We start from the raw sequence: 85,614 nt of genomic DNA, 5'->3' as shown, positions 1-85,614 counted from the left end.
GGGCGGACCACGAAAATCCACGCGCTGAGCGACCCTGACTGCAGACCTTGCGCATTTCATCTCACTCCAGGCCAGGACGCTGATATTGCCGCAGCGCCAGCCCTTTTGGAACTCGCGCCACCCATGTTTGCCCTCATTGGCGACAAAGGGTACGACGGCGACGGCTTTCGAGCCGAAATCGTCGATCGTGGTGCCAAGCCCGTCATTCCAAACAAATCCAACAGGGTCACTCTCCACAGCTTCAGCAAACGCGCCTACAAGGGGCGCAACGTCATCGAGCGCTGTTTCTGCCGCCTCAAGGATTTCAGGCGTGTCTCAACTCGCTACGACAAACTAGCCAGGAACTTCTTGGCTGCCATCCATCTCGCCGCCATCGTTGCCTATTGGATCAATTGAGTCCGAGCCCTAGTTTTCTACACCAATCGCATTCTCAACCCCGCCATTGTCATCATCGAGGTCTTCGTCAACGTTTACGTCCTCCTCATCAATCTGAAGGGCGTGCGGGTGGTTTGGAGACGAGTGTTTCCCATCTTGCTCGGGCTCTTGCCGGGCGTTGCGCTCGGCGGCTATGCCTTGACCTCGCTTCAGCCGGGCTGGATCAAATTCGCCACCTACACGATCATTCTGCCCCTGATCCTGCTGCAAGCTGCGGGTTGGCGCCGTCCTATCGGAGCAAGCTGGCTGATCGGCCTGCCATTCGGGTGGATGCTGGGCGTTCTCTATTCGCTGACGACAATCTCCGGGCCTCCCATAGCGATGCTGTTTAAACAACCAGGGCTTGGTCAAACACGAATTTCGCGCCGGCCTAGCGCTGGTTCGCGTGGTGGAATCGAGCGTTACCGCCTTCGTCTATTATCAGCTCGGCTTGTTCATTTACGAAAGCGGCAGCTTGCTCTATGTTTTTGTACCGAGTGTCATGCTTGGCGTCCCGCTGGGGTCCTACGTCATTCGCCGGCTTGATGCGGAGATATTCCGACGCATCTGTATGAGCTTTGATGCTTGGATCGTGGGCTTCGGCTTGTCACGGGTGCTGATTGAGCTCGATCTAGTGCAGAGCGCCTGGGCTTATAGCGTGATGGCGGCGGCGATACTGATCGATCTCTGCCTGCTATACTTGTTCTTTACAACGCACAATCCAATCTCATCTCGGCGAACTGCGGATATAAGCACCTGAACGATGCCGGCGGGCAACTCGGTATCGAATGCGCGCGCGTCCTGGACCTGATCGACGCCGCCCTCTTCGGCGGCGATGATGATGGCTTGCAAATCTGGTTGATTGCTCCAGACGGCCCAGCCCACCGCCGCCGGGAACCCGGGACACAGGACAGCCCTGATGCCGCCATGCTACTCGAAGTGGCTGTTGCCGGCGGCGACACGCTGGCCCAGAACAAACGAACTGAGGCCCAATGGCTGCGCGGGAACCATCTGGCGGCCGGAAACCAGGGACGAACGAATATCAAAACCATCGGGGCCGACATTAACCGCTTGCGCGTGGTAGCGGAGCTCGTTGTAGTGATCTCTTGAGACAGCGCCGCCACTCGTGATGAGAGCTTCCGATTGTGCAAAGTTGTCGGAAAAAGGACGGCCGTGTTAGCGCCAACTGCATAGAGGCCTGGGGCGCCGTCGGCTTTGTAGGCGTTGCGACAAGCATGCTGAGCGTTGCGATTTGGCTGTCGCAGACCAGCAAAAATCATTGCCCTCGTGTGGCCAGCTCATCCGGGAGAGATTGGCCGAAACACCGCCATCCCCAGGGGCTCGACGATCACCCCTACTTGTCGCTCTCCGTGTGACGCAGTTCAGCATTTGTGACGGCATCGCATTTGCAGGGATGAAGAACGTCAACTTGAGGCCATCATCGTCGAGCCGCGCGTCGCTTGCAGGCGACGCACGCAGGATGAGGGGCGCCGCGCCCGCGAGTCCGTTCTCTCAGGAGCGTCCGTGATACCATGTGCCAATTTGTCTGCCGGCCTGCTTGGGACACGCCTGACATTTTTTGTGGCCGGATTCGGCCTCGCGGCCTGGGCGCCTTTGGTGCCACTCGCCAAGGAGCGGCTCGCGGCGGATGACCGCATGCTTGGTCTACTGCTGCTCTGTCTCGGAACGGGATCTGTCGTCGCGATGCTTTTGACCAGCGTGTTGAACTCGCGGTACGGCAGCAAGCCCATTATCCTCGCGGGTGGACTTGGACTCGCGATCATTCTGCCGTGCCTTGCAATTTCCGACACACCTGTAAGGCTCGGTGCCACGCTATTTGCTTTCGGCGTTTCACTCGGCTCGATCGATGTAGCAATGAACATCCACGCGATTGAACTGGAGCGCGCCACGGGCCGTCTATTGATGTCCGGCTTCCACGCTCGGTACAGCATTGGGGAAGTCACCGGCTCTGCCGCGGTCACCTTGTTAGTCTCCCTGCAGTGTGGCTCGCTTCTCTCGACGTTGGTCTGTTCGGCATTAGTAACGATCGCGATTGTGACGGCCTGGCCGAGGTTGCTGGCGACGGGTTCGAGACAGCAGGGGCCATTATTTGTCTTGCCCCACCGCAGTGTGTTGCTCATAGCGGTGCTCGCGGGTATCACCTTTCTTGTAGAAGGTGCAATGCTCGATTGGAGCGCTTTGCTTCTCGTTGAACGAGATCTTCTCGCGGAGGCGCACGGGGGCATTGGTTATATGCTCTTCTCAATCGCCATGGCCGCAGGGCGTCTCAGCGGAGATGCCGTGGTGGCGCGAATCGGCGACCGTGCCACATTGATGCTCGGGACTGTACTAATGGTAACAGGCTTTTTGGCCGTGGTAGCCGCGCCCGTTGCGTTGATTGCTATGGCAGGGTTCCTGCTTATCGGATTGGGTATTTCAAATGTTGTACCCATACTGTGTCGACGCGCCGGCAAACAGAACGTGATGCCAGCAGGCATAGCGATAGCGGTCATCACGACAGGCGGCTACGCGGGTATACTCGTCGGGCCGGCCGGCATCGGGCTCATCGCACACATATTTGGCTTGCCAATGGCGTTCGGGATGTTAGGCGCGCTCATGTCCATCGTGATGCTGTCGGCGAGGATGATGACCGACCATCGCTAAGGCATTGGTCAAGAGGAAGGGAGCGCCGGTTCGCTCCGGCTAGTGATCGCCCGTCGGCGGTTGAGATTTAGAGTCGATGAGCTCTCAACTGCTGGCAGCACGTCTCGATCTGATCTTTCCTTTTCCTGCAAGTCGGCAGGGGTTCTTGGCGGCGAACTGAGGGCAGCTGTTGACAATGAACGTTCGTCAACTTGCGAAGCAAGATTGATCGTTACGTGAGCGGCGAGTCTGCTAGGACGGACGTTCACCGCCGGGCGATCGTGGGATCGCCCCTTATCCGGGAACAAGCGAATCACTCTGGTGCCGTCCGTCGCTGTCAGCCCGATACGCCCGATATGCCAGCTGAATGCCATCCTTTAGCGAAGTCGTGGCGCGCCAGCCGAGCCCAGACAGCCGACGCACGTCGAGCAGCTTGCGTGGCGTGCCGTCCGGGCGCGACGTATCGAAGCTGATCTCACCGCGAAAACCGACGGCGGCTGCGATCATGAGTGCGAAGTCGGCGATGCTGATGTCCTCGCCGCTACCAATATTGACCAGTTCCGACGAGGAATAGGTCTTCATCAGATGGATGCAGGCATCGGCGAGATCATCGACATAGAGGAATTCGCGGCGCGGCGTGCCGGTGCCCCACACCACGACGTTGCGGCTGCCCGAAATCTTGGCCTCGTGGAAGCGGCGGATCAGCGCGGCGACGACGTGGCTGTATTCGGGGTGATAATTGTCCCCGGGGCCGTAGAGATTAGTCGGCATCACGCTGATGAAATCGGCGCCGTACTGGCTGCGATAGGCCTCGGCCATCTTGAGGCCGGCGATTTTGGCGATGGCATAGGGTTCGTTGGTCGGTTCCAGCGGGCCGGTCAATAACGAATCCTCTCGCAGCGGCTGAGGCGCCAAGCGCGGATAGATGCAGGAGGAGCCGAAGAACATCAGCTTCTCGCACCCATTGGCATGCGCCGCCTGGATGACGTTGCTCGATATCGCCAGATTGTCGTGCAGAAACTCGGCGCGCAGCGTGTTGTTAGCGACGATGCCGCCGACCTTCGCGGCGGCGAGGAACACGGCTTGCGGCCGCTTCGCGGCAAACCAGGCGTTCACCGCGGCCTGGTCGCGCAAGTCGAGCTCGCTGCGCGGCACCGTCAAGAGATCGGCCTGTTCGCGTGCTAGCCGGCGCATCAGCGCCGCGCCGACCATGCCGCGATGGCCCGCAACGAAAACCGTCTTACCCTTCAGTTCAAACGACGTGCTTGCCATTGGTCGCATCCTGCTTGGCTTCAACGAGATCGCTGGCGACCATTTCCTTCACCAGTCGCGAGAACGGCGTCTTCGGAGCCCAGCCGAGCTTGGCGCGCGCCTTGCTGGCGTCACCGATCAGGAGATCAACCTCGGTCGGACGGAAATAGGTCGGATCGATCTGCACCAGGGTCTTGCCCGAGGCCTTGTCCACGCCGACCTCCTCGACGCCCCTGCCGCGCCATTCGATGCTGCGCCCGACCTCGGCAAACGCCACCTCGACGAACTCGCGGACCGACCGCGTCTCGCCGGTCGCCAGCACGAAGTCGCCGGGCTCGTCGACCTGCAGGATCCTGTGCATGCCATCGACATAGTCGCGGGCATGGCCCCAGTCGCGCTTGGCGTCGAGATTGCCGAGATAGACCGTGTTCTCGAGGCCGACCTCGATGCGGGCGACGGCGCGGGTGATCTTGCGCGACACGAACGTCTCGCCGCGGGTCGGGCTCTCATGGTTGAAAAGGATGCCGTTGCTGGCGAAAATGCCATAGGCCTCACGGTAGTTCACCGTGATCCAATAGCCATAAAGCTTGGCGACGCCATAGGGCGAGCGCGGATAGAATGGCGTGGTTTCCTTCTGCGGCACCTCTTGCACGAGCCCGTAAAGCTCCGAGGTCGAGGCCTGGTAGAACCGCGTCTCCTTTTCCATGCCGAGGATGCGGATCGCTTCCAAAAGGCGCAGAACGCCGATTGCGTCGGCGTTGGCGGTGTATTCCGGGCTCTCGAAACTGACATGGACGTGGCTCTGGGCGGCCAGGTTATAGATCTCGGTCGGCCGGATCTGCTGCACCAGCCGGATCAGATTGGTCGAATCCGTCATGTCGCCATAGTGCATCAGGAACGGCACACTGCCGGCATGCGGATCCTGGTAGAGATGATCGACGCGCGCGGTGTTGAACGAGGACGATCGGCGCTTGATCCCGTGCACGTCGTAGCCGAGACCGAGCAAATACTCGGCGAGATATGCTCCGTCCTGCCCGGTGACGCCGGTGATCAGCGCAACGCGTCGCTTTGAGTCCTGAACCGTCATGGTCTCTCGTAGTTTCGCCGGAAAGAAAAGCCCTGTGAAACGCGTGAAGTCTAGATGCGCAAGCCCGCTCCACCCGCAATTTGAGGAAAGCGATCGTTATGTCCAGTCATACACATCAGCTAGGAAAGCACACTATATACATTGTTTTAAATCGGACTGGATTGTGTGAACGCATTGATCTCCAAAACATCAAAGTCAATTAACGCTCGCATCCTGGCTTATATCTCTGACGATCCTAAGTAGGCGAGATGCATGCGATCGCGGTTGCGAGCGCAAGGGCGCGCTTGTCCGGGCTATATCTCCAACGAGATAGAAGCTGACCATCTGTGTTCCTATCTAACCTCAGGCGCAAGTACGCATACGCGTGGTCTCGTCACGGCTTGCGAGAGCGACGAGCTGGAGCCGCAGTCATCGATGCATTTGCCCGATGACGGGATGCAAGCAAGCGTACAGTCAAGCTTGCACGCCAATTCGTAGTCAAGAAAGTTAACTTCCGGACAGAACACCCGGTCTTCGCGGTCGATTCATCGCCCGTGATCAGCGCTGTTGCCAATGTCAAGCTCGCGGCAGGCAGTGGAGCGGTCGACACAAGACAAGATGAGAAAGAGTAGTAAACGTTGGTATAGATGCTCCAACGTTTCGATATCGAAAGTTTACGCTCGTACAATAGAGCTTCGCTGCCAATCGTCTAATCTCGATGAGCGTAACTTGCCTTGGTTCGAGTATGATGGGCCTCCTAAATCCAAGCCGGCAAAATGTTTCAGGTAGAACAGAACAATTCAAGCTAGAGCTGCTGCGCAGTTTGTACTCGATCGGCAGCCAAAAGCGGAATGTAGTCGGCCGAAGCGATGATGGCTGAAGGAGGTCTAACTCACGCTTGCGAATGCGGAGGCGATACAGGCGGCCGCGAAAAAGCCCGAACTTGACGCCTGTTACCATCGGGCAGGCGATTTCATGATCGGATTCCTGTAGGCGGGATCTCGGGCCCCTTGAACTTGGGCTGCATTGATCGATATGTGTGGAATTGTTGGCATTTTGGGGCGTGGTCCGGTCGTTGGCCAGTTGGTCGCGTCGCTCAAGCGATTGGAATATCGTGGCTATGACTCCGCAGGCCTCGCGACTCTCGAAGGTCTCCGTATCGAACGCCGGCGCGCTGAAGGTAAGCTGAGAAACCTTGAAGAGCAGCTGCGCTATTATCCGCCGTTGGGTCATACCGGCATCGGTCATACCCGCTGGGCGACTCATGGAAAGCCGACCGAGAGCAATGCTCACCCGCATGCGACAGAAAATGTCGCGGTCGTTCATAACGGGATCATTGAGAATTTCCGCGAGCTGCGAGCCGAACTGGAGCGGAATGGAGCCCACTTTAACTCAGAGACAGACACGGAGGTGGTGGCGCATCTCGTCGAATCTTATCTCAACAGGGGCTACTCGCCGCGGGATGCGGTACAAGCGTCACTGCCACGGCTGCGCGGTGCCTTCGCGCTGGCATTCCTTTTCAAAGCCCACGATGATCTTTTGATCGGTGCGCGTAAGGGGTCGCCCCTTGCGATCGGACATGGTATCGGCGAAGTGTATCTAGGATCGGACGCGATTGCGCTCGCGCCTTTGACCGACACCATCACCTATCTTGAAGACGGCGACTGGGCCGTGCTTACCCGCACGATGTGCGTGATTTATAGCGCAGACGGATCTGTCGTCCAGCGGGAAACATCAAAGTCTGGCGTATCGTCACTCCTTGTGGACAAAGCGAATTATCGCCACTTCATGGCCAAGGAAATCCACGAGCAGCCGACAGTGGCCGGCAAGACATTGGCGCATTATTTCGACATGGCGGCCGAGCGCGTCGCCCTGCCGGTCACATTGCCGTTCGACTTTAAATCCGTTCAGCGCATCTCAATTACCGCGTGCGGGACTGCAGGCTATGCCGGGCACATCGCCAAATACTGGTTCGAGCGGCTGGCGCGCTTGCCTGTCGAGATCGATGTAGCGTCCGAGTTCCGCTATAGGGAGGCGCCTTTGCGCCGGGGCGATCTCGCGATCGTCATCTCGCAATCGGGCGAAACCGCTGACACGTTAGCTGCACTGCGATACGCCAAGGACCAGGGCGTGCACACGATATCTGTGGTCAACGTCGCGACGTCGACGATTGCGCGCGAGAGCGAATCCGTTCTGCCGACGCTGGCGGGGCCGGAAATCGGCGTCGCCTCCACCAAGGCATTTATCTGCCAGCTGATGGTATTGGCGGCGCTTGCCGTCGCAGCAGGCAAAGAGCGCGGTAAACTGTCTGAGATCGATGAAACGAGGCTCGTGCGTGAGCTTATCGAAGTGCCGCGGTTGATTGCTGCGGCGCTGTTGATCGAGCCGCAGATCGAGAAGCTCGCGCGTTATATCGCCGATTCAAGGGACGTGCTCTATCTCGGTCGTGGCACATCGGCCCCCTTGGCGTTCGAGGGCGCACTCAAGCTGAAGGAAATAGCTTATATCCACTCACAAGGTTATGCCGCCGGCGAGCTCAAGCACGGACCGATCGCACTGATCGATGAGGCCGTGCCTGTGGTGGTGATCGCACCTTATGACGATGTCTTCGAGAAGACCGTCTCGAATATGCAAGAAGTTGCGGCTCGGGGCGGCAAGATCATCCTGATCACCGATTCGAAGGGTTCTTTGGAAGCGACGGTGGACACACTCATGACCATTGTGCTGCCTGAGATGGTCGCACGCTTTACGCCGATGGTCTATGCCATTCCGGTACAACTCTTGGCTTACCATACCGCTCTCGTAAGGGGCGCGGACGTGGATCAGCCGCGTAATCTAGCAAAATCGGTGACTGTGGAATGAGGCTACAGTGTTATGTCGGTCCTTGAGGCCACGAATCGCCTGGGCGAGCTCAGAAAGAGAACGATCCCGGTATCACAGGTCAATCATAGACCGATCCAGACCGATGAGCAGCAGTCAGCCCTGCTTGCGTCATCATCGTCTACCGACTAACGTCCTGGGAGCGAGCGTTACCTTCCTCTTGTTCGAGCCGAACGGTCGATAACAAGTGGAAATTCCGGATAATTGGAAGATCGAAGTCAGCTCTCGGTTACCAGCCCGCGATCTGCTTTGCAGGGCCAAATCAGCCTGAAGCCACAAAAGATACTCTCTAACTCATCCTCCCACCTCGCCGATGTCGACGAACAAGTCCGTGCACAACAGCTTCGGGCCGCTCCGTCGCAGCTTATTCACTGGCGGCGCATACGCGCGACAACTTACTTTTCCCGATTGCCAGCATCCGCGCGATGTCGGGCACGTCGAGCATGCACTTCGACCCCGGGGACGATTGCTCAGGATTAGCAGTCCAGTTTGTCCCTTCGATCGCGCGTGGCAGGGGTTCACGCAATCCGGTTGGGCCACACGCGCCACCGCGGTTCTCCGACCTGATACGTGTCATCAAATGGATCGTTAGATAACTGACATTCCCGCGCAAGGTGAGGGCCCAAAACCAAGTGCAGGGGGCGCCGCACCGGAAGGACGCGGCGCCCCTGGCTGTATATGCGGCAGGCGAGTTCTATTGGCCACTGTCTGATCCAGCGACAGTCACCCGCTCGTATAGCAGGATGGACTAGCCTTGCGACGACGTTGGATTAGCACGACCGCCAAATCCGGTTGGTGGGCCAGCGATCGCATCGGGTTCCTTCCGCGGAGCTGCAGATCGGGTTGCCAGAAGAACCGGTCCTCATAATCGGCACGGGAATTGCTGTCCCCTCGTCGAACGACTGCTGTCAACGCGCCCCTGGGAGTGTGGCGCCTTAGGGCAGCCTCACCATTTCTATCGTTTGAACCCTCGCACCGAGACTACGAGTGTGCAGCCGCAAATCTCAGAGCCACAACCTCAACGACGCAATCGTGGTGAGGTGGCTTACTAGGCTCCGTTCGCCACACGGCAAGGAGGAACGAGAGAAATGTGGCCGAAGTCGATCTTCACAATCAAGAAGTCTTGGATCCGCTGATTGGGCAATGCCAGCAACTGGTAAGGGAAGTGGCAATTCCCTACCACTGGGAGGTGCTAAACGATCGCAGTCCCGGGGCGATACCGAGCCACGCGGTAGAGAACTTCCGCGTTGCCGCCGGACGTGCGAGGGGCGAGTTTCACGGCGCGGTCTTTCAGGATAGTGACGTCGCAAAATGGCTTGAGGCGGCTGCATGGTCGCTATGCCAGACACCAAATCCAGAGCTGGAGAAAGCGGCCGATGAGCTCATTGAATTGATGGCGGCCAGTGGCGACGGCTATCTCAACACCTATTTCATACTGAACGCGCCTCAGGAGCGCTGGACCAACCTAGCGGAGTGCCACGAACTTTATTGCGCGGGGCACTTGATTGAAGCAGGTGTCGCGTTCTTTCAGGCAACTGGCAAACGGCGATTGCTGGAGGTCGTTTGCAGGCTTGCTGACCACCTCGGGACAGTTTTTGGCCCAGAGCGCGATCAGTTGTACGGCTACGAACGCGGCACGGAGCCGCACTTCTACGACATGCTCAATTCCCAATAAAGGAGCTCCTCGGAGGTGTTCGCGGCCTCTCATCAAACCTGATGAATGCCAATGGCACGAGCGTGCCGCTGTGTAGTTCGAAAGGAAGCCCTATGACAAGCCAAACGTGAGGGCGGCCACGTCAGGTTTTGGTAAGCCAGGCTCCCTATCAGCGCCGCTGGGCCTAACAAGCCTAAACTAGATGCGGAAATGTATGTCCGACGGGAGCACCAATCGCCATGTATAATCGGATCAATGGCTCGTCCTACTTCCAATCCTCTGACTATGCCGAAACTGATGAGCAAATGGACGCGGACATCTTTGCGGATGCGTTCGCAGATATGCGCTTAGCCGAATCTGGTTCCAGTAGCAGTTCATCTGCGGCAACAAGACCGTATTCGCTCGTTTCAACCCCTCCCATAAAAGAGTTCGAGGATCGTCAGTCATTCCGAAAAGCCGCGGAGGCCTATCATGGTGACGAAATCATGAAAATCGCCAACAACCCCCAAGAGTACTCCGACTTCGTGTCCGGCAAGGCAAGGCGAACTGCCGAAGTTGCCAAAGACTACGGGCGAACCCGAGATTCCGAGAAGGCGCGATACTTCAGCTACCAATTGGGCAACAAGAGTGTCGGACTTCTAAGAACGGAAGGCGGCGACAGCATGACCGAGTTCGACGTCGAAAGGTGGAAGAAGCTATTTCCTGGACGCACCGGGACTACCTCTACTGTGGATCTTCAAGTCGTTCATCCGCTTGTCGAGAACGCTGGCGACATCCTGCTCGAGCACCAGCTTCGACTAGACGGAAAACAGCCGCTGCTCAATTTGCGTCCGGCTAATTCGGAAGCAAGAGCCCGTGCGGCAAAGATGGGATTCGTCGAGGTTGACGCCGACAACATGGTTCTTGACCCAGCGAAGTCAGATAAGTGGGTAAGGAATAGCGACGGCGAATGGCAGCGCAAAGGTACTGCTGCGCGGTATCTTTCCAAAGCTGACGACAGTGAAGGTAGTGATACCGAGATCTCAGCGAGCCCCTCAACATACGACTATGAGGATGATTTTATGTGACAATGGGATCACCGGTGATTTGGCCCGATGGAGTAGACCAATCTAGCGTGCTCCGGGCTCCTCTGTGTTTATCGCCTTTTCGGCTGAGAGTTCCTCTGAGTTGGCTCAGAATACTGTCCGCAGAGTGCTTCTTGGCTTAGCGGTTGCTGATTTGTTTGAGCCTTGGAAGTAGGGGCTCACTGCGGAAGGCAATTGCGACAATGCTCGCTGCGGAGAGGACCTGGATGGGGTGCCGCCAAAGTGCGCCCGGCCGCCGAGGGCCGGGCGTGTTGTGCCGAGTCGTTGGACGGCTTGGAGCCAGAAGTTGTCTACAGATGACGCCTACGAAGTAGTAAGGGTGTGGGCGCCTGCCGCGAGTCGGTGGGCAAGGAAATGCACAGCGAAGCGGCGCCCGATGGGCAAGATGGCTGGCACGCGTCAACGGACATAACGACGCCGAGAGCACGGTCATCGTGCAGAGCACTTTCACCAGAAAAGCCTCAACAGAAGACACGCGGCGGTTGTCCTGGGCGAAGCTCCGTTATCATCGTCACTGCCGTCGGCTGCGAACAGCCAATCTCTTGCTTTGTCGATCGCTCTCGGCCAGCTCCGCTCTGCAATAGAACATATAGAAACGATCCAGACGAGTTAAGAAGGGCTCAGGGTCGTCGATTGCTTTGGGTGAGCATTACGTTGAACGTCGATCTGCAGAATGAGTCGAGCTGGCGTACCCTTCCAGCACTCGCAGCGATAAGGTTGTTCTGCACCAATGTAGCCGCCCGGCGATGGTCGCTAAAGTGTCGACAAGCGACAATTGGCCTCTCGCTCGCTTGATTTTAGAGCAAGTAGCATCTTTGACTCGAAGAGGTTGATCGGCGGCGAGATCGACGCGTGGAGCGTTTAGATCGGACACCAACCCAAGCCGCAGATGGATTGCATCAGATGTCGCGCCGGCCGTCATACGCGTTCAGTGCGGTGTCGAGGCATTCGATTAACGCTTGTCCTGCAAAGGGTTTGGCGAGGAAGCCAATCGCGCCGGCGCCCAGCGCTGACGTGCGCACGCGGTCGTTGGGGAAAGCAGTAATGAAAATGAATGGTGCGTCGTAGCCACGTGTCCGCATCTCTGCCAATAGATCCAGGCCGCTCATAGCCGACATCTGCACATCGGTAATGACACAGGATGTCTCGTCCAATCGCGGGGACCTCAGGAGTTCCTCGGCCGACGCAAATATTTGGGCGATGTAGCCACGCGACTTCAAAAGATTCTCTGTCGCCGCACGGACTGAGGCGTCGTCGTCAACGACGGAAATCAAAGGCGTGGACAAGACGATCCCTCCTGACGCGTGAATAGCGGCTGCAAGCATTAGCCACCTTCGGCGAAAAGTGGGCTCGACTGATGAAATTGTAAAATCATACTTGGGTTTGTTCAGGACGATTAGCGCGAATTCCCAGCGTCTCAGTCATTCTGATCAAGTCGGCCAGCGACCGTGCACGCATCTTTTTCATTACGTGTCCTCGGTAGATCTTGACCGTAATCTCGGCGAGCCCAAGCTCGGCGGCTACCTGCTTGTTCATCAGGCCGGCAGCGACCAGTTTCATCACCGCCTGCTCGCGCGGGCTTAAGGTCTCAAATAGAGACTGCAGGTTCGCGACCGTCTGCTGAGCCTCCCGTCTTTTGCGATCGCGTTCGGTCGCCGCAACCACGGCATCAAGCAGTTCTTGATCGCGAAACGGTTTGCTGAGAAAATCGACCGCTCCTTCCTTCATGGCCCTGACGGTCATGGGAATGTCGCCATGGCCGGTAATGAAAATGATCGGAATATGTATGTTCAATCTCGCTAGCTCGGTCTGGTAGTCAAGGCCGCTCAAGCCTGGCAGCCGGACATCAAGAACTAGACAGCTAATAACGTCCGGAATTGTGCTCTGCAGCATTTCGCGGGCCGATCCGAATGCAATGACGTCTAACCCTACCGACTGAAAAAGGTTCGTAAGTGAGCGACGCATGGAGATGTCATCCTCGACGACGAAGACGATCGCCCTTGTCGAGGCCTTGGCGTTGCTGCCTTCACCTGGCGTGTCAAATCGTCCTGTCACGAGACGGCCTCCTTATGCACCGGCAGGGCGAACTGGAAGGTCGCGCCCGGTCCATCTTTGTGGACCATCGACAGCCGTCCGCCATGAGCTTCCACGATCGACCGGCAGATCGAAAGACCCATTCCAAGACCACTCGATTTGGTGGTGAAGAAGGGATCCAAGACGCGGTCCGCGTCGTTCTCGGCGATGCCCACGCCGTAATCGGTCACGGCAATCTGGACGTGCCCCAGATCGTCCTTTGATGATTGAATCAGCAGTTCGCGCGTTCGGTCTGTAACTGCGTCCATAGCTTCGATTCCGTTCATCACCAGATTGATGATCACCTGTTGTAGCTGAATCCGGTCGCCGAGGATCGTAGGCAGCGCTGCGGCCAACTCCGTTCGTAACGTCACTCGGTGGCTCACCAGCTCTCGTGTTACCAGCGCAATGACGTCCTTAACGACCTCATTGATATCGAGCGGAACCATCTCAATCTCGCCTTTCTTCGCGAGTGCGCGAACACGACGGATCACCTCGCTTGCCCGGATTGCGTCTTCGATGATCCATTCCACCGAAGAGCGCGCGGCGGAAAGATTAGGAGCTTCGCGACCCATCCAACCGAGGCAGGCATCGGCGTTGCTGATAATAGCGGCGAGTGGCTGGTTGATTTCATGGGCGATGGAGGTCGTCAGCTCTCCTAACGTCGTTACACGCGTCACATGCGCAAGCTCCGCCTGTGCCTTTCGTAGTTCTTGTTCGGCTTGATCGGCGCGAATGGTAGCGGTGATGTCAGTGCTAACGCCACGGTAGCCGAGAAAATTGCCCTTTCCATCGAAAAAAGGCTTGCCACTCGTGCGGACGTAGATCGGAGATCCTGTCCGATTCACGGTACGGTAGACGAGATCTCGAAACGGAAGATGGGCTTCCAACGTCGCCCGATGCTGCCGCCACTTCTCGGGTTCCTCTTCGACGTCGCACGCAATGTCCCAGCGAAGCAGGCCCATCAATCCTGTCGCCAAAATTCCCGCAGCGCTGGTGTGCTCGGACAAGTGAGTGACCTGATGATCCGGCCCGGTCTCCCAGAGCCAGTCGGAAGCTGTTTCGGCGTAGTCGCGAAAGCGCTGTTCGCTTTCGCGCAGCGCGGCAAGTGTGTTTTCCAGGCGTTCCCTAGCTGCGTGTTGCTCGGTGACATCCATATGTGTTCCGATCAGCTCGCTGACGTTACCATCGCTGCCGACCACCACGTGCGCAACGGAGTGTATGCGTCTTATCCCGCCATCTGGTAGAAGGATACGGAAATCATATTCGAACCGCTCCTCCTCGTGTTCAATCGCCTGGCGCTGCACCTCCTGTAGCCGCGGCAAGTCGTCCGGATGGATGCGCGATCGAATGGTCTCGATCGTTACCGGCTCTTGTGGGCTCAAGCCAAACAGACGATCGACCTCGGCGGAGCGATACACGAAATCTAGACCGTAGACGTCCCAGGACCAACTGCCCGTGTGACTGAGATGCTGGGCTTCGGCCAGGTAGGCCTCGCTGCGGCGCAGCTGCTGTTCTGCTCGCCTCGCCGCCGTAATATCCGTAGCTGCCCCAACAAACTCGATGTCACCAGAGGCTGTCCTCGTCGCTCGTGCCTGCGCATGAATGTGCTTTACCGAGCCATCCGGCAGCAGAAGCCGGTATTCGTGCTCGAAATCGCTCGGGTCTCGCATCGCGCGATCGATAATTTCTCTAACCGAAGCCCTATCATCTGGATGAGTGCGCTCAACGACGAGCTGCGGCCCCGGTGGCACTGTCTGAGGATCCAATTGGAAGATCCGAAATGTTTCCTTTGACCAGAAGGCCTCGCCCGTAGCAGGGTTCCAGCTGAAGCTGCCTGTGTGACTCAACTCCTGCGCCTGGGCCAAATGTGCTTCGCTCCGCTGCAGGGCAAGTTCAGTCCGCCTTCGCTCCGTTATATCTTCGCAGGCGACAAGGATAATGGGCCGCTCATCCGCCCAGAGCATGGCTTTGGCGATTTCACGTACCCACAATACCGAGCCGTCCTTCCTGACCTTCTGGACGTCCCACGTGCGCGTTTGTCCGACATCCTCCAGGCACGTCCGAACGCATTCGCGAACGAAGGCGCGATCCTCCTCGAGAAATACCTCCAGCACGGATTGACCAATCAGTTCAGCACGAGCATAGCCGAGTTGTGTCGCGCCGAATGTATTGACGTCGAGGACAGTGCCGGCTTCATCGACCATGAAGTACATGGCCGGATTGTGCTCGAAGATGGCGCGCCACCGCTTTTCCCGATCCTCCAAATCGGCCGCACTCCGCTGAAGCTTGGCCGCAGCCACACGCGCAGCCTCGCTTTCCTGGCGCAGCTTTCCGATCAGGTGCGCTCCCACAATCGAGGCAATAAAGAATGCAACAACCACGGGCAGATCTTGGGGGTCATCGATTCGCAGGCTGAACGCCGGCGGCGCAAAATAATAAGCGAGAGCAGCAACGGCTACGATGCAAAGCGCGGACGACGCGATGAAGCTGCCCATCAACGAAAACAGTAACACCACTAACAAATAGGCGAACGCCGTGGGGGCGAAATGCGCGTGAAGGTACAAGCAAGACAGTGTTACCACCGCCAGCGTTATGGAGCCGAAGGTAAACTGAGGGGCTGAGCGCTTTAAACTGCTGATCTGGCTACGCATTTTGATACTGTCCGGCCTGTTCTCCGGCGGGAGAGCTATAACATTTTAGGCAAAAATGGGGCAATACTCGGCACCAGCACCTGCTGTGAGCGGTTCCGAGATCGATTGCTTGCTGAACTGAGCACGCGCGAAGAAAAAACGCATCACAGACATACGTATAGTCGTCCTAAACCTTTCAATATGGCCAACATGGCGCGCTGACACGCCTAGAATCGAAGCTGAGATGTCTACTTTCCTCCGCTGCCGATAACCTCCGGGCAGGCGCTTGAGGCTGCAGCCGAGGACAACTCCCTTACGCCAGCCGGACGAGGACAGCGGCTGCAGTTCGGCCAAGACGTTGAGCCGAAACAATCAGGCGCGCCTCGCCGAACCGGAAAGAACAGGGACAAGCTGCCGGCCGATTCATCTCGCCGTTGCGATCGGCATGCGGAAGAAAGCGCAACCGTCTCGTGCCGAGATACGAAGGCGAAGTTACGCGACTGCCTTGCATGCCCGAGGGCCACACGCCTAGTTGAGAGGACTTGTCTCCGGTCAGCCGTTGAGCGCGCGCGAACGACGCCGAACCGAACACTAGCCGTGTGCGAGCCGGCATGGCTCCGTCGAGGTGCAATCTAATCCATGCTGATCACACCCATCACGATCTAATGCGGCAGCACGGACCGTAACAAGGGATGACGAGTTGCGTCAGCAAGATCGCTACCACGTCGTTGGTTGAGCGAGGCCAGTGCAGTGACCGCGCGCATTGGCAATTGTAGGCGGAGCAACACCTAGGTCCGTCAGGCTGGACAAGTTCTGTCGCAGTCCTGTTATCTGGCACGGCAAAATGTCGCAGAAGCGTTCAGATGGCCGGGAGCTTGACGCGAAAGACGCGCTTGATAATGACCGTTAAAAAGCTCCGGCTCTTTTGCCCGGCTGGCATCTTTTCAGGGCGGCTGCCGGGGGGGGGCGAAGCGGGACAAGATCTGCGCACTGGAGATCGCCCTTGAAAGTTCCGGCTCGTGTCAAGTCGGCTGTGTCTTCGAACTACGAGAAATGTGGCTGCGCTTGCATTTGACGCGTCTTCGAATGGCTGTGGTTAAGATCCGGGACCTATCTCATCGTGCGTCGATAGTGGTGGAAACGTTGGGCTGGTTGAGCCGGGCCTGCAGCGTCGCGTGCTCCAGCTCGTCCTCCCACCAAGATATGAACACGGCGGCGATGCCATTGCCGGTGATGTTAGTAAGGGCGCGCACCTCGCTCATGAACTTATCGATCGAAAACACGATTGCCATGCCCGGCACCAGCGCTGGGTTGACCACCGACAACGTCGCAGCGAGCGTGATGAAGCCCGCGCCGGTGACGCCGCTTGCTCCCTTCGACGTCAGCATTGCAACGAGCAGGATGGTGAGCTGCTGGCCAAAGGTGAGCTCGACCCCGAGTGCCTGGGCAATGAACAATGTCGCAAGTGTCATATAGATATTGGTGCCGTCGAGGTTGAAGGAGTAGCCAGTTGGCACCACCAGGCCGACCACGGGCTTGGAGCAGCCCAGCCGCTCGAGCTTCTCCATTAATTGCGGCAGCGCGCTTTCAGAGGACGAAGTGCCGAGCACGATCAGAATCTCGTCCTTGATATAGACAATGAACTTGAAGATTGAAAAGCCGACGAGGCGCGCGATCAAACCGAGCACCACCACAACAAACAGCGCCGCAGTCGCGTAAAACAGAGCGATCAGACCGATCAAATTGCCGAGTGCTGCCGGCCCGAACTTGCCAACGGTGAAGGCCATGGCGCCGAAGGCGCCGATCGGAGCCGCTTTCATGATGATAGCGATTACGCCGAACACCGCGTGCGCGACGTCGTCGATCATGCCGCGCAGACGCTCCCCGCGCTTTCCGAGCGCCATCAACGAAAAGCCGAATAGAATCGCGAACAAGAGAACCTGCAGAACATCGCCGCGAGCGAAGGCGCCGACCACGGTGTCGGGAATGATGTTGAGAAAGAAATCGACGGTCTTCGAGGCTTCCGCCTGCTTCACGTAATTGGCGACCGCCGCAGCATCCGGCTTGAGCGCAAGGCCATGGCCGATTTGGACCAGATTGCCCATAACAAGGCCCAACAACAAGGCAAAGCTGGAGACGATCTCGAAATAGACCAGCGCCTTGACGCCGACGCGCCCGACTTTCTTCGCATCCTGAATATGCGCAATACCGGATGTAACGGTGCAGAAAATAATCGGCGCGATCACCATCTTGATTAGCTTGATGAATCCGTCACCAAGCGCCTTGACCCAGTCGTTGGTCGCGACGGACGGCCATAGGCAGCCGACCATGGCGCCAATCAAAATCGCAATCAGCACCTGCACGTAGAGAATCTTATACCAAGTTTGCGACGCGCGCGCGGGCGCCGCAGTTGACATGGTGGTCATGACGCTTCCTTCCCGAATATACTCGAATGTGAGCCGCCGCGACTTTGAGAGGCGACAGCGTCATACGAGACTCATTTTAGCCGTGTGCGATTGAAGACGGTTCCGAGAGTCGGCGCGTCGTTCCAAAGGCAGGCGAGTTGCGTTTATCCTTTCTCTTAAGCAAGATCTGCACCAGATGCCCAAAGTGCGCCGACTAAGCAGTGGCGGACAAACCGTCTGTCTCCGGCGGCATGGGTTTGAGTGCTCGGACCGCGTTCGCAAGGTCGAACAAAAAGTTCTAGCGTGACTCGTAACTTCATCGGCTGGGCGCATTAGCGGAGTCACGTCTCGGCCCCGAAGCTCTAGCGGGATCGATATACGCCGACTGCTGAGATGGATGCAACAGTACGTGACATCGGTAAAATTCATAGTTTGGATCGTAGGCATCCACGCGATGGAAGCCTGGCTTAGGAACTCGATTGCGCGGAAGAATCTTTGATCAATGCACTGCGCTGTCGCTAACGGCAAGGCTCGTTCACGGGCATTGTCTCCAGGCCTGTGCTAGCGCTGCGCATTAGGCAGGTTGGTCGGCAGGCGGCCTTCGCTCTCGGCTCCTCGTGCCTTTTGCCGCGTCGCAGAAGCAGCTTACAGCTAGATCGTTCCCGTTACTTACGGCAGTCTTGCTGAGATCCGTTCCATTGCCAGCGCGGCGAGTGCGGCGGTTGAGCCATCGACGAATCAAACAAGCATGTCTGGGGGCGTCAAAATCTGCCCTTCGTTGCGCGGCGTGTCGCTGTCTGCTCGGCAACAAAGATGCCAGAAATCTGACAGAGCGTTAGGTTCACGCCAGGGTGACGTCGCCGTCTATGCGAATTTCGCACGTTGAGCATTGAACGCGCCACAGTTCGCACGCGGCACAGCAATTGCTGATGACGAACGAGGAGCTTCCGCCGTCAGATGGATGGAAGTGACCCAGTCACAGGAGTTGCCGATCAGACTTGCGATGCTGCTGTTGCTCGCAGAAACGACGCGCGATGTGGCGGCCGCCACGAAGTGCCGCGCGACTAAAGGGCGATCCGCGCCACATCCCTGGACGAGCCGGACGTGCAGGCGCTCACTCCGCCGACACGGCGACCTGCTCGCACTTTTGGGCTGACCCACATGGATGTCTTTTCGGCAGAGATTTCGCAGTCAGTTGCGCTCACGATTGAGCTCGCCAGCGTGACGACCGTGATCCTCCTCCTGATTGGTGTCCCCCTCGCTTGGTGGCTGGCGCGCTCAAAGACTCTTTTGAGCGAGGCGGTGGCGACGATGATCGCCCTGCCGCTAGTGCTACCGCCTACGGCTCTCGGTTTTTGCGTACTCGTGTTGCTCGGCCCCAACGGACCGGGTGGCGTCCTCGCCTCTTTGTGGGGCGAGCGCACGCTCGCTTTTACCTTCGCAGGAATCGTGGTCGGATCGGTCCTCTCGGCGCTGCCGTTGGTGGTGCAGCCGATCCGTAACGCCTTTGTTGCGATAGGCGATTGCCCGTTGAAAACTACAGGGCGCGTTTCGTCGTTGTATGCCTTCATTACCATCAGCGGGCCGCTGGCGCGATTGGAGTTTGTTAAAGCTGCCGTGATTGGGTTTTCTCATACGATCGGCACATTCGGCGTCGTGATGATGATCGGCGGCAACATTCCTGGGCGCACCAAGGTCTTGTCAGCCCACGTCGTAGACTACGTCCAAGCGTCTCGCTGGCGCGAAGCGAGTGTGGTTGCCGGCGGCATGGTGATGTTCGCCTTTGCGGCTATCTTCACCTTAGCCCTCATCGACAGACACTGTGTCAAGAGAGGCATTGAACCGTCCTAGGCTTGCCCGCCGGACACATCCGATCACGACCGAGCAGCAGTATTGCAAGCCGGATCTGCAACCACCGCGCACAGAACGCTTTTACTGGCGGTCTCGCGAGCGAAGAACTCGTCTAGCGAGTTCACCTGGACCGGCGCCTACGGGACACAATTGTTCTGCGACCCAAAGGAGCATCTCGTCGTGGACGGCAGCGCCCGGCCGGATCGCGCTAGTGCTTCAATAACGAGATCGCCTCCGCTATCGAGAAGAAGCTCTTGTAAGCGGGTTTGGTATCGCGATGCGCCAAGACGATCGCGCATTGCTATCGATCGGCTCGCGCGATGAACGCTCCTGTAATAGCTCTGAACATCCAGGCTCTCGCCTAAAATATGCAGCGATGCGGTGCGGCGAGCCGCTTTGAATGAAGGCAGATCGGGTCGATCAGACCTAAAAAGCGAACGCTGCGTGCGCCTCGGGGCTCACATTGCGGCTTCTCTTCGTCGCTCGACAGCCGCTTTGGTACGGGCTGCTTGCGCAGTTGCGACTATGAGCGGCTTTAAGCGCCCCAGGGGCAGTGCGGTCCCCGTCAACTGCACCAATTCTATTCAACAATCGGCATGAGGCGTGAGTGTCGCATCTGCAAGAGCGAGCAGGACGTAGTCACCGTGCAGTGATGAACCATCGTGTCGCTCTGTTGAACTGATCACATCGATGTCCAAAACCGGACACCATTAGCATGACAGATCAATGGCGCAGCTCGTGGCTCGCTGGCTGGTTTCGACTGTCATCAAATCCAGAAGCGGTGGCGTGCCATCTGTCAAGTGTTTCGCTTCTGTGGCTTGTTTCTTGCTGAACGTCAGTAATTCGTTTCGGTCGACGACAACTCACATGGAAGGCTTAATGGGTGGTGCAACAGAAACGTTCTACAGCGTGATCAGACGTCAGGGTATCACGCGTCGTAGTTTCCACAAATTCTGCAGTTTGACTGCCGCGAGCTTGGGACTCGGTCCGCTCGCCGCAGGCAGAATTGCCAACGCCCTAGAGACCAAACCGCGTGTGCCCGTCATCTGGCTGCACGGGCTCGAGTGTACCTGCTGCTCGGAAAGCTTTATCCGCTCGGCCCATCCATTGATCAAGGACGCGCTGCTGTCGATGATTTCGCTCGACTATGACGATACGATCATGGCGGCGGCAGGACACCAGGCCGAAGCCATCCTGGAGGAAACTCGTGCCAAGTACAAAGGCAGGTATGTGCTCGCCGTCGAAGGCAATCCGCCGCTGAACGAGGGTGGCATGTTCTGCATTGACGGCGGCAAGCCGTTCGTTGAAAAGCTCAGGTACATGGCGGAAGAGTCCATGGCGGTCATCGCTTGGGGCACGTGTGCGTCCTGGGGATGCGTGCAAGCGGCCAAGCCCAATCCGACTGGCGCGGCGCCGATCGATAAGGTGATCACCAACAAGCCGATCATCAAGGTGCCCGGGTGCCCTCCTATCGCAGAGGTTATGAGTGGCCTCCTGACTTTCATGACCACGTTCGGAAAGCTTCCGGAGCTCGATCGCCAAGGCCGTCCCAGTATGTTCTATTCCGAGCGGATTCACGACAAGTGCTATCGGCGTTCCCATTTCGACGCTGGCCAATTCGTCGAAGAGTGGGACGATGAGTACGCACGCAAGGGCTATTGCCTGTACAAGATGGGCTGCAAGGGGCCAACCACCTACAATGCCTGTTCGGCCATTCGGTGGAACGGCGGCATTTCATTTCCGATTCAATCCGGCCACGGCTGCTTCGGCTGCTCCGAAGACGGCTTCTGGGATAAGGGATCATTTTACGACCGCCTCACAACCATCAAGCAGTTCGGCATCGAGGCGAACGCCGACCAGATCGGCATGGCCGCTGCCGGCGTAGTTGGGCTAACCGTCGCTGCCCACGCGGCGCTCACCGCCGCGAAGCGGTTGACCCACAAGCGGGATCGCGCAGCCCACAAAAGCAAATCGACTTGAGGAGGGGGCGACGGTGGCCGTCCAGACACCGAATGGGTTCAATCTCGATCGTTCCGGCAGGCGAATCGTCATCGATCCGCTGACGCGGATCGAAGGCCACCTGCGTGTCGAAGCCAATCTCGATTCAGACAATGTGATCCGCAATGCGGTCTCAAGCGGCACGATGTGGCGTGGCATTGAAGTTATCCTGCGCGGGCGCGATCCGCGCGACGCCTGGGCGTTCACCGAGCGGATTTGCGGGGTATGCACCGGAACCCATGCGCTCACCTCCGTGCGCGCGGTTGAAAATGCACTAGGAATTGCGATTCCGGAGAATGCCAATTCGATCCGCAACATCATGCAGCTGTGCCTGCTCGTGCATGATCACCTCGTACATTTCTATCACCTGCACGCGCTGGATTGGGTCGACGTGGTCTCCGCGCTCAAGGCCGATCCCAAGTCGACCTCCGCGCTCGCGCAGTCTGTCTCGCCCTGGCCGCTATCGTCCCCTGGCTATTTTAAGGATTTGCAGATCCGGCTCACCAAATTCTTCGGATCAGGCCAACTCGGTCCGTTCAAGAATGGCTATTGGGGGCATCCGGCCTACAAGCTGTCACCGGAAGCGAACTTGATGGCTGTAGCGCATTATCTAGAAGCGCTCGACTTTCAGAAGGAGATCGTCAAGATCCAGGCGATCTATGGTGGCAAGAACCCGCATCCGAACTGGTTGGTCGGCGGCGTGCCCTGCGCGATCAACGTCGACGGAACTGGTGCGGTGGGTGCGATCAATATGGAGCGATTGAACATCGTGTCCTCGATCGTCGACCGTTCGATCGAGTTTGTCGAGCAGGTCTACCTGCCCGACATTGCCGCGATCTGCTCGTTCTATAAGGACTGGCTCCATGGCGGCGGACTTTCGAGCAAAAGCGTGATGTCCTATGGCGACATCCCCGAAAACGCAAATGACTGTTCCGCCAAAAGCTTCAAGCTGCCGCGAGGGGTCATTCTTGGTGGCAATCTCAAGGAGATACTGCCGATCGACCATGGTGATCCCGAGCAGATCCAGGAATTCGTCCCGCATTCATGGTATAAATACCCCAGCGATTGCTCTGGACTGCATCCCTGGGACGGTCTCACCGAGCCGAGTTTTGAACTTGGGCCAAAACTCAAAGGCAGCAAGACAGATATTAAGGAACTCGACGAGGGCGGCAAGTATTCCTGGATCAAAGCGCCGCGCTGGCGCGGCCACGCCGTGGAGGTCGGGCCGTTAGCGCGATACATCATCGGTTATGCGCAAGACAAAGCCGAGTTCAAGGAGCCCGCCGAGAGACTGCTCAAGGGGCTCAATCTTCCCCTGAGTGCGCTGTTCTCGACGCTTGGCCGTACTGCGACGCGAGCGCTCGAATGCCAGTGGGCGGCGCATCAGATGCGTTATTTCCAGAATAAGCTGGTAATCCACATCAAGGCAGGCAATACGGCAACTGCCGATGTCAGCAGGTGGAAGCCGGAAACTTGGCGCAAGGAGGCCAAGGGCTACGGGTTCACTGAGGCGCCGCGCGGTGCGCTTGGGCACTGGATCAAGATCAGGGACGCCAAGATCGACAATTATCAATGTGTTGTGCCGACGACGTGGAATGGATCTCCTCGCGATCCCAAGGGCAATATTGGCGCCTTTGAAGCCTCCCTGATCGGTACCCCGATGGCCGATCCGCAGCGGCCCCTGGAGATCTTGCGCACGATCCATTCCTTTGATCCATGCTTGGCTTGCTCGACCCATGTGATGAGTCCTGATGGCCAGGAAATGGCTTCAGTCAATGTTCGTTAGGGGCATGCCGGACACGGCTCGGAAGCTCCTTGCCGCCGTCGATGCGGCACCGACTGAAGGCAGGATCGGCGGTGGCATCGCCTCCGCGCCGGTGCGACTGTGGCATTGGGTCAATGCCGCGACCATTCTGATGCTGAGCTTAACCGGCTATCTCATTGGAACCGGGACACCGGCGATGTCGGGAGAGGCAACCGGCAATTTCCTGTTCGGCTACATCCGCTTTGCTCATTTCTCGGCGGGATATGTGCTCAGTACCGGCTTTCTTCTGCGAATCTACTGGGCTTTAATGGGAAATGCGCATGCCATGCAGATCTTTTGGGTGCCGCTCTGGCGCAGGTGCTTTTGGCGCGAGGTCTACCACGAGATTCGCTCGTATGCGTTCCTTACAGTTGAGCCCGAGAGGCGCGTCGGGCGCAACCGTCTTGCTCAGCTCGCAATGTTCTTTATGTTTACGCAGACGATCACGTTCATGGTTGTCACAGGATTTGCACTTTATGGGCAAGGTGCAGGCACTGACAGCTGGCAGTACAAGCTGTTCAGCTGGGTATTTTCAATTTGGCCGAACAGTCAGGACGTCCATACCTGGCATCATCTCGGCCTGTGGGTGATCGTGACCTTTGCGCTGGTCCACATCTACGCGGTGATCCGTGAAGACTCATGTCGCGCCGGAGCATCTAGTCCATCGGGTGAGCGCGGGTCTCGCGATTGACTGGGAGGCGGATGCTCAATCCGGAAACCAAGAAGAGGATTCTGGTGCTCGGCATCGGCAATATCTTGTGGGCCGATGAGGGATTTGGGGTGCGGGTGGTCGAGGAGTTTCATCGCCGCTATGCCATCGATGACAACGTCACCGTTCTCGATGGCGGCACACAGGGGCTCTACCTCATTAGTTTTCTTGAGCAGGCCGATTGCCTGATCGTGTTCGATGCTATCGACTATGGATTACTGCCCGGGCAGTTGAAGCTTGTGCGAGATGACGAAGTGCCAAAATTTACCGCCGCCAAGAAGGTGAGCCTGCATCAGACCGGCTTTCAGGAGGTCTTGAGTGCGGCCGACCTGCTTGGCCGCCGCCCGCGAGAGCTCGCTCTCATCGGCTGTCAGCCGCTGGACCTGGAGCATTGGGGCGGTCCGCTGACTGCCCCGGTACGCTTTCAGATTGCGCCTGCGATTGAACTGGCTTGCAAACTCCTGGCGCAGTGGGACTCGCCGGCAAAACCGCGGACCGCGCCGCTGCCTGCATCAGAACGACTATTGGCGAACAATATCGACCATGCAAATTATGAGATGAGGACGCAGCCGATCTAGCGGCCCGCGAGTGACCATGTGCCTTGGATTGCCAATGACGATTCTCGAGACCGACGGCATCACGGCGCTGTGCGAGTATGGCGATAAACAGCGGCGCGTCTCGGTCATGCTGCTCTCGGACGCCGTGGTCGGCGCAAAGGTGCTCGTTCATATCGACAGCGCGGTGCGGCTTTTGGATGAAAATGAAGCAACGCTGATCTCGCAAGCACTGGACGGGCTTGAGGCCAGCCTCAACGGCCAGGACTGCGATCCCTTCTTTGCGGACTTAATCGGTCATGAGCCGCAATTGCCGGAGCACCTACGCTAGCGATTCCGCTTGCGGATATTGCGCCGATTGCTTGCTCACACATTGGCTTCCAGTCGCTCGTAACCTTTGCATGGAAAATGTCAGGCGCTTCGAGCCTCTGGTTCGAGGGGGAGACGCGGCCAGACGATGATTGGCATGCACCTTGCTAATAGCCTGTTAGCAGAACCGAAGATTTTCAGAAGGCGTGTGATGAAGTTGCAGCCGGCGCAGCGTGGTCTTTCGCGGCCCGCTCCATCCGAGGTGGGGGGCGTCAGCGGAGGTGCGTGCCTAGTCGCACACGCTCCCGTGAGGGCGGACGTGATGCCGCAGTCACCGGCCGATCTCCTATATTTGCTCCGAATCATCAAGCCCGCGTACTTCCGTCCTGAAATGGTCAACTCGTTTCGGCGGCGCATGCAAGGCGCAGTGCCTGCGGGCGGCGTTGGTGGCGAACTGGTCGGCCGGCTCGGCCTGCGCGGCCCGTCGAGCCCGAGCCTGCGCCGTCGGCGCAATACACTCCGCGTGATCGGCAAGAGACCGGTCCGTTTGGTCAGGATCAGCCGTATCTCGGTACCGATCGTTCGGCCACACGCCGGCAGCACTTGTGTCGGCAAGGGCATTGCTCCTCGAGACAGCCAACGGAGCATCGCATGATGAAAACAGCGCTCCGCGTTGCATCGGACGGCGCCGAGCGGGTGGCGAGCAAGCTTGCCATGGGCTCTGGGAGCCTCGATGTATTCCATGGCGGGTCGAGGAGTGCGCTCGCCAGCGGTTGGCGCGATGGCGACGGGCTTGCAAGGAACTATCCAAATGCCACCGCGCTCTTATCGAATGCCGCTGCTGCCGTTGCCAGCCAGAGAAGGGGCGCTCGGACGCAACAGTACGGACTCGCGAATCTCAGCGATCCCGAGCGCAAGCTGATTGGCGAAGTGCTCGGAGAAGGTGAGATTGCTGGCGTGGTTGCGCTGCCAGATGGCACTTTGGCGCAAATCCGGGAGTCCGTGCTTGCGGGAATCTGGCGCGTGCGCATCGGGACCGATCCGGCGCACGAATATGTCGAGGTCGGAGCGATTCCGCAAATTGTCCGGCGCGCCGCAAGTGACCTGACGTCCGCCGATATTGTGATCCGCGCGGCGCCGGACGGCGCGATGAACGTGCAACCCTTGCTCGCGGAAATACGCGAGCGGTCGCGCGTCTGGCGGTTTGGCATGCGCGCTCACGTCATCAATCTCACGTTGCTGCCGATGAGCGTTATCGATCTGGCATTCCTGCAGCTCAGCCTGGGCAATGGCCCGGTCCAGCTCATCTTCCGCGGTTACGGAACGTGCCGAGTGCAGGCGACCGGGATCAGGAATGTCTGGTCGGTGCAGTTCTTCAATTCTACGGACAACATCATCCTTGATACGCTGGAGGTCGGCGGCGTGCCGATTGTTGCGTTGGCTGCCGACGAGGATTTCCAGGACTCTGCCGAACGCATGCAGGAAATTATTAAGGCGTACGTCACATGAAGAGCTTGGAGAACGTTCGGCGTCCGGGGGGATCCCGTAGACGGCGCGTGCGCAGCGACCGCCGGCATACCTTGCGCAGGATGTTTGCGGAGCGGTGCGCATGAGCCTTGCTGCCCACAACAAGATCGATGTCACCGTATCGCTTGCTGCCGACGTAGTCGCCGCGGTCGAGATCCTGCCGCGAGTCCGGCCGCCGCTGGGGCAGCTGTTCGCTGGCAAACAAGCTTCGTCGCTGCTTAAGGTGCTGCCGCGGCTCTTCGCATTGTGTGCCGCTGCGCAGCAAACCGCACTGCTGTCCGCGATCGAGACGGCGCGCGACGAAGTGATCACACGCACAACAAAACAGCATCGTATTGCGCTTATCGTTACCGAGCGCATCGCGGACTTGCTAAGGGGCCTCTTTGTCGGACATCTTGCGCAAGACGTCATCAGTGCGGCGGCAGTCCGCTCCGTGATGCGGGAAATCTCAGCGCTTGTCGGCACCACCCAGCCACCCTGGGGCTCCACTCAATGCGAAGCAACGGTGCGGATTGTGGCTGCGCTGGCCGCGCTCGGCATACCGAATGAGGGTGGCGCGCTGACATCCGGTAGCCCATTGGCGCTTCGCATTGCAGCGCTTGATGAGATCGACCTGAAGTCAATTCCGGCGGAGCACTCGTTCCTGTCCGTTGCTGACGACCGCAACATCATTAAACGGCTGCTCGTGGATGACGCTACATTTTGCCATTGTCCCGATCTTGACGGACATGCGCCCGAGACGGGTCCATGGGCGCGCCAAATGGCGCGTGATCAACTCTCGCCGAGCCCCTCCGGAGCGGCCGAGCGGCTGAGGGCCAGAATTGCTGAAATCCTCCGGCTATGCGCCTGGCTCAAGGCCGGTGCTCAGATTGAGTCGGCGGAGCATGGGATTATCGAAAGATATAGGCTAGGGCCCGGCCGTGCAGCGGCCGCGGTCGAATGCGCCAGGGGGCGTCTCTACCAAGCGGTTGAGCTTGATCCTCAGGGCCGGATATCCCGCTTCGAATTCCTTGCGCCGACGGAGTGGAATTTCCACCGCCGCGGACCGCTTGTCCGCAGCCTGCAGGGCGCGGTGCTGACGGCTAGACGGCGTCGGGATGCAGTCCATGCAGTGATTGCATCGCTCGATCCGTGCGTCGGATTCACCCTCAATTTTCGCGAAATTGGCGATGCATGAAATGGCGATTTGTCTTGGCATCATTCAAATCATCGAGGAGGAGGCACGTCACCGATCGTTTTCGCGCGTACGGAGCGTCTGTCTAGAGATGGGAGCGCTGGGCCATGCTGCGCCTGAAGCGATCAGGTTCTGCTTTGCTGTCGTTGCAACGCGGACCGTTGCCGAGGGCGCGGTCCTTAATATCGTCGAACGGCCAGGCATTGTCTGGTGCATGAGCTGTTCGAAAAGCGTTGAAATTGCACGGCGCGGTGAGTGCTGTCCTCGCTGCGGCAGCTATCAGTTGCAGGTAACCGCGGGCGAGCAGATGCGCGTGAAAGAGCTGGAGATCGATTGATGTGTACCGTTTGCGGCTGCACCGACGGGACGCCGTCGACCGAACGCGCCAAGGCGCATGACGCGGAGAGCCACGCGCGTTACTATGTTGATATGCAGGACGATTTCGATCGCGGTTACCATCCGCATGGCGACCAAGGCCTGCAACGTTCATACCATGTTCGCGACAGTCATAGTCACGATCATCGCTTTGCCCATCACCAGGCTCATGGCGGGCAGGCGCTGCTGAGCGGCGGCGCCGGGCCGGCTGGCTTGAAGGCTGCGGGCATGAGCAGAGAGCGGGTCATTCAGATCGAGCGCGACATTCTTGGCAAGAATAATCGGATTGCGGCGGACAACCGCGCGCTCTTCGTAGCTGATGACCTGCTTGTATTTAATCTTCTGTCTAGTCCTGGTGCAGGTAAAACGACCCTGCTTGTCCGCGCCGTGTCCGAGCTCAAGCGCAGCCGTCCGGTCGGGGTCATCGAAGGCGACCAGCAGACCTCGAACGATGCCGAACGCATTCGGGCCGCCGGCGTGCCGTCCGTTCAAGTCAACACCGGCAAGGGTTGCCATCTCGATGCTGCAATGATTGGCGAGGCTCATCGGCGCTTGCCGCTGCTGATTGGCGGTATTCTCTTCATCGAGAACGTCGGTAATCTGATCTGTCCCGCAGCCTTCGATCTTGGTGAGGCCTGCAAGATCGTAGTCTTGTCGATTACCGAAGGTGAAGACAAGCCGCTCAAATATCCTGATATGTTTGCCGCTTCTTCGCTCATGGTGATCAACAAGATTGATCTAGCCCCGCTGCTCGATTTCGATTTGGGTAAGACGATCGAATACGCCAGACGCGTCAATCCGAAGATTGACGTGCTTGTAGTTTCGGCTCGTACCGGCGAGGGTTTTGGCGCGCTCTACGCCTGGATCGATAGACAGGCGAGGCATCAGAGGCCCATCGTAGAGGACACAAGGCGATGAACGCCGCAACCTCCTGCGACCGAACACGGCTACGCGTGCGCGTGAGTGGGGCCGTACAAGGGGTCGGCTTTCGTCCTTACGTCTATGGACTCGCTATGCGGTACGGATTGGCGGGATTTGTCATCAATGGCCCCGACGGTGTTACGATCGAGGTCGAGGGGCATCGGGCCTCGGAGTTTATCGCCACGTTGCCGCTCGAGGCGCCGCCATTGGCACGCATCGACCACATCTGCGTTCGGGAGACTGCGGCGCTCGCGGCGAAAGACTTTTCGATCGGCACGAGCGAAGGCGGCAAATTGTCAACGCAGATCGTCGCTGATGCTGCGGTCTGCCAGCAATGTCTCAGTGAGCTGTTCGATCCAGAAAATCGGCATTACCTTTACCCCTTCATCAGTTGCTGCCATTGCGGCCCACGCTACACCATCGCCGAACGGCTTCCCTACGATCGCCGCAACACCGTCATGAGGGTTTTTAGGCTGTGCGCCGCCTGCGCGGCCGAATATGGCGATCCGGAGAGCCGCAGGTTTCATGCGGAGGCGATCGCGTGTCCGACATGCGGTCCTCGGCTCAGCCATGAGATCAGCGCCATTGTCGCGGCAATCGCGGGTGGACAAATCGTGGCGATAAAGGGGCTGGGCGGATACCAGCTGCTTTGCGATGCGCGTAACCAGGACGCGGTGCAGCGTTTGCGCAGGAGAAAGCAGCGCCTTCAGAAGCCGTTCGCGGTTATGGTCGATTCGATAGAGCGCGTCAGCGAGATCGCGGAGGCGAACGTGCCCGAGCTTGCGCTGCTCGAATCCGTAGCACGTCCCATCGTCCTTCTGCCTTCGCGAAACAACCTGGCGCCCGACATAGCTCCTGGCTTGTCACGTGTGGGTGTCATGCTGCCTATAGTGCCGCTGCATCACCTCATCTTTCATGCGCTTCGCTCGGCAGGTGCATGGGCGGGGGCCGGCGCGGTCATCGTGGCTACCAGTGCCAATCTTGGCGGCGAACCGCTCCTGATCGACAACGCGCAGGCGCTGCGGCGGCTCGATGAGATCGCCGACCTTGTCGTGACCCATGACCGCGATATCCTGACGCGTGCTGATGACTCCGTGGTGTCAGTGGTGGCTGGCCGGCCACAATTCATTCGTCGTGCCCGTGGCTATGTTCCCGAACCCATCAGGCTTCCGAAGTCTGTGCCCCCCGTGCTCGCCGTCGGCGGCGCGCTGAAATCGACCATCACCATCACGCGGGACAACCAAGCGTTCGTCTCTCAGCATATTGGCGATCTGGATACGGCCGAAGGCGTTCGTGCGTTCGAGGAGACGATCCGACACCTCACATCGAGCCTTGACGTGGAGCCTGTCGTCGTCGCCCATGATCTGCATCCCGATATGGTTTCTACCCGGTTTGCGGAAGCAAATGGCCGCGAGCTGGTGGCTGTCCAACATCACCACGCACACGCTGCCGCAGTGATCGCCGAGCATGGCCATGCGGGACCTGCGCTTGCCCTGGTGCTCGATGGCCATGGCTTTGGTTCCGACGGCGGCAACTGGGGTGGCGAACTATTGTTGTGCGAAGGCCCGAGGTGCCGACGCATCGGGCACTTAGCGCCGCTGCAAATGCCTGGTGGAGATCGTGCAGCTCGCGAGCCCTGGCGCATGGCGAGCGCAGTACTACACGGGCTCGGCCGGGGTAATGAAATCGGGCCGCGCTTTGCGGCGCAACGGCGGGCTGGATGTGTGTCGGCCTTGCTCGATCAGCCGGGCGGGCCCACCACGACCAGTGCGGGCCGGTTGTTCGACGCGGCAGCGGCGCTGCTGGGGATTGCGAGTTTGCAGAGCTATGAGGGCGAAGCGGCGATGAAGCTCGAGGCGCTGGTGGGGCGGACTGCGATTCTCGAAGCCGGCTGGACGATCGACGGCGGCGTGCTGTCGCTTCGTCCGCTGTTTGCGCAGCTGATTGCACATGACATTGACGCCGTGGGCGGAGCCGGGCTTTTTCATGGCACCTTCGCTGCCGCCTGCGTTGACTGGGTCACACGCTCTGCGCGGACAACCGGCGTTAATACTGTCGTTCTGAGCGGCGGCTGCTTCCTGAACGCGGTGCTGGCGGATGAGATCCCGCGCGGTTGCAGCGCTGCCGGCCTTACCCCGCTCGTGCCACGGCGGGTGCCGCCCAATGATGGCGGTTTGAGCCTTGGCCAGGCCTGGATTGCCGCTCTGCAGATTGCTCAACGGTCGTCCGCCAGGGAAGGAACAGCCTGATATGTGCCTTTCAGTGCCGGCAAGGATTGCGAAAATTCTTCCCAACGACATGGCTACGGTGTCCATCGATGGCATCAGCCTGGAGATATCGATTGCTCTCATCGACGAGCTCGAGGTCGGCGATTGCGTCCTTGTCCATGTCGGCTATGCGCTGGCCAAGATCGATCCGACGGAAGCCAAGCGCACGCTGGAGCTCCTGCAGGAGCTAGGCAGTGCAGGAGAACGCCGATCATGAAATATGCCGACGAATTTCGCGACAAGGCCATCGCGCAGGGAATTGCGCGTGCGATTGGCGCCGAGGTCAGTTCGCAAAGAGCCTATCGGTTCATGGAATTCTGCGGCGGACACACTCATGCGATCTCCCGCTACGGCCTGGAGGATCTGCTGCCCGCGAACGTTCGCATGATCCACGGGCCCGGTTGTCCCGTCTGCGTTCTGCCCGCCAGCCGAATTGATATGGCGATCCGGCTCGTCGACCGACCAGAGGTCACTCTGTGCGTCTACGGCGACCTGATGCGCGCGCCTGGGTCGCAAGGACAGTCCCTGTTGCGAGCCAAAGCGCTCGGCGCAGACATTCGGATGGTCTACTCGACGCTCGACGCTATCCGGCTCGCCGAACAGGCGCCGAGCCGCGAGGTGGTCTTCTTTGCCATTGGATTTGAGACCACTACCCCTCCGACGGCGGTGATGATCCGGATTGCCGAGAAGAAGCGGTTGAAGGGCCTCAGCGTGTTCTGCAATCACGTGCTTACACCCTCTGCGATGCACAGCATTCTCGAGAACCCCAAAATCCGCGACACCGGCGGGGTTCCAATCGACGGCTTCATCGGGCCTGCACATGTGAGCACCATTATTGGCACGCAGCCTTACGAGCCTCTGGCGGAACAATTCGGCAAGCCCATCGTGATCGCGGGTTTTGAACCGCTCGATGTGATGCAGGCGATCCTGATGCTGGTGCGGCAGGTGAACGAAGATCGCTACGAGGTAGAGAACCAATACAGTCGTGCGGTGACGCGTGAAGGCAATCGGCGCGCCAAGGAGGAGGTATCGCAGATATTCGAACTGCGCGAGCAGTTTGAATGGCGAGGGCTCGGACTCGTCCCCAACAGCGGACTGAAGCTGAAGCAGGCTTACGCGCAATTCGACGCCGAGACGCGTTTTGCGATCCACGACCTGCGTATCGCAGACAATCCGGCATGCGAGTGCTGCGCGATCTTGCGTGGCGCCAAGCGGCCGGTCGACTGTAAGCTGTTTGGAACCGTCTGCACGCCGGAAACTCCCATAGGATCCTGCATGGTGTCATCAGAAGGCGCTTGTGCGGCGTATTGGGCCTACGGCCGAGTTCGCGATGAACAGTTGAGGCGGACGTCATGAGCGTAAAGGCTTATCAACGCAAGCTCGACATCGAGAACGGACGCGTTGATCTTTCCCATGGATCCGGGGGCCGTGCCATGGCACAGCTGATCTCCGGCCTTTTTCACCAAGCCTTTGGTAATGAATGGCTCGCCCGCTGCAATGATCAGTCCGCGTTTGACGTTGCGGCAGGCAGGATGGTGATGACGACCGACGGCTATGTGGTTTCCCCGCTGTTCTTTCCGGGCGGTAATATCGGGTCACTGGCTGTGCACGGCACGATCAATGATGTCGCGATGTCCGGCGCGCGTCCCCTCTATCTGTCGGCCAGTTTTATCATCGAGGAGGGCTTCCGGTTTTCGGATCTGAAGGCGATCGCGGATTCGATGGGCGCGGCAGCGCGCGGCGCTGGCGTTTACATCATTGCCGGAGACACCAAGGTGGTCGAGCGCGGCAAGGCCGATGGTTTGTTCATCTCTACGACCGGCATCGGGATTGTGGCCGATGGGCTCGATCTCTCCGCCGACAAGGCAAGGGTCGGGGACCGTGTGCTGGTGTCCGGTAGCGTCGGCGATCATGGGGTGGCGATCATGTCAAAACGTCAGAACGTCGCTTTTCAAACCGAGGTCGTCTCGGATTGCGCAGCGTTGCATAATCTCGTAGCGGTCATGGTTGCCGCCGGCGGTAGCAGCATCCGGGTGATGCGCGACCCGACGCGGGGTGGGCTTGCCGCGACCCTCAACGAGATTGCGCATCAATCTGACCTCGGGTTCCATCTGGAGGAAACATCCATTCCGGTGAAGCCCGCGGTTGCAGCTGCCTGCGAGCTCCTTGGTCTCGATCCGATCCATGTCGCCAATGAGGGCAAGCTCGTTGCGATCGTCGCGCCTGATTTGGCCGATGCCGTGCTTGCAGCCATGAAGGCGCACCCGCTCGGGTCCGATGCAGCTGATATTGGCGAGGCGGTGGCTGACGATCGGAAATTTGTGCAGATGGCGACCGGTTTCGGCGGCCGGCGAATCGTTGATTGGTTGTGGGGCGAACAATTGCCTCGGATCTGTTGAACACGTTGCGCATCGTCCAGTTTTTTGGAAACCAAATTTATGATCAATGGTCATTAGCCAAGAGCCATCAGCTTTGGAAACGATCCCTTCTATGGGCAAGTCTACCCAACCGGCACACTGCGACTCGGCTCTTCAAGAAGTTTCGGCGAGGCTGGATTTCGGTTGTTAGCTTTTTCACGAGCCGAGAACGCAATTCGAAACTTCATCGCGATCACGCATTTTCGACGGTTAAGCTCAGCGAGCATGGTCACTCGATCCGCTCGGCACCAGTGGGTTTGAAATCCTGCGAAGCTTGCCAAATATCGCTGAATTTCTGCGTCATTTTGACGGCTGCGTCGCAATATCCCTGCTCGCTTCCGATTAGAAAGGCGCTCCAGGTAGGGAGTTTTCAAATGAAGGTCGGAGTCCCCAAGGAAATCAAGGCGCACGAATATCGCGTCGGCCTTACCCCGGGAGCTGTCCGCGAATACGTGGCAGCGGGCCACCGCGTGATGATCGAGACCAATGCCGGCGCTGGCATTGGTGCAACCGACGACGATTATCGCAATGCTGGCGCAACGATTCTAACTTCCGCAGTTGAGGTATTCGCATCGAGCGAGATGATCGTAAAGGTTAAGGAGCCTCAGCCGTCCGAATGGTGTCAGCTGCGGGAAAATCAGATCCTTTTCACTTATCTGCATCTGGCCCCCGACCCGGATCAGGCCAAGGGCCTCCTGAAATCTGGATGCACCGCGATCGCCTATGAGACCGTAACTGATGCGCATGGTGGTCTTCCGCTGCTGGCGCCGATGAGCGAGGTCGCGGGTAGGCTTGCGATCGAAGCGGCGGGTAGCGCCCTGAAGCGGAGTGCAGGCGGACGAGGGCTGTTGATCGGTGGGGTGCCCGGTGTTCAGCCTGCCCGTATCGTGGTGATCGGAGGTGGTGTCGTTGGTACGCACGCGGCACGCATGGCGGTCGGTCTGGGCGCAGAAGTGACCATCATCGACCGTTCGATACGCCGGCTCCGCGAGCTGGACGAGCTATTCGAAGGACGCGTTCGCACCAGGTTTTCGACTATCGACTCCGTGGAGGAAGAGGTATTTGCGGCGGATGTGGTGATTGGTGCGGTGCTCGTTCCAGGTGCGAGCGCGCCGAAGCTGGTCCGCCGGAGCATGCTGAGCTCGATGCGCAAGAGGGGGGTGCTCGTGGATGTCGCTATCGATCAGGGCGGCTGCTTTGAGACATCGCACCCAACCACCCACGCTGATCCTACTTACGAAGTGGATGGCGTCATTCATTATTGCGTGGCCAATATGCCTGGGGCTGTACCGCTGACCTCGAGCCAGGCACTGAATAACGCGACGCTGCCGTTTGGTTTGGCTCTGGCCAACAAAGGTTTTTCCGCCGTGCTCGAAAATCCGCATTTGCGCGCGGGCCTCAACGTCCATCGGGGCCGACTAACTTACAAAGCGGTGGCCGAAAGCCTCGGGCTGCCCTTCTCACCGATCGAACAGGCTGCGGCCTGATCCCAGAGGCCCTTATGGGCGTTTCCTCCCTGACTTAGGCCACCCCTCGGGGTGGCTTTTTTTTGGCTCCATCGATCTGCTGACCGCCGTCGGCATAAGTGAAGGATCACCAGACGAGCGCCGGCTTCAGTCGCTCGCACGATGCGAGACAATGTACGTTCGCCCATACAGCGCATATGAATGCCGGTCTTGCCAGGTAATCGAAGGCAATTGAGAATGCGTCCCGCGGGTCCGCAGGGGACCCGCAATCACGGGCGACTTTATCTGGCGCGATCGCCGCGACCCTTTCTGGCTGGCTGTGGAACGCCGACCGGACCGGTGATGACTGCGCGGGCTGTTTATCGCGGTGCCGTCGCCGAGGCCGCCGGTGTCCCGTGACTGGGGCTTGGGGTCGACCTGATACACCGGCGGAGAACCTTGTGAAGTCGCGCGGCGCATCGATCATAGCCGCGGCACGACCACCTTAGGATGCATCGCAGGCTGGCTAACGCGGTTCACCTGATCGCTGACTGCCGAGAGATCGACCATGCGCAAACCACGGCATCGAGATCAAGCTGCTGTCATGCGCGTTGTAGGAATTGCGACACCGTGTCGAGGCGGCGACTTGCGTTATCGAAAATAGCCCAGACAAATCAAGGTTAACTGTCTGGCACAAGACTTGAAAGCAAGAAACTGTCGCGCAACTTTTGCTCATGGAATCGCAGTGATGGCCTACAAGATAATCGCATCCCAGTGCACCGTCTGCGGTGCGTGTGAGTTCGAATGTCCCAATGCCGCGATCAGCCTGAAGAACGATATATATGTGATCAATCCGACCCAGTGTACGCAATGTGAGGGGCATTTTGACGCGCCGCAATGCGTGGTCGTTTGCCCGGTGCCCGATACCTGCGTGCCGGCATAGGTGGGGTAGCCGATGAGAGGAGCTCCGGCGCGAAACATGATGAAGACGCTATCGTCAGCCGCCGCCTTTTGGATCCGTGTCCTGTTTCTCTCACTCGCTGGCCCAGAGTTGGCGGCGACTTGCACGATCCGCTCAGAGAGATTGCGGCGCTATCCTCGCCGGCGGGAGTTGTCGCTGCGTGAGTGGAGCGGGCAATGGTAGCCGTACAAGAGACGGTCGAGCGCGTGAAGCGCATCGACGTCGACCAGTATCGTTATGGGTTTGAGACCCTGATCGACTCCGAGAAGGCCCCGAAGGGGCTGTCGGAAGAGATCATAAAGTTCATCTCACAGAAGAAGAACGAACCCGCCTGGATGCTGCAGTGGCGGCTGGAGGCCTATCGGCGCTGGCTGACCATGCAGGAGCCGACCTGGGCCCGCGTCGACTATCCCAAGATCGACTTCCAGGATCTCTATTATTACGCGGCGCCGAAGCCGAAGAAGACGGTCTCGTCTTTGGACGAGATCGATCCGGAGATCCTGAAAACCTACGAGAAGCTCGGCATTCCCTTGCGGGAAGTCGCCATGCTCGAAGGCGTTGAGCCGAAGGTGGGCGAGGAAGATCCGGCCCGCCGCAAGATCGCGGTCGATGCGGTGTTCGATTCGGTCTCGGTGGCGACCACGTTCAAGGCGGAGCTGAAGAAGGCCGGCGTGATCTTCATGCCGATCTCGGAGGCGATCCGCGAGCATCCTGAATTGGTGCAGAAATATCTCGGCTCGGTGGTTCCGACCTCGGACAATTTCTATGCGACGCTGAACTCGGCGGTGTTCTCAGACGGCTCATTCGTCTACGTGCCGCCGGGCGTGCGCTGCCCGATGGAGCTGTCGACCTATTTCCGCATCAACGAGCGCAACACCGGCCAGTTCGAGCGCACGCTGATCATCGCCGACAAGGGCTCCTACGTCTCCTATCTCGAAGGCTGCACCGCGCCGCAGCGCGACGAGAACCAGCTGCATGCCGCCGTGGTCGAGCTTGTCGCGCTCGACGATGCCGAGATCAAATATTCGACGGTGCAGAACTGGTATCCCGGCAATTCGGAAGGCAAGGGCGGCATCTACAATTTCGTCACCAAGCGGGGCGACTGCCGCGGCGCCAATTCGAAAATCTCCTGGACCCAGGTCGAGACCGGATCTGCGATCACCTGGAAATATCCGAGCTGCATTCTGCGCGGCGACAATTCGCGCGGTGAGTTCTACTCGATCGCGATCTCGAACGGCTTCCAGCAGGTCGACAGCGGCACCAAGATGATCCATCTCGGAAAGAACACGTCGAGCCGCATCATCTCCAAGGGTATCGCCGCCGGCAAGTCGCAGAACACCTATCGCGGTCTCGTGACGGCGCATCGCAAAGCGACCGGCGCGCGCAACTTCACCGCCTGCGACTCGCTGCTAATCGGCGACAAATGCGGTGCGCATACCGTGCCGTACATCGAGGCGAAGAATTCGTCGGCGACGTTCGAGCACGAAGCGACGACCTCGAAGATCTCCGAGGACGTGCTGTTCTACTGCATCCAGCGCGGGCTCAGCCAGGAAGAAGCGGTGGGCCTCGTCGTCAACGGCTTCGTCAAGCAAGTTCTGCAAAGACTGCCCATGGAGTTCGCAGTGGAGGCGCAGAAGCTAATCTCGATCTCGCTCGACGGATCCGTTGGATAACGAAACCTCCCGCGAGCCCCTCGAATGCGGCTCGCCAGACGACGCATTTCAGGGGGCAGATCAGAATGGCGCTACTCGAAATCCGAGATTTGCATCTTGGTGTCGAAGACCGCGAAATCATTCGCGGGCTGCATCTTAGCGTCCATGCCGGTGAAGTGCACGCGATCATGGGGCCGAACGGCTCCGGCAAATCGACGCTCTCGCACGTCATCGCCGGCAAGCCGGGCTATGAGATCACCGGCGGACAAATCTTGTTCAGGGGCGAGAACCTCTTGCGGATGGAGCCAAATGAACGCGCCGCCAAGGGCGTGTTCCTAGCATTCCAGTATCCAGTCGAGATCCCCGGCGTGACCACCATGAACTTCCTGCGCGCGGCACTGAACGCCCAGCGCAAGGCGCGCGACCAACAGGAATTCTCCACCCCCGAATTTCTGAAAAGAGTCCGCGAGGTGGCCGGTTCGCTCAACATTCCCCGGGACATGATCAAGCGCGGCGTCAATGTCGGCTTCTCCGGCGGCGAGAAGAAGCGCAACGAAATTTTGCAGATGGCGTTGTTCGAGCCGAGCCTGTGCATCCTTGACGAGATCGATTCCGGCCTCGATATCGACGCGCTGCGTATCGTCGCCAGTGGCATCAACGCCTTACGTTCGCCGGAACGAGCGATGATCGTGATCACTCATTATCGGCGGCTTCTCGAGCATATCGTGCCGGACATTGTGCACGTGATGTCGAAAGGGCGGGTCATGAAGAGTGGCGGCAAGGAACTCGCGCTGGAGCTCGAGGCTTGTGGCTACGCCCAATTCGAAGACGCGGCCTGACGGCTCTAGGGACTTCCCGATGAAGCAGGTTTTGGTCAAAGCCGACGCCGAACGCGCAATGGGCAATGTTTTCGCTGCGGCGCGTGGACGGCTGCCTGGTGCAGGCCCTGTCCCCCAAATACGGGCGAGAGCATTCGAGGTCTACGAGCGTACCGGCCTCCCGCATCGGCGCATGGAGGATTGGAAATACACAGATCTGCGCGCCCTGATCAGCGAGGTGCTGCCACTCGCTCCGCGGCCGGATGCGGAGGCGCTGGTGCGCGCAAAGGTCTCGGTCAAGCAAGTGGCTGCCGATCAGGCGGTCAAACTGGTTTTGGTGGATGGCATATTCGCGCCGGAGCTATCCGATCTCGGCAGGCTGGAAAACGAAGTCGTTGTGCGGTCGCTGCGAGAGGTTCTGGAGAACTCGGCTACTGGGGGCATGGCCGGTCTGGTGCTATCGACGACGAGCGACTCGGCGATCGCGCTCAACGCCGCAATGGCGACAGATGGCTTGGTGATTACGGTCGCCGACGGCAATGCGGTGGAGCGTCCAATTCAAATCGTTCACGTCGCAACCGGACTGTCGGTGTCCACCTTTACACGTTGCTATCTGCAACTCGGTAAAGGAGCGCATGCGGCCATCGTAGAAAGTTTCGTCCCGGCTGAACGCGCGAGTGGCTATCAAGCCAACGATGCGATAATCGCCCTGGTTGGTGACGAGGCGAGCCTTTCGTATATCCGCGTGGCAGCTGCTGCCTCTGACGCCGTGAACATCTCGTCGGCGATCATCGCAGTCGGCGCCAGGGCTAAGCTCGACCTCTTCAGCATGACCTGCAGCGGCTCCATCAGCCGCTATCAGGGATTCATCACGCTGGCCGGCGAGGGAACCAAGCTCTCGGCGAATGGGGTTAATCTCATCAGGGACAAGCTCCACGCGGACACAACGGTCGTGGTCGACCACGCCATGCCACATTGCACCAGTCGGGAGAAGTTCCGCGCGGTCGTAGACGATTGCGGTCGCTCGGTGTTTCAGGGCCGAATTATCGTTCGTCCTGCCGCCCGGAAAACGGACGCCACCCTGACGACGCGAGCGTTGCTCCTATCCGACCAGGCCGAGGTCGACAACAAGCCGGAACTCGAAATCTTGGCCGACGACGTGACCTGCGGCCACGGAGCGACATCGGGTGCGCTGGACGACACTCTCGTATTCTATCTGCGCGCCCGGGGGCTATCAGAGAAGGATGCGCAGATGTTGCTGATTAAAGCGTTCGTTGGCGAGTCGATTGAGGAGATCACTTCCGAGAATCTGCGCGATTTTGTGACGGCGCAAGCTGAACACTGGCTAAAGGCGGGGCGATGAGCGCACATCCCGCCGTGAGCAATGGCATTTACGAGGTCAACCGTCTGCGTACAGACTTTCCTGCGCTCGCCATGACGGTGTACGGCAAGCCGCTTGTTTACCTCGATAACGCTGCATCCGCGCAAAAGCCCAACGCGGTGCTTGACCGTATGACGCAGGTGTACTCCAGCGAATATGCCAACGTTCATCGCGGCTTGCACTACCTCGCTAACGCGGCGACGGAGGCGTATGAAGACGCCCGTGCCAAGGTGGCGCGGTTTGTGAACGCGCATTTAAACGAAGAGATCATCTTCACCCGGAGCGCCACGGAGGCAATCAATCTGGTGGCGCAGACGTTTGGCCGTGAACGCATTAGCGCGGGTGATGAGATCGTTCTCTCGATTATGGAACACCACTCCAACATTGTGCCATGGCACCTTCTCAGGGAACGACTCGGTGCAGTGATCAAATGGGCCCCAGTGGATGATGACGGAAACTTTTTGCTCGATGATTTTGAGCGACTGCTGACCCCGCGCACCAAGATGGTTGCAATCACACAAATGTCGAACGTGCTCGGCACGGTGTTGCCGGTGAAAGACGTGGTGAGGATCGGGCATGCTCGTGGTATCCCGGTGCTGGTCGACGGCTCGCAAGGATGCGTCCATCTGAGCGCCGACGTCTGCGACATTGATTGCGATTTCTACGTCATGACGGGCCACAAGCTCTATGGTCCGACGGGGATCGGTGTGCTTTACGGCAAGTCTGAGCATCTGGCATGGATGCCGCCCTTCAATGGCGGCGGGGAGATGATCCGCGACGTCTCGCGTTCCGGCGTCATTTATGGTGATCCGCCACATCGCTTCGAAGCGGGTACGCCGCCGATCGTCGAAGCCATCGGTTTAGGGGCGGCTATCGATTACATCAACTCAATAGGCAAGGTGCAAATCCGCAGGCACGAGGGCGCACTGCTCGCTTACGCGCAGGAGAGGCTGACGGACATCAACTTCGTGCGCATGATCGGGACCCCGGCCGAGAAGGGGCCGATCATTTCCTTTGATATGAAGGGTACGCATGCCCATGATATTGCTACCGTCGTCGACCGCGCTGGTGTAGCGATGCGGGCGGGGGGCCATTGTGCGATGCCGCTGCTCAAGCGCTTCGGCGTGCTGGCGACGTGCCGTGCGTCACTCGGACTTTACAATACACGTGAAGAGATTGATGTGCTCGTGCGTGCGCTTATCAAGGCGCGGCAGCTGTTATCGTGATCGGCGAGCCTACGACGCCGGGTGGCGAGGCAGCTCGCATTGAGATCTGGAGCGTGAGGTCATGCACCTCATCGTCATCGTAGCACGTAAGCACCTGTAGATCTCAGCAGGCATAGATAGCATTGGCGAGCCTGTGTAGGCCACTCGGCCTTGCAGCCGGTCTTCCTGTTCGGCCGCTTTCGGCGAGCGCCGATTGCAGAGTATTCCGATCGCGGACACGCTCGAGTATTGGGCGGGCAATTTCACCCATAACCAGCCCTTGTTCCATTTCGAACAGGGCCAAGCCAAGAGTTCTCTGCCCAAAGCGTGATGTCGGGTTCGCAACAACACCCCCTATCACCGCACGAGGCGCGCTAAGCGATTTTGATTGCTCTGTTTTTTGTGCTCACGAGATGCTGGCATGCTGGTTGCAGAAGTCTTGGCAAGAAGCCGCCCTCACAACAGCTAACCTTTGAAGGACATCAGATGAGTCTCGCCACGACCCAGAGCATCGCAGAAATCAGGGCTCGCAACAAAGAGCTGATCGAGGAGGTGCTGAAGGTCTATCCGGAGAAAACCGCGAAACGGCGTGCCAAGCACCTCAACGTTCACCAAGCCGGCAAATCAGACTGCGGGGTGAAGTCCAACATCAAATCCATACCCGGCGTGATGACGATCAGAGGCTGCGCCTATGCAGGGTCAAAGGGGGTGGTCTGGGGACCGATCAAGGATATGGTTCATATCAGCCATGGCCCAGTCGGCTGCGGTCAGTATTCGTGGGGCTCGCGACGCAACTATTACGTTGGCACGACGGGCATCGATAGCTTCGTGACCCTGCAGTTCACCTCCGACTTCCAGGAAAAGGATATCGTATTCGGTGGCGACAAAAAGCTGGTCAAAATTCTTGACGAAATCCAGGAGCTGTTTCCACTCAACAACGGCATCACGATCCAATCGGAATGCCCGATCGGATTGATCGGTGACGACATCGAGGCCGTGTCAAGAGCGAAATCCAAGGAATATGGCGGCAAGACCATCGTGCCGGTCCGTTGTGAGGGCTTTCGGGGTGTGTCGCAGTCACTAGGCCACCACATTGCCAACGACGCGGTGCGCGATTGGATTTTCGACCAGCTCGAGCCGGATGGCAAACCAAAGTTTGAGCCGACGCCGTACGATGTTGCGATCATCGGAGACTACAATATCGGCGGCGACGCCTGGTCATCACGAATTCTGCTGGAGGAGATGGGCCTGCGGGTGATCGCGCAGTGGTCCGGCGACGGTTCTCTGGCTGAGCTCGAGGCAACCCCGAAAGCAAAGCTCAACATTCTGCATTGCTACCGTTCCATGAACTACATCTCACGCCACATGGAAGAGAAGTTCGGTATCCCTTGGTGCGAGTATAACTTCTTCGGACCTTCAAAGATCGCAGAGTCTCTGCGCAAGATTGCGGGCTATTTCGACGACAAGATTAAGGAAGGCGCCGAGCGGGTGATTGAAAAGTACCAGCCGCTGGTGAACGCTGTGATCGCAAAATATCGCCCGCGCCTGGAGGGCAAGACGGTGATGCTGTACGTCGGCGGGCTCCGTCCGCGTCATGTGATTGGTGCATACGAGGACCTCGGGATGGAAGTCATTGGCACCGGATACGAGTTCGGTCACAACGACGACTATCAGCGCACAGCTCAGCATTACGTAAAGGACAGCACGCTCATCTACGATGACGTCAATGGCTATGAGTTCGAGCGCTTCGTCGAAAAGCTCCAGCCTGACCTCGTCGGCTCGGGTATCAAGGAAAAGTACATTTTCCAAAAGATGGGTGTGCCGTTCCGGCAGATGCACTCCTGGGACTATTCGGGCCCATATCACGGCTATGACGGCTTTGCGATCTTTGCGCGCGACATGGACATGGCGATCAACTCGCCGGTCTGGAAGAAAACGAAGGCCCCCTGGAATCAAGCTTCGAGGGCGAAGCTCCTGGCTGCTGAATAAATCAACTTATCTCGCTCTTTGGGAAAGCCGGGGCGACACCAACCTCGATAGTGAAGGATTTCAACAATGGCGCAGAGTGCCGAACACGTGCTCGATCATCTCGAGCTGTTCCGCGGTCCAGAATACCAGCAGATGCTGGCTAAGAAGAAGATATTCGAGAATCCTCGCGATCCCGCCGAGGTCGAGCGTATCAAGGAATGGACAAAAACGGCCGAATATCGCGAGAAGAACTTTGCGCGGGAGGCGCTAGCGGTAAATCCGGCCAAGGCATGCCAGCCGCTTGGCGCCGTATTCGCCTCTGTTGGCTTTGAGGGCACGCTGCCCTTCGTCCACGGCTCTCAAGGTTGCGTGGCTTACTACCGCAGCCATCTGTCGCGGCACTTCAAGGAGCCTAGCTCCTGCGTCTCTTCGTCGATGACGGAAGACGCTGCCGTATTTGGCGGCCTGAACAACATGATCGACGGGCTCGCGAACAGCTACAACATGTACAAGCCCAAGATGATTGCGGTCTCGACGACCTGCATGGCCGAGGTGATCGGCGATGACCTCAACGCCTTCATCAAGACGTCGAAAGAAAAAGGCTCGGTTCCGGCAGACTTCGACGTGCCATTCGCCCACACGCCAGCGTTCGTCGGCAGCCACGTTACCGGTTATGACAATGCGCTCAAGGGCATTCTGGAGCATTTTTGGGACGGTAAGGCCGGAACAGCGCCGAAGCTGGAGCGCAAGCAGAACGGGGCGATCAACATCATTGGTGGGTTCGATGGCTATACCGTCGGAAACCTTCGCGAGATCAAGCGCATCTTGGCGTTAATGGACATCCAGCACACGATTCTAGCGGACAATTCTGACGTTTTCGATACTCCGACAGACGGCGAGTTCCGGATGTATGACGGAGGCACGACCCTGAAAGATGCGGCCAACGCGGTTCACGCCAAGGCGACAATCTCCATGCAGCAGTGGTGCACCGAAAAAACGCTGCCATTCGTGGCTGAGCATGGACAGGACGTCGTATCCTTCAACTACCCCGTGGGCTTATCGGCAACGGATGACTTTATCCTGGCGCTGTCACGCATCAGCGGCAAGGAGATTCCCGAGCAACTCGCGCGAGAACGTGGCCGCCTGGTCGACGCGATCGCTGACTCCAGCGCGCATATCCATGGCAAGAAGTTCGCGATCTATGGCGATCCGGATCTTTGCTATGGGTTGGCTGGGTTTCTGCTCGAACTCGGCGCCGAACCGACCCATGTGCTGTCCACCAACGGCAACAAGGCGTGGCACGAAAAAATGCAGGTGCTGCTTGCAAGCTCGCCATTTGGGCAGGGCTGCCAAGCCTATCCGGGCCGAGATCTCTGGCACATGCGCTCACTCCTGTTCACCGAGCCAGTCGATTTTCTGATTGGCAACACCTATGGCAAGTATCTGGAGCGCGATACTGGAACGCCACTGATCCGCATCGGCTTTCCCGTTTTTGATCGGCATCATCATCACCGCTCCCCCCTATGGGGCTATCAGGGCGGCTTGAATGTGCTGGTGAAGATCCTGGACAAGATCTTCGATGAGATGGACAAGAAGACAAACGTTCTTGGCAAAACTGACTACAGTTTCGATATCATTCGTTGATGAGCGACCGTGTGCCATCGCCAAAGCACTTGACGATGACACAAGCACACGAGGGTTGACCACGCAATTAGTTTGCGCTGAGAGGAAAAAGGATGAATTCACTAGCGGCCACGCTCCAGAATATTTTCGACGAGCCGGGCTGCGCCAAGAACGGCAGTAAGTCGGAGGCTGAACGCAAGAACGGCTGCACCAAACAGCTGCAGCCGGGTAGCGCTGCCGGCGGCTGCGCTTTCGATGGCGCCAAGATTGCGTTGCAGCCGTTCACCGACGTCGCTCACTTGGTGCATGGTCCGATCGCGTGCGAAGGAAATTCCTGGGACAATCGCGGCGCGGCGTCGTCCGGCGCGAATCTGTGGCGCACTGCATTCACAACCGATTTGAGCGAAACCGATATTGTATTCGGAGGCGAGAAGCGGCTCTGCAAAGCGATCAAGGAGATCATCGAGAAGTGCGACCCGCCCGCCATCTTCGTCTATCAAACCTGTATTCCGGCGATGATCGGCGACGACATCAACGCAGTCTGTAAGGCAGCATCTCAAAGGTTCGCAAAGCCGGTGATCCCGATCAATTCGCCGGGCTTCGTCGGCTCGAAGAACCTCGGTAACAAGCTCGCCGGCGAGGCCTTGCTCGAGTATGTGATCGGGACGCAAGAACCGGACTATACCACGCCGTATGACATCAACCTGATCGGGGAATACAACCTTTCGGGAGAGCTCTGGCAAGTGAAGCCATTGCTAGACGAGCTTGGAGTACGGATTCTCTCCTGCATCTCCGGGGATGGCAAATATCGCGAAGTCGCGTCATCTCATCGCGCGCGGGCGGCGATGTTGGTGTGCTCAAAGTCGATGATCAACGTCGCACGCAAGATGGAGCAACGCTACGGGATCCCGTTCTTCGAGGGGTCGTTCTACGGTATTCAAGATTCGAGCGAATCGCTGCGTCAGCTTGCCCGCTTATTGGTTGAACGCGGCGCGCCGACAGATCTGCTCGGGCGCACCGAAGCAGTGATCGCGCGCGAGGAAGCGTGGGCGTGGGCTGCGATAGAGCCGTACAAGCCGCGATTCGAAGGTAAGAAGGCCTTGTTGATTACCGGCGGCGTCAAGTCGTGGTCGGTCGTTGCGGCACTCCAGGAAGCAGGGCTTGAATTAGTCGGAACCAGCGTCAAGAAATCAACCAGGAAGGACAAGGAGCGCATCAAGGAGCTCATGGGGCAGGATGCCCACATGATCGAGGACATGACGCCGCGCGAAATGTATAAGATGTTGAAGGACGCAAAAGCGGACATCATGCTATCGGGCGGCAAGTCGCAGTTCGTCGCGCTGAAAGCGGCGATGCCCTGGCTCGATATCAACCAGGAGCGTTGCCACGCCTATATGGGCTATGTCGGAATGGTCAAGCTGGTGGAGGAGATCGATAATTCGCTCTCCAGTCCGATGTGGGAGCAGCTACGTCGACCGGCACCATGGGAAGCATTGGCCAAGGCGATGGTGCAGATACAATCGCCGATGGCCGCGATCGCCCGCGATCCGGCGCTCGCCGAAACCGCGCGCCGCGCGAGGAAGATCTGCGTGTGTAACAGAGTCGATTTGGGCACGATTGAGGATGCAATCTATGCGCACGGCCTGAAGAGCGTCGCAGCGGTCAGAGAGCATACCAATGCGGTCGGTGGCTGCTGCCAAAGACGCATCGAAGATATCTTGGTGTCCGAACCATCTGCCATGCGACAGGCCGCAGAATAGCGAGGCGTCATGGCAATCGTCACGGCGCCGACAAAAGCGTGCGCTGTCAACCCGCTGAAGATGAGTCAGCCGATCGGCGGCGCATTCGCGTTCATGGGGCTGCGCGGGGCGATGCCGCTTCTGCACGGCTCCCAGGGGTGCACATCCTTCGGTCTCACGCTCTTTGTCCGGCATTTCAAAGAGGCAGTACCGCTGCAGACCACCGCGATGAGCGAGGTCGCGACCGTACTCGGCGGCTATGAGAATCTCGAGCACGCTATACTGAACATCTATAACCGAACCAAGCCAAAGATCATCGGAATCTGCTCGACCGGTATCACCGAGACCAACGGCGACGATGTGGATGCCTACCTCAAGCTAATCCGGAGCAATCATCCGCAACTCGCAAAGTTGCCACTGGTGTATGTCTCGACGCCGGATTTCAAGGGCGCGTTCCAGGACGGCTGGGAAAAGGCTGTGGCGCGCATTGTGGAGGTGCTGGTGGAAGGGCCCAACGCCAGCGGCCTGCGGGATCCATCGAAGGTGAATGTTCTGCCGGGATGTCACCTCACGCCCGGCGACCTTGATGAACTCCGTGTCATACTGGAGGATTTCGGGTTGATCCCGTCCTTCCTCCCTGATCTGGCGGGATCGCTCGATGGGCATATCCCCGATGAGTTTACGCCAACGACCATCGGCGGCATCAGCGTCGACGAAATTGCGAGCATGGGCCGCGCCGGGTGGACGATTGCGATCGGCGCGCAGATGCAGCGGGCGGCAGAGGTCATGCAGGGCAAGACCGGCGTGCCTTTTCGTGTCTTCGAGCGGTTGTGTGGCCTGTGTCCGAACGACGAATTCATGACGTTCTTGAGCGAGATCAGCGGTCGCCCCATACCGTTGAAGTATCGGCGCCAGCGCGGTCAGCTCGCCGATGCAATGCTGGACGCGCACTTCCATATTGGCGGTCGCAAAGTTGCGATCGGCGCTGAGCCAGACCTCCTGTTCGATCTATCCGGCATGCTCCACGATATGGGCGCGCAGGTGACGGCGGCCGTGACGACCACTCAGTCGGGGGTGATCGAGCGGATTAAGACCAAGGAGGTACTCATTGGCGATCTCGAGGATCTGGAAGGGCTTGCCAAAACAAAGCATTGCGACCTGCTGATCACGCACTCGCATGGCAGGCAAGCGGCTGCTCGGCTGAAAGTCCCGTTCTATCGTACGGGTTTTCCGATGTTCGACCGACTTGGTGCGGGACACCAACTATCCGTGGGCTATCGTGGTACCCGCAATCTGGTCTTCGATATCGCCAATCTCGTGATCGCGCATCGTGAGGAGAACGATCGGCCTACGCCCGACAAATGGCGAACTGCGGCCGGATCGCCGCGATGCTCGGGATATCGCAGTTCCACCGGCGCAGCTGAGAGGTCGAGTGCATGAAGGTCGCGTTTGCCACTCAGGACCTGAAACGCGTCGATGCCCATTTTGGTTGGGCAAAGAATATCGCGATCTACGATGTCACGCCTAGCGGGCACGTGTTTCTCAAAGCGGTTGAGTTTGAGGGCGATCTAAAGGAAGACGGCAACGACGACAAGTTGGCGCCCAAGATCGACGCAATCAAGGATTGCGCAATCCTTTACGTCGGCGCCATTGGCGGTGCTGGGGCTGCGCGAGTGGTCGCCAACAAGATCCATCCTATCAAGGTGAACAAGCCAGAAAGCATTCTGGTGTTGCTCGAGAAACTCGAGCGCGTACTGAAGGGCACGCCACCTCCCTGGCTACGCAAGGCTATGGCAAAAGACCGACGGCGAACCTTCGAGTTCGACGAATGAGGTGATATGACCGCTAAAATAGAGCAGCAGGGAAACGCCGCCGACGCGCCGTTCCTCGTGGAGTTGATCAAGGTTTGGCGTGCTCAGGACACCAACGGAGCCTTGGAGGCGAGGAGCGATCTCGATCTGCTCGAACTCTATATTCTGGACAAGGAGAAACGGCGCGCATTGCCGATTATCGGTGATCCTGATCCCGATCCACTGTGGCGGCTTAAGCTTTTCTTCGATGCGGTCGCGCTCTCGATCGAGAGGGAGACCGGCGCGATGACCCAGCCGATTCTGGATCTGCATCATGAAGGATTCGCCCGCATGGTGCTCATCTCAGGCCGTCTGATCGCCGTGAACAAGCAGCTGCGCGATGTGTATCGCTTCGGATTTGATAGTTTGGTGAAGCTCGCGCAGCAGGGCGACAAATGTGTCAGCGACGGAATCGGCCTGATTTGGAAATTTCCGGAGGTGGCGAACTATTGGGGATATTCATGAGCGATCGTGAAACACTGAAGGCCGAACTAAGGAAAGTGTCCGCCAAGGCGATACAGGCCAAGCTGGATCTGCACGACCTTTCGGAAGAATTGCCCATCAACTGGACCTCGATCATGGTGGTCGCGCAGAAGACGTACGATGCTTATGCCGAACTTGAGCGCGAGAGTCTCGCCTTGAAGGCGCTAGAGAATACTTAAAAGGGGCAATGCATGTCGTTCCAAACACGAGACGGACGCGACTGGACGCCACAATACTTGATCACGATCGATGCAAAGAAATGCATCGGCTGTGGCCGCTGTTTCAAGGTGTGCGGTCGAGATGTCATGACTTTGAAAGGAATCGGTGAGGGAGGCGAACTTGTCGACCTCGACGACGAGGACGATGAGATCGAAAAGAAAATTATGGTTCTGAATGATCAAGGCGCCTGCATCGGCTGCGGTGCATGCGCCAGGGTTTGCCCGGCCAACTGCCAGACGCACACTTCGGCGGTACCTGAAGCAGCGTGAGCGAACACACTCGTCCTGTTGTGGCAGGCGAGATATACGTGAGGCAAGGCGCAATTGTGATCAGGTGAACTCAGGTGAGGACGGCATGCCAGAAGGATGTCGACCAAGCATCGAATAGCAAGATCGAGCGGCGAAAGCGTAAGCATTACCGGGCGATGGTTGGGGCCTCGGGCTATGTCATGCCGGCATAATATCCGTTGCTCACGAACCACTCGTCCCCAAGGTTCGCGTATTCGTAGGAGGCGAGCTGCGCCTCGCGCCGCACTAAGTGGATTGAAGCCTGTCATGATTGAGGCCGAGGAGTCTACTTTGAAAGGCAGTTAGCCACTACATCTGGCGATTTGATCCGAGCGGATCCTGTGCATGTCTGCTTGCGGATCAGGAGAAGCTTATGTTCCCGCCGCGCCGCCGATCGTGGACAATGGTGTCTGCCTAGATGGTCGATTCTACAGGGACGGGATGCGCCGGGAACACCTTAGTTGGTCTTTTGCACACGCCCAGCGGGGACGACATTTCGCTGCCCAGTACAGGCCGTTGCAATAGAGCACATGGGCATCGAGCGCACATCGCAAAATCAGGACGCGGAACAATTGGCACGCAGGTCTCTAATTCTCGTTGCGGGTTCATGGGTCGATGTACGTGGTCGGGCGGGGTAACCCATCTGCTAATAGGAACGTGCAAGTCATTATCATAAGCATCGGTTTCTTCGACGGATCGTAGCCGCCGATATTACGTGCGATTCCACCCACAGATCGCGGCTAGTCGCAGCTACGCGCAGACTGCGCGGGGTAGCCACGTGTAAACGCTGAGTGCTTTGGTCAGGTTGTGGTCAGCTAGGAATTCTATCCTCGCAGGCAGAGCCGCGCGTGGGCGAGCTCGATTGCGTGCAACTTTTCTCATAGGAGAGCGGTCTGATGTATGGCAGAATCGTTGGCTCATCCAGCCAGTTCACAACCGGTAATGACGATTCGTCAGAAGCGGGAGATAGTCCCCGATTTGCGGAAACAGTTGCAGGGATGGAACCAAGTGGGTCGTCATCCGAACCAGCGGCGTCATACTCTCTCGTTTCCGAACCGCCCATTAGAGAGATCCCCGACCGCGAAACCTTCAGGAGAGGAGTCGAGAGGTTCTTGCGCAGCGATATCATGCAGATCGCCGAGAACCCACAGGAATACTCAGATTTCGTCTCCGAGAAGGCTGAGCGCGCAGCAACCGTTGCTGGAAGTTACGCCTACACCTACGACGATCCAAATAAGCCAGCACGATTTTACAGCTACCGGTTGGGCGACGAAATTGTCGGGCTATTAAGAGCAGGAGGCCCGGTTCGGATCAAAGGAGACCAATTTCAACAACAGTTTGGGCGGAACGATATCACGTCCGTGGTAGATCTTAGGGTAACTCATCCGCTTGTCGAGAACGCTGGCGACATCTTGCTAGAACATCTACTGCGAGAGGACGGCGACCATCCGCTGATCATGTCGAGGCCGGCCTTACCAGGCATGGAACCCCGCCTTGCGGACATGGGTTTTGTTCACGTGGGCCGTAACCACTGGGTGCTTGATCCTCACCAAAATCCCGAAGTGTGGACGAAGAACGAGAATGACAAGTGGCAGCGTGTAGACAAGCCTACGAAGTATCTTTCCAAAGCTGGGGGCAGTGATGTCGGTCCTCAGAGAAGCTACGACTCGGATTCCTCGGACGACGGCGCTTCAATTTACCTGGAGCGCGCTCTTAGGCGAATGCCCCTCGAGTAAATTGGCTGCATAGCAGCACCGGGCCTGAAATGATGGGCTTTCGACCGTTCTATAGCGGACGCAATGGTCTTACTTCAAGGGGGCGACGCTCGCAGCGTCGCCCCGGCGGCCGAAACGACCGTCTAGCCCCTCTCCGAGGCTCTTACGATGCTCGCGGGGGATAGGCGATCCGAGGGGCCCTAACGGGGTTGCCACGGCCGTGGCCATCAACGAGCAGCAACGACCAGCCACCGCATGTAGCTATCCGGCAAATCGTGCAGAATGCTTGAAGCCGAAAGCTGTAGCTGGGCGGGCTTCATGGAAGGGCAGCACGGCCCAATCGTCGAACGAACTGGCCTAATTGTGCGTTGGTAATGGGGTGAGCTGCAATAAGCTTGCGCATTGGATTACCACAGACACGATCCGCTCAGGCACTTGCACACTTCTTGCACGTTGATTGCACAACGCAATGAAAAGCGCCTTGCAATAAGCGAGCATGAATGCAGCCAAATCCCATCTATGCAATTTGCGGCTTTAACGACATTCCGAGCCGCCAAGCCATGGGATTCCATCTTATGGTCGTTGAAGATGACGGCAATCACCGGCCGTGGTCCATCATTGTGGTGCGCTGGGGCAAAAAAGTGCTTGGCTATGTCAATAAATGCCCGCACAACAGCGTCAAATTGGATTGGGAGCAGAACCAATTCCTGGATCCTTGCGGCATCCGGCTGATGTGCGGCAAGCACGGTTCGACCTTCGAACTCGGCACCGGGCGGTGCGTCGAAGGTCCATGTCAGGGTAGAGCGCTCACGCCGATCGCGTTGGCAGTTCTGGATGGTGATATCTGTGTCCTCGGCGTGCGTCTTGTCGAAGACGATGCATCGCCAAACAACTGAAGACCGCCTCAGACCGGGCGGTTCTCGTTGCGGTTTTTCACCGGCTCCATCCTCTTTAGCCCGCCGTCGTAAGAGATCTCCTCATAGGACAGATCGAGATCCTTTGCGGCATCGAGGAGGTAATCAAGCTTGCCGCCCGGATCGAGCTTCTTGATGTCGTCCTTGTTGAGCCCGACCAGCTCCATCATCTCCTTCCAAACGGTCGATTCATCGCAGGGCAAGACGTGAAAGTTGATATCACCGAACTTGATTCGATATTTCGCCAGCAAATCGATGTTGTTGCAAAACATGAAGTAGCTGCCGGTTGGGCTTAAGGCGCCGTCAAGGACGGTCGCGACGTCAGCAAGATACGCGAAGGAGTGTAGGTAGCCGGCCAGCACCGGAATAGTGCGTTCTCCGTCCTGCGCGATCGTCAGAACCTGCTCGATCGAATAGTCCGGCGGTCGCTTCTCGTCGGCGACCTGAGTCTGGAACTTCAGTGCGACGTCGCCACGAAAGCCGAACCGGCCCGGCTTGGTAGTCGCGCCTTTGAGTACGGCGTTGAGCAGGCGGCCCTCCTTCTCAAATCTGCCGAGTGCGGTGTTCTCGATTGCAGTCATTAAATTCGTCCTCGATCTAAGCTCTTCACCGACGCCTTGGCCGGTGCCAGATGCGATGCAAATTGCTTGCCGTTGCATGCGTAGCTGCCCGCGCGTAGCTTAGAAAGAAAACGCGTCAGGGGGCCGCGCCTAGTCGTGTCAGGAACCCAACACCGGTTCCAAAGTCAACAGGCGCGGTCCGAAAAAGTGCGCATCATCAAGCGCCTGCGCGCTGGCACGTGACTTGCCCTTAACAGCTAGATCCAAGCTGATGAGGGAAAGCCGTGATCAACCTGACGGACAGCGCAGTGAATGCAATCAAGAGCGCGATTTCATCGTCGGCGCACCCGACCGGCGGTCTGCGCGTCATGATCGAAGCAGGCGGCTGCAATGGATTTAAATACAAGATGGGCCTGGCCGAGGAACCGAAGCCTGACGACACCGTGATCGAATGCGACGGGTTGAAGGTGTTCGTCGATAACAAGAGCCGTGAGCATCTGGTCGGCACGACCATCGATTTCGTGATGGCACTGGAGAGTTCTGGCTTTACCTTTCACAACCCGAACGCCACCGCGAACTGCTCCTGCGGAAAATCGTTCAGCTGATGAAAAAAATCGTTCAGCTGATGAAGAGGACATATCGAAGCATGCCGGCCGAACAACTGAGGCAATCGTCGTCCACTGCGACAGACCTAAAGCGTCGCATTCGCGGGGCTCTCGAAGAGATACGCCCCAATCTGCCACGCGATGATGGCGACTGTCAGCTGATAGGCATCGATGGCAGCAGCAGGATCATGGTCACGCTGACCGGTGCCTGCACGGTTTGTAGACTTCGCGGGTGACGCTGGAAGGCATTCAGGCGCGGCTGGTTGATCAATTCGGCGAATTGAATCTGGTCCCCGTTGCTGCTGCAGGCGAGGCAATGGATGAGCGAGGAATAGAATGCCGATCTACCTCGATAACAATGCAACGACCCGGACCGATCCATCCGTTGTACAAGCCATGTTGCCGTTCTTCACCGAGCAATTCGGCAATGCCTCGTCGACGCATGCCTTTGGCGACGAGGTCGCGGTCGCTGTGAGGCAGGCCCGGCATAGCTTGCGGGGCCTGTTAGGGAACGCATACGATCAAGAAATCGTTTTCACTTCGGGAGGGACCGAGGCGAATAATGCCGCGATCCTCTCTGCGCTTGCGACGCAGGAAGACCGAGACGAGATTGTCACCACCTCGGTAGAGCACTCCGCCGTTCTTGCGTTAACCAAGCAATTGGCGGCAAGAGGAGTCAAGACGCACATCGTACCCGTAGATTCCCGCGGCCGGCTCGATATCGAGGCGTTTCGCTGCGCGCTCGGGCCACGCACAGCGATCGCCTCGGTTATGTGGGCCAACAACGAGACCGGAACGATATTCCCTGTAGAGTTTCTGGCCGGGTTGACCCGTGAGGCGGGCGCGCTGTTTCACACCGATGCAGTCCAGTCCATCGGTAAGGTGCGCGTAAACCTAAAGGACAGTGCGATCGACATGCTGTCGCTATCCGCGCACAAACTGCACGGCCCCAAGGGAATCGGCGCGCTATATTTGCGCAAAGGGACAAAATTCCGGCCGCTGATCTGTGGCGGATCACAGGAACGAGGACGCCGCGGCGGGACTGAGAATATTCCCGGCATCGTCGGCCTGGGAAAGGCTGCCGAGCTCGCGGCGGAGCGGCTCGAACCGGAGCGCGTTCGCATTGGCGCGTTGCGCGACCGCCTAGAGCAGGGAATTTTGCACAATGGCGAGTGCGTTGCGCTCGGCGATATCAGCAATCGGTTAGCGAACACGGCCACTATTGCCTTCGATCATCTCGAAGGCGAAGCCATCGCCCACCATCTCAATCGGGCCGGTATTGCCGTGTCGCTCGGATCAGCCTGCAACTCCGGCTCAATGCAGCCTTCGCATGTTCTGCGTGCCATGCAGGTGCCGGCGTGGCGGATGCGCGGCGCGGTGCGCTTTTCTCTGTCACGTGAAACCTCGTTCGCGGAGGTCGATGAGGTCGTGTGCGCAGTGTCCGACATCGTGGCTCGCCTGCGCGCCACCTCCTGCGTCACAGCCAAGGAGTTGACCACGTGAAAATCATGATCCGCCGGTCTCCGGACGCGGGCCTGTCGATATACGTGCCAAAAAAGGATCTCGAAGAGCCAATCGTGGAATCCGAGCACGAGACGCTATGGGGCGGCTGGATCAAAGTAGCTAATGGCTGGGTGCTCGATTTGCCCGAGATGGCGAGCGACACACGGCTACCGATCACAATCAACGCTAAAAAACGGGGCGAGAACGGGGACGATCCCTGAAGGCGCCCCCGAAGATCGACTTTGTCGATGCGGCCGATGCAAAAGCCACGCTCGTGGACGAGGGCCGCGAGCATTGTTCCCCATCTCGGTCCTGGCCTCGCCGAATTGTGCAGATCCGATATGTCGACCACGCCAGAGGCGTTGCCCGGCTTCTTCGAGCGAGGTTCCGCTGCCGCGGCCGGCTAGGGGCAATGCGTTGGCGTCGGCGCGACAAGTCGAGATCAGCAAAGATCGGTCCGCCGTGACGGCATTGATGGCGCGGGCTTTCGCTCGGCCAGTTCAGCCGACGCGGTCGCGCCATCATCTTGCGTCCCTGTCGCTGCGAGTCATAGTCGACATCTGGTATGATGCCGCCATGCGCCCGGCGCTGGATAAGCGCGATGGATGGGTCGAAGTGCAGGGTATCACCCGCGTCGGCATTGGCGAAAATCGCTGGTATCGCCTTTACGATTCGCTTGGCCGAGAGGTCGGCAGTGCCGTGGCCGTCAGCTGGGCGACGGGGGTGCTGTACAAGTCGCATGGCAGCGTGCAGCCGGCCAACACCTTCCTTATCTCCGACGCGGACTACGTCAGGCGTTGACCGAAATCGACATTCAGACGCCAGTTCCGGACATCCATCAAGGAAAGGCGAACAGACCTTTCTCTTGATCGGCTGTCGCTTCAACGAACAGCTGTTGCGTAGCTATGCGGCGGTAGATCATCAAGCGCTCGGCCAGCACCCACTATGCCATCGTTGATGGGGACGCGCTCTCTCGCAACGAGCTCCGCTTTCTACTCGAGCAACGCCTGACACCGCTTGCGATTGGGTTCCCTTGCACGGTTGAGATACTGCTCACCCATTAGTGGCCTTATGAAGCCCGGATCCCCCAGCTCGTATCGTGGGAGCCGCAACGCGAGAAAACCCGTTCAGATGGAGCCGGTTCCGGCGAGCTTAGCGCGAGCATGCGCAAGCCGTGGAGCTCTGCGTGAGAATGACGACGTATCTGTCGCATCGTCAACAAGCGCATCATTGCTCTTCTTTCGTGCGCCAGCGACGATGGTTTCCGCTAACTCCTTGGCGTATGGCTGCAATTTCATCGTCTGCGCCATGGCATGCAAGTTGCTATCCAGCTTCTTGAGGCTCGCTCACGGATCGTCCTGGGGGGGCGATGATGCCAGCAGGGAAAAATGAAAATGAACGCGGAAAGTATGTCAAAGCTGCAGTGGATAGCGGCAAGATGATGCAGCCCGCCCCCGAGCATAAGCGCTGCCGCGCTTCGGCCAAGACCGGACAGGCGAGCTGCGGCTCGCACGCAGGCCAAGGCGATCTGCCGACCGAAATCTGGGAAAAGGTCAAGAACCATCCCTGCTACAGCGAAGAAGCGCATCATCATTACGCCCGTATGCATGTCGCGGTCGCGCCTGCCTGCAACCTCCAGTGCAATTACTGCAACCGAAAATACGACTGCGCCAATGAATCGCGTCCGGGTGTGGTGAGCGAGAAGCTCACGCCTGAGCAGGCGGTCAGAAAAGTGCTCGCGGTCGCGACCAGCATTCCGCAGATGACGGTGCTTGGCATCGCTGGACCGGGCGATGCTCTGGCCAATCCAGCAAAGACGTTCAAGACGTTCGAGCTGGTCGCCAAGGCCGCTCCCGAAATCAAACTGTGTCTGTCAACGAACGGACTCGCACTGCCGGACTATGTTGATACCATCGTCAAGTCCAAGGTTGACCACGTCACCATCACCATCAACATGGTTGATCCCGAAATCGGAGCCAAGATTTATCCGTGGATCTTCTTCAACCACAAGCGATACACGGGTATTGACGCGGCAAGAATACTCACCGATCGCCAACTGCAAGGTCTCGAGATGCTTAGCGAACGAGGTATCCTGTGCAAGGTCAACTCGGTGATGATCCCAAACATCAACGACGACCACCTGATCGAGGTCAACAAGGCGGTGAAGTCGCGCGGTGCCTTCCTTCACAATATCATGCCGCTGATCTCCGCGCCCGAACACGGCACAGTATTTGGCCTCAACGGTCAGCGCGGACCGACGGCGCAAGAATTGAAGGCGCTGCAAGATGCTTGTGAAGGAGAGATAAAAATTATGCGCCATTGTCGCCAGTGCCGGGCCGATGCGGTCGGTCTGCTCGGGCAGGACCGCAGCGCAGAGTTCACCACCGATCAGGTCATGAAAATGGACGTCGAATATGACCTAGAGATGCGCAAGGCATATCAGGGCAGGGTAGAGCATGAGCGTGCCGCCAGAGTCGCGGTCGCCCAAAAGGAGCTTGCGGAATTTGCCGGGGAGATGAGCGCGATCACTCTTCTAGTGGCCGTCGCAACCAAGGGCTCGGGGGTGATCAACGAGCACTTTGGGCATGCAAAGGAATTCCAGGTCTACGAACTTTCTACATCCGGCGCCAAATTCGTCGGCCACCGCCGCGTGGACGTTTACTGCCAGGGCGGTTATGGCGAGGAGGACAGGCTTTCCGCCATCATGCGTGGCATCCATGACTGCCATGCGGTCTTCGTCTCCAAGATAGGCGGCTGCCCGAAAAGCAATCTGATCAAGGCAGGGATCGAGCCGGTCGATCAATATGCCCATGAGTTCATTGAGAAGTCGGCGATCGCCTGGTTCAGATCCTATCTGGATAAGGTGAAACGCGGGGAGATCCAGCACGCGCAGCGCGGCGACGCCGCGATCCCGCAAGGATCTCTGATCTCCGCAGGCTAAGGGGGATATATGCCATTCAAGATCATCGCCTCGCAGTGTACGAGCTGTTCAGCCTGCGAACCCTTATGCCCGAACGTTGCTATCTCGGAGAAGGGGGGCAGCTTTGTCATTGAAGCGGCGAAATGCACTGAATGTGTTGGCTATTTCGACGAGCCGCAATGTGTCGCCGCCTGTCCGGTCGACAATACCTGTGTGGTTGACACGTCCTTTCCTCGCTACCAGGCGCCAGTCTAAAGTGTGAACCCCATGAACGGCACGCCAAGAGCGGGTGCTGAAAACGTCGCAAGCTTCGTGCTGCGCGTTGGCGGCGGCGCGGACGCCGACGTTCGGTCCTCCATCACGGACGACGACTGCGCTGGCTTGCCCTGCGATCGTGCTGTTGCTGGTCGGCAGCACGGCCCTGGCGGGCATTTCATTCTGCGCGGCGGTCCAAGGCGTTTCGCGATTCCGAGAGCGGCCTTCCTACCCAGCGCTGCTGTCGTCGATGAGACTGACCACGCCGCGCGAGTATGAAGTGATGCAGGATCTCGCCTGCCGTGGGCGAGGCAGCTTCCTACATCTCTAGAGGGAGCGATGCATGAGGAGCGGTACATGAACAGCATTGTTCGCGACAGCGACGTCGTCGAGCTCAGCGACCCGCCCGTCTTCAGCTTTGGCCAAAAGCTGCGAGCCAATCGCACCATCCGCAATGATGGCACCTATCGCGGCAAGGAGATTGGCGACGTCTTAGTCAAGAAGGGGGAGGTCGGTTATGTCGTCTCGATCGGCACGTTCCTGCAGCAATTCTACATCTACGGCGTTGAGTTTTTGGAAAGCGGCTACCGCGTTGGCATGAAGCGCAAGGAGCTAGAGCCGGTGGACACGTGCGAGGAGATCGATGATCTGCCATTCCCGGAGGAGTCATGACTCAGCCCGGCGTTCCGAAATATCAGCGGGGCCAGCGGGTCAAAACCGCAGTCGACCTCATCAACGACCACTCATATCCCGACATGGAGCCCGAGGGAGTCTTGCTCGCGGCCGGAGCGACCGGCGAGATCATCAACGTCGCGATCCATACCGAAGCGAACGTGCCGATCTATATTGTCGATTTTGGTGAGCAGATGCTCATCGGCTGTCTTGAAGAAGAAATCACAGTGCTTTGAATGGAGGCTTCGCGATGAATGCCGCGCTGATGAGAACGGTAAAGGCCGGGCTGGTGCCTCACCCCAACGAACTCGATCGCAAACGGATCGAGCGCGGCTTGAGCTCGCGCAAGCGTTATCTCTACGTCTCGCCGAACGTGACGCCGGTGAGGGGCGGCTACCTCGTCGAGAGCCCCTGTTGCTCGCGCAACATCGACAAGGATGGCGCTCTCATCGATGTCGCACTGATTCATTATGATGCCGTGAGCGGGATCTGGAAGCTGTTTCGCAAGAACCACGCGCGAGGAACCTGGGAATTTTACAGCCTTTACCATCGGTTGACTTCTGCAATCGACGAATTGAATGCGGATCCGGAGCGTCTGTTCTGGCAATGACGCCGCGCCTTTGACGAGTCATAGAGGAGCCACGATGGCGCTCACCGCGGAGGAATTGATCGAAATCGAGCGGCTGCTTGCAGCCGATCGCGCCGAGATGGGTCCGTTTGTCGAGCTGCGGCACCGCTTTCCACAGCTTGCTTGGGTGCGCTGTGATGCGTCGGATGTGGCGGATCAGCCGTTCCGGCAGTTTCCGCGTTTCGACCTTCATCTGATCGATGGATCAGATCACTGCGTGCAGATTACGGCCGATCCGACGCGGGCGACCGGCATCGTATGGCCAAAAGGAATGTGCGGCGGTGAGCACTGAACTAGCAGAGTATCGGCTTGATGGTGCGCACACTGTGGAGGAGAATACATCATTCATTCCACTGTTCGATTCCGATATCACCTTCTCTGAGCTCTCTGCCGTGGAGACGCTGCTGTGTTCGCCGCAAATTTCCAACGGGCGGATCACTGAGGCGTTTGAGCACGCTTTCGCCGCCTATCTTGGTCGCAAATATGCTGATGCGGTCTCGAGTGGTACCATCGGGCTCCTGCTTGCGCTGAAGGCGCTCGGCATCGGCCCGGGGCAGGAGGTTTTCGCCTCGCCCTACTCCTTTCGCGAAACCGCGCATGCCACCAGTCTCGCGGGCGCACGAGTGGTATTTGCAGATGTCGATTATTGGTCGGGAGCATTAGTCCCAGCGAAGGCCAAAGAGCGCATCACGGCCAACACGCGGGCGATTGTCGCCGGCAATCCTAACGGTCATCCCGCGCCGTGGTCGGAACTGCGTGCGGTCGCGCAGCGCCATCAGCTGCTGCTTTTGGAGGATTACACCGAGGCGATTGGATCGAGCTACAAGGACGGATTGAGCATACGTCGCTTGTGGCAGCGTTGCCTGGTGCGGATCGTGATCCACACAAATGCGGGAGCACGCCGTGCGGTTGGAGGCACGCACTCGTGTTAAGTCCGCGCGAGAAATGCTCCAAGCGGGTGAAGAATACCTGCTCGATAGTACAAAAGGCGCGGCGTCTAAGGCGCGGCTTGAGCCCCCACGCGCCAAGGTGCCCGAGTCGAGATCGTCGGTGTACGGTCGGGATCCTTAGAGTTGCCAAAACAGGTGATCGGTATGAGCTCGCAAGAAGTCATCATCCACGTCCGCTTCGGTCCGGACGGGAGGGTGATCCAGATCAGTGAGCGTCCGGCGAAGCTCACGCCGATCCAATGGTTTGATGTCCTGAACGCCCGTGCCAGCTCGGCTTATCGGCCGCTCGCTCGTGGCCGCGGGATTTTTCGGCTGAGCCGGACTGCGATCGAAGCCTTCAAGCAGGAAACTGCGAGGCCGGGATGAGCGAACCGATAATCGGCGACCTGATGAGCGATAAGACCGAGGTTTTTGCCGTCTGCCCGGCCGATGCCCTCGAGCGGAGTGGGGCCATGGGCTTCAGCCTGTCGCGGATCGATGATAGGGGCGAGAGCCGCCCGTTTCCAATTATTGTGGTGCGCACCTTCGGCAACGACTATTTTGGTTACGTCAATCGTTGTCCGCATGAGAGCGTCTGGCTTAACATCGGCACCGGTGCGTTTTTCTCGTCAGACCGTTCCTTTCTCAGATGCGGCCGGCACGGCGCAAGATTCGAGATCGACACTGGGATGTGCATCGACGGCCCCTGCGATGGACAATCGCTTGAGCCGGTACCGCTCGCCGTGATCGAAGGTGACGTCTGCCTGTGCGGCGTCAGGCTGCTGGAGGACGATCGGTCTGCCGACCCGTTCGCGGACAGCGACGAAACCATGGATATCACGATCCATCCGGACTAACGGGCCTATCGCTTTGTTATGCTCAAGCTGCTTGAGGCGCCTTGCCGTCGGATGAAGCCGTCGTACTCGTGAGCGTTGGCAGATGCGTGTCACGGCTGTTGATTTGTGAGACAAAACGGGCACCTTGCGCGGATTGCGGCCCTGCCACTCCGCGACCTCCGTCGCACCAAGAAGCTGCCCTTGCACTAGCTCGCCAAATCGAGCGGGCAGGCAGGACATGCTTCCTACTGCAGGCGATATGTTGGAGAGGGAAATGCCCCCGGCGGCTGGAAGTTCGCCGAGGGCATCGTCTGGGCTGGGAGAATGTGGGGCCCAGACTGACAGGACCGTTTGGGGAGGAGGAATGACGATCCTGTGTCAAAACTCTTTGGCCGGCGGACGCAGCTGGCGTTATTGCCTGCGCTGCAACTGCCATGCCACTCCGTTCGTGCGAGGCCCTTAGCGGATGTCAGCTAGGACCCGTTAGGAGCAAATGCATGTGAGCAGGTGCTCGTTGTTCGTCGCAAATTTGCCGCTGCAAGCGCGTCTTGACGTGTATCGTGGGAAGCCTGCGGGCCGCTGCGTTGCCGGTTTAACGTTCCTGCCAATCGGGATTGCGGCCGGCTTGGTCTGCAGCCTCAAAGGTGGCTCAGCAATCATCGCTGTCTCGTTGGGCTCTTGCGACAGGCGCTATCTGTTGAGCAAACGATAGATCGGCAGCGACGGAACACAGCAGCAGGCCGAGGCGGGAGGTCAAATGCTATGCGAGTTTTGTCGTGTCCGAAACAGAAGCGAACGACGTTGTCGCAACCTGCGCAATAATTGTGAGTCGCGCCGCGAAAAGGAAGGGATCGTTGGACAAACGAACGTTACGCATCTGGTGTGCAACTTGCTTTGGAGAAGTTGAATGATGAGCAAGTGATGCGGGAGTAAAAAGGTCGCGATGATGGCAGAAGAGGTTGGAATTGATCAAAGAGGCTGATCCGGACGCGAAGGTGTCTATCGCTGATCTTCAGCGATGACAACCACTATGGCACCCGCTCATTTCGCCAGCATTGGCAAGCGCGAGTGGGAATCAGTAGCATCAAAGTCTTCGATGCAGCGTTTAATCGTAAGAGATTGTGGGAGCGACGTGCTCGCACCTTGTCATCTTTTCAGATGAAGCCCATTGATCACAGGACAGGCGCATGAACTCAGAAGCCGAATTCGAACTTCCTCAACTTTATAGGCATCATGTCTTTGCCTGCAACATGCAGCGTCCGCCAACTCATCCGCACGGCAGCTGTGGCGCCTTTGGCGCGCAAGCCCTGTGGGATCGAATGAGCAAGGCGGTCGAAGCGCAAGGCCTCAACGATATTGGCTTCACGATGGCAGGCTGCCTTGGCTTTTGTAACGCTGGTCCCTTGATGGTAGTCTATCCCGATGGAGTGTGGTATCGCGCGACCACGCCTGAGGACGTTGACGAAATCGTAAACTCCCACCTCAAGCAGGGCAAACGTGTCGACCGCCTTGTGATGGTGCTAAAGCGAAGCTAGAGGCTTCGCCCAGCGGCCACGTGCCCGGGCTAGCAAGCATGGACGGCTTGTCAGTCCATGAGCTGGCCGCCCGGAGCTAGGATCGTCTGAGGTTGAGCGGAGGCCTCACGCTCTGGGTCTGCGAACAGCAGGTCATTGACCTCGGCGCGGGTGTTGCCTTTTTTCTCCGGGCCGATCGGCAAATGGCGCCTTTTGCAACGCGAACAAGAATATGAACACATGCTGGGTCGATCTGTTTGTGTACCGTCACTCCATGCCGCGCGATCCGTAGCTTACAGCGAGAGCAATGCTGCGAATGGCTCCCCGCTTCTCGTGAGATGACGCGTCCTTGACGCGTCATCTCGCTCCCTGCTTGCACAGCGGTGAGGTTAGGGGACGCGCTCGATGAGCTCGTACGTCCGGAATGATCAAACGGATTCCCCATTCTGCTCCTGTTCTAGCGTCAGAACCTGTAAGTGACGCCGCCGCTGACGAGCCATGGATCGATATTGGCGCGCCCGGTGACGGCAATCGCATTGTTTACGGTCGCGGAGTACTCCGGCCGCAGCCACAGCTTCTTCACGTCAAAGTTGAGGCCCCAGTGACGATCAAGCATGTAATCGAAGCCGAATTGGACCGCCGCGCCGAATTGGTTGCTGATGTGCAAATCCGTCACCGCAAGACCGGCGGGCGACGTATTGGCTGCCGATTGGTTGAAGAATGCGGTGTAGTTGATGCCCGCACCGATATAGGGTTTGAGCGCGCCGAATTCGGTGAAGTGATATTGCAGGGTCAGTGTTGGCGGCAACAGCCAGGCTTTGCCGATATCGAGGCCAGTGAGCGCGCCATTGCCGCTGATGTGATGGCTGGTCACGCCGAGAATGAGTTCGGCGGCAACGTTTTTTGTGAAGAAATAGGTGATGTCGAGCTCGGGTACGGCTTGATCGCTGATCGAAAGGCCAGAACTTGGTGAGGACAGCGAGGGGGCCCCGGCGATGCTGACCGAGCTGCCTGCGGTATCCGGCAAAACGCCAAGCACGCGCAGGCGGATCATCCATGGATTGAAGGGTTCGATCGGAGGCGCTTTATAGTAGACCGGCGTCCGACCCAGATCCGCAGCCTGTACCGAGATGCTGGCCAACGAGGTCGCGAGCGCGAGGAGCGATGCCCTCGTCAGAACTGTCCTTGTTCTCATCGAATTCTCCATTCCAAAATCGGCGCGAAGAGCCGCGCGAGATCTCTGTGACACTGGGGAATGGCGGAGGATTTGATACCGATCAAATGGGAGCGGCCATAGCGCAATTATGCCGCTAAGTTGCATAAGGATCACGGCCGCGAAGCGTTGTGATCTGTTCTGATCGTTATTCAATTGAATAGAGCAGAATGTCTTCAAGAAACCGCTTCTCGCCTTGGTGCTGTGATCCAATCCGTGCCGCGGAGGTCATGCGCGATAAAGGCGGCAACTGCGGCGGCCTCTCACACACTACACAGGCGAGAAGCGCGGCATTCTAGCGCAATAGAGGCGATGCCCCTTACGGAGCAGTCACTCGTGCGAGCGTCTCAGGGAAGGTCCCGTCGCTTACTACCGGTGAAGGAAGCCGGAAGTGGGAAACGGCATCTCTGCCTCGCTTGATAGCGGTGGGTACCCTCCGCCCGTTTCTCACGTCTGCGGACAACGCGTACGGTTTGCTTCGTGCAAGCATCCGCCGAGATCATCTTGCGTGTTGCCGCCAAGCAGGGACAGCACGGGCTCATGATCGAGTCCGGCACATCGTGCCCCGTCTACGTCGATCAGCGGTCGTCGTATCAGGAGCGGATCGACTATCATCAATGCGAGCGCGCTTGCCGGGTCGATAGTATCGGATTGACTTCGCCTGACTTGATACGGGGGGCAGCTCGGTTGAACCAGGCTTTGACCGGCACATTGCCGAAGAAGCCGCGCAATTTCTCCGCATCCCATGAATCTTTCAAGATGTCTCGGGCGATCACGTCGGACTTCAGCTTGAATCTGACGCGCGTTAGTGGCGCAGCCGGGCTTCTGATAAAAGATGATTGTCGCCACGACATACCTATGTAGGCGCGCTGAGCTGAACGATTGGCATGGCGCGGCTGCTTTCGGGAGCCCATTCGAATTTCTTGCCGATCATCTCCAATGTCAGCGCATCAAGCGCCGTACCGTATTTGCAACACTCGCGGCTGGTCCGCCAGGTTTCGAGCCCGACCGGCATATTCACTGTCCTAGGATCGCCCGGCTTGCGAGAAGAGGACAAAGTGCCGTTCCACACCAGAAGGCATCGGAACAGGTCTCGCCAAATCGGCTTTTCGCGTAGATTGTTGTGGTCGTTGTTAGTTTTCTGACAGTCGCGCAGATCCTGTCAGATCCAAAATAGCCAAGGCCTCACTCACCGGCTGGTGTTTTTTAGAAACGTAATCAGAAGCTTAAGGAGCGCGGTCAAGCGTTGGCACGGCGGTTGCTAATAAGCGACAGCAACACTGAGTGAGGGCTGAGTGCACGCCGACGCGTAACACGAGCGATGCGCTCCTTCCCTCGAACCCGTGTGCCCCCGTTTCTGAGAGAGAAACAAGCTCGCGCGCAAGAAGCGCGCAACTTTTGGCAAATCGGTTGATGGAGAGCAACATGTCTTCACTGAGACAAATCGCGTTCTACGGGAAGGGCGGCATCGGCAAGTCGACCACTTCGCAGAACACGCTGGCGGCGCTGGCCGAGATGGGTCAGAAAATTCTGATTGTAGGGTGCGATCCGAAAGCGGACTCGACCCGCTTGATTCTGCACGCCAAGGCGCAAGACACGATTTTGAGCCTTGCAGCGAGCGCCGGCAGCGTTGAGGACCTCGAGCTCGAGGACGTAATGAAGGTCGGCTACAAGGACATTCGCTGCGTGGAGTCCGGTGGTCCTGAGCCGGGTGTCGGCTGCGCCGGCCGCGGCGTCATCACCTCGATCAATTTCCTGGAGGAGAACGGAGCCTACGAGAACATTGACTATGTCTCATACGACGTGCTCGGCGACGTCGTTTGCGGTGGTTTTGCGATGCCAATCCGCGAGAACAAGGCGCAGGAAATCTATATCGTGATGTCCGGTGAGATGATGGCGATGTATGCTGCGAACAACATTTCCAAGGGCATCCTGAAATACGCGAACTCTGGCGGCGTGCGGCTGGGCGGTCTGATCTGCAACGAGCGGCAGACCGACAAGGAGCTGGAACTGGCGGAAGCGTTGGCCAAGAAGCTAGGCACTCAGCTGATCTACTTCGTGCCACGCGACAACGTGGTGCAGCATGCCGAGTTACGCCGCATGACGGTGCTTGAATATGCACCCGATTCCAAGCAGGCCGATCACTATCGCAATCTTGCGACCAAGGTTCATAACAATGGCGGCAAAGGCATCATCCCGACCCCAATCTCCATGGACGAGCTCGAGGACATGCTGATGGAGCATGGCATCATGAAGCCCGTGGATGAATCCATCATCGGCAAGACCGCCGCCGAACTCGCGGCCTCGTAAAGGTCGCGAGTCGCGGCCTTGTAAAGGCGCGCGACGGATGCCGGTCTCCCTCACCGCCCATCCCGGGAGGCCGGCATTCTGACGATCGACCCTGATCAAAACCAGGATGCGGCACGCAAACCTGACCATTGTGGAAACCCGCAAAATTATGTTCGAAGCGCACTTCCTTCCGTCGCCGGCTGCTTGTGCCGTTGATATCAACAGCCAGATGCACAGGGGAATTGCAACCTATCGCATGCTCACCGGTGTGCCTCCTACAGATGCCGATATTACCATTGACAGCGATCTCGATCGCCATGTCCTGGCGTCTATCCTGGCGGCTGCCACAATGGATGGTGGCTCTCTTCCCGAGAAGGCTGGCCTGTCCGGCCTTGAACTGGTGGCCTTGCTGGAGCAGTACTTTCCCTCGCTTGAGATCAAGCTCGCGGAGCAGCTCTCGGATTTCGAGTGCGAAGAGGACGACGAGATCGCAATTTTGCGCGATCTCTTGCTCGAGCAACGCTCGACGGAAGGGGATATCGGCCGCTGGCTGGCTGCGATGATCGCGCGCCGTGCCATTGAGCCAGACCACCTGTGGGAAGCGCTCGGCTTGCGCAATCGTGGCGAACTCTCTCGGCTGCTGAGCCGCCATTTCGCGCCGCTCGCCGCGCGCAATGTCAACAATATGCGCTGGAAGCGTTTCTTCTACCGCATGCTTTGCGAGAATGAAGGGCTCGTGATGTGCACAACACCTGTGTGCAAGCAATGTGACGACTTCAACCTGTGCTTCGGCGAAGAAAGCGGTGAGAGCCGGATGGCCGAGCGCCGGCGCGATCTTCTGTTCCGGGCGGCTCGGCCGGTCGTTGCCGGAGACTGTCCATCTGAACTGCCAGGAGCGTCCGCTATCGCCCCGTCATCCGAGAAAGACTCGCCGGATTTGGTAAGTCGCGCGGGAGGTTGAGGGCGCGGCCGACGCCGCTTCGATGTGAGCGAGTGACCATGTGTCCAAGGCGGCGGCGGGCCCAAGTGGACCGCGACAATTCTCACATCCTGGCGAGCCGCAATTGCTAACGTTCGAACTCGGCGTAGCAACAGGCAAGGCGTCCGCTTCATGACCTGTCGCATTTGCGACAATTCATTTGCTCAAGAAGGTCGAGGACGGAAGGGGTCATTCGTCAATGGGTTGGACGGGATGGCAGGCTGGCATGCTGGTTGCTGAAGCGTAGGTAGGTCAAACAATGAGGAGCTCTCGCGTGATTGCCGCCAGCACCGCCGCCAAATCGTCCTGGTCCGACCAGGTGCGCGCCAAGCCTACCGTGCTCAACGACACGACATTGCGCGACGGCGAGCAGGCACCTGGCGTTGCGTTCACCACAGAGGAAAAGCTGGCGATCGCGCAGGCGCTGGCGCGGGCCGGAGTCACGGAGATCGAAGCGGGAACGCCGGCGATGGGCAACGAGGAGATCGCCGCCATCCGCGCCATTGTCGAAGCAGATCTTCCGCTGACCACCATAGGCTGGTGCCGGATGCGGGAATCTGACGTCGACGCGGCGATCGAAGCAAAGGTGTCCATGATCAATATCTCGATCCCGACCTCCGATGTTCAGATCGCGGCCAAGCTAGGTGGTCATCGCGACCTGGCGCTAGAACGGGTGAAGCGAGTGGTAGGCTATGCCTGTGAGCGCGGACTTGAGGTCGCCGTCGGTGGTGAGGACTCCTCCCGCGCCGACATTGATTTTCTCATCAGGCTGATGGCGACTGCAGAAGCCGCGGGCGCGCGTCGTTTTCGTATTGCAGATACGCTCAGTGTGCTCGATCCCGACGCGACCTACGCGCTGGTCGGAAATTTGCGTGCGACAACCGATCTCGAACTCGAATTTCACGGTCACGATGATTTAGGACTCGCAACCGCGAACACGCTCTCCGCCATCAGGGCTGGCGCGAGCCACGCCTCAGTGACCGTCATCGGGCTGGGCGAGCGGGCCGGAAATGCACCGCTCGAGGAAATCGCGGTCGCACTCAAGCAGCTCTACGGGCGCGAGACCGGCATCATACTCCGGGAGCTCGAGAACGTCGCCACGGTGGTAGCAGCCGCGGCCGCACGTGCGATTCCTATGAACAAGGCGATCGTCGGACAGCATGTATTTACGCACGAATCCGGCATTCATGTCGCTGGCCTTTTGAAGGATCGACGCACCTATCAATCGCTTGATCCCGTTTTGCTTGGCCGCTGCAACCGCTTTGTGTTCGGCAAGCATTCCGGACTTGCGGCGATCACCGCGTTACTCGATGAACTGCAGCTCGTCGCCAGCGACGATCAAGCCAGGCAGATCCTGTCGCAAGTCCGCAAGTATGCGATCGAGCACAAGCTGCCAGTCGAGCGCGAAACCGTGGCGGCGATCTGGCGCGACGTGTGCGGATGCTTGGCAACCCAGCCCGCGTGAAAAGCCGTGCCCAGCAAGGTTTGCGTCGACCCTTCGCAAACCGACGCGCCGCAAGGACAGTGTCCCATGTCGCTGATGGCGCAAGCGGCGCCCAGCTTTCGCACGTCAGATCCCTGGCGCGATCTCACCTCCAAATCTTAGTTCCCGTTCCGCCATACATGCTGTGATCTCCTACCCAATGACGAGCCGTCCCCGGACTGCCAATCGGCATCTTCTCGCGCGGCTGATTTCCGGTCCGACGACCGTCCTGACGAGCGTCAACCTAGATCGTGGTTTGGCCATTGATCCCGGATCTTCATCGGGACTGGCTTCGTCACCGGCGGACCCGCCGATCTGGGCAGCGAAGTTGAGAGCACCGCTTTCCGGAGTCGGGCTGTGGCGTGCGCATCAGCTGTGCGAGGCAGGACGGCAGCAGTCAACAGGCGCAACCCCATCTCATTGACCGTCCAGAGCTAATCTGAAGGAGAAGTTTCGATGATCAACTCATCCCCGGCAGCCGGTATCCTGGTTCGGCTCAGCAAGGCCTCGTCGGCAGAGGATTTTTTTTTGCTGCTAGGCGTCGATTACGACCCTAAGATCGTGAATGTCGCGCGCCTTCACATCTTAAAGCGCATGGGACAGTATCTTGCCAAAGAGCAATTTGCTGGTGCCGCCGAGCCGGAAATCAGAGCTCGGTGCAAGGCGATGCTGGAGCAGGCCTATGCCGATTTCGTGGCATCGTCACCGATCGACCAGCGAGTGTTCAAGGTTTTGAAGGATGCCGTCGCAGACCCTAAGAAGGCCGCTGCCTTTGTCCCGTTGAGCGAGCTGAAGTGATCTCGCGGTCCACTGCAAGCAAGGTTTGCCGGCGGGGCGCCATGGCAACCCGATGTGCAGCCTTCGTCCTTATCCGGGTCAACTCTCTGCAACCACGACCCGAGCGGCGCCTGTCGTATTCCCGACCCATGTCTGGACTGGTCGTGTCCACGGTATCAGCGGCTATTTCAAGTGTCTCCCAAACCATTACTTTCGACTGACTTTCAAGGGTTTTTGCAACTGGTACGACACTTGCTGTTGTCCTGCCGGTATGATCATCGCTGCCGACAGATGCTAGTGGTCCGAGATGAGATTGAAGGAGACCCATGATGCTGCTTTTAGTGCCTGCCGAGCGCTGCGGCATCATCTCGTGGCCTACGATCGCGCAGGTCCGTTCGAAATGGTCTTTGACGCGATCGAAGTTCCGTATCGACGGTCAGATGGTGGTCAATGGATAAGTCGCCCGTTCGCGCTACACCTGGAGAGGGTATGCACAGCGTCATCCCCATCAAATCGGCCCCCGATTCCGCTCAGATTTGTATCCATCTCATGGCGGACAGCACGTTAGGAAGAGGGCCAAGGTCGGCGCATGCGGGTTGTCGGCGCTGGAGGCGCGGGATGGATTGCGTGACAGGTGCGTTGCGGGGATCGCCCTCGCCGTCACAGTCAATGTGGAGCCGCTGGGCCGAAAGTGAGGCGCAGGTATTGCGCAGCGAACGGACACGCCAACTCAGGCATGGAAGCGACCGGTCAGAATCACCGCGGCCGCATTCGTCGAACCCGGCGCGCAAGGGGCCAGTGTGGAAGACCTCTCCAAATCCGGCCGGACCGGACGTCTATCGCGACGACGGGTCTTGTTGTGCGGCCGGTCGGACCAAGCTGACGGGGCAGAGCAACCGGCCACCTGCTGACCAAAAGTGATCTTCAGTCAACGAAGCTAAAAAGCGACCTGTGGCGCGGGCGCGCCTATCTTTGAGAGGAATTTTGAGTATGAGCAATGTCACCAGAACGGCCATGCCGGCGGCGGCCGGCCGCGCAGCAGCAAAAAAGGAACTGCCGGAGCACTTTAAGGCGTACAAACACGTTTGGGTCTTTGTTGAGCTGGAGCGCGGCCAGGTGCATCCGGTTTCCTGGGAACTCATGGGGGCGGGGCGCAGGCTTGCCGACAGGCTAAAAGTGAATCTTGCCGCTGTCGTTATCGGTCCGGAGGGGCAGCACACACGTAACGCCGCGCTTGATGCCTTTTGCTATGGCGCCGATCTGGCCTATCTCGTGAGCGACAATGTTTTGTCGGATTACCGCAACGAATCCTATACAAAAGCGCTAACCGAACTCGTCAACACATACAAGCCCGAGATCCTGCTATTGGGGGCGACGACGCTCGGTCGCGATCTCGCAGGTTCCGTGGCGACGACCCTGTCGACCGGGCTCACTGCCGACTGCACCGCGCTGGACGTCGACGCCGATGGTTCGCTTGCGGCAACGCGTCCGACCTTTGGCGGCTCGCTGCTCTGCACAATCTATACTTTGAACTATCGTCCGCAGATGGCAACCGTCCGCCCGCGGGTCATGCCGATGCCTGAGCGCGTCGTACGCGATGCCGCTCGTATCATCGTCCATCCGCTCGGTCTTATCGAAGACGATATTGTCACAAAAATATTGTCGTTCCTACCCGACCGCGATGCAGAAACGTCCAATTTGGCCTATGCCGATGTCGTGGTTGCGGGCGGTCTGGGACTGGGATCGCCTGAGAACTTTCGGTTGGTGCGCGAGCTCGCAACGCTGCTTGGCGCTGAATATGGCTGCTCGCGTCCTCTGGTGCAAAAAGGCTGGGTCACGTCTGACCGGCAAATCGGCCAGACGGGCAAGACCATCCGGCCAAAGCTCTATATTGCCGCCGGCATTTCCGGCGCGATCCAGCACCGGGTTGGTGTGGAGGGCGCGGATCTGATCGTCGCCGTCAATACTGACAAGAACGCTCCGATCTTCGACTTCGCCCATCTCGCGATCGTCAGTGACGCCATGCAATTGCTACCCTCGCTCACGGCCGCATTTCGCGCCCGGCTTTTGCCGAATTCGCGCGCCCGGATCGCGACGGCCTAGAGGAGATGATGATGATTGAAGAGAGATTCGATGCGATCGTGGTCGGAGCCGGTATGGCCGGCAATGCGGCGGCATTGACCATGGCCAAACGCGGCATGAAGGTGCTGCAGCTCGAGCGGGGCGAATATCCCGGATCGAAGAATGTGCAGGGCGCCATCCTCTATGCCGACATGATGGAAAAGCTGGTCCCCGAGTTTCGAGAGGAGGCGCCGCTCGAACGTCATCTGATCGAGCAGCGGTTCTGGATGATGGACGATCGCTCCCATGTCGGCATGCATTACCGCTCAGACGACTTCAACGAGGAACGGCCGAACCGGTATACGATTATACGGGCCCAGTTTGACAAATGGTTCTCTTCCAAGGTGCGGGAGGCTGGCGCGACCGTGCTGTGCGAGACGACCGTCACCGAGCTTGTACGGGACGAGCGTGAAAGAATCGTCGGTGTTCGTACAGATCGCCGAGACGGCGAAATACATGCCGATGTCGTCGTGCTGGCCGAGGGGGTCAATGGCCTGCTCGGGACGCGCGCGGGCCTGCGCGCGCGGCCGAGACCCGATAACGTTGCGCTCGCGGTGAAGGAGATGCACTTCTTGCCTCGCGAGACTATCGAGGCGCGCTTCAATCTCAAGGGCGATGAAGGCGTCGTGATCGAGGCGGCCGGTACCATTTCCCACGGCATGACAGGGATGGGTTTCATCTATGCCAACAAAGAGTGCATTTCGCTCGGCATCGGTTGTCTCGTTGCCGACTTCCAGCGCACGGGCGGGACGCCCTACGGCCTGCTCGATCAATTCAAGAGGCATCCTTCTGTGGCGCCCCTGATAGCAGGGTCCGAAGTCAAGGAATATTCGGCGCATCTCATTCCTGAAGGCGGGTACAAGTCGATCCCGCAGCTTTATGGCGAAGGCTGGGTCGTCGTGGGCGATGCGGCCCAACTCAACAATGCCATTCATCGAGAGGGCTCCAATCTCGCGATGACTTCCGGCCGTATCGCCGCCGAAGCGATAGGTCTGGTGAAATCGCGCGGCGAGCCGATGAGTGCAACAAATCTGGCGATCTACAAGAAGATGCTGGACGACTCCTTCGTCATCAAAGATCTAAAGAAGTACAAGGATTTGCCGCCCCTGATGCATACGCACTCACAAAACTTCTTTCTCACGTATCCGCAGCTCATCTCCAAGGCGATGCAAAACTTTGTGCGCGTCGATGGTACGCCCAAGGCTGAGAAGGAGAAGGCGACCCTGAAATCCTTTGCCAAGGCGAGGTCATGGACAGGTCTGTTCGGCGATGCTTATCGTTTTGCACGGGCCTGGCGCTGACCGGGACAGCGTGAAGGCTAACAATGGAAGGTCAAAGCATGAATGTCGAACCCCCAGTGCGCGTCGAAGACAAGCTGTATTACAACCGCTATCTTGTCGACATCGGTCATCCTCACGTCAAGGTCCGTGCGCACACGACGCCATCGCCGCAGCTACTTGCACTTTTGAAAGCCTGCCCCGCGCGATGCTACGAGCTCAATGACGACGGCCAGGTCGAGATAACCGTTGACGGCTGCATCGAGTGCGGTACCTGCCGCGTGATCGCCGAGCCCACCGGCGACATCGAATGGAGCCATCCGCGCGGCGGATATGGAGTGCTGTTCAAGTTTGGGTGATGGTGGAAAAAAGGGCGGGCCGTGGTGCGACCGAGGTTAGGCGATAGGATCTCACCGCATGTGTGGCGCATTCCGCGTCAGTTGCACGGCGCCTGGAATTCGAGCAAGACGCTCTTCATGCGGACGCTGCGCAAGACATGATTTGCAGATGTCCCGCTCGTTCGGGAGCCACAAAGGGCTCGTTGTGGCGTCACTGAGTGGCGCCACAACGCAGTCGATCGTATGGCAGAAGAAGGATCAGCCCCTCGCCCGAGAGGGGGTGGGCCCAGCGGCCTCGATTGCGATCGCCACTGACTGCATGATCGCGGCAAAGCGTACGGCGGTCTGGATCGCTTCGGAACTGACGCCCGCGGCTCTCAGTGTCTTCTCATGGGCATCGATGCAAGCACCGCAGCCGTTTATGGCCGAGACCGCAAGCGACCACAGCTCGAAATCGGACTTGTCGACGCCGGGATTGCCGATGATGTTCATACGCAGCCGTGGCGGCATCGTCTTGTATTGCGAGTTGGAAACGAGGTGAGCGAAGCGGTAGTAAACGTTGTTCATTGCCATGAGGGAGGCTGCGGCTTTTGCTGCGGCGATCGCCACAGATGTCATCACGGCGGCGGCAGCCGATTCGATCGCGGCAATCAGGGCTGCGTTGCGGGTGGCAATAGCGCTCGCCAGCAGCAGCCCGTATTTTTGCTGTGGCGAAAGCGTCTCATCGGCCACCAAGGAGGTCAAGTTAAGCCTGACATCCTTCGCAAAATCTGGAATCCTGTCGCTTAGTTGTTCGATCGACGACATGCTGCCTCAAGCAACCTTCAAGGTTTCGCCGCCGATTTCGCGGTTGCAGGGACAGAGCTCGTCGGTTTGCAGCGCGTCCAAAACGCGGAGCGTGTCCTTAGGACTGCGCCCGACACTGAGATTAGTCGCATAGACGTGCTGGATCGTATTTTGGGGGTCAACAATAAAGGTGTAACGATAAGCAACCCCTTCAGGTGAACGCACGCCAAGACCATCGACGAGCGTTCCCTTTGTGTCTGCAAACTGCCAGATTGGCAGATTGTGCAGGTCGACATGTGAACGCCGCCAAGCGAGCTTGCAGAACTCGTTGTCAGTCGAACCACCGAGTACAATCGCATCGCGGTCGGCGAATTCCTTGGAGAGCCGCGCAAACTCAGCGATCTCTGTCGGGCAGACGAAGGTAAAATCCTTGGGATAGAAGAAGATGACCTTCCATTTTTCTGCAAAACTCGCCTCGGTCAGTGTCTCGAATGCACTCTGTCCTCCTTCTTCCTGCGCTTGAAAACCGGGCTTCACGCCTGTGATTTCGAACGGCGGCAACTGACTTCCAATTCCGAGCATGCTGTCCTCACAAATTTGCTTTTGTAGATCGTGATTTCACTGTTGAAGCAAACTATATGCCATCCGTTCTCGGGAGTGGATTCCAGCGGCTTTGATACGAGCATGCTCGCGCGCTTGGAGAGTCGATCAGCGCTAAGTTCTGAAAAATCAGTAGCCAAGCGCTTCGCTCCAACTATTTACGATCACAAGGCAGCAGCGTGCCAACGCCCGCGCTGAAGGGTCGCCAGTCGGCAAGGCATTTCTTCGGAACGGCCGTCAGGACTACACCTCGGGTGATCGCGTCAACGAATTCGGCGCGCAGGCCCCGGCCAGCTGCTTCTTGTCTGGCGAATTTGTTGGTCATGAGAAGATCGAACTTGTTGCGAAGTGCCTGGGAAAGGACAGCTGCTGCCTTGGCAAGCGCATTTGTACCGAGATTACAGGACCTCCGCTGCTGAGTGGCTGGGAGATCGAGATCTCTTGTCCCGTCGCAACGTCGATTGTGAGCATGACGTGCGTCACATTTGCACGCATCGAGTGTCGCTGCACGATGCCGCCGAAGCGTAGGCCTTGCTGCGCGATATCCTGAGCGAACTGGGCGAGTAGCCTATCGGCATCGTCTTTTGGGCGGTAGCGAATTGCCCCCACACTATACGGACGTATCTGATCCAGATCGTCGATCACGGCTGGGATCCTGTTGATGTGTTTCTCTTTTCGGGGAATAGCTGTCGACGTTCTCATGCGGGTCGTGGCGGGTGTTGCAAGCACCGCTCGGCAGCCGCAAGCGGAACGGCGCGAGCGACCTCGGCGAATACGTCCGCTCCATCGCTGAGCCGTAGCGCATCAAAGGACCGGCGCGTGATGCGCGCCAAGAGCTACGCCAGAACGGCCAATTTCAACAGTCAGAAGAAGGTGACCTCTGCCTCGTCGAACGGCAGAGAGGCTTTGTGCGTGCCGGAAATACGTTGAGGATAGAGCTTGCACGCGGGCGCTCACACGCAATGCTGACGTCGCCGGCTGCGATGCGGAGCCGCAGCTGCGCGCCCGGTCTAAGCGGCACTCCAGGTATCAGAAGGCGTGCCCCCTCTAGGCGGAGCATGATCAGCCCATAGCGTCCGTAGCCGCCGACCACGGTATCAAGACAGACTGCCGCGTCGCGGCGCCTGGCAAGCGCCGGATCGCTCTAAACGACATTGAGCGGCCCTGCCGCAGTCATGACGCCATCTTTCATCATGACAAGATGATCGGAAAAACGCTCGATACAGCGATGTCATGGCTGATGTAGATCATCGGCAGTGGGAGCTGTTCCCGCAGGCGCTCGAGAAATGGTAGGATCTCGCATTTGGCGGAGCGGTCGAGCACAACGAGTGGATCGTCCAGCAAATGCAGCCTAGGCTGGCCTAACAACGCGCCGCCAAGCGCAAGTCGCTGTCGCTCGGCCGCGGAAAGATGCGATGGCGAACGCTCGAGCAGTGGCGCCAAGGCGAGTAATTCGACCACACCATCAAAATCGATCAGTGTCGGTGTCGATTTTGACGCGTTATGTAGAAGGGTGCGCCGTACAGACCAATGAGAGAAAAGAATTGGTAGCTGGAATACATATGCGACGGGACGCAGATGAGGCGGTCGAAATGTCGTCTCATCCTGCCAAATCGCTCCATCGACCGCACAAAATGCGTTCGGCAGACGCTGCACGCCAGCGATGCAGCGCGCGAGTGTGGTCTTGCCGCACCCGGGCGGACCCAAAGTCGCTGTGACGCCTTTGGCTGGTACGCTGAATTGCGCATCTAGCGGAATGTTTGCGAGAGAGCCGTTGAACGTAACCGCTATATGGCCCGCTTTTGCTTCTCTCATGAACCTGCGCCGGTGCTGTATCTTCCCATCCAAGACACGAGCACAATCACTGCAATGGAGATCATGACCATGCCTCCGAAAATCCAGTCCGTGCCGCTCCAGCACGGCGTCTCTACTCGGGTGAGGGCATAAGGTGCGGCGGCGAACTGCAGAACGGAGTTAAGACCAGAGGCTTCTTCATCTCCCAGCCGCGAGGATTGTGACAATCGGACGCTGCCCGGTTGCGCTTGCCAATGAGACACCTAGCAACGCGACGTTCTCAGCCTGCTTGGCAAAGCCGAGGGCTTCTGCTGAATGTCCAAATGGCCGGGCTTGAGAGGTTTGACGGTAAAGATTTCGGCTCGCGCCAGAGCTGAATACTGGCTCGGGATCAGAAGTCCGCATCAAGCCTCCCACAGCGTTGCTAGCCGATTTGAAGTTTGCGCCGGTCGCCATAGTCGTGGCCCCTGCATTCTCGGGTGCGAGCAGCATCAAAGCTAGATCGATCAGGATGAATCGGATAAGCCTCATTGGAACTCCGGCTCCGCCGTCGCGACTGGTTGATCCCTGCCCAGCAATCCGCGTGCCGCTTCAATGAATATCTGCGCGTCTAGCGGTGAAGGAGGCTTTGTATCGGGCTCCACTCGGCGTAAATCGCCGCATGTCATTGTAGGGCTTTGGACGCTCGCGTCACCAACCGCACATGCAGGAGCTACGAAGTGGAAGCTGAGGATGATCGATCGCCTCTTGCATTGGAGATGGTGCTTTGGCGAACATGCGGCCGTAAAACTCGTCAATGATGCACAAGTCCATGTCATCCGATTTGGCGCACCTTCCGGTGTGCGCGGAGGTGAAAGTCGGCAGCGGGGCGCTTGGAAAAAAAGGGCTGATGTGAGATGAGATGCTGTGCCCGCGAGCTACGGGAGAACGTCTTCCTGGCCGCACCGGTCGCGGGCGCATCTCAGGCGCGCGGGCCTTTGTTGCAACGCGAGGTGACCCAGGATTGAGCTGCCCAAGTTGGATACTTTTACAGGCTCCGAAGGAATTCTTGCGTCAGCGACGAACCGTTGGGACTCGAGGCTCGCAATTGCAGCCTGCTAAATGCTCCAGCTTGGACCGCGATATCGCCTGATTTCGCTGCGGCAGCGGTATCTTCCTCGCTAATCACAACGCAGCGTGTCGCTATCGTGAAGGCTTATTTGTCTAGGCAAGGTTTTGGGGTTGCAATGGTCCGCGTTGGCAGCATCGGGTAATCGATCTTTGGCAGCTGCCCGGTGAGCGAATTCAGAAACGCTACAATCTCGTCAGATTCTTCGTCACTGAGCTTTGCGCCAAGCTGAACCTCACTCATCACGCCAACCGCTTGCTTAAGACTCCAAACCTGACCAGAATGGAAGTAAGGAGGGCGCAACGCGACGTTCCGCAACGGCGCCGAGCGGAAAACATACTCGTCCCCGAGATCCTTGGTGATGGCAAAGCGACCCTTGTCCGCCCTCGGAAGCAGCCTTTCGGCGGGCTTTTCAATCATGCCGAACGGGAAGTATTCTTGTCCACCGACGTTGATTCCGTTGTGGCAAGAGGAGCATCCCTTTGCGATGAATAGCTTTAGCCCAGCTTTCTGCTGATCAGTGAGAGCATATTCATCGCCCTCGAGGTACTGATCGAATGGGGCGGCGGGAGTAATCAAGGTCGCCTCGAAAGCCTCGATGGCCTTGGCGAAATTTTCAAACGTAATTGGCGTCGCATCGTTGGGAAAAGCCTTGCTGAACATAGCGACATAATCGGTCATTGAATTCAATGTTCTGAGCACGCGATCGGGCGTCGTATTCATTTCGATGCTGGCCTGGACAGGGCCCGCGGCCTGCGCCTTAAGATCCGCCGCGCGTCCATCCCAGAACTGCGCCACGTTGAAGACTGCGTTATAGACTGTTGGCGCACGACGTGACCCCAGCTGCCAGCGATGACCAATCGACGTCGGGCCGGCATCTACCCCGCCCGTCCCAAGGTTATGACACGTGTTGCAGCTAATAACCCCGCTCGCCGATAGCCTCGGATCGAAAAACAAGGATTTGCCAAGTGTGACCTTTTCATGGGTGATAGGATTGTCCTTCACCGCTGGAACGGTTGAGGGAATCGGCTTGAAAATGCGCTTGGCGGCGCTCATCAAATCCTCATTGGCGCCTGCTGCTGGCGAAACCAGAATGGCTGAGGCCATAACACTTAACCTGCCGACCCTGGAAAACTCGCGTACCGCTAATCTCTTCATGTGAAGTCTCGCTTTTCTCCTAGATCGTGGATTCGCGAACATAGCCCTCGGTCCCAGAAAGACCTGTAGCAGTCAACGTCGAATGGTGTCTTCCGTGTTCCGGCTAGGCCGCACCAAGGCTGACGTTCTGCCGGTGTTACTAGCAACCGGTGTGCCAGCGGGGCTCAAGGTCGAAGCTGCTGAGCCGGTTTAAAGCAATTGCGCACCGTGAATAGCAGCAGGCCGCATGAGGCTGTCATCGATGGTACGTGGCAGTTGCGACAATCACCATCCAGGCAAGGTATCCTGGCCTGTCGGTCCAAACCTCTGTGCTTCTCGGAAAACCCATCTACCGAACTCTTTTGACTCTGCAAATCGGATCGCGAACAAAAGGAGCTGCGTCGACGCAGTTTGTTACTGATCGTCTCGATGCGTGCCCTTTGCGGCTTCAACCGCTTCACTAAGCTAAGCGTCATCCACCAGCATCGGTAACGTTCCTACCCCGGAGGCAGCCGGTCCGGCGCGCAGTTGTCGGGAGTTCGTCCTGCTGCGCCCAATGAGGGCATGCCCGTCTCAGAGCGATTCACACATGCCGGACGACGCTCAAAGTGCTTGAATCGACCGTAGCGTCAGGTTGTAGGCCTTGCGAAGGCAGAACGCCATATTGGGAGCCAGCATCGCCGCACATGCTAAACAGCCGATCTCTGTTGGACCTCCGTGTCTTCGCAACGAGCGTGTTATTCGTGGCGGGACGATGATTCGGGAGGCCGTAATCATTGCGGCTGCCCCGCAACAGCGCGACCATGGCTGCCGAGGCGCCGGTAAACAGATTGAGGAAAGAGTAATAGTTACCGATATGCGGCTTAAGACAGATTTGGTGGGTCATGAGCGACGAATGAGCTGGATTCCCAATGCGCATCGCTGTGCAGCGGCCCTCATTGCGATCGTGATCGCGATCGCAGCGGCGTGGTGCACAGGCTACGCTCGCGCGCGAGATCGGCGGGCCGAGGAAGTCTTGACCTCCTGCAGACCGGACGTGATGCGCTTCTGTAACCGCTTTACAGGGCGTGGCGATGCGGACGTGGCCATGTTTTGTCTTAGGGACAATTTCAAGAACTTGCGCGGAGAATGCCGCCGCAGGATGCCAATCGCGGCGGAGAGAAACGACCGACCGAGACGGCGTCTCAACAGGCTTCCGGTCGTCCTCCATCGAGAGTGAGGCGTCCGAGCGGCAGTCGCAGAAATCGAGCGACAGTGAGGTGTTCCAGACTGACGGGAGCCGGAGTTTGGCCCGCTTGGTGGCCGAAAGTCGATCGGGCTGAAGCATCAGCCTGCCGAGCCGCAGTTCATTTATCAGGGGCACTGAGCTCTGTGAATCGATTCGCCTCGATCAACGATCGATGTGCGCCCACGCGTGTTACGAGGTTGTAATGCGCTCCGAACTTCGATTTCGTACTGCAGCAGTTGCGCTTTATTCTGAGCTGCTGCCATTCGCTGACTTTGAGGCCGTCGTGAGATTGCCATCGGCCTAACTGGTCGGAAGGGGAATCTGCGTAAACTGTAGTGGTTGCGGCCGGACATTTGCAGAAATCCGTGCTGCTCATCATGGTATGGCGTTGTGCCCGGCAACCAAGTATTTTCCGGCAGCTGGCTAAATCGGCTACAACTGGCAAAAGATCGCCGGTATCCTGGCGTTGGATGTTTCTTCAATAGCGGTCTTCCTCAGATTTCTCAGCTGGGAATTAGCCTGGTCTTGACTGGCGGGCTCAAGGTACAGATACAGCTAGGAAGCCTCTTAGCCGCCCATCGACTTCCCGAAGGAACCGCTTGATGCCATTGCGGCGTTCTCGATGGGCGCTTCAGGGGAGTCGCTTCGTCCGATCGTGGTGCTCTTGGCCGAATACACTTTAGGGCTCAAGGTCAAAGGAAACGACGTCGACAAGAGCCGTTCAAAGGCAGAAAGCTGTTCAAGCAGACGCCTCTCAACGGCCTTGCGCTCTGCGTCAGGTAGGTCCCTTTTAAGGAATCGACGGCAGCGCCAGATTTCGTTCCGCAGCCATCTGATCTCACTTAATGTATCATCAATTGAAGTCATCACAGATCTAGTTCACTTCGTCCCTGGGGTATCAAGCATATCTATCGTCACCGAGCGGCCATTCCTTGGCTCCGCATTCCTGCCGAATAGTTGATCCGAGAACTTGCGACCTCCCGCCTGTTCTTCGCGGTAGGCGGCGAGCAGTTGGATGTATGCCACTCTATCAATCAATATCACCCTACACCGCGCGTGTGACGAGAAATCGCGGCAGATCCTCGCGTTTTCACGGCGCCGCGGTCGTGTGCCTTGCACAATTCCAGCGCTCATTGATTGGTGCGCCAACACCGGAGAGCAGTTAAGCCCATGCCCGCCACGCAGACGGCTCAAGCAGGAGCTGGTAACACACAACGCATGTCCCCATGGTCGATGGCAGCGGAATATGCAAGCGTTTGACGGCTTTGTTGCCTGTTCAGGCGCTGGGCGCGACCTGACTTAGGCCAGCAGCTCGCGACCCCGAACGTAGCGATGTCGACCTCTAGCGGCCCAAGCGGCATAAGGCGATGGCGGCTTCATTGCGAGCTCCGATGGTGGTCGGTCCCGCGCTGCTACGGCCATTCGCAGTCGCTTACCCGATAAATCATCGATGGGCCGAGGTGGACCTCATCAACATAATGGGAAAGCCACGGGGGTGCGATTTTGAGGAAGGCGAGCCAGGCTGACTGCGATCCACGGCGCGCGCCAGCCAATCAAAGAAACGCACGCGCCGGGATTGGATCTTGGTTATCCAAGGTAAAATGTCGGCTGGACGCAGTGTCGAGCCAAATGAGCATTCCACAGACAATCATCGCTATCGACATCCGCTGTGCACGCCTCAGAAGACCGATTTATTAGCTTGAATCTCACGTTGCGACAGGTTGTACGCTTGCTGATCCGTTGACGGCGCAACGCAAATGGAGACCGAGAGGACGGCCTGCTGATTGCTAGTTTTCTCGTTTTGCGGGCGATGGCCAGGAAAGCCATTTCCGTGGTCACACGGGGCGCCGGGCCAGCCATTGCCCCTACACTGATCAGTTGGAGTCGCCAGATCGCAATGATGGAATGATGCAGGCAGCAGAATATGGTTGACCACAGCCGTAGGCGCTTTTAACGCAACAGCGAAAGCGCGCTGGCTAAACAGCCCGCGCTCGCAAGCAGATACTCCAACGGAATAGCCGGTCACTCCGGCCAGAGGATGACCCGCAGCACTGATGCCGCGCAGAACGCTGCGGTGAAAGCTCGGAAGGCCTTATGTCCTTTCAAACCACCCTCACGAGGGCGCTAGGCGAAATCGATTGCGCCGGCGACATCGTTAAATGCTCAACAGTGGTGGTCACGCGCAACAAGCAACTGCGCACCGTCGACCTTTCGATGTTCCGGAAAGGGGCGGCGGTTGAGTTTCAATCTAGATTTCTGCCGAGTTTCGAGGAAAGCATCCGCGTCGGAAGATCGTGGGCTACGCCACGACATGCAATGCGTTGAGCCGAAAGGCCGGAGGCCAGGCCGGCCAGGACGTTTGCCAGAGAATAGCTTCTCGAGTGTCGCATCTTGACGGCGTTCTGATTGGGAAGGTCGGAATTAGGGCCCCTTCCATATTTGTACCATCATTCGGTCGGCACACTCCAAAAGAGCGGAATGCCGCTGTGGAGCTATCAGAATCGTGCAACTCACGCAATCTGAAGCCGTGCGCGTGTGCTGAGGATAAGCGGTCCGAGCAGGTGAGGTAAACGACCATCTCTCGAAAGCAGAGTTCAACGGGCATGAAGCTGCGATGTTGAAGACGACTGTCCGTCGCAGCGACACTCTATGCGATGTGGTCGCCAAAGGAACTGAACAAAAAATCAGAAGGACTAGGTCTTGAGCCAGGCGGAGAATGACGTCGTCGAGCACATGCTCTCGTCATTGACGACCAGCGTGTTGCAGAATCGTATCGCACCCTCCGAGGAGCAGGTGATGCATCATTTTGGGGTAGCCTGCGAGAGAGTGGGGCTGATTGCGACCGAGGAGATAGCAATACGTATACTGAAACGAGTTTCATGCGAGATCAACAAGTCTCAGTCGATGCTCAAGTTCATTGATCGCGGCGCCGCTCGATTACACTGAGCTTGACATATAAACTCTGTCGCATCAGTGCAGATACAGCTGTCCGGTCATTCAGTCGAACGTGCACGGATCAAGAGCGTCTCATGGGCGCTTGCCTGTCGAGGTCTGCGACGGTAAGCCGAGGGGGATGGCCGGTTCACGTGGCCGATGTCAAAAACGCGAGGAACTCGTCATCGGAGAATTTAACGAGCCCGTGTTGTTAACATTTGAGTGCGCGCGGGTCTCGTAGCCAAGGGCGAGCGGCGTTAGGCGCGATGGGCTGCAAGCTTTTAAGCTCAGCTATAACACAAGCGTTTGAACGCGGGGAGAAGTGGGGCCGCCTCGCCGCAAGCGACAGCAAAGTTGCCGGCGCAAGCGCGCCGCTGCCGGCGTGCCGGCGCCCGGCATCAGTCGGCCCAGCTCGAATTCATTCGCCTGCGGGGCGCTGAGCCTAAGGTTGAGAAATTGATGGGGACCATTCGCCATTTTGTCGCTCCGCGGTCCGTCAGCTTATCGACAGCTAGCTCTCGTATCATGAACGTCGCTACTCGCTTGCAGGCCCGGCTCAATGGGCACAGATCTGGCAGGCGAGACCAGGGTGGACCTCAACATCAACCGATCCAGGAGGCGAGACTTCGCCCGGGTTCGCTGCACCGTCTGCAGTTCCTCGGTGGCACTCGCAGCAGCGTATTCGCGCCAGTCGTGCGTGACGGCCCCCCTCTGTGATCGCAGCTCATTGCGGTTAGCCGGTGGAGCGCCATCCATGGTTGGGGATTACCGGAAGATGCGCCGCCCCGGCGAGTTCGCTTAATTTTTGCTACCGAAAGGACGACATCGATGAATGCAGAACAGCTCGGCCCTGGTACTCCTTCCGCAACTTCCAATTCGGAAAGCTCCGAACTGGGCTCTGCGGGCGCATCGCAATGGGGAGAGGCCTTGACGGACGTGCAGGCGTCCGCTGCCGAGGCCACTGCCTGGCAGGAGGAGGTGTTGACGGATTGGGCTGCCGAAGACGGGCAGGGGCAAAATGAGGATCGGCAACAGGCGGTCAGTCGAACGAGGGCTTGGCGGCGCGCGGGTGATATCAACGAGCTGCTAGATCTGTCGTCACTGTCCCTGACCGCGTTGTCTGCGCCCATTCTGGCCGGGGTGCGCCGCCTGAATGTCGATGACAATCAGCTCAACAGCCTGCCCGAACGCCTACCAGCAACGCTTCAGGAGTTGGACGCCCGCGGTAACCGCCTGACCCAACTGCCCGGGCTTCCAGCAGGGCTCCAGCGTCTGAACGTCGAGTACAATCAGCTGACGGACCTGCCCGAACCTCTTCCCGCCGAGCTCGAATGGCTCAGCGCGAGCCACAACCGGCTGACCAGCCTGCCTGAGACGGTCCCGCCCCAGCTGATATGGCTCGGCGCCAGCAACAACTATCTGACCAACGTACCCGAGACCCTGCTGACGCAGCTAAGCAGTGACTCGAGCGTTGATCTGGAGAATAATCCGCTTGCCGAGCGGGTGCAGGCCGGCTTGGCAACGGCCATGCATGCCGAAGACTATGCCGGCCCTCAGGTTTTCTTCTCAACCGCGGATGGACCGGTGGAAGTTCAGCCGCGGTCCCTGCAAGAGGTTGCCGCGGACTGGCTCGAGGGCGAGCCCACGGCAATGGCCACTTGGCAGCACTTCGCCCATGAACCGGGGGCCGCGGACTATGCACGCTTCCTCGACAGGCTCCGGGGCACGGTGAACTATGGCAACGAGGCGTTCCGCCAAGCGGTCGCCGAAGATTTGCGGCAGGCAGCCGTCAGGCCGCATTTGCGCGAGGAGTATTTCGAGTTGGCTTCGGGAGCGAATGCGAGCTGCGAAGATCGCATTACTTTGGCCTGGAACGGCATGCAGACTGCACGCCTGAACGCTGATGTCGAGGACGGCGTCTATGATGGGCGACTGGGCGAACTGCTCCAGCACGGCCGCGTCATGTTTCGCTTGGAAGCTCTGGACGGAATCGCGCGCGAGAGGGTCAACTCGCTTCGTCGTGCCGATCCCGACGCGGAAGTCGATGAGATCGAGGTCTACCTTGCCTATCAGACCCAGCTGCGGGACGCGCTGGAGCTGCGGCACATCGCTCCCGACATGCGCTTCATGAACGTCTCTCAGGTGAGCGAGGACGATGTGGCCAGGGCCGAGGCATCGGTGCGGAACCAGGAAGCCGCGGAATTTCCGAACTATTTAGCAGCGCGCTGGCAACCATGGGAAAGCGTGGTGAGGCGCATCGCACCCGAAGACTATGCTGAAATGCAGGAGCGCCTCGTCGACGCGATGGGCGTACAGTTTCAAACCCGCTTGGATGAGCGACTGGCCGAGCATGGTCTGACAGGCGATGCCGATGCCGAGCGGGTGCTCGGCGCCCAGATACGCAACGAGATCGCCCGCGAGATCAAAAGCGCGGTCATGCACCAGGTGCTCGGGAAACTCGGCATTGAGCTAAGAGCGCCCTCCGACGCAAGGGCCCGTCGATCTGCCTAGTCGTCTGTTAAGAAGGCGAATTGAGCGCGGCGGGACGACCGAACGTGCGCCATAGCTGGAGCAGGATGAGGCACAAGAGTTCTCTGAGTCAGGCGAGGATGCGGCGGAAGTTGTGGCCCACGGCTGAGAGGATGACGTTAGCCGCATCGCCGGCGCGGCCTTTGAGGTAGCAGCGGCCGAGGTGACCATCGGCCTTCAGGTGTCCGATGATGGGTTCGACGGCGGAGCGGCGGCGCAGCTCGCGCTTGATGACACCGAAGACGCCGCGCTTCTGGCCGGAGATGAAGATCCGTCGGGGATTTTGTGCGTCGTGGCCGCGGTATCCCTTGTCGACATAGGCCCGCTCG

Annotated in this window: 75 protein-coding genes and 3 pseudogenes; 61 read left to right on the top strand and 17 right to left on the bottom strand. The window is 58.5% G+C overall.

All coding sequences use genetic code 11. The annotated features are described in order from the left end of the window. The coding region (locus I6F36_RS33885) for an IS5 family transposase (RefSeq protein WP_225172937.1) at positions 1 to 396 on the top strand (396 nt) is incomplete at its 5' end. 9 nt (positions 397 to 405) lie between these two features. On the opposite strand, the gene I6F36_RS33880 is transcribed toward I6F36_RS33885, so the two are convergent. Beyond that, the gene (locus tag I6F36_RS33880) at positions 406 to 786 is read right to left on the bottom strand and encodes a hypothetical protein (protein WP_225144470.1); all 381 of its coding nucleotides are present in this window, start codon (positions 784 to 786) and stop codon (positions 406 to 408) included. Between I6F36_RS33880 and I6F36_RS33875 the strand changes: the two genes are divergently transcribed. The 3 genes from I6F36_RS33875 to I6F36_RS33865 all read left to right on the top strand — a co-directional run bounded on the left by I6F36_RS33875 (position 779) and on the right by I6F36_RS33865 (position 3,078). Beyond that, positions 779 to 1,174: a hypothetical protein gene (locus I6F36_RS33875; protein ID WP_225144471.1), complete on the top strand. Its 396-nt coding sequence runs from the start codon at positions 779 to 781 to the stop codon at positions 1,172 to 1,174. The two genes, I6F36_RS33880 and I6F36_RS33875, sit on opposite strands and share 8 nt — an antisense overlap. A 167-nt stretch (positions 1,175 to 1,341) precedes the next feature. Further along, positions 1,342 to 1,524 (top strand): hypothetical protein, encoded by a 183-nt coding sequence (locus I6F36_RS33870; RefSeq protein WP_225144472.1) that lies wholly within the window; start codon positions 1,342 to 1,344, stop codon positions 1,522 to 1,524. A gap of 414 nt (positions 1,525 to 1,938) precedes the next feature. Beyond that, positions 1,939 to 3,078, top strand: coding sequence for an MFS transporter (locus I6F36_RS33865; protein WP_225144473.1), 1,140 nt, complete (start codon positions 1,939 to 1,941; stop codon positions 3,076 to 3,078). Between the two features lie 273 nt (positions 3,079 to 3,351). Here the strand turns inward: I6F36_RS33865 and I6F36_RS33860 are convergent, their stop codons facing one another. Beyond that, positions 3,352 to 4,329 carry a GDP-L-fucose synthase gene (locus I6F36_RS33860; protein ID WP_275945323.1) on the bottom strand — a complete coding sequence of 326 codons (978 nt, stop codon included), beginning with the start codon at positions 4,327 to 4,329 and terminating at the stop codon, positions 3,352 to 3,354. Next, positions 4,310 to 5,395, bottom strand: coding sequence for a GDP-mannose 4,6-dehydratase (gene gmd, locus I6F36_RS33855; protein ID WP_225144474.1), 1,086 nt, complete (start codon positions 5,393 to 5,395; stop codon positions 4,310 to 4,312). Before gmd ends, I6F36_RS33860 begins: the two co-directional genes overlap by 20 nt. A 1,014-nt stretch (positions 5,396 to 6,409) precedes the next feature. On the opposite strand from gmd, the gene glmS reads away from it, so the two are divergent. From glmS to I6F36_RS33840, 3 genes are all read left to right on the top strand, one after another. Next, positions 6,410 to 8,236, top strand: coding sequence for a glutamine--fructose-6-phosphate transaminase (isomerizing) (glmS, locus tag I6F36_RS33850; RefSeq protein WP_225144475.1), 1,827 nt, complete (start codon positions 6,410 to 6,412; stop codon positions 8,234 to 8,236). A 1,108-nt stretch (positions 8,237 to 9,344) separates the two neighbouring features. Beyond that, entirely contained in the window at positions 9,345 to 9,929 is a 585-nt protein-coding gene (locus I6F36_RS33845; RefSeq protein WP_225144476.1) for a beta-L-arabinofuranosidase domain-containing protein, read from the top strand. Between the two features lie 218 nt (positions 9,930 to 10,147). Continuing rightward, a complete protein-coding gene (locus tag I6F36_RS33840) occupies positions 10,148 to 10,975 on the top strand; it encodes an Effector protein NopP (RefSeq protein ID WP_225144477.1) in 828 nt (275 codons plus the stop codon). 917 nt (positions 10,976 to 11,892) lie between these two features. On the opposite strand, the gene I6F36_RS33835 is transcribed toward I6F36_RS33840, so the two are convergent. The 4 genes from I6F36_RS33835 to dctA form a co-directional block, all read right to left on the bottom strand. Further along, the gene (locus I6F36_RS33835; protein ID WP_225144478.1) at positions 11,893 to 12,279 is read right to left on the bottom strand and encodes a response regulator transcription factor; all 387 of its coding nucleotides are present in this window, start codon (positions 12,277 to 12,279) and stop codon (positions 11,893 to 11,895) included. Between the two features lie 85 nt (positions 12,280 to 12,364). Then, positions 12,365 to 13,048 carry a response regulator transcription factor gene (locus tag I6F36_RS33830; RefSeq protein ID WP_225144479.1) on the bottom strand — a complete coding sequence of 228 codons (684 nt, stop codon included), beginning with the start codon at positions 13,046 to 13,048 and terminating at the stop codon, positions 12,365 to 12,367. Further along, positions 13,045 to 15,720 carry a PAS domain S-box protein gene (locus I6F36_RS33825; RefSeq protein WP_225172936.1) on the bottom strand — a complete coding sequence of 892 codons (2,676 nt, stop codon included), beginning with the start codon at positions 15,718 to 15,720 and terminating at the stop codon, positions 13,045 to 13,047. The genes I6F36_RS33830 and I6F36_RS33825 overlap by 4 nt, the downstream gene beginning before the upstream one ends. A gap of 1,094 nt (positions 15,721 to 16,814) precedes the next feature. Beyond that, positions 16,815 to 18,125: a C4-dicarboxylate transporter DctA gene (gene dctA / locus I6F36_RS33820; RefSeq protein WP_225129623.1), complete on the bottom strand. Its 1,311-nt coding sequence runs from the start codon at positions 18,123 to 18,125 to the stop codon at positions 16,815 to 16,817. Between the two features lie 1,140 nt (positions 18,126 to 19,265). Here dctA and I6F36_RS33815 point away from each other — a divergent pair. The 30 genes from I6F36_RS33815 (at position 19,266) to I6F36_RS33670 (ending at position 52,252) form a co-directional block, all read left to right on the top strand. Continuing rightward, a complete protein-coding gene (locus tag I6F36_RS33815; protein WP_225144481.1) occupies positions 19,266 to 19,955 on the top strand; it encodes a molybdenum ABC transporter permease in 690 nt (229 codons plus the stop codon). A gap of 879 nt (positions 19,956 to 20,834) precedes the next feature. Then, positions 20,835 to 21,935: a hydrogenase small subunit gene (locus tag I6F36_RS33810; RefSeq protein ID WP_225129656.1), complete on the top strand. Its 1,101-nt coding sequence runs from the start codon at positions 20,835 to 20,837 to the stop codon at positions 21,933 to 21,935. A 13-nt stretch (positions 21,936 to 21,948) separates the two neighbouring features. Continuing rightward, positions 21,949 to 23,739: a nickel-dependent hydrogenase large subunit gene (locus I6F36_RS33805; protein ID WP_225144482.1), complete on the top strand. Its 1,791-nt coding sequence runs from the start codon at positions 21,949 to 21,951 to the stop codon at positions 23,737 to 23,739. A 4-nt stretch (positions 23,740 to 23,743) separates the two neighbouring features. After that, positions 23,744 to 24,448: a Ni/Fe-hydrogenase, b-type cytochrome subunit gene (gene cybH / locus I6F36_RS33800; RefSeq protein ID WP_225144483.1), complete on the top strand. Its 705-nt coding sequence runs from the start codon at positions 23,744 to 23,746 to the stop codon at positions 24,446 to 24,448. An 11-nt stretch (positions 24,449 to 24,459) separates the two neighbouring features. Beyond that, positions 24,460 to 25,044, top strand: a complete 585-nt coding sequence (locus tag I6F36_RS33795) for a HyaD/HybD family hydrogenase maturation endopeptidase (protein ID WP_225129620.1) — start codon at positions 24,460 to 24,462, stop codon at positions 25,042 to 25,044. 16 nt (positions 25,045 to 25,060) lie between these two features. Continuing rightward, positions 25,061 to 25,351, top strand: a complete 291-nt coding sequence (locus I6F36_RS33790; RefSeq protein WP_225129618.1) for a HypC/HybG/HupF family hydrogenase formation chaperone — start codon at positions 25,061 to 25,063, stop codon at positions 25,349 to 25,351. A 632-nt stretch (positions 25,352 to 25,983) separates the two neighbouring features. Further along, positions 25,984 to 26,838 carry a hydrogenase expression/formation protein gene (locus tag I6F36_RS33785; RefSeq protein WP_225144560.1) on the top strand — a complete coding sequence of 285 codons (855 nt, stop codon included), beginning with the start codon at positions 25,984 to 25,986 and terminating at the stop codon, positions 26,836 to 26,838. 100 nt (positions 26,839 to 26,938) lie between these two features. Further along, entirely contained in the window at positions 26,939 to 28,033 is a 1,095-nt protein-coding gene (locus I6F36_RS33780; RefSeq protein WP_225129614.1) for a hypothetical protein, read from the top strand. After that, positions 28,026 to 28,367, top strand: coding sequence for a hydrogenase maturation nickel metallochaperone HypA (hypA, locus tag I6F36_RS33775; RefSeq protein WP_225129612.1), 342 nt, complete (start codon positions 28,026 to 28,028; stop codon positions 28,365 to 28,367). The genes I6F36_RS33780 and hypA overlap by 8 nt, the downstream gene beginning before the upstream one ends. Further along, complete coding sequence (hypB, locus tag I6F36_RS33770) at positions 28,367 to 29,323, top strand: hydrogenase nickel incorporation protein HypB (RefSeq protein ID WP_225144484.1); 957 nt, start codon at positions 28,367 to 28,369, stop codon at positions 29,321 to 29,323. The genes hypA and hypB overlap by 1 nt, the downstream gene beginning before the upstream one ends. Continuing rightward, positions 29,320 to 31,575, top strand: a complete 2,256-nt coding sequence (gene hypF / locus I6F36_RS33765; RefSeq protein ID WP_225129607.1) for a carbamoyltransferase HypF — start codon at positions 29,320 to 29,322, stop codon at positions 31,573 to 31,575. The genes hypB and hypF overlap by 4 nt, the downstream gene beginning before the upstream one ends. Positions 31,576 to 31,624: 49 nt before the next feature. Continuing rightward, on the top strand, positions 31,625 to 31,810 hold the full coding sequence (locus I6F36_RS33760; RefSeq protein WP_306469171.1) for a HypC/HybG/HupF family hydrogenase formation chaperone: 186 nt from the start codon (positions 31,625 to 31,627) through the stop codon (positions 31,808 to 31,810). Further along, positions 31,807 to 32,949 carry a hydrogenase formation protein HypD gene (gene hypD, locus I6F36_RS33755; RefSeq protein ID WP_225129604.1) on the top strand — a complete coding sequence of 381 codons (1,143 nt, stop codon included), beginning with the start codon at positions 31,807 to 31,809 and terminating at the stop codon, positions 32,947 to 32,949. The genes I6F36_RS33760 and hypD overlap by 4 nt, the downstream gene beginning before the upstream one ends. Next, on the top strand, positions 32,946 to 33,992 hold the full coding sequence (gene hypE, locus I6F36_RS33750) for a hydrogenase expression/formation protein HypE (RefSeq protein ID WP_225129602.1): 1,047 nt from the start codon (positions 32,946 to 32,948) through the stop codon (positions 33,990 to 33,992). Before hypD ends, hypE begins: the two co-directional genes overlap by 4 nt. 392 nt (positions 33,993 to 34,384) lie before the next feature. Beyond that, complete coding sequence (ald, locus tag I6F36_RS33745) at positions 34,385 to 35,497, top strand: alanine dehydrogenase (RefSeq protein ID WP_225129650.1); 1,113 nt, start codon at positions 34,385 to 34,387, stop codon at positions 35,495 to 35,497. Between the two features lie 706 nt (positions 35,498 to 36,203). Next, complete coding sequence (locus I6F36_RS33740) at positions 36,204 to 36,398, top strand: 4Fe-4S binding protein (protein ID WP_225129601.1); 195 nt, start codon at positions 36,204 to 36,206, stop codon at positions 36,396 to 36,398. 194 nt (positions 36,399 to 36,592) lie between these two features. Then, positions 36,593 to 38,089 carry a Fe-S cluster assembly protein SufB gene (gene sufB / locus I6F36_RS33735; protein WP_225144487.1) on the top strand — a complete coding sequence of 499 codons (1,497 nt, stop codon included), beginning with the start codon at positions 36,593 to 36,595 and terminating at the stop codon, positions 38,087 to 38,089. Positions 38,090 to 38,154: 65 nt separating this feature from the next. Beyond that, positions 38,155 to 38,907, top strand: coding sequence for a Fe-S cluster assembly ATPase SufC (gene sufC, locus I6F36_RS33730; RefSeq protein WP_225129597.1), 753 nt, complete (start codon positions 38,155 to 38,157; stop codon positions 38,905 to 38,907). Between the two features lie 19 nt (positions 38,908 to 38,926). Next, positions 38,927 to 40,249 carry a Fe-S cluster assembly protein SufD gene (sufD, locus tag I6F36_RS33725; RefSeq protein ID WP_225129595.1) on the top strand — a complete coding sequence of 441 codons (1,323 nt, stop codon included), beginning with the start codon at positions 38,927 to 38,929 and terminating at the stop codon, positions 40,247 to 40,249. Next, complete coding sequence (locus tag I6F36_RS33720; RefSeq protein WP_225144488.1) at positions 40,246 to 41,493, top strand: cysteine desulfurase; 1,248 nt, start codon at positions 40,246 to 40,248, stop codon at positions 41,491 to 41,493. Before sufD ends, I6F36_RS33720 begins: the two co-directional genes overlap by 4 nt. A 465-nt stretch (positions 41,494 to 41,958) precedes the next feature. Then, positions 41,959 to 43,461, top strand: coding sequence for a nitrogenase molybdenum-iron protein alpha chain (nifD, locus tag I6F36_RS33715; protein WP_225129591.1), 1,503 nt, complete (start codon positions 41,959 to 41,961; stop codon positions 43,459 to 43,461). 66 nt (positions 43,462 to 43,527) lie between these two features. Next, positions 43,528 to 45,084 carry a nitrogenase molybdenum-iron protein subunit beta gene (nifK, locus tag I6F36_RS33710; protein ID WP_225129590.1) on the top strand — a complete coding sequence of 519 codons (1,557 nt, stop codon included), beginning with the start codon at positions 43,528 to 43,530 and terminating at the stop codon, positions 45,082 to 45,084. A 92-nt stretch (positions 45,085 to 45,176) separates the two neighbouring features. Further along, entirely contained in the window at positions 45,177 to 46,823 is a 1,647-nt protein-coding gene (nifE, locus tag I6F36_RS33705; RefSeq protein ID WP_225129588.1) for a nitrogenase iron-molybdenum cofactor biosynthesis protein NifE, read from the top strand. A gap of 9 nt (positions 46,824 to 46,832) precedes the next feature. Beyond that, complete coding sequence (gene nifN, locus I6F36_RS33700; RefSeq protein ID WP_225129586.1) at positions 46,833 to 48,242, top strand: nitrogenase iron-molybdenum cofactor biosynthesis protein NifN; 1,410 nt, start codon at positions 46,833 to 46,835, stop codon at positions 48,240 to 48,242. Then, positions 48,239 to 48,634 carry a nitrogen fixation protein NifX gene (nifX, locus tag I6F36_RS33695; RefSeq protein ID WP_225129584.1) on the top strand — a complete coding sequence of 132 codons (396 nt, stop codon included), beginning with the start codon at positions 48,239 to 48,241 and terminating at the stop codon, positions 48,632 to 48,634. The genes nifN and nifX overlap by 4 nt, the downstream gene beginning before the upstream one ends. 6 nt (positions 48,635 to 48,640) lie before the next feature. Then, positions 48,641 to 49,117, top strand: coding sequence for a NifX-associated nitrogen fixation protein (locus I6F36_RS33690; protein WP_225144489.1), 477 nt, complete (start codon positions 48,641 to 48,643; stop codon positions 49,115 to 49,117). Beyond that, positions 49,114 to 49,314 (top strand): CCE_0567 family metalloprotein, encoded by a 201-nt coding sequence (locus I6F36_RS33685; RefSeq protein WP_225144490.1) that lies wholly within the window; start codon positions 49,114 to 49,116, stop codon positions 49,312 to 49,314. The genes I6F36_RS33690 and I6F36_RS33685 overlap by 4 nt, the downstream gene beginning before the upstream one ends. A 12-nt stretch (positions 49,315 to 49,326) precedes the next feature. Further along, positions 49,327 to 49,623, top strand: a complete 297-nt coding sequence (fdxB, locus tag I6F36_RS33680; protein ID WP_225140382.1) for a ferredoxin III, nif-specific — start codon at positions 49,327 to 49,329, stop codon at positions 49,621 to 49,623. A 914-nt stretch (positions 49,624 to 50,537) separates the two neighbouring features. Next, positions 50,538 to 51,377: a host specificity protein gene (locus I6F36_RS33675; RefSeq protein ID WP_225144491.1), complete on the top strand. Its 840-nt coding sequence runs from the start codon at positions 50,538 to 50,540 to the stop codon at positions 51,375 to 51,377. Between the two features lie 479 nt (positions 51,378 to 51,856). Next, complete coding sequence (locus tag I6F36_RS33670) at positions 51,857 to 52,252, top strand: Rieske 2Fe-2S domain-containing protein (RefSeq protein ID WP_225129574.1); 396 nt, start codon at positions 51,857 to 51,859, stop codon at positions 52,250 to 52,252. A gap of 8 nt (positions 52,253 to 52,260) precedes the next feature. Here the strand turns inward: I6F36_RS33670 and I6F36_RS33665 are convergent, their stop codons facing one another. Beyond that, positions 52,261 to 52,851, bottom strand: a complete 591-nt coding sequence (locus tag I6F36_RS33665) for a hypothetical protein (RefSeq protein WP_225129648.1) — start codon at positions 52,849 to 52,851, stop codon at positions 52,261 to 52,263. A gap of 263 nt (positions 52,852 to 53,114) precedes the next feature. Between I6F36_RS33665 and I6F36_RS33660 the strand changes: the two genes are divergently transcribed. From I6F36_RS33660 to I6F36_RS33590, 15 genes and pseudogenes are all read left to right on the top strand, one after another. Then, entirely contained in the window at positions 53,115 to 53,435 is a 321-nt protein-coding gene (locus tag I6F36_RS33660) for an iron-sulfur cluster assembly accessory protein (protein WP_225129572.1), read from the top strand. After that, the gene (locus tag I6F36_RS33655) at positions 53,435 to 53,671 is read left to right on the top strand and encodes a NifU family protein (RefSeq protein WP_306469170.1); all 237 of its coding nucleotides are present in this window, start codon (positions 53,435 to 53,437) and stop codon (positions 53,669 to 53,671) included. The genes I6F36_RS33660 and I6F36_RS33655 overlap by 1 nt, the downstream gene beginning before the upstream one ends. A 100-nt stretch (positions 53,672 to 53,771) precedes the next feature. Next, complete coding sequence (gene nifS / locus I6F36_RS33650; RefSeq protein ID WP_225129568.1) at positions 53,772 to 54,938, top strand: cysteine desulfurase NifS; 1,167 nt, start codon at positions 53,772 to 53,774, stop codon at positions 54,936 to 54,938. Then, the gene (nifT, locus tag I6F36_RS33645; protein ID WP_027571421.1) at positions 54,935 to 55,159 is read left to right on the top strand and encodes a putative nitrogen fixation protein NifT; all 225 of its coding nucleotides are present in this window, start codon (positions 54,935 to 54,937) and stop codon (positions 55,157 to 55,159) included. The genes nifS and nifT overlap by 4 nt, the downstream gene beginning before the upstream one ends. Before the next feature lie 241 nt (positions 55,160 to 55,400). Continuing rightward, positions 55,401 to 55,739, top strand: a complete 339-nt coding sequence (locus I6F36_RS33640; protein WP_225144492.1) for a hypothetical protein — start codon at positions 55,401 to 55,403, stop codon at positions 55,737 to 55,739. A 640-nt stretch (positions 55,740 to 56,379) separates the two neighbouring features. Then, a complete protein-coding gene (gene nifB, locus I6F36_RS33635; RefSeq protein WP_225144561.1) occupies positions 56,380 to 57,879 on the top strand; it encodes a nitrogenase cofactor biosynthesis protein NifB in 1,500 nt (499 codons plus the stop codon). Between the two features lie 9 nt (positions 57,880 to 57,888). Continuing rightward, a complete protein-coding gene (locus tag I6F36_RS33630) occupies positions 57,889 to 58,113 on the top strand; it encodes a 4Fe-4S binding protein (protein ID WP_225129566.1) in 225 nt (74 codons plus the stop codon). 357 nt (positions 58,114 to 58,470) lie between these two features. Beyond that, positions 58,471 to 58,785: a nitrogen fixation protein NifZ gene (locus I6F36_RS33625; RefSeq protein ID WP_225129565.1), complete on the top strand. Its 315-nt coding sequence runs from the start codon at positions 58,471 to 58,473 to the stop codon at positions 58,783 to 58,785. Continuing rightward, a complete protein-coding gene (locus I6F36_RS33620; protein ID WP_225129563.1) occupies positions 58,782 to 59,021 on the top strand; it encodes a nitrogen fixation protein NifZ in 240 nt (79 codons plus the stop codon). Before I6F36_RS33625 ends, I6F36_RS33620 begins: the two co-directional genes overlap by 4 nt. A gap of 14 nt (positions 59,022 to 59,035) precedes the next feature. Continuing rightward, positions 59,036 to 59,395: a DUF3024 domain-containing protein gene (locus tag I6F36_RS33615; RefSeq protein ID WP_225129561.1), complete on the top strand. Its 360-nt coding sequence runs from the start codon at positions 59,036 to 59,038 to the stop codon at positions 59,393 to 59,395. Positions 59,396 to 59,429: 34 nt separating this feature from the next. Further along, positions 59,430 to 59,705, top strand: a complete 276-nt coding sequence (locus tag I6F36_RS33610; protein WP_225172935.1) for a DUF6129 family protein — start codon at positions 59,430 to 59,432, stop codon at positions 59,703 to 59,705. Positions 59,706 to 59,739: 34 nt separating this feature from the next. Then, positions 59,740 to 60,240 (top strand): annotated as a pseudogene (locus I6F36_RS33605) (aminotransferase class I/II-fold pyridoxal phosphate-dependent enzyme); the annotation flags it as partial. A 267-nt stretch (positions 60,241 to 60,507) separates the two neighbouring features. Further along, positions 60,508 to 60,729, top strand: coding sequence for a hypothetical protein (locus I6F36_RS33600; protein WP_225129557.1), 222 nt, complete (start codon positions 60,508 to 60,510; stop codon positions 60,727 to 60,729). Then, positions 60,726 to 61,199, top strand: coding sequence for a Rieske 2Fe-2S domain-containing protein (locus tag I6F36_RS33595; RefSeq protein ID WP_225129556.1), 474 nt, complete (start codon positions 60,726 to 60,728; stop codon positions 61,197 to 61,199). The genes I6F36_RS33600 and I6F36_RS33595 overlap by 4 nt, the downstream gene beginning before the upstream one ends. Before the next feature lie 1,166 nt (positions 61,200 to 62,365). Next, complete coding sequence (locus tag I6F36_RS33590) at positions 62,366 to 62,713, top strand: ferredoxin (RefSeq protein WP_225129554.1); 348 nt, start codon at positions 62,366 to 62,368, stop codon at positions 62,711 to 62,713. Positions 62,714 to 63,155: 442 nt separating this feature from the next. On the opposite strand, the gene I6F36_RS33585 is transcribed toward I6F36_RS33590, so the two are convergent. Together I6F36_RS33585 and I6F36_RS33575 are read right to left on the bottom strand one after the other, a co-directional pair. After that, positions 63,156 to 63,899 carry an OmpW family protein gene (locus I6F36_RS33585; protein ID WP_225129552.1) on the bottom strand — a complete coding sequence of 248 codons (744 nt, stop codon included), beginning with the start codon at positions 63,897 to 63,899 and terminating at the stop codon, positions 63,156 to 63,158. Positions 63,900 to 64,761: 862 nt separating this feature from the next. Then, the gene (locus I6F36_RS33575) at positions 64,762 to 64,920 is read right to left on the bottom strand and encodes a hypothetical protein (protein ID WP_225129550.1); all 159 of its coding nucleotides are present in this window, start codon (positions 64,918 to 64,920) and stop codon (positions 64,762 to 64,764) included. Between the two features lie 410 nt (positions 64,921 to 65,330). On the opposite strand from I6F36_RS33575, the gene nifH reads away from it, so the two are divergent. From nifH to I6F36_RS33540, 7 genes are all read left to right on the top strand, one after another. Beyond that, a complete protein-coding gene (nifH, locus tag I6F36_RS33570) occupies positions 65,331 to 66,215 on the top strand; it encodes a nitrogenase iron protein (protein WP_027571409.1) in 885 nt (294 codons plus the stop codon). Between the two features lie 148 nt (positions 66,216 to 66,363). Beyond that, positions 66,364 to 67,155 (top strand): nitrogen fixation protein NifQ, encoded by a 792-nt coding sequence (locus I6F36_RS33565; protein WP_225144562.1) that lies wholly within the window; start codon positions 66,364 to 66,366, stop codon positions 67,153 to 67,155. Positions 67,156 to 67,450: 295 nt separating this feature from the next. After that, a complete protein-coding gene (gene nifV, locus I6F36_RS33560; RefSeq protein ID WP_225129642.1) occupies positions 67,451 to 68,638 on the top strand; it encodes a homocitrate synthase in 1,188 nt (395 codons plus the stop codon). A 474-nt stretch (positions 68,639 to 69,112) separates the two neighbouring features. Further along, a complete protein-coding gene (nifW, locus tag I6F36_RS33555) occupies positions 69,113 to 69,454 on the top strand; it encodes a nitrogenase stabilizing/protective protein NifW (protein WP_225144494.1) in 342 nt (113 codons plus the stop codon). 969 nt (positions 69,455 to 70,423) lie between these two features. Beyond that, the gene (locus I6F36_RS33550; RefSeq protein WP_225129546.1) at positions 70,424 to 71,536 is read left to right on the top strand and encodes an electron transfer flavoprotein subunit alpha/FixB family protein; all 1,113 of its coding nucleotides are present in this window, start codon (positions 70,424 to 70,426) and stop codon (positions 71,534 to 71,536) included. A gap of 11 nt (positions 71,537 to 71,547) precedes the next feature. Continuing rightward, on the top strand, positions 71,548 to 72,855 hold the full coding sequence (locus tag I6F36_RS33545) for an FAD-dependent oxidoreductase (RefSeq protein WP_225144563.1): 1,308 nt from the start codon (positions 71,548 to 71,550) through the stop codon (positions 72,853 to 72,855). A gap of 38 nt (positions 72,856 to 72,893) precedes the next feature. Further along, a complete protein-coding gene (locus I6F36_RS33540; RefSeq protein WP_027571403.1) occupies positions 72,894 to 73,190 on the top strand; it encodes a ferredoxin family protein in 297 nt (98 codons plus the stop codon). A 237-nt stretch (positions 73,191 to 73,427) separates the two neighbouring features. On the opposite strand, the gene I6F36_RS33535 is transcribed toward I6F36_RS33540, so the two are convergent. The 6 genes and pseudogenes from I6F36_RS33535 to I6F36_RS33510 form a co-directional block, all read right to left on the bottom strand. After that, positions 73,428 to 73,976, bottom strand: a complete 549-nt coding sequence (locus I6F36_RS33535; protein WP_225129542.1) for a carboxymuconolactone decarboxylase family protein — start codon at positions 73,974 to 73,976, stop codon at positions 73,428 to 73,430. Positions 73,977 to 73,982: 6 nt separating this feature from the next. Next, a complete protein-coding gene (locus I6F36_RS33530) occupies positions 73,983 to 74,537 on the bottom strand; it encodes a peroxiredoxin (protein WP_225129540.1) in 555 nt (184 codons plus the stop codon). Positions 74,538 to 74,709: 172 nt separating this feature from the next. Then, positions 74,710 to 75,257, bottom strand: a pseudogene (locus tag I6F36_RS33525) (DUF2478 domain-containing protein). A 489-nt stretch (positions 75,258 to 75,746) separates the two neighbouring features. Beyond that, positions 75,747 to 76,370 carry an ATP-binding cassette domain-containing protein gene (locus tag I6F36_RS33520; protein WP_225144495.1) on the bottom strand — a complete coding sequence of 208 codons (624 nt, stop codon included), beginning with the start codon at positions 76,368 to 76,370 and terminating at the stop codon, positions 75,747 to 75,749. A 1,174-nt stretch (positions 76,371 to 77,544) separates the two neighbouring features. Further along, positions 77,545 to 78,615, bottom strand: coding sequence for a cytochrome-c peroxidase (locus I6F36_RS33515; protein WP_225172934.1), 1,071 nt, complete (start codon positions 78,613 to 78,615; stop codon positions 77,545 to 77,547). A gap of 562 nt (positions 78,616 to 79,177) precedes the next feature. Further along, positions 79,178 to 79,921, bottom strand: coding sequence for a hypothetical protein (locus I6F36_RS33510; protein WP_225144497.1), 744 nt, complete (start codon positions 79,919 to 79,921; stop codon positions 79,178 to 79,180). Between the two features lie 2,601 nt (positions 79,922 to 82,522). Here I6F36_RS33510 and I6F36_RS33505 point away from each other — a divergent pair. Both I6F36_RS33505 and I6F36_RS33500 read left to right on the top strand, forming a co-directional pair. Next, on the top strand, positions 82,523 to 82,768 hold the full coding sequence (locus I6F36_RS33505; RefSeq protein WP_225129534.1) for a hypothetical protein: 246 nt from the start codon (positions 82,523 to 82,525) through the stop codon (positions 82,766 to 82,768). 816 nt (positions 82,769 to 83,584) lie between these two features. Beyond that, positions 83,585 to 85,267 (top strand): NEL-type E3 ubiquitin ligase domain-containing protein, encoded by a 1,683-nt coding sequence (locus tag I6F36_RS33500; protein ID WP_225144498.1) that lies wholly within the window; start codon positions 83,585 to 83,587, stop codon positions 85,265 to 85,267. Positions 85,268 to 85,358: 91 nt separating this feature from the next. Here the strand turns inward: I6F36_RS33500 and I6F36_RS33495 are convergent. Then, a pseudogene (locus tag I6F36_RS33495) lies at positions 85,359 to 85,614 on the bottom strand (transposase); the annotation flags it as partial.

The organism is Bradyrhizobium sp. BRP19 (assembly GCF_020194195.1).
Lineage (GTDB): Bacteria > Pseudomonadota > Alphaproteobacteria > Rhizobiales > Xanthobacteraceae > Bradyrhizobium > Bradyrhizobium yuanmingense.
This window is presented reverse-complemented; position numbering and strand designations above follow the sequence as displayed.

What these genes read in the sequence shown, in the direction of transcription:
- I6F36_RS33870 (WP_225144472.1), top strand. Translation starts at nt 1,342, where the DNA reads ATGCTACTCGAAGTGGCTGTTGCCGGCGGCGACACGCTGGCCCAGAAC.
- I6F36_RS33860 (WP_275945323.1), bottom strand. Translation starts at nt 4,329, where the DNA reads ATGGCAAGCACGTCGTTTGAACTGAAGGGTAAGACGGTTTTCGTTGCG.
- gmd (WP_225144474.1), bottom strand. Translation starts at nt 5,395, where the DNA reads ATGACGGTTCAGGACTCAAAGCGACGCGTTGCGCTGATCACCGGCGTC.
- glmS (WP_225144475.1), top strand. Translation starts at nt 6,410, where the DNA reads ATGTGTGGAATTGTTGGCATTTTGGGGCGTGGTCCGGTCGTTGGCCAG.
- I6F36_RS33840 (WP_225144477.1), top strand. Translation starts at nt 10,148, where the DNA reads ATGTATAATCGGATCAATGGCTCGTCCTACTTCCAATCCTCTGACTAT.
- I6F36_RS33825 (WP_225172936.1), bottom strand. Translation starts at nt 15,720, where the DNA reads ATGCGTAGCCAGATCAGCAGTTTAAAGCGCTCAGCCCCTCAGTTTACC.
- dctA (WP_225129623.1), bottom strand. Translation starts at nt 18,125, where the DNA reads ATGACCACCATGTCAACTGCGGCGCCCGCGCGCGCGTCGCAAACTTGG.
- I6F36_RS33815 (WP_225144481.1), top strand. Translation starts at nt 19,266, where the DNA reads ATGGATGTCTTTTCGGCAGAGATTTCGCAGTCAGTTGCGCTCACGATT.
- I6F36_RS33810 (WP_225129656.1), top strand. Translation starts at nt 20,835, where the DNA reads ATGGGTGGTGCAACAGAAACGTTCTACAGCGTGATCAGACGTCAGGGT.
- cybH (WP_225144483.1), top strand. Translation starts at nt 23,744, where the DNA reads ATGCCGGACACGGCTCGGAAGCTCCTTGCCGCCGTCGATGCGGCACCG.
- I6F36_RS33795 (WP_225129620.1), top strand. Translation starts at nt 24,460, where the DNA reads ATGCTCAATCCGGAAACCAAGAAGAGGATTCTGGTGCTCGGCATCGGC.
- I6F36_RS33790 (WP_225129618.1), top strand. Translation starts at nt 25,061, where the DNA reads ATGTGCCTTGGATTGCCAATGACGATTCTCGAGACCGACGGCATCACG.
- I6F36_RS33785 (WP_225144560.1), top strand. Translation starts at nt 25,984, where the DNA reads ATGAAAACAGCGCTCCGCGTTGCATCGGACGGCGCCGAGCGGGTGGCG.
- I6F36_RS33780 (WP_225129614.1), top strand. Translation starts at nt 26,939, where the DNA reads ATGAGCCTTGCTGCCCACAACAAGATCGATGTCACCGTATCGCTTGCT.
- hypA (WP_225129612.1), top strand. Translation starts at nt 28,026, where the DNA reads ATGCATGAAATGGCGATTTGTCTTGGCATCATTCAAATCATCGAGGAG.
- hypB (WP_225144484.1), top strand. Translation starts at nt 28,367, where the DNA reads ATGTGTACCGTTTGCGGCTGCACCGACGGGACGCCGTCGACCGAACGC.
- hypF (WP_225129607.1), top strand. Translation starts at nt 29,320, where the DNA reads ATGAACGCCGCAACCTCCTGCGACCGAACACGGCTACGCGTGCGCGTG.
- I6F36_RS33760 (WP_306469171.1), top strand. Translation starts at nt 31,625, where the DNA reads ATGGCTACGGTGTCCATCGATGGCATCAGCCTGGAGATATCGATTGCT.
- hypD (WP_225129604.1), top strand. Translation starts at nt 31,807, where the DNA reads ATGAAATATGCCGACGAATTTCGCGACAAGGCCATCGCGCAGGGAATT.
- hypE (WP_225129602.1), top strand. Translation starts at nt 32,946, where the DNA reads ATGAGCGTAAAGGCTTATCAACGCAAGCTCGACATCGAGAACGGACGC.
- ald (WP_225129650.1), top strand. Translation starts at nt 34,385, where the DNA reads ATGAAGGTCGGAGTCCCCAAGGAAATCAAGGCGCACGAATATCGCGTC.
- I6F36_RS33740 (WP_225129601.1), top strand. Translation starts at nt 36,204, where the DNA reads ATGGCCTACAAGATAATCGCATCCCAGTGCACCGTCTGCGGTGCGTGT.
- sufB (WP_225144487.1), top strand. Translation starts at nt 36,593, where the DNA reads ATGGTAGCCGTACAAGAGACGGTCGAGCGCGTGAAGCGCATCGACGTC.
- sufC (WP_225129597.1), top strand. Translation starts at nt 38,155, where the DNA reads ATGGCGCTACTCGAAATCCGAGATTTGCATCTTGGTGTCGAAGACCGC.
- sufD (WP_225129595.1), top strand. Translation starts at nt 38,927, where the DNA reads ATGAAGCAGGTTTTGGTCAAAGCCGACGCCGAACGCGCAATGGGCAAT.
- I6F36_RS33720 (WP_225144488.1), top strand. Translation starts at nt 40,246, where the DNA reads ATGAGCGCACATCCCGCCGTGAGCAATGGCATTTACGAGGTCAACCGT.
- nifD (WP_225129591.1), top strand. Translation starts at nt 41,959, where the DNA reads ATGAGTCTCGCCACGACCCAGAGCATCGCAGAAATCAGGGCTCGCAAC.
- nifK (WP_225129590.1), top strand. Translation starts at nt 43,528, where the DNA reads ATGGCGCAGAGTGCCGAACACGTGCTCGATCATCTCGAGCTGTTCCGC.
- nifE (WP_225129588.1), top strand. Translation starts at nt 45,177, where the DNA reads ATGAATTCACTAGCGGCCACGCTCCAGAATATTTTCGACGAGCCGGGC.
- nifN (WP_225129586.1), top strand. Translation starts at nt 46,833, where the DNA reads ATGGCAATCGTCACGGCGCCGACAAAAGCGTGCGCTGTCAACCCGCTG.
- nifX (WP_225129584.1), top strand. Translation starts at nt 48,239, where the DNA reads ATGAAGGTCGCGTTTGCCACTCAGGACCTGAAACGCGTCGATGCCCAT.
- I6F36_RS33690 (WP_225144489.1), top strand. Translation starts at nt 48,641, where the DNA reads ATGACCGCTAAAATAGAGCAGCAGGGAAACGCCGCCGACGCGCCGTTC.
- I6F36_RS33685 (WP_225144490.1), top strand. Translation starts at nt 49,114, where the DNA reads ATGAGCGATCGTGAAACACTGAAGGCCGAACTAAGGAAAGTGTCCGCC.
- fdxB (WP_225140382.1), top strand. Translation starts at nt 49,327, where the DNA reads ATGTCGTTCCAAACACGAGACGGACGCGACTGGACGCCACAATACTTG.
- I6F36_RS33675 (WP_225144491.1), top strand. Translation starts at nt 50,538, where the DNA reads ATGTATGGCAGAATCGTTGGCTCATCCAGCCAGTTCACAACCGGTAAT.
- I6F36_RS33670 (WP_225129574.1), top strand. Translation starts at nt 51,857, where the DNA reads ATGCAGCCAAATCCCATCTATGCAATTTGCGGCTTTAACGACATTCCG.
- I6F36_RS33665 (WP_225129648.1), bottom strand. Translation starts at nt 52,851, where the DNA reads ATGACTGCAATCGAGAACACCGCACTCGGCAGATTTGAGAAGGAGGGC.
- I6F36_RS33655 (WP_306469170.1), top strand. Translation starts at nt 53,435, where the DNA reads ATGAAAAAAATCGTTCAGCTGATGAAGAGGACATATCGAAGCATGCCG.
- nifS (WP_225129568.1), top strand. Translation starts at nt 53,772, where the DNA reads ATGCCGATCTACCTCGATAACAATGCAACGACCCGGACCGATCCATCC.
- nifB (WP_225144561.1), top strand. Translation starts at nt 56,380, where the DNA reads ATGCAGCCCGCCCCCGAGCATAAGCGCTGCCGCGCTTCGGCCAAGACC.
- I6F36_RS33630 (WP_225129566.1), top strand. Translation starts at nt 57,889, where the DNA reads ATGCCATTCAAGATCATCGCCTCGCAGTGTACGAGCTGTTCAGCCTGC.
- I6F36_RS33625 (WP_225129565.1), top strand. Translation starts at nt 58,471, where the DNA reads ATGAACAGCATTGTTCGCGACAGCGACGTCGTCGAGCTCAGCGACCCG.
- I6F36_RS33620 (WP_225129563.1), top strand. Translation starts at nt 58,782, where the DNA reads ATGACTCAGCCCGGCGTTCCGAAATATCAGCGGGGCCAGCGGGTCAAA.
- I6F36_RS33615 (WP_225129561.1), top strand. Translation starts at nt 59,036, where the DNA reads ATGAATGCCGCGCTGATGAGAACGGTAAAGGCCGGGCTGGTGCCTCAC.
- I6F36_RS33610 (WP_225172935.1), top strand. Translation starts at nt 59,430, where the DNA reads ATGGCGCTCACCGCGGAGGAATTGATCGAAATCGAGCGGCTGCTTGCA.
- I6F36_RS33600 (WP_225129557.1), top strand. Translation starts at nt 60,508, where the DNA reads ATGAGCTCGCAAGAAGTCATCATCCACGTCCGCTTCGGTCCGGACGGG.
- I6F36_RS33595 (WP_225129556.1), top strand. Translation starts at nt 60,726, where the DNA reads ATGAGCGAACCGATAATCGGCGACCTGATGAGCGATAAGACCGAGGTT.
- I6F36_RS33590 (WP_225129554.1), top strand. Translation starts at nt 62,366, where the DNA reads ATGAACTCAGAAGCCGAATTCGAACTTCCTCAACTTTATAGGCATCAT.
- I6F36_RS33585 (WP_225129552.1), bottom strand. Translation starts at nt 63,899, where the DNA reads ATGGAGAATTCGATGAGAACAAGGACAGTTCTGACGAGGGCATCGCTC.
- I6F36_RS33575 (WP_225129550.1), bottom strand. Translation starts at nt 64,920, where the DNA reads ATGCCGGTCGGGCTCGAAACCTGGCGGACCAGCCGCGAGTGTTGCAAA.
- nifH (WP_027571409.1), top strand. Translation starts at nt 65,331, where the DNA reads ATGTCTTCACTGAGACAAATCGCGTTCTACGGGAAGGGCGGCATCGGC.
- I6F36_RS33565 (WP_225144562.1), top strand. Translation starts at nt 66,364, where the DNA reads ATGTTCGAAGCGCACTTCCTTCCGTCGCCGGCTGCTTGTGCCGTTGAT.
- nifW (WP_225144494.1), top strand. Translation starts at nt 69,113, where the DNA reads ATGATCAACTCATCCCCGGCAGCCGGTATCCTGGTTCGGCTCAGCAAG.
- I6F36_RS33550 (WP_225129546.1), top strand. Translation starts at nt 70,424, where the DNA reads ATGAGCAATGTCACCAGAACGGCCATGCCGGCGGCGGCCGGCCGCGCA.
- I6F36_RS33545 (WP_225144563.1), top strand. Translation starts at nt 71,548, where the DNA reads ATGATTGAAGAGAGATTCGATGCGATCGTGGTCGGAGCCGGTATGGCC.
- I6F36_RS33540 (WP_027571403.1), top strand. Translation starts at nt 72,894, where the DNA reads ATGAATGTCGAACCCCCAGTGCGCGTCGAAGACAAGCTGTATTACAAC.
- I6F36_RS33535 (WP_225129542.1), bottom strand. Translation starts at nt 73,976, where the DNA reads ATGTCGTCGATCGAACAACTAAGCGACAGGATTCCAGATTTTGCGAAG.
- I6F36_RS33530 (WP_225129540.1), bottom strand. Translation starts at nt 74,537, where the DNA reads ATGCTCGGAATTGGAAGTCAGTTGCCGCCGTTCGAAATCACAGGCGTG.
- I6F36_RS33520 (WP_225144495.1), bottom strand. Translation starts at nt 76,370, where the DNA reads ATGAGAGAAGCAAAAGCGGGCCATATAGCGGTTACGTTCAACGGCTCT.
- I6F36_RS33515 (WP_225172934.1), bottom strand. Translation starts at nt 78,615, where the DNA reads ATGAAGAGATTAGCGGTACGCGAGTTTTCCAGGGTCGGCAGGTTAAGT.
- I6F36_RS33510 (WP_225144497.1), bottom strand. Translation starts at nt 79,921, where the DNA reads ATGCTTCAGCCCGATCGACTTTCGGCCACCAAGCGGGCCAAACTCCGG.
- I6F36_RS33500 (WP_225144498.1), top strand. Translation starts at nt 83,585, where the DNA reads ATGAATGCAGAACAGCTCGGCCCTGGTACTCCTTCCGCAACTTCCAAT.